This is a genomic window from Pseudofrankia coriaricola (assembly GCF_001854805.1).
In the GTDB taxonomy this organism is placed as follows: domain Bacteria; phylum Actinomycetota; class Actinomycetes; order Frankiales; family Frankiaceae; genus Pseudofrankia.
In genome coordinates, this window is record NZ_MBLO01000234.1 from 1 (window position 1) to 115343 (window position 115343).

Consider the following 115343-nt stretch of genomic DNA (forward strand, 5'->3'; position numbering starts at 1 on the left):
AAGGTGATCAGAGTCGCGATGGTGCTCGCCACCAGCGCCGTGCCGACCGCCAGGGAGACCATCCGCCCAGGAACGGTCCGCGACCGTTCCGGCCGCGTTGGCCGTGCCGCGTCCCGGCCCGTCACGGCGGCGGCCAGGCGGTCGCTTCGCGCGGGGATTCGTCTCGAATCCCTGGGCCTGCCCGCGCTCGTACCCACCTCCGTGGCCGCGACCATGTTCAGAGCCGCGTCCACATGCGCTGCCAGGTCCGCATCCGCATCGGAGCCGGAGTCCTCGAGACGGGGATCCAGGTCGGTTTCGGGGCCGTCGTCGTCGGCGACCGAGAGCCGGTCGGATCGGGCGGGCCGTGGGCGGACCCGCCGCCAGGCCGAGAGCCACGCCTCCCGTCGGCGCGGGTCGTAGGCCTCCACGATCAGGGTGAGGGTCTTGGCGGTCAACCGTCTGCGCCCGTTGCGCAGGTCGTTGACCGTCGTCTTGGACAGCCCGGTCCGTCGCTCCACGGCACGGTCGTAGGAGTCGCCCAGCAGGCCGAGCATGGCGACACGCAGTTCGTCCTCGGTCGAGACCGACGCTGGGTCGGGCACCGGCTCCATCCCCGGCTCCGTCATCAGGTCGCGCTCCTTCGCGTCATGTCCGACAGGCGTGCCCTCGGCGGGCGTGGTCTCGCGCTCGCCGGCCGGTTGCCGTGCGTACACCAGACCGGCACAGGGAATGCCTGTCGGGGTGATTCTTCCAGCCCGGCCGGCGAAACAGGACGGGACGGGACAGCCAGGACGCCGTGTTGCCCAGAGAGGCGTTGCCGCAGCGTGCCGGGCCGATAACCTCGGGTCGCGGCACGGGGGGCCGGCGGTGGCCGGTCACCGCCCCCGGAGATCTGCCGGGGCCGGTGACCGGCCATGCCTGCCAGACCACTCCCCGCCCCTGCGGCGCCGGACGGCCCCGCCAGGTGGTCGGGCTGGGCCCGGTCGCCCTTGTGCCGAGCTGACGCCGAAGCCGGGCCATCATGTCCTCTGCTGGGAGCCGCACCCTCGCGCGGACCCGGCCGGGAGGCTTCGTGAACCAGAGCACCGGTGTCGACGACACCTTCGTGCGCACTCGCACCGCCCTGCACGCCGTCGCCGAACACGTGCTGGCCGCCGCGCGCCACCGCGCCACCGGCCGTATCGGCCTGGCCGTCACTCCGGGCGGGTTCGGTACACCGCCGTTCGGCGACGAACGCAGGACCATCGCCGTCGACGGCACGGACCTGGTGGTCAGCGTGGGTCCGGGCGACGGGGCGTCCGGCGTGGAGGTGACGCGGGCTCCGCTGCGTACGTTGGCGGCCGCCGCGACGCTCGCCGGGCTACCCGCGCCCGGCGGCCCCGCCGAGGTCTACCACCTGAACACGTCCTGCGACCCGGATGCGCCGCTGGCTGTCGACGTGGACGCGGCCCGCCTGCTTGCCGACTGGTACGCACTCGGTGACGCGGCGCTGCGCCGGTGGCGGGCCGAGATCCCCGGCGACGAGCCGAGCGGTGTCACGCTGTGGCCCGAGCACGCCGACGTCGCCATCCGCGCCGCTGACATCAACTACGGCGCCTCACCGGGCGACGAATACATCGCGCAGCCCTACCTCTACGTCGGCCCGCCGGCGCCACCGCCGACCTCTCCGGACGGGTTCTGGAACGCATCCTTCGGGGCCTACCTCACCTGGGACAAGGTCCACTCGGTCGCCGACGCCGTCGACTTCTTTCGCCAGGGCCGCCGGCTCGCCCGCGGCTGACGGTCTACCTTGATCAGGGGATGTCCAGAGGCGCCGCAAGGCAAGGGTCTGCGCGCCCGGCAGGGATCGAACCTGCGACCCAGTGCTTAGAAGGCACTCGCTCTATCCGCTGAGCTACGGGCGCTCTGCTTCCATTGTGCGGCCTGGTGTTGGCCGCGCGGTGGGACGAGACGGCCCGCGTCGTCGACAGCGCGGCGTGTCCGGCCGCTGAGGCGCGGCCGATGACGGCTGTCGGGAAGGACGAAGGCGGTCAGAGCGTCAGCTCCGATCTCCCTCGCGCGGGCCACGCCGATAATGCCCGTGCCGGGAGCCTTTCGCCACAGGCTAAAGGTCCCGACGCGCCGTTGGTGGGGCGATATCGGTCACCACATCACGCTTCACCGTGTCCGGGACCTCGGGTTGGAACGCCTCTCCGACCCCGTCAGGGCACTCGGTCTCGTTCTTGGCGGGCAGCCAAGGCATGACCCACCGGACCCGCCGGCTTCCGGCGAGGACTCGGGACACGACTCGGTGGGATCCTCCGGCCTGACGCACGGAGGATCCCACCGTGACGGAGTCCCTGTCAGCGGCCGGCGGCCTCCAGCGCCGCGAACTCGTCGTCGGTGAGGGTGAGGCCGGCCGCGGCGATGTTCTCCTCGAGGTGGTCGACGGACTTGGTGCCAGGAATCGGGAGCATCACCGGCGAGCGGCGCAGCAGCCAGGCGAGGGCGAGCTGGGCGGGCGTCGCGTTGTGGGCCGCCGCCGCGGCGTCCAGCGGGCCGCCCGGCCGGGCGAGCCTGCCGGTGCCCACCGGGAACCACGGAATGAAGCCAAGCCCTTCCCGCTCCGCGTAGTCGAGGACGTCCTCGGAGGCGCGGTCGGCCAGGTTGTAGCGGTTCTGCACGCTCACGATGTCGACGATCGTGCGGGCGTGCGCGAGCTGGTCGACGCTCACCTCGGACAGGCCGATATGGCGGATCTTCCCTTCCTGCTGCATCGCCTTCAGCTCGCCGAGGGAGTCCTCGGCGGGGGTGTCCGGGTCGATGCGGTGCAGCTGGAGCAGGTCGATGCGCTCCAGCTTCAGCCGGCGCAGCGACATTTCCACCTCCTGGCGCAGGTACGCCGGGTGGCCGACCGGGACCCACACGGACGGACCGGTCCTGACGAAGCCGGCCTTGGTGGCGATCACCAGGTCGTCCGGGTACGGATAGAGCGCCTCGGCGATCAGCTCCTCGCTCACGTACGGCCCGTACGAGTCCGCGGTGTCAATGAAGTTCACACCCAGCTCGACGGCGTGCCGCAGTACCCGGATGGCACCCTCCGGGTCGGCCGGCGGGCCCCATACACCGGGCCCGGTGATCTGCATGGCGCCGTAGCCGAGCCGGCGCACCGGCAGGTCGCCTCCGATCGTGAAGGTCCCGCTGGCGCTGGCCGTCGGCTGTGCCGTGCCCGTCGCACTCGACATGTTCGTCTCCTCGTCGTCCCTGTAGGTCGTGCTCGCGGCCCGCGCCCCGTGGCCTCCCACGGCCCCTGCCAGGCACCTGGTTACGCCGGCCGCCGCGGAACCACCGCGATGGCCTGTCACCGGCCATGGCGGCGCGGGACCGGGGAGCGCGGGCTCAGCTGCCGGCGGCTGGGCCGCACCGCCCGGGCTCGCCGCCGGCCTCCCGCCGGCTCGCGCCACCCGCCGGCGTCGGCCAGTTCACGCCTGACCGGTGCCCGCTGCCCGTCCTGGTCTTTGTTCCGGGCCGTCCGTCGCTGGCAACCGCGCCCCAGCGGGCAGTGTTCCCAGCACCACGAGATCATTCACAGGCCCCTGGCCAGCCTGTGGACGGGGCGCCCTCATCCACAGGCAGCGCCTGCGCGCTTCTCACCTCGGCGGTCGGCGGCGATCCTGATGGTGCCGCCGGCGACCCGCCGGCCCGCGCTCCCGACCTCCGTCAGCGCACGTCAGCCGCTCCCACCAGCCCAGCGGCCCCATGCCCCGGAAGGCCAGCATGCTCGACGCCACCATCAGCCTCGTCGGCAACGTCATCGAGAACCCCAACCTGAAGGTGACTCCCAACGGCACCTACCTCTGTTCCTTCCGCATCGCCTCGACGGCGCGTCGCTATGACCGCAAGGAGAACCGCTGGGTCGACGGATCGTCGCTGTTCATCGAGGTCACCTGTTGGCGCAGGCTGGCTGAGAACGTCGCCGCCAGCCTGAACAAGGGCGACCGTGCGCTGATCATCGGCCGGCTCCGGCTGCGCGAGTTCGACAACGCGCAGGGCGAGCGGCGCCGACGCTACGAGATCGAGGCGGACGCCATCGGCCCCGAGCTTGCCTGGCGCCCCGCCCGCGTCATGCGCGCGAGCCGCGGCGGCGCCGGCGAGCGCCCTGCCGGCCAGACCGGTGTCCCTCCCGGCACCGCCGTCGAGACCGGTCCGGTCGCCAACGGCGAGTACGGCGACGATGCGCAGGCCGGGCCGGCCTCGCCGCTCGACGAGACCACGCCCTGGGCAGACGGTGACCTCGACGGAGATTCCTTCACCCACGCCGGCGCGGCACCGGCCGACGAGCTCCCCGGCGGGGTCCTCGGCGAGGTCCGGCCCGACTGGTCTGACACCGCTGACTCTGACACCGCCGACGTGCGCTGAGCCTGAGCAGGCCGCTCTGACGCCACCGGCCGCGTCCGCCTTCTACCCGGTGTCCCGCCAACGGGGCATCGTGCGCCGGCCGCCGATGGACACGGCGCCTCGATACACGACCCGCGGGGCAAGGCACCGCGAGGTGTGGCCCGACTGTGGCATGGGCTGTGGTGGCGAAAAACGCCTGCGTGACCCCATAGTTCATGCCCCGAGCCCATGGCCGGACGGCGGCGCCACGTCGGCGGTCGTGGGGCGCGCCCCGGGGGAGTGGATGTGACCGATGGTGCCGTACCTCGATCTAGAGCGGTCCCCCTCGACGGATACGCTCACCCCGGTGACCAGCGTGCGCGACGACCGGGAACGGCCAGCCGCCGCGGCCGCCGTTCCCGGCCAGGCAGCGGCACCTCGAACGACCGTCCCCCCGGCCGGGGACGCCGACGGCGGCCCCGACGCCCCCCCACCCCAGCCCGGCGCTCTCCTGCCCGCGCCCGAGGGCCGCGAGCCGGCGCCCCAGCCCCCGACGCGGGCCACGGCCAGCCCAGGCCGGCGCGCGCTGGCCGCCGTCGCCGGGCGCCTCGCCGCCGTCAGTCCGGCAGGGCGCTACGTGGCGGTGCTCGCCTTCGTCGCGGCCGCGCTCGCGCTGGTGGTCAAGTACCTGCTGTTCCCCTACCTGTCGATCAACAACGACGAGGCGCTGTACCGGCTACAGGCGCAGACCCTGGCCGCCGGCAGGCTGTTCCCGGTCGCCGGTGACCCAGCCACCTCCTACGCGCCCTGGCTCGCGGTGCCCAGCCACGGGCACTACGTGCTGAAGTACACCCCGTTCGTGCCGGCGCTGTTCGCGTTGAGCCTGCTCGTCACCGGCGGCTTCGGCCTGGGGCTCGCGGCCGTCGCCGCCGCCGCCGTCGCCGTCACCTACCGCCTCGGGCTCGCGCTGTTCGGCGACCGGCGGGTCGCCGCCGTGGCGGCGACGCTGTTCACCGCGTCCCCGCTGGTGGTGCTGCTCGACGGCATGCTGCTGGCCTACCTCCCGGTGCTGGTGATGGTCGAGCTGGCGGTGCTCGGCCTGCTGCGAGGCCTGCGCGCGGGCGGGGCCACGCCTGTCGACGGGGGCGGCCCAGGCGGCCTGTCGGGCGGCCGGGGCGGCTGGCGGGACGGGAGCCGGTGGGCGCTGGTCGGTGCCGGCGTCGCGGCGGGGACCGCGGTGGCGGTGCGGCCGTTCGACGTGCTGACACTGCTGGCGCCGCTGGCGGGCTGGGCGGTGGTGACGGCGCGTGGCCGGCGGGCCTGGCTGATCGGATGGGTGTGTGCGGGCCTGGCGGCGCCGGCCGGGCTGCTGCTCGCGTTCAACGCCGCCGCGACCGGCTCGGCGCTGCGGCTACCGTTCAGCTACCTGGAGTCCGAGGACAAGATGGGCTTCGGGGTACGCCGGCTCTACCCGACGGACCGGGCCCACCATTTCGGCTTCCTCGACGGGCTTGCCTCGGTTGGCGACCACCTGTTCCTGCTGGGAGGGTGGGCGTGCGGCGGGGTCGTCCTGCTGGCGTGCGCGATCGGCGCGGTCGCACGCCGCCGGGTCGGCGGCGCCGGGCTCGCGCTCGGCGCCGGTGTGCTGGTGTTCCTCGGCGGCTATGTCGCGTTCTGGGGCGCGTGGAACGCTGCCTACCTGTGGGGCGGTATCCGCTACATCGGGCCGTTCTACATGCTTCCGGTGCTGGCCGTGCTCGTCCAGCTCGGGGCCCGCGGCCTGGTGGACCTGGCTGCCTGGCGGCCCCGGCTCGCCCAGGCCGCGGTGGCCGTCGCCGCGGGGCTCACCTGCCTGGTGCTGGCCACGGCGATTCCGGCCAACCTGACACTCACCCGCCACGACCGCGACCTCGACGCGGCGATCGACGGGCTGCCCGGCGACCCGTTGGTGTTCCTGTCGGTCGACCCGCTGTACCTGATGCACCCGACGTCGCTCGCCGCGAACCCGCCCGAGCTCGACGGCCGGGTGCTGTGGGCCGTCACCCGCGGCGGCACCGCGGACCTCGCGGTCCTCGCCCAGCACCCGGCCCGGCCCGCCTACCTGCTGCGGATCCCACCCGCCTACAACCGGACGCCCGGCTCCCCGTCCGGGACCCGCCTGGAGCGGCTGGCCACGCGCACCGGCGATGCCGTCACGCTGGACGTGACCGTCGACCCGGCGTACGAGCCGGCAAAGGCGGCACGCCTCGTCCTCACCACCAACGCCGGGGACGTCTCCTACCCGATCGACCCGTCCCGCCCGGTCACCGCCCGGCTCGTCGTGGACGCCGACGGCGCGACGCTGCGCGGCCTGACCCCGGCGACCGGCCTCGCCGGCGACCCGAAGGTCACCCGCGAGGCTCCGGCCCGGCAGCTCAAGCCAGGCAACCGGACCCTGGCGCTCGCGCTCTACGTAACCCCGGCGGACACCGGCAAGGAACAGTTCGTCGACCGCCAGCTGGCCCCGACCGTCGCCGCCGCCGACGGAGACGTCACCGTCGTCGCGTCCACCGGCCAGGTCACCGCCGCCCCCGGCCGCGAGCCGCCTCAGCTCCACCTGACCGCGCCCCACTGACCGACCACACCGGTTGTCCCCGCTTACCTGCCCGGCCTCGCGGCCGGTGACAATATGGTCGTCCACGGAGCTTTCGGCGCCTAGCATGGGCACGCACGGTGCATCGACGGCTTGTTCTCGTGACTGCTCGCCCACCGCCGTCCCCTGTCGTGGCCTCGTCGTTGTCGCCCCTCATCGTCACGGAGTGCGGATGGCCCTCGCCCGGTCCGAGATCGACGCCCGGCTGCTCGTCCTGTACGAGAACCGGGTCCTGCTGGCGAGCCATCGTGGGCAGGCGTGGTACTTCCTGCCCGGCGGGCGGGTGCGGCCCGGCGAGACCGTCGAGGACGCGCTGCGCCGCGAGATCGACAGCCAGGCCGGCCTGGACGTGGGCGCGTTCGACTTCGTCGGCTGCATCGAGCAGGCCTACACCGAGGACAGCGTCGCCATCCACGCGCTGACCACGGTGTTCACCGCGCCGCTACCGTGGGCTGCCCAGATCATCAGCAACGACCCGGGCGTACACCTGGCCTCCATCGCGATCGAAGACCTTGCCGACCTGGAACTACGGCCGGCCCCTCTCAAGGACATGATCCAGCGTTGGGCCGCGGGACGTCCGCCTCTCTGGCGCACCACCCTGCCCACCGTCTGACCGGCGCCTGCCACGACCGAAGGGATCTGGAATGGCCGTGCTTCCCGCCATCCGGCTCGACGCGCGGATGGTCGCGCGGACAGCCGGCCGGGTGCTGCTGACCAGGGAACCGGGGCAGCTCTGGCACGCGCTGCCGGGCGGCCCGGTGGACCCCGACGAGGGCACCCAACGCTCGCTCACGCAGCACCTCGGCGAGCTCGCCGGCCCCCTCACCAGCGCGCGGGCGCGCGATGGCGTCGGAATCGCCGTGACCGGAGCCTCGCCGGGACCATCGGCGGCCAGGTTCCGGGCCTCGGCACCGACCTGGCGATTCGTCGGAGCCGTCGAGCACACCGGGGACGCGGGCGACGCCCGCGACGCGGATCCGGCCGACGAGTCCTGGGCGCATGGGACACCCGGAACGGAGCATGTCCTCACCCTGCTCTTCGCGGCCGACTGGCCGGAAGGCGTGGCGGTGCCCTCGTCGTGGCGAGGCCGCGAGGTCAGCGCCGTCCGGCCCGACGACCTGGTGGTGACACGGCTCGCCCCGCTGCCGGTCGCCTGGGCCACGCGTCGCTGGCTCGCCCAGGGCTATCCGGTGTGGCGGTCGCTCGCGCCCGGCGCGGCCCGCGCCGCCTGGTACGGCTCCCAGCCGCCGGTGGCGACGCTGCGCGGCCAGCTCGCCGCCCGCCGCGACCAGCTGAGGGGCCGGCGGTTCCGGGACGCGGCGGTGGCGATATGCGCCCTGGTGGCCGCCGCCGACGGCCGGATCGACCCGGCCGAGCGCGACGGCCTGCGGGCCTTCCTCGCGACCGACCCGGTCATGGCGAACTTTCCGGCGGACGAGCTGGAGCAGGCCTTCGACGCGCATGTGGCGGCGCTGGCGGCCGACGCCGACACGGGCAGACGCGCGATCCTCGCCGACGTCGGCAGGGTCCGCGGGCGTCCTGCCGAAGCCACGGCGGTGCTGCGGCTCGGCGAGGTGATCGGCCGCATCGACGGCGCCTTCCCCCCGGTCGAGCAGGCCGTGCTCGCCGAAGCCGCCCAGGCGCTCGGCCTCGATCCCGCCCCGACCGTCTGATCGCACCCGGCTCGGCGGCGGCCGGTCAGGGCACCTGGGCCGCCTCGGCCGTGAGAGCGGCCGGAGCGATCCTGGCTCCGGGGAGGGCCTGGATGGCGGCGATGGTCTCCCGCGTCTGGTCGGGAGTGAAGGACGCCGGCGGGGAAAGGGTGATCCGGGTGGCGAGGCCGCCGAACCGCTCGGCGACGCGCGCGGGCAGCTCGGCGGGCGCGGCGACGATGCCGAACGCGTCGACCATGTCGTCGTCGATGAGGGTGGCCATCTCCGCCCAGCGGTTCTGCTTCGACAGCGCCGTCAGCTCGGCGCCGAGGTCACCCCAGCCGTGCAGCTCGAGCACGCCGCGGTACGCCGGGGTCGAGCCGTAGAACGCTATCTGCGAGCGCATCCGGGCGACGCCCGCGGCGACCTCCGCGTCGGTGCCGGTCGCGACGAAGCCGCCGACCACGATGTCGAAGCCGTCGAAGGTCGCCCCGGCGCGGCGGCGGCCCTCGGCGAGCGCGGGGATCGTGTGCTCCCGGATCCAGCGCGGGGTCGTGAACCAGTGGCAGAAGAAGCCGTCCGCGACCTCGCCAGCCACCCGGGTCATCACGTCGCCGACGCCGGCGAGCAGGACCCGCGGCGGGCCGAACGCGTGCGGCGTGGGCACGAACGCCGGCGGCATCAACGTGTGCGCGTAGTACTCGCCCTCGAACGCGAGCGGTGTGCCGTCCGCCCAGCTCGACCAGACCGCCCGCATGGCCAGCACGAACTCCCGCATCTGGGCGGCGGGGCGGCCCCACGGCATCGAGAACCGGCGGGTTATGTGCGCCTTGACCTGCGAGCCGAGGCCCAGGGAGAACCGGCCCCCGGAGAACCGCTGCAGGTCGTTCGCCGTGTAGGCAAGCGACATGGGGGACCGGGACAACGCGACGGCGATCGACGTGCCCACCGTGACGCGGCCGGTCGCCTGGGCCGCGAGCGCGAGCGGCAGGAACGGGTCCTGGCTGACCTCGCCCGTCCAGACGCCGTCGTAGCCCGCCGCCTCGGCGTCGCCCGCCTGCCCCGCCGCGACCTCCAGCGCCCCGAGCGTGCCGTCGACCTTCAACCCCGCCACCCCTCACAGACCCGGCTGAGACCCCACGTCCGCCGGGCGGGGCGAGGGGAGAGCCGATACCCGGCGGCCGTGGCGAGCGCCGCGCCCCAGGTGGGGCGGTGCCGCCGACGTCGCGTCTCCCCATGCCGCCCCAAGAATGCCGTTCCGGCGGGATGGGGACACGATTCCACGTCAGGTGGACGTGGCGCCACCAGCGGACCGACGGCGAGGAAGGCCGCCGCCCGCCGCTCGGCGCTCGGCGCCGCGGGTCGCGGGTCGCGGCCGGCCAGACGTCGGTCGGTCCGGCTGCCACCCACCACGGGTGCCGGCGGCGGGACCGGATCGGCACCGCCGAACTCACCCGGTGAAGGGGGATTGGCAACGTGTTTGTCGATGGGTAGTCACTCTCCGTGTTCCGGAGTGGAGTCGGTAGGGCAGGACCCCTGGCGCAGGCGGACTCGGTCTACCGAGCCATCTGATCGGACGTGAACTCCGGGCCGCGACGCCGAAAGGCGCTGCGACCGTCGCGAAGGGGGATCGCCATGCGAAGGATCAGTCGGGCCGTCGTTGCCGCTGCCGTCTCGGCCAGCGTCGTCGGTGCCACGGCCGTCGGTGCGTCGGCGACCGGGTCGGCAGGCCCGCGGCCCGTACCGTCGATGAGCGGACCGCCAAGCCCGCAGCCCGCACCGTCGACGCAGCGCTGGTTCCCGCCCTGCCGGTCGTCCCAGCTGCGCCCGGCCATCGTGGGAGGAGAGGGCGCCGCGGGCAGCACGTACGTGACGCTCTCCTACACGAACATCGGACGGCATCGCTGCGTGGTGAAGGGCTATCCGCATGTGGTGTTCGTCAACGCGCGCGGATCGCGGATCGGCGCGCCGGCGGCGTGGATGGCGGGCACCGTCAAGCCGGTGACGCTCGCCCCCGGTGGTAAGGCGAAGTTCGTCGTTCGCGAGGTCCACGCCGGAATTCCGGCCGGCTGCGACACGGCGAAGACCTACACGCCCGCGGCCGGCCTGAGGATCTCTCCGCCCACCGGCGGCTGGCCGCGGTTCGTGAAGCTGGCCGACAACGCCTGCATCAACCCGAAGGTGCAGCAGCTCTACGTCGGACCGATCACCAGCTGACGGCGTGACCTGACGACGTGACCTGACGGCCACCTGACCTGACGGCCACGGCACTGGGCCCGGGCGGACACCGCGTAGGCGGCCACCCGGGCCCAGTGCCGTGCCGGCCAGGGCGACCGACGGGCCAGGTGCGACCGACGGGCCAGATGCCGCGTGCGGGTTCTCGTCGACCACGCGTCGGCGGCCAGCGGGCCGGCGCGTGGCCTGGCGGCGCCGTCCGGGACCGGCCCTCGCGACGACCTTCCCCCGCCCACCGGGCTCGACGATCCTGAGGAACGTCCAGCCGGCGAGGTCGTCGCACGGACCGTCCCCTTGGCGGGCACGTCCTTCATCAGCTTCCACACGTCAACAGAAATACCCGTGCCAACCTGTGCGATCGTTCTCCGGTAAACGCTGCCTGCATCGGCGGAGAACCTCGGGGGACGTTACTTCGCCTGCCGGGCCGATGGTGCCGGGTCGTCGGGCGGCGAGGAACCGCAGGTGGCGACCACCCTGCGTCAGGCCGCGCCGACGTCATGCGTCCAGACGCGTCCGGGTGCCCCCGCGCTGGTAACCGTCCCGCGGGATGTCTTCCGGGCCCCGGGAGCGGGGCAATCCGTCCAATCCGTCCGTACTGTCCTTTAGCCGACCATCGCGCGGCGGCCGATCTGTTAGATAAGTCGGCGTAGCCTCAAGGAGGCTGGATACCCCGGGATCTCGGCCTGGGTCGGGCGATCGGGTTTGCGGTGCGGAGAGGACCGACATGTCGGATTCGCTGAACCTGGGTGCGCCCCTGGCGCCGCCTGCCGTCGTGACGACGAAGCCCCCGGAGGCCGGCGCCCTCGTGCTCTCGCCCCCGGCGCCCGTCCCGGTCGTCCCGGACGACCAGGTCGACAGCATGGTGCCGATCGACGAGGCGACCAGGGCCCAGCTGCGCCAGCGGGCCGCCGCCTTCGCCGAGGACCTCGCCGCGCAGGACCCGCGCAGCCCAGTCTTTCAGGAGAAGATCAACGACATCGCCCGCATGGGGGAGCGGGAGATCGTCGCGAGCGCTCGGGTGTCCAACCGGATGCTGGACCGCCCGGCGGCGGCAATGCGCGCGAGCCGCGGCCGGGGCGGGCCGGCGGCCGATGCCCAGACGAGGGTGGCCGGCACGCTTGTCGAGCTGCGCCGCACCGTCACCGACCTGGACCCTGGCCGGGCCGACCTGAAGGGTGCCCGCAAGATTCTCGGCGTCGTGCCGTTCGGTAACAAGATCGCCAGCTATTTCCAGCGGTACCAGTCGGCGCAGAAACAGCTCGACGCCATCATCACCTCCCTGGGCTCAGGCCAGGACGAGCTGCGCAAGGACAACGCCGCGATCGAGCAGGAGAAGGCCAACCTGTGGGCGGCGATGGGCAAGCTCACCGAGTACGCCACCCTCGCGAAGGCGCTGGACGGCGCGGTCTCGGCCAAGGTCGAGCAGCTGCGGTACACCGACCCCGCCGCGGCCGACGCGTTCACCTCGGATGCGCTGTTCCCCATCCGCCAGCGCCAGCAGGACCTGCTCACCCAGCTCGCCGTCAGTGTCCAGGGCTACCTCGCGCTCGACCTGGTGCGCAAGAACAACATCGAGCTCATCAAGGGCGTCGACCGGGCCCAGACGACCACGGTGGCCGCGCTGCGCACGGCGGTGATCGTCGCGCAGGCGCTGGCGAACCAGAAGCTGGTGCTTGACCAGATCAACGCGCTGAACGCGACGACGAACAACATGATCGTGCAGACCAGCGAGCTTCTGCGCCAGCAGTCGGGGCAGATCCAGGCACAGGCGTCGTCGTCCATGGTCAGCGTCGAGGCACTGCAGACCGCGTTCGACAACATCTTCGCGACGATGGACGAAATCGACTCCTACCGCTCGAAGGCGGTCGAAAGCATGGCGACGACGGTCGCGGCGCTGGAGACCCAGGTAGGACGATCGAAGACGTACCTGGAGCGGGCCCGCGCGAACGAGCGTTGATCAGGTCCTGGCCGGTCGGCGCCGGTGGGCGCGGACCCGGGGCGCGGGCCCGGCGCCGGTACGCGGTTGGCGCGGGCCGTTCGTTGCCCTGGTAGCGAGTGGTAGCGACAGGAGGAGCGTTGTTCCGCCGACGCCGTGCAGACGACGCTGCCGGAGAGGCCGACCCGGAGGCCAGGCGGGCCGACGGCGCGGATGGCCCGCGGCAGGACGAGGCCGGGAACACCGGCCAGGTGGGGCAGCTGTGGCGGGAGCTCGCCACGATCGTCGGGCAGGCGAACGCGGACGGTGGGCGGCTGCCGCCGGGGGTGGTTCCGATCGTGCGCGACCTCGACGACGCGCTTCGGCCGTTGCTGGAGTACCTGCGGGTCCGGCCGCCGAACGGCGAGGAGCTGCGGAGCCTCACAGCGATCATCTCCGAGTACCTGCCCCAGGCGCTCAAGGACTACCTGGCGCTGCCGCCGCGGTACGCCGAACGCCCCGGCGTCACTGGCACGTCCCCGGCCGACGACCTGATCCGCCAGCTGGTCCTGCTCGACGAGGGCGTGAGCGAGCTGCAGGATCTCGTCTACAGCGGCGACGCCGCGAAGCTCGCGATCCAGGCTCGCTTCCTGGACACCAAGTTTCGCCGATCCGACCTCGACCTGGAGTGACCCGACCTGGAGTGACACGACCTGGACCGACTGACACGATCGGGCCCACGCGAACCAGCCGTTCGGAACCGGCTTGACCTGGGCCAAGCGGCCCACCTGACCTGACCGGGACGTTGACGACCACCTCATGACCATCACCGCCATCACCGCCATCACCGCCACCACCGCCGCCGTGGCCACCGCCAGTGGCCCGACCCGCGCCGCATGAGCGTCACCCTGCCCAAGGGCGGCAACGTGCTGCTGTCCGCCGTGGCACCTGGCATCGAGCGACTCCGCGTCGCGCTCGGTTGGGACGTCCCGCCAGCCGGTCCCGCCGCCGGTGCCGCTGGCTTCGCGGCCACGCCTGAGCTGGACGGCGTTGTGAGCGTTGTGAGCGGCCGTGGGGGGGCTGGCGAGTCCGCGACGTCCACCGAGGTGCTTCTTGCTCACCAGGTGCCGAACCCGACCGAAGGGCCAGCCACGCCGCACGCTCCGCCGCGCACCGGGGCCCGCGACGTCGAGACGATCGTCGTCACGTTGGCCGCCGTTCCGGCCGAGGTGGGCCGGCTGCAGATCGGCGCGGTGATCGTCGACGCGCCCAGCCGCGCGCAGGCCTTCGGGTCGGTACGCGGCGCGTACATCCGCGTGCTCAACGACGCGGACGGCGTCGAGCTCGCCCGCTACGACGCGCGGGCGGAGACCGGGCAGGAGACCGCCCTCGTCTTCGGTGAGCTCTACCGCCACCCGGCGGGCTGGAAGTTCCGAGCCGTCGGCCAGGGCTACGCCCAGGGCCTCGCCGGGTTCACCGACGGGGACGGGCACGACCCGGTGCCCGCCCGCCCCGCCGACGTCGTCGGTTTCCTCACTCGCACGTCGCCCACCCGGTCGCGGCGCAAGGTCGTCGACCATCTGCACCCGCCGCGCGCCGCGGCGGGGGTGGCACGCCCGGGGGCATCACCGCCGCCCGCGGGTGGCCAGCCCGCGGCGCCCTCCCGGCCGGCACAGCGGAGTCCGGCGCCGTCCCGGCCGCCGGTCACACCACGATCGCCCGCGGCTCCCACCCGCCCGTCGCCGCCGGGCCCGACCACGCCGCCAAGGCCACCTGCCACACCGCCAAGGCCACCCGCCACACCGCCAAGGCCACCCGCCGCGCCGTCTCGGCCGGTGCCTCCCGCGCCGATGCCGCCGGCGCCACCCGCGCCACCCGCGCCGGCGAGACCCGCGGCGCGTTCGCCACTCGACCTGAGCGGTGACTCCCACGAGCCGCCGGCACGCGTAGCGGCGCCGCCGCCCACCGCGGCGGCCTCGCCGACGCCAGGGAAGCCGACCGGGGCGCGCTCTCCCCTGGACCTGGACGACCACGACGGCGCGCCCGCCGCTCCCGCCGCCCCGCGGGCGGGGCGCTCGCCGCTCGACCTCGATGCCGACGAGCCGCCCGGCGCCGCGCCGCGCCGCCTGGCGCCGCCGCCCGCCGCGCCACCCGGCGCGGTGGCTCCCAGCACCGCGTCTCCCAGCACCGCGTCTCCCGGCACTGCGTCTCCCAGCACCGTGTCTGCGTCCGCGCCGGCTCGGCCCGCGGACGGGGCGGCCGGTGACGCTGGTCGCCGGCCGGCCGGCCCGGCGCTCTTCGGCGAACGGTCGTCGCGGTACCGGCAGCGTCTGGAGCACGTCACCGAGCTGGACGACGACCATCCGGCCACCGCCTGGACCGCCGAAAAGCGCGGCTCCGGCTCGATGACGATCACGCTGACCTGGGCTCCGTTGACCACCAGGACCGGGCTGCCGCGGCCGAGCGACCTGTACCTCGGCTGCCTCTGGCAGGCGCTCGACGGGTCGGCCGGAGTCCTGCAGACGCTCGGCGGCGCGACGAGCGCCCCCGGCCGCGGCGCGGGCCGGCAGGTCCTGGCGCTTGCTCCCCGCGACGAGCACGAAGGGCAGAAGATCTTCGTCGACCTGCGGGCGCTGGAGACGTTCAAGCGCTTCTTCGTCTTCGCCTACGGCCTGCGCAGCGCCCCGCAGTGGAATCTGCTGCGCGGGGAGCTCACGGTCGGCGCGCGCACAGGCGAGCACCTCGACATCCCTCTCGGAGACGCCCCGCCGACCGCGCGGACCTGCGTCATCGCTTCGTTCCACGTGGCGCAGGACGACCTAGTAATCCGCCGCGAGAACGCGTTCTTCGACGGCACCCAGGCCGAGGCCGCCGCCCACTACGGCTGGGCGCTTCCCTGGAACCCCGACGGCATGACCATCCGCGACCGCTAGGACGTGTATGGCGCAGTGTCGGCGAGGACGCCGGACAGCGCGACGGGCACGGACGCGCCGGGCAGCAGGCTGTAGAGCTCGGCAACGGTCGGCCGGGCCTTCGGTCCTTGCGCATGGCCGCGTCGAACTCGTCGAGCAGCGCGACGTTCTGCGCGTTCGCCCGGTCGGGGATCTGGCAGACGGTCTGGCTCGAAGACACGCCGCCGTGCCATGTCTCCCGGCTCACCTCACCCGGCTCCACATCCGTTACCAGGCGGACGCATGACCGACGGTCTGTAGATGCGCAACGTTAACCTTCGGCTCGGAATGTGAGGACGTCCAGCCGGTACGAGCAAGGAACGGGGGTCGCGCCATGGCCAGTCTGCTGGGTGCCGTCCTGGTCGAGGTGGCCGGTGCGGTCGTCGTCATGCTGGTGGCGGCGCTACTGCGCCGCTGGATCGGCGTGCCCACCGGAAACCCCGCGGTCTGACGCGGTCGTCCGACGACCGGCAGCTGCGGCACCGGTGTCAGCTGCCGGAGGAAGGCCGCTGGTGCCCGTCGTGGTGAGCTGACCCCGTTTGCGGGATGGCGGTCGCCTGGCCGCGGGTGTGCTGGCCCACGAAGGTACCCGCGGCGATCGCCAGGGCCACCGGCCATTCGACGACGTCCACCACGGCAAGTGTCCCGAGGCCCAGGTAGTAGGCGGTCTTGGCGGGTGAAGGGAAGCTCACCGGGCCCATCCGCCAGCCCTCACCGGTGGGCGGAGCGGGCACTTCGAACCGGGCGGAGAGGAACGGCAGTCGGACCGTGGCCGTCCGGGTTCGCGACCGGTCCGCGTCCTCCTTGGCTGCCACCGGCTGCGACCGGTCGGCCTGGGCCGGGGAACGCACCTCGGTCTGCCGCTGCCTGGTGGTTGTCGTGCTTGAGCGCGCTGTCGGCGGCATCGTGGATCCCTCCTCGGACACGAGAAGCCTGCAGTTGACTACCAATTGTAATCGTCCCGTGACGTCCCGGCGCCCCAGGTTCATGATCGATCCGCGGACGGCCGAACCGCGGTCGCTGTCGGTGGCTCGTCGGGATTGGTATGGGACTGTCGGGCGGCCGACCGCGTTGCCGCTCTCCTGACCGGATGTGCGTCAGGCCGCGCCGACCGCTCCGGTCCCGGTCGGCCGCGGTTGTCGGCGGCTGGGCCTCACGACGTGAGGAGCTGCGCCGCCTCATGTAGATCGCGATGGGCGGCGGATCCTCGATCACGATGGCGAGTGGCCCTGAGTCGAACGCGGGGTCCGCGTTTAGCCGGGTCAGGACCCGCGGCGGGATCATGGCGACCGTACTCACCGGATAGTGAGCACAGAGGCACGCTACGTCAAGGTGGGTTACTGTGCGCTGTCGCGGTCAATGACCTGTCGCGATATCCACGCCTGCGGTAGACGCGGAGGAGATCGGCCGATGCGCCTGACGGGAGTCCACGCGGTCTGTCGGATCCCCGCCGCGCTCGTCGGGACGCTCGTCGCGCCCATGGCGGCCGGTCTGGACCTACTTCCCCTGCCCGGTGTCGGTCCCGCCCGCTCGGATCGTCGCCCGCGTTCCGCCGGGACACGGCAGGCAGCCGCGGCTCGGTCGACCACGCGGCCGCCGACCACGGCGGCGCCAACCGCGCCGCGGTCGACCACAGCGCGGTCGACCACAGCGCGGTCGACCACAGCGCGGTCGACCAAGGCGCGGCCGGCGACGGCACCGCCGACCGCGGCGCCCCTGCCTGGACCGGACCGCTGGCCGCCCGCCGCTTTCGCGGCGCCGATCCGACGGGCGGGCGTGGCGCTGGCCGCCGACGGGGTCGCGCTCACCCTCGCCTCCGCGGGGCGGCTCGCCCGCCTGGTCCCGGTGCCGATCGAGGTCGCCTCGCTGGTCACGCTCGTCGACACCCAACCACGGCTGCGCCGTCAGCTGGAACGCGCGCTCGGCGCCGGCAGGGCGGACCTTGTGCTGGCGCTGGCCAACGCCGGTGCGCTCGCGCTGGCGCAGGGCAACACCGGGATCGCGGTGGACGCCCTCCACCGGTCGGCCGGGCTGGCCGAGGCGCTGACCCGTCGGGCGGCCTTCGAGGCCGCTCGGGACGACCTGGCCGGCCGCCCTCGGCGCGACTGGGAGAACGAGCGAGTGGTCGCCGAGTTCCTCGCCTCCAGCCGCCCGCGGCCGTTGCCGCCCGGGCCGGTCGAGCGGCACGCCGATCGGTCCCTGGCGGCGGGGCTCGGCGGGTTCGTGGGTCTGACCGCGTTGACCGGTGCGCCGCGGCGCGCCGCCGGGGTGGCCGTCGCCGCGCTGCCCCGGCCGGCGCGACTCGGCCGGGAGGGCTTCGCCGCCCAGCTCACCCGTGTCCTGGCCCGTCGCGGCGCGCATGTGCTGGATCTCGCGGCGCTGCGGCTGCTCGACAGGATCGACACGATCGTCCTCGACGCCGACGTGCTGCGTGGCGACCAGTACCTGCTCGCCGACGTGGTGCCGTTGACCGGCGCCGACCCGGGCGAGGTCGCGGTTCGGGCGAACGCCCTGTTCCGCGCGCGGGACTGCGCCGCCCTGGTCACCGTGGACGGCTGGACCCTCGGTCCGGTGGAACGCCTCGCACTTCGGGGCCGGACGGGCGCCCGGGAACGGCGCGAGCTCGCTCGTTCCAGCACCGGCCCCGTTCTCGGTCTCGCCCGCGGCAGCCGGCTGATGGCCGTCGTGTCTGTCGCGCCCGAGCCCGCCCAGGGGGCCGAGCTCCTGCTCGCGGCCTGCCGGCGGGCCGGCTGCGCCCTGTTCCTGGCCGGTGAGCCCGCGGCCGCGGGCGACCTCGGTCCGTCGACCGCGGATGTCGGTGTCAACCCGGCCCCCGGCTTCACTCCTGTCCCCGGGGGGAACGGACTGGCCGCGACCGTCCGGCAGTTGCAGGCGGAGGACCGCGGCGGCGTGCTGGTGGTGTCCGCGCGGCGGGCCGCGATGGGCGCGGCGGACGTCGGCGTCGGCGTGGACGGTCCTGACGGCTCACCCGCGTGGGGGGCGCACATCCTGGTCGGCCATGAGCTGGCCACCGCCGCCCTGGTCGTCGAGGCGGTCCCCGAGGCGGTCCGGGCCAGCCGGGACGCCGTCCGGCTGGCGGAGATCGGCTCGGCCGCCGGCGCGCTCACGGCGCTCGGCGGCGCGGGCGCGCGGACGGCCGCGCGTGGCCTGGTCATGGTCAACGGGGCGGCCGTCGCGGCCCTCTGCGACGGGATCTGGCGGGCCGGCGAGCTGGGCCGCAGGCCACCGCCGCCGGCCGTCCCACGCACCCCCTGGCATGTGCTGCCCGCGGAGACCTGCCTGGAGCGGCTCGGCAGCGCCCCGAGCGGGTTGACCGGCGAGCAGGCCGTCCAGCGGCGCGGCGAGGCGCCCCCGGGCCGGATGGCCGCGCCCGGCTTCGTCCGGGCGGTGGCGGTCGAGCTCGCGAACCCGCTCACGCCGATTCTGCTCGGAGGCGCGGCGCTGTCCGTGGCCGCTGGCTCGGTGGTGGACGCCGCTCTGATCCTGAGCGTGTCGCTCGGGTCGGCGGTCCTCGGCGCCGCGCAGCGGGGCCGTGTCGACCGGTCGCTCGCCCGGCTGTTCGCTGCCTCGGCGGTCCCGGCCCGGGTGCGCCGGGACGGCGAGGAGCTGAAGCTGACCGCCGACGACCTGGTACCCGGTGACGTGATCACGCTCGCGGCCGGGGACGTCGTCCCGGCCGACTGCCGGCTGCTGTCGGCCGAGTCGCTCGAGGTCGACGAGTCCTCGCTGACCGGCGAGTCGCTGCCGGTCGCGAAGTCGCCGGAACCCGTCGCCGCCGCCTACCTGGCGGAGCGGACATCGATGATCTACGAGGGGACGACCGTGGCCGGCGGGCGGGGCGTCGGGCTGGTGGTGGCCACCGGGACGGCGACCGAGGCGGGCCGCACGATGGCGGCTACCGTCGGTCCCACCCGGCTGGTAGGGGTCCAGGCCCGACTCGCGGACATCACCAGTCTCACCCTTCCTGTCACCCTGGGTGCCTCAGGCGCACTGCTGTTGTCCGGAGTGCTGCACAACCGGCCCCTTGCGGACACCCTCAGCGCCGGCGTGGCGCTCGCCGTCGCCGCTGTGCCCGAGGGACTGCCCTTCCTCGCCACCGCGGCCCAGCTCGCCGCCGCCCGGCGACTGTCCGCGAAGGGCGCGCTGGTACGCAACCCCCGCACGATCGAGACGCTCGGCCGCGTCGACGTGCTCTGCTTCGACAAGACCGGCACGCTCACCGAGGGCCGCATCCGCCTGCGCGCCGTCTCCGACGGCCTGCGCACCGCCGCCGCCGACGAGCTCGACGGGCCGCACCGGTACGTGCTCGCCGCCGGGCTGCGCGCCACGCCGCGCCGGCGGGGGCGCAAGTTGCCGCACCCGACCGATCGTGCGGTGCACAAGGGCGCCGCCGCGGCGGGGGTGACCCGTGAGCACGGCGTCGCGTCGTGGTCGCTGGTCGCCAGGCTCCCGTTCGAACCTGGCCGGGCGTACCACGCGACGGTGGGCGGGACGGGCGCACCGGCCGGGGCGGACGGACAGGAGGCACCCGGCGCAGTGCTGGTGAACGTCAAGGGAGCGCCCGAGGTCGTGCTGCCCAGGTGCGTACGCCGCCGGGCCCCCGAGGGGGTGCTCGCCCTCGACGAGCGCGACCTGGCGCGGCTCACCAAGGAGTACGGCGGGCTGGCCGGGCAGGGTTTTCGCATCCTGGCGGTCGCCGAGCGGGAGCTGGACCCGGTGTCGGCTCCGGGGCCGGGGGAGCTGACCGACGACCACGTCGCCGACCTGACCTTCCTGGGCTTTCTCGCGTTGGCCGACCCGCTGCGGTCCACCGCCGGGGCGTCGCTCGACCAGCTGCGGGCGGCCGGCGTCCAGATACTCATGATCACCGGTGATCATCCCGCCACCGCCGGGGCCGTCGCCACCGAGCTGGGCCTGCTCGGTGGCGACGAGATCCTGGTGACCGGCGCGGAGCTGGACGAGTTCGACGACGGGGAGCTCGACGCGCTGCTGCCCCGGGTGACCGTCGTCGCGCGCGGCACCCCCGCGCACAAGACGCGGGTGGTGGAGGCGTACCAGCGACTGGGAAAGACGGTCGCGATGACGGGGGACGGGGCCAACGACGCGCCCGCGATCCGACTCGCCGACGTGGGGATCGCGCTGGGAAAGCGGGGCACCCCGGCGGCCCGCGCGGCCGCCGACGTCGTCGTGACCGACGACCGCATCGAGACGATCATCGAGGTGCTCATCGAAGGCAGGTCGATGTGGGGGTCTGTCCGCAAGGCGATGGGCATCCTGGTGGGCGGGAACCTCGGCGAGATCGCCTTCACACTGCTCGGTTCGGTCGCGACGGGACGTTCTCCGCTGTCGGCGCGTCAGCTGTTGCTGGTGAACCTGCTCACCGATCTCGCGCCGGCGTTGGCCGTCGCGCTGCGCGAACCGGACCGGGCGGAAGCTGGCGGACTCCTGCGGGAAGGTCCCGAACGTTCCCTCGGCGCCGCGCTGAACCGGGAGATCGCGGTCCGGGCGACCGCCACGGCCGGCGCGGCTGGCGCCGGGTGGCTCGCCGCGCGGCTGACCGGCCGGCGCCGGCACGCGGACACGGTCGGCCTTGTCGCCCTCGTCGGCTCGCAGCTCAGCCAGACCCTGTTGGTCGGCCGTCTCCGCGGGGGGCTGCTGCTGACGACGGCCGCCTCCGTGGTCGTCCTGGCCGTGGTTGTCCAGACGCCGGGGATCAGCCAGTTCTTCGGCTGTACGCCGCTTGGGCCGGTCGGCTGGACCATAGCCGCCGCCGCCACGCTGGTCGCGACGGTGCTCGCATTCCGGGCGCAGCCGAGCGGCGCCTGATACGCCTGCCGAGGCGTTCGATATCGCGACGGTCAACATCGCACTATCGCGACGGTCAACATCGCGTTGCGGTCCGTCATGGACCGTCCTAGGGTTCAGATGTACCTACCGGATGCGGCGGGCGATGAAGGTCCCGCTCGGTACTGAACTGACTCAGCTGGCCTCAGCCGTGAAGCCTGCACCGCCGGCCGAATGTTCGCGTGTCACAACCCTTCGTAAGCCACCGACTGGTATCCCGAGGATACGTCATCGCGGGTGGCGTCCGGGAGACGGAAACGGGAACGAGCCATGGGGGATGGTGTGGGAATTGACCTGGTGGGAACGGCTCGCCCAGGAATAGATATCGCCGGGCTGGCGGCGGAGCAGGCCGAGCTGCTGCCCGAACGCATGACGCTGGCGGCGATCGAGTACAACCGGCAGGAGTTCGACCCGCAGAACTACGCGGTCAACTCGCCGGGTAGTAACAACGCCGCTCTCGACAACCACGCGGAGTCGCAGACGGTCAATGGCAATGGTTCGCTCATCCAGTCGATCGTCAACAGCCAGAGCTTCATCGACAAGTGGTAACCATCGGGCGGGCGGAACCGCGGCGGGCGCAGGCTTCCTCCGTCTGTCGCTCCGCCCGCTCGAGCCGCTTTTCCAGCCGTCGTCGGCCGCGTTTCCCGACATTCTTCGAGGGATCCCCGAGTCGTGGACCGGGCGGGCTGAATTCGTCCGCCGGCCGGCCGGATCTTTCGTTCCAGGGCTGCGCATCGAATGGGACCGACGTTTTTTCTGGCCGCGGCGACGCCCCCGCGGAAATACTCTGAGCCGCCTCCCAGTACGGCTAGCATCCACGCTGAAAGAGGTCGTGGAAGCACCGAACTGGGAGATGGAAAATGAGCGACGCCAGCGCGAAGTGACGGGACGAGCGACCGGAACTGTCCAGGAAATGGTGGAGCTCCTTCCTGATCGGACCACCCTGGCAGCGGTCGAGATCGGCCGGAAGGAGTTCGACCCCACTAACTTCCCGGTCGGCTCTCCGTGGTCGAGCAACGGGGCGATCGACGCCCATGCAGAATCACAGGTCAATGGCGGCTTCATGCCGATCGTGCTCACGCTGGCACCGAGTATCAACATCATAGTCCAGAAGTCAGACCTCGACTTTCTCGACTTTCTCGGCTTTGGGCACCACGCCGACGATGGGTCGACGGCCGACCCAAAGGTCGGCGATGGGCTCGACAAGGGCTAGGGCCGCCGCGGGCCGGCGTCGAGCCCGCCGCGGCATGGATGTGCCGGGTGGATGCGCCAGTCCCATGTGGATCGGCGCGATGATCCAGGATCTTGGCGGCCTGACGCCGAGGCGGCATGCCAGCCAGGTGCGGCGCACGCGGTACGCCTGCCCTCGGCGGGGCGGCCGGCTCTGCGGGGCGGCTGGCCAGGTGGATCGATGAGGCCCCCGAGAGGAGGCGCCGAAAGGGAGGGGACGTTCGATGACGGAGCCCGCGTGGCCAGTGCGGACGCAGGCCCCTCAGGCCCCCGCCCCTAGTCCCATCCAGTTGCCGGACGATACCGGGGCGCCCGGCCGCGTCGCGTTGGCCCGCGTTGAGCCACGTGGTGCTGGGCCGGGCGCCGTCGAGCCGAGTGGCGTCGAGCTGCCCGTCCGCCCCAGCCGGGCTGACGGCTTGGCGTTGCTCGGCGAGTTCGCCGGGTCGGGTTTGGCGCGTCCTGTCTTTTTGGCGCGTCGTGCTGATGGTCAGGTCGCGGCACTCACCGAGCTGCTTGCGGGGATCGTCGAGGCCGCGGACGGTACCCGCGATGTCGCCGCGATCGCTGACTACGTCGGGCGGCGCTGCGGCCGCGTGGTGAGCGGCGCCGACGTCGTATATCTGTTGACTCATCAGCTCATGCCGCTCGGCCTGATCGCTGCCCCGACTGGTGTGACGCCGGCGCCGCGGGCGGGGTCGCTGTTCACGCTCGCTGGTCGGCGTACTCTGCTGCCCGCGTCGGTCGTGCACCGGGTCAGCGGGGTGTTCGCGGTGTTCTTCCGGCCAGTGGTCGTGGCTGTGTTGCTGGCTGTGTTGCTGGCCGCCGATGTCTGGTTGTTTGGTCGGCACAGCGTGCGGGACAGCGCCGCGATGGTGCTGGCCACTCCGTCGATGATCCTGGTGCTGGTGGGCGTCACGCTCGTCGGTGCGCTGGTTCATGAGTGTGGTCATGCGGCGGCCTGCCGTTACGGCGGCGCGCGGCCGGGGGTGATCGGTGTCGGTATGTATCTCGTCTGGCCGGCCTTCTTCACTGATGTCACTGACTCCTATCGGTTGAGCCGTTGGGGGCGGCTGCGCACCGACCTGGGGGGGATCTACTTCAATGGGCTGTTCGCGCTGCTGGTGATCGGGACCTTTGCTTTCACCCGGGCCGAGGTGTTGGTGACGGCGGTGGTCCTCGTCCACGTGGACGCGTTGCGGCAGCTCGCGCCGTTCGTCCGGTTTGACGGCTACTACATTGTCAGTGATCTCGTTGGGGTGCCGGACCTGTTCAGTCGCATGGGTCCGGCTGTGCGGTCGGCCGGGCGTGCGGCGGCGCTGGTGTTCCCGTCTCGGCGGCGGGCTCGGGTGGACGCGGGATCGGCGCTGGATCCGCGGCTGGCCGGGTTGACCCGGCGGGCCCGGCTCATGGTGACCGCGTGGGCGCTGTGCGCCGCGCCGATGCTTGCCGTGAACATCGTCATGTTGGTGGTCTACGCGCCTTTCGTGCTGCCCCGGACGGCCGTGGCGGTGCGCGACCAGTTCGGCCGGGCGAGTCGGGCCCTGGCTGGCGGGGAACTGGTCACGGCGCTCGCTGGGGCCGTCGGCATGGTGCTGGTCGCGTTGCCGGCGGCCGGGATGATCTATGTGCTTGTCCGGCTCGGCCGGTGGGCGGTGCGGGTGGCGCGGGCGCTTCGGACGAGGCGGCGGCGCCCTGGGGGCGGGCAGCCGGGCCGCGGCGTCGCGCCCGCCGTGGCCCGCGGCGCGTGCTGTGCCGCGCCGTCCTCGTCGGGACCGCTCCCGCCGGGACCGCTCTCGCCGGAGGTGTCCTCGCCAGGGCGGTCGGCGGCGGATGGTTCGGCGCCCTCCCGTGACAGGGCGGGGGAGCCACGATGATCCTGCTCCCGGGTCGGCCGGCGGGGCGGTCCCGCGCGAGTAGCCAGTCCCGCCTGAGCACGGCTGTCGTCGCGGTCGTCGTCACCGCCGTGTCGACCGGCGGCGGGTGCGGTGGGTCGGGTCAGACCGCCAAGAGCATCGGCATCGACGGCTCCAGCACGGTCGCGCCGCTGACCGAGGCGGCGGCCGACCTCTTCCGCGAGCACAACCCGGGCATCCAGATCACGGTTGGGACCTCTGGCACCGGAGGAGGGTTCGAGAAGTTCTGCCGGGGCGAGACCGACATCTCCGACGCGTCCAGGTCGATCACGCAGGCGGAGCGGGAGGCCTGCACGCGCGCCGGCATCGACTACGTCGACTTCCAGGTGGCGAACGACGCGGTCACGGTCATCGTGAACAAGGAGAACGCCTGGGCGACGTGCCTCACGGCCGCGCAGCTGCGGCGGATCTGGGACGTGCGCTCGCCGATCGAGAACTGGAACCAGGTCGACCCGAAGTTTCCGGACGAACCGCTGCTGCTCTTCGGCCCGGGCACCGACTCCGGCACGTTCGACTACTTCACGAGCGCGATCAACGGCAAGGGTGGCAGGAGCCGCACGGACTACCAGGCATCCGAGGACGACAACGTGATCATCGCCGGGGTGGAGGGCAGCCGGGGCGGGCTCGGGTACATCGGGTACGGCTACTTCGAGGAGAACACCGATCGGCTGAGAGCTCTCGCGGTCGACGACGGAGACGGATGCGTGGCGCCGAGCGTCGGGTCCGTGCAGGACGGCAGCTACCGGCCACTGGCGCGGCCCCTGTTCATCTACGTCAAAAGGACGTCGCTCGCGCGGCCGGCGCTCGTCGACTTCGTGGACTACTACGTCGAGAACTCGACCGCGATCGCGCGACAGGCGCTGTTCATCCCGCTGACGTCGGCGCAGGTCGCCGTCAACCAGAAGGCCCTCGCCGACGTGGTCGCGTCGGGCCGGCCGTCCACACCGGCACCGGGGCGGTCCTGACATGGCCGCGGACCCGCACGACTTCGACGTCTCCATGGCGACCGGGATCGGCTGGTCCTCCCGGCGGCTGCGGGAGGGACTGGTCCGGCGGGTGCTGATGGCGGCGGCGCTGCTGTCGGTGGCCACCACCATCGGGATCGTGGTGGCGCTGGCCGTGCCCACGGTGCAGTTCTTCACCCGGGTCAGCCCGGTCGAGTTCCTGACCGGCACGGAGTGGACACCGCTGTTCGCGAGCCCTCATTTCGGGGTGCTGCCGCTGGTCACCGCCACCGCGGTCACCACGTTCTGGGCGCTGCTCGTGGCGCTTCCGTTGGGCCTGGGCTGCGCCGCCTACCTGTCCGAGTACGCCGGCCGGCGGACCCGGAAGATCTTCAAGCCGCTGTTGGAGATCCTTGCCGGGGTTCCGACGGTCGTGTACGGATTCTTCGCGTTGACATTCCTCACCCCGTTGCTGCGCGACATCTGGATCCTGCCCGGCAAGGGCCCGCAGATCTACAACGCGCTCTCGGCCGGGCTCGTGATGGGAATCATGATCATTCCGACCGTCGCGTCGTTGTCCGAGGACGCGATGAGCGCGGTGCCCGACGACCTGCGCGCGGGAGCGCGGGCGCTGGGCAGCACCGCGCGGCAGGTCACCACGCGGGTCACGATCCCGGCCGCGCTGTCCGGCATCATCGCGGCGACCATGCTGGCGGTGTCGCGGGCGGTCGGCGAGACCATGATCGTCGCCGTGGCGGCGGGCGGTACGGCCAACCTCAGTCTCGACCCGACCGAGCCGATGCAGACCATGACCGCGTTCATCGCGGCGGCCGCGCTGGGCGACCAGCCGACCGGCAGTATCGGCTACCAGACGCTCTTCGCGGTCGGATCACTGCTTTTCGTCATCACCTTGATCATGAACATCGTGAGTATCCGGCTGGTGCGCCGGTACCGGGAGGTGTACGAATGACCGCGGAAGTCGAACCCCCTGGGCGGTCGGTCGAATACCAGATCGAGACCGTCCGCGGATCGATCCGCGATGCGACGTTCCGGCTGGCCATGTTCTTCAGCATCGGTGTCGCCATCGCCGCACTGGGCACCCTGCTCGTGCAGGTCTTCGTCGACGCCCTGCCCCGGCTCAACCTGGACCTGCTGACCCAGTTCCCGGCCAGCCTGCCGGCGCTGGCCGGCGCGCGGTCCGCGATCATCGGATCGATCTGGGTGATCGGGGCCACCGCGCTGTTCACGATCCCGCTCGGCGTGGCTGCGGCCATCTACATGGAGGTGTTCGCCGACCCGCGGCGCTGGTACAACCGGATGATCGAGGTCAACATCCAGAACCTCGCGGCGGTGCCGTCGATCGTCTACGGCATCCTCGGGCTGGGCCTGCTCGCGCGGGCGGCGCATCTCGGGCAGACCGTGCTCACCGCCGCCCTGACGCTCACCCTGCTGGTCCTGCCCGTCGTCATCATCGTGTCGAGGGAGGCGATGCGGGCCATCCCCAGCTCCATCCGGGACGCCTCCCTCGCGCTCGGCGCGACCGAGCAGCAGACGGTGTGGCGCCATACGTTGCCGTTGGCTGTCCCGGGGATCGCCACCGGGATCATCCTCGCGTTGTCCCGGGCGATCGGTGAGGCGGCGCCGCTGCTGCTTCTCGGCGGCCTGGCCTACGTCACGTTCACCCCGACCGGCCTGGACAGCAGGTTCACCGTTCTGCCGATCCAGATCTTCAACTGGGTCTCCCGCCCGCAGGAGGAGTTCAGGACCCTGGCCGCGGCGGCGATCGTGGTGCTGCTCGCGCTGCTGCTGGTGATGAACAGCATCGCCATCCTGATCCGGAACCACTACCGGCGGACCTGGTGAACGCGCCGCCTCGAACCCGACCTCATCCCCCCATGCGCTTGCTGAGGACGTCGACCGTGTCCGATGCAGATGAACCGATGGCGGATCCCTCGCACGAGCTCGCCGACCAGGACCGGCCGGCCGCGGCGGAGGCGCCCCCCCTGGCGGGGAGAATCCCGCGAGCGACTGGCCGCACGGTGCCGGACGCGCCGGAGGAGATCGTCATCAATGTCGCCGACGTGGCCATCTACTACGGCAGTTTCTGCGCGGTCGGTGGCCTGACCGTACAGTTCGGCCGGCGGGAGATCACGGCGCTGATCGGGCCGTCCGGCTGTGGCAAGAGCACGGCGCTGCGTGCCTTCAACCGGATGAACGATCTCATCCCGGGAGCCCGTCTCACCGGCTCGGTCAGCTACCGCGGTCAGGATCTCTACGGGCCGCGGGTCGACCCGATCACTGTTCGCCGCCGGATCGGGATGGTGTTCCAGAAGCCGAACCCGTTCCCGAAATCGATCTACGACAACGTCGCCTACGGCCCGCGGGTGACCGGCATGAAGGTGCCGAACATGGACGACGTGGTCGAGGAGGCGCTCACCAGCGCCGCACTCTGGGACGAGGTGAAGGACAAACTCCGCCAGCACGCGTTCGGCCTGTCCGGGGGGCAGCAGCAGCGGCTCTGCATCGCCCGGACCATCGCGGTGCGGCCCGACGTCGTCCTCATGGACGAGCCGTGCTCAGCCCTCGACCCGATCTCCACCGCCAAGATCGAGTACATGATGACTGAGCTGGCCGACGAGTACACCATCATCATCGTCACGCACAACATGCAGCAGGCGGCCCGGATCTCCGACCGAACCGCGTTCTTCACCACCGAGGTCGACGACGCGACCGGCCGGCGCTCGGGTCTGATGGTGGAGTTTGACCGGACGGCGAAGATCTTCAGCACGCCATCCGATCAGCGGACGGAGGACTATATCTCCGGCAAGTTCGGCTGAGTCTCCGCGGGTCAGCTCTTGGCGGGAAAGAAAGGGTTGTCCCAGGTGTCGAGGGCGGTGACCTTGTTCAGGGGCTTGCGGCGGACCGGGCCGTGGTGGCCCTCCGGCCAGCCGACGGCGACCAGGGAGGCGATCCGCCACCCGTCCGGGATGCCGACGTAGGAACGCAGCTTGTCCTCGCCGAAGGTGAACCAGGTGCTGGGAACGGTGCCGAGCCCGTGGGCGCGGGCGGCGAGCAGGAAGTTCTGCATCGCGGGAAAGATCGAGCCCGCCTCCAGGAACTCGTCGACGAAGCCCGTCAGCCGGTGGCAGAACAGCACGTAGGCCGGCACGTTCTCGAAGTCGTCGACGAGGTGCAGCATCGTGCGGGTCAGCCGGGCCTGATGGGAGTTGTCGTCGTCCGCGGGGCGCGGCTCGTAGCCGTAGATGCTGGTGCAGACCCAGTCCCAGCCGGCGCGGAACGCCGGGCCCAGGATCGCTCGGGCCTCCGGCGAGCGCAGGACGATGAAACGCCAGCCCTGCGCGTTGGAACCGCTCGGCGCCCAGGTGGCCGCCTGCAGACATCGGGCCAGCACCTCGTCCGGCACCGGGTCCGGCCGGAAGCGCCGCAGCGAGCGCGCCGTCCGCATCGCCTCGAACAGATCTATCTGAGGCGTGTCGGACCCCTGCTCCACCTCGACCATGGCGACCTCCTCCCGGCCCACCCAACCTCCCGTAACTTCGACGTCGGGGTCAAATAACGCGCCGATCATCCCCGTTTGCCCCGTATCCGGCAGCCGCCGGCATCTCGCTGCCGAGCCGCGCCACTGAAGTCCCCTGAAGCCCCGCCCCGCCCCGCCCGTCGGTCGCCTGATCGCGGTTTCTGCCCTTGGGCGGTCGTGAACGGGACTGGATGACATCCACCGGAGGGCACGGGCGGCGATCAAGCGGCCGTCGGCTGCCACGTGGTCGCGCGATCTGCGTGGGGTGCGGTCAGGCGGCGATCAACTGGGGTGGCTGGCGAGGAGTTCGACGACGCGGGCGGTGGGGAGAGCGGCGGCGCGGTGGTCGTCACGGCCGGTCATGGACGCGGCGGTGGTCAGGACGTTGATGACGGCTTCCTCGACCGCCTGGACCGCCGCCTCGTAGAAGCGGTCCATCCATCCCCAGGGGATGAAGCGCAGCGTGGCGTAGTCGTCGGCGGTCGGCTCCCCGCCGGGGAACCGGCTGGTGAGCGCGCCGGCGTTCGCGCTCGAGAAGGCGATGACGAGGTCGCCGGAGAAGTGCGAGCCGGTAGTCCCGGTGCGCGCGATGCCCATGGGCGCCCGGCGGGCGAGCGACTCGCACTGGCCGGGCAGCAGTGGCGCGTCGGTCGCGAGCACCACGATGGCGCTGCCGGCACCGGGCGGCGCCGACCAGTCACCGTCCCAGCCGCCCGCGCCGCTCGCGCCCGCGCCGTTCGTGCCGTCCGAGGGGACCGCACCGTCGCCGCTGTCGCCGCTGTCGCCGCTGTCGCCGCTGTCGCCGCTGTCGCCGCTGAGCGGGCGGCCGACCGGGATGCCGGCGACGCGCAGCTCGTCGCGGCGGCCGAAGTTCGCCTGGACGAACGCGGCGACCACATAGCCGTCGGGGCCATGGCTCACGACCCGGGAGGCGGTGCCACTGCCGCCCTTGAAGCCGTAGCACATCATCCCGGTGCCGCCGCCGACGGCGCCTTCGGCGACCGGCCCGCCGGTGGCGGCGTCGATCGCGGCGACGGCGTGGGCCGCTGTCACGTGGCTGCCGTTGATGTCGTTCAGGTAGCCGTCCCAGGTCTCCGCGACCACCGGCAGCAGCCAGCCGCGGGCCAGGTCCGGCCGGTTGGCGACCACCCAGTCGATGACGCCCCGGTGGCACGGGCCAACGGCGTGGGTGTTCGTGATGAGGATCGGCATCGCCAGGCTGCCGGTCTCCCGCAGCCACGCGGCGCCCGTCATCTCACCGTTGGCATTGAACGCGTGGACCCCGGCGGCGACCGCCGAGCCGATGCCCCCGCGCCCGGCCGGCAGGATCGCGGTGACGCCGGTCCGGACCGGCCCCGCGCCGGTCCGCAGGGGCCCCTCGCCGCTGATGAGTGTCACGTAGCCCACCTCGACGCCGGGGACGTCGGTGATCGCGTTCAGTGGGCCTGGCGTGCCGTCGAAGGGGAAGCCGTGCGCGCGGGCGCGGCGTCGGGGCTCAGCCACAGACCCGATCCTGCCCGGCTACATGCGGCCGATGCGCGCGCGGGTGGCGGGCGCAACCCGGCGGCCGTGACCCGTGACCCGGCGGCCGAGACCCGAGACCCGTGGCCTGTGAGCCGCGAACCGCGACGAGCGGCCGGCGATCCGGCCGCCGGCCTCGTTCGGCCCGGGCCTCGCCGCCGCGCTGCCGCGGGCCACGCTGCGTGTGCACGAGCACCTGGGGCACTTCGGCCCCTTCCAGGCACCCGCCGCGGTCGGCGCCGACATCCTGAGGCATCTCGCCGATCCGGCTTCCCCACGGGCCGCCGCCGCGTCCGGCGACCGCCCGTTGGCTCCACAGCCTCGCGGGTAGGGCCGGCAGGGCCGAGGAGCCGGCCGACGGGCTTCGACGGGCTTCTCTGCCGGCCCGGCAAGGGATCGTCAGGGCCTTCTCACCGCAATGGCGCGACCCCGCGTGGTCGGAGGCCTCGCGTGGTCGGAGGCTCGGCCGCCGGCGCGGACTGACAGCCCGGCGGCGGGAGACAGCCACGGCGAGGGAAGATGCGGGCGTGAGTGGATTTGGGCTGGTCAGGCCGCCCGCGCTGGCAAGCGCCACTGTCCTGCGGGAGGAACTGTTCCGGCTGGACATAGGGCGCCAACAGGAGAGCTGGGCGACGGCGCGGGTTGTCATCCTCGACGACGAGGGACGCTCGACGATCGCGCTACCGGCCCGGCCACGCGCCCAGCGGCCCGAGGAGATCGGTGGTGCGCCCGAAGCGTCACCGCCCGCCGATGCCGATGCCGTGGCGCGGCTGGTGACCCGTTCCGGGGTGAGCGTCGCGGCGTCCCCGTCGACCGACGCCGTGCTGCTCGGCGAGGCTGACGGGACCGTCTACTGGGCGTTGCGCGCCGACCGCGCCGACCGCGCCGAGGAGGTGGCGAAAGCGCGCTGGCTGAACCTCGCCACCGTCGGCGGCGAGCTGCCCGGACTCGACGCCGCTCTGTTCACGACCGCGGTCTCGCTGCTGACCTGGCACGACCGCGCCCGGTACTGTGCCCGCGACGGCTCGCCGACCCGGCCGACGAAGGCCGGCTGGGCGCGGGTGTGTGCCGCCAAGGAACACGAGGAGTTTCCCCGTATGGACCCGGCGATCATCTGCCTGGTTCATGACGGCGCCGACCAGGTCCTGCTCGGCCGGCAGAGGACGTGGCCGGCGGGGCGGTTCTCGGTGCTCGCGGGCTTCGTCGAGGCCGGGGAGTCCCTCGAGGCGTGCGTGGTACGGGAGATCAACGAGGAGGTCGGCATCGACGTCACAGACGTCAGCTACCTGGGAAGCCAGGCCTGGCCGTTCCCGCGCTCCCTCATGCTCGCCTTCCACGCCGCCGCGGACCCGTCCCAGCCGATCAGGCTGGACGACAACGAGATCGCCGAAGCGATGTGGGTGCATCGCCGCGACCTCGACGAGGCGCTGGAACGGGGCGACTGGCGCGGCGGCGGCGACGGCCAGCTGCTCCTGCCCGGCCACTCGTCGATCGCCCGCATCATGATCGAGTCCTGGGTCGCCGACCGAGACTCGATCCGTGGCATCTGAGCACGTCCATAGGCAGGCCTATCCGACACAGTTCACCCGACGGGGTACGGACTGTGTTACCTGAGAAGCCTATGGAGTGGCTGAGGCACCACAGATCGGGATTGAGCTGGCGTCTGGCGGAGATGGCACCTGTCCGTGGGCGTGGCGGGGTGAGGCTTTCATCCTCACCGGCGGCGGTGGCTCGGTCAGCGGCCCGCACAGCCGTGCGCGGTCAATCGCGGAGAGTAGGCGCCGCGGAGTTGGGTGTTGATCGGCGGCCGTGGGAAGAGTACCCAGGTCCGGGACGGGTCGGTGGTGCTAGGCAATGACGCCGAAGGCGGCCAGGAGGCGGCGCAGGGTGGCCGTGGGCAGGCCGATGACGTTGTCGAGGTCGCCTTCGACGCCTGCCACCAGGCGCCCGCCCAGGCCCTGGATCGCGTAGGCGCCGGCCTTGCCGAACGGTTCGCCCGAGGCGGCATACTCGCGGATCTCGTCCTCGCCGAGCGGGCGCATCGTTACGGTGGTCGTCGCCGCGCCTTCCCGGTGCTCGCCCGTGGCCGCGTCTACCACGGCGAGCCCCGTCACGACCCGGTGCGTCCGGCCGTCGAGCCGGCTGATCATCTCGACCGCCTCGTCCTGGTCGGCGGGCTTGCCGAAGATTCGCCCGTCCAGCTCGACGACCGTGTCACCGCCGATGACCAGCGCGTCGCCCACGCATCCCGCCACCGCCCGTGCCTTGCGCCGGGCCAGCTGAAGCGCGAAGTCCTCCGGGCCGGCAAAGGTCTCGACGTTCTCGTCGACGTTGCTGGTCACGACCTCGAAGGCCACGCCCATGCCGGCGAGCAGCTCGCGTCGCCGCGGCGACCCGGAGGCAAGCACGATCCGCCTGAGGGACATCTGGCTCCTTCACGGCTGAGGCGGCCGCGCGACTGACGCCGCGCGTTGCTGACGACCGGGGCTGGTGTGGCGCCGCCCGGCTCGACGTGGCCCGGCCCGGCCCGGCTTGCGCGGTGCGACTGGCGGCGGCGGTGCGGCTCTGACCGGCTCCATCGTCGAGCATGCCGGTGCGGTCATGTGTATGTCACGAATCGTCACGCTCGCGTAACCTGTCTTGTTTCCTACCCCGATACCTTGTTTCCCGTTAGGGTGCGAGTCGGCGGCAGGGGAGCGAGCGTCGACGCGCCGTCGCCCGGACCCCTTCCGAGCCAGTGGAGCCTGACGTGACGATCGACGAAAGTGCCCCCCGCACCGACCCCGTCCCAGCCGTGGCGGCGGGGCTGGATCTCGCCGCCCGGGCCCGCCAGGACGGAGTGAGGTTCATCCTCGCGATGTTCGTCGACCTCGTCGGCAAGCCGTGCGCGAAGCTCGTGCCGATCGAGGCTGTCGACGAACTGCTGGCCGACGGCGTCGGGTTCGCCGGCTACGCGGTGGGCGCGATAGGCCAGGTGCCGTCGGACCCCGACCTGATCGCCATCCCCGACCCGGCGAGCTACACCCCGTTGCCCTGGGTCAAGGAGGGCCTCGCGCTGGTGCACTGCGACCCGCACGTCGAAGGCGTGCCCTGGCACTTCGCGCCGCGGGTGATCCTCAAGGCTCAGCTCGCGGCGGCGACGAGCCGGCGCCTGGAGCTGTTCGCCGGCGCCGAGATCGAGTACTTCCTGGTCACCCGTGGCCCGGACGGTGCGCTCGGGCTCGCGGACCCGCGGGACGTCGCGCCCCGCCCCTGCTATGACGCCCGCGGCCTGACCCGGATGTACGACCACCTCACCGAGGTGTCGACGGCGATGAACGCGCTCGGCTGGGCGAACTACGCCAACGACCACGAGGACGCGAACGGCCAGTTCGAGCAGAACTTCGCCTACGCCGACGCGCTGACCACCGCCGACCGGGTGATCACCGCCCGCTACCTGATCTCCGTGCTGGCCGAGCGCCGCGGCATGACCGCGACCTACATGCCCAAGCCGTTCGCCGACCGGACCGGCTCCGGCCTGCACCTGCACCTGTCGCTGTGGCATGACCGCACGCCGCTGTTCCCCGCCGGGGACGCAGCCGCGCCGTTCGGGCTGTCCGACGTCGCGCGCCGTTTCCTCGCCGGCATCCTCGAGCACGCGCCCGCCCTGCAGGCGGTGCTCGCGCCGACCGTCAACTCCTACAAGCGCACCGGCGCGACGTCGACCCGTTCGGGCGCGACCTGGTCGCCCAGCCGCGCGACCTACGGCGGCAACGACCGCACTCACTACGTGCGCATCCCCGACCGCAACCGGATCGAGCTGCGCGGCGGGGACGGCTCGGCCAACCCGTACCTGGCGATGACGGCGGCGCTCGCCGCCGGCCTCGACGGCATCGAGCGCGCGCTCGACCCGGGCGGCCCCGGCCCGGGTCCCAGTTCCGGCGCCGTCGCGGGCGAGCCGGCGAGGTCCGAGCTGCCGCCGACGCTGCTGCACGCGGTGGAGGCGCTGGGCGCTGACCCGGTCGTCGCCGCCGGTCTGGACGCCGCCGGGCCGGGGGTGGCCGACTACTTCGCCGCGCTCAAGCGCGACGAGTTCTTCGAATGGCACGCGGGCGTCGGCCCCTGGGAGCACGACAGCTACCTCACAGCCTTCTGACCTTTACAACCTTCTGACCCTTCGCCGTATCCCCTTGCTCGCCGCATTTCCCGAAAGGAGATCAGGCCCGTGTGCGGGATAGTCGGGCTCCACCTGCGCGACCCCGAGCTGTATCCCCAGCTCGGGCGCCTGTTGGAGACCATGTTGTGCCAGGTCGCCGAGCGCGGACCTGACTCGGCCGGCGTCGCCGTCTACGGCGACCAGCGCCGCTGCCCGGAGGGCCACGCCGCCGTGTCCGTGCTGCTGCCGGCGACCGGCGCCACGCCCGCGACCGGCGCCACGCCCGCAGTCGGTGCGGTGCCGGCGACCGGCGCCGTGTCGGCGACCGGCGCCGCGTTGGACGCGGCCAGGGCTGAGCTCTCGGCCGCCGTGCGGGCGGCGTTGTCGGGCGGGCCCGACCCGCTGGTGACCGCCGCGGGCGCCACCACCGTGATCGCGGCGCCGGTCGCCGTCGACACGTTGGTCGACGCGGTCCGCCGGTCGGCGCCCGGCGCACTGGTCGTCGGCTCCGGCCTGGACCTGACCGTATACAAGGACGTCGGAAACCCCCGGGACCTGGCCGTCACCTACGACCTGGCGAACGCGTGGGGCTGGCAGGGCCTCGCGCACACCCGGATGGCGACAGAGTCGGCTGTCGTCCCGGCGGGCTGCCACCCGTTCTCGGTCGGCCCCGACCAGTGCCTCGTCCACAACGGCTCGTTCGCCAACCACGCGACGATCCGCCGGGAGCTCGAGGCCGAGGGCGTCCGGTTCGACTCGGAGAACGACTCCGAGGTCGGCGCCCGGTTCGTCGCCGCGAGGCTCGCCGAGGGCGTCGACCTGGACAAGGCGCTGCGACTGCTGTGCGAGCGGTTCGACGGCTTCTACACGTTGCTCGTCACCAGTAACGACGGGTTCGCCGTCGTGCGCGACGCCATCGCGTGCAAGCCGGCGATCATCGCCGAGACCGACGCCTGGGTCGCGATGGCCTCGGAGTTCAGGGCCCTCGCGGACCTGCCCGGCATCGACACCGCCCGGATCTACGAGCCCGAGCCGGAGAGGGTCTACGCATGGCACCGCTGAGCGGAGGAGCACGCGCGCGGAGGTCTCCTGTGAGGTACGAGCAGGAGGCCGGAGCGCGCGGGCGAGGGAGCGAAGCAGAGATACCGAGCGACCGGGCCACCGTCGAGGCGCCCCAGCCCTTCCGGATCGGCGAGTCCGATCCGGCGGGAACCCCGGCCGGTGCCGCTGGCGCTGGCGCTTCCACGGCCGGGACGGCGAGCACCGTCACTTTCGACCTCGGGGCCACGACGGTGCGCGCGCTCAACAGCGAGCTGCACGCCCCGTCGGCTACGTCCTACGAGGTGCTGCGCCCGCAGGGCGCGCACGCGATCGCCGCCGGTGTGCACGCGCCGCTGACGATCGACATCCGCGGCCACGCCGGCTACTACTGCGCCGGGATGAATGACGGTGCCACGATCACCGTCCATGGCAACGTCGGTACCGGCGTCGCGGAGAACATGATGTCCGGGCTGGTCCGGGTGCGCGGCGACGCGTCGCAGTCGGTCGGCGCGACCGGTCACGGCGGCCTGCTGGTGATCGAGGGCTCGGCGTCGATGCGCTGCGGCATCTCGATGAAGGGCATCGACATCGTCGTCGGCGGCGACATCGGCCCGATGAGCGCGTTCATGGCCCAGGCTGGCCGGCTGGTCGTCTGCGGTGACGCCGGCGATGGCCTCGGCGACTCGATCTACGAGGCGCGGATCTACGTCCGCGGCGCGGTCGGCGGCCTGGGCGCCGACTGCGTCGAGAAGGAGCAGCGCCCCGAGCATCTCGCCGAGCTCGCCGAGCTGCTCACCGCCGCCGGCATCGAGCCCGTCGGCGAGTACGCGCCCGGACGGTTCCGCCGCTACGGCTCGGCCCGCCGCCTCTACCACTTCGCCGCGCACAACTCGACCGCCTACTGACGCCGCGCCAGGCCGACCAGGCCGACCAGGCCGACCAAGAGGAGGGTTCCATGACCGGGTATCCGCCGGACCCAGCGTCGCTCGGCCTTCGGGAGTCCCACACCTTCGACCGGGCGACGATCGCCGGCATCCAGCGTGCCGCAATGACCGGCGTCTACGACATCCGCGGCGGGGGCGCCAAGCGCCGGCTGCCGCACTTCGACGACCTGCTCTTTCTGGGGGCGTCGATGTCGCGTTACCCGCTGGAGGGTTACCGCGAGCGGTGTGACACCGATGTCGTGCTCGGTGACCGCAACGCAAAGTACCCGCTGCGCCTGGCGATCCCGGTGACGATCGCCGGGATGAGCTTCGGGGCGCTGTCCGCGCAGGCGAAGGAGGCCCTTGGCCGCGGGGCCAGCGAGGTCGGCACCTCCACCACCACCGGCGACGGCGGGATGACGCCCGAGGAGCGCGGCCAGTCCAAGCACCTCGTCTACCAGTACCTGCCGAGCCGCTACGGCATGAACCCGACCGACCTGCGCAAGGCCGACGCGATCGAGGTCGTGCTCGGTCAGGGGGCCAAGCCCGGCGGCGGCGGCATGCTGCTCGGGCAGAAGATCTCGGACCGGGTCGCCCAGATGCGTACGCTCCCGGCCGGGATCGACCAGCGTTCCGCCTGCCGGCACCCTGACTGGACCGGCCCCGACGACCTCGCGATCAAGATCCTGGAACTGCGTGAGATCACCGACTGGGAGAAGCCGATCTACGTCAAGATCGGCGCGTCCCGGACGTACTACGACGTGAAGCTCGCGGTCGCGTCCGGCGCGGACGTCGTCGTCGTCGACGGCATGCAGGGCGGCACCGCGGCCACCCAGGACGTGTTCATCGAGCACGTCGGCATCCCCACGCTCGCCGCGATCCCGCAGGCGGTGCAGGCGCTGCGGGAGCTCGGCCTGCACCGCAAGGTGCAGCTCGTCGTCTCCGGCGGCATCCGTACCGGCGCGGACGTCGCCAAGGCGATGGCACTCGGCGCGGACGCGGTGGCGATCGGTACCGCGGCGCTCATCGCGCTGGGCGACAACGACCCGCGTTACGCCGACGAGTACGCGGCGCTCGGCTCCGCCGCCGGCTTCTACGACGACTTCCAGGACGGCCGCGACCCGGCCGGCATCACCACGCAGGACCCGGAGCTGGCCGTCCGGCTCGACCCGGCCGAGGGCGGCCGCCGGCTCGCCAACTACCTGCGGGTGCTGACGATGGAGGCGCAGACGATCGCGCGCGCCTGCGGCAAGTCGCACGTGCGCAACCTGGAGCCCGAGGACCTGGTGGCGCTGACCATCGAGTCCGCCGCGATGGCACGCGTCCCGCTTGCCGGCACGACGTGGATCCCCGGGCAGGGAGGCCTGCTGTGAGCCGGAGCTCGCGGATCGGCCCCGCGATCCGCCCCGGGCCCCGGGAGCGATCCCGGGGCGCCGAGCGCCGCGACGGCGAGGATCTCGGCGCGGCCCGCACCCCGGACACCGGTGCGGCCGCGCGCGAGGTCGCCGCCCCCTCGCCCCAGGAGGGGCGGCTCGAGCGGGTCATCGCGGCCCAGGTACGGCGGATGCGGCAGGCTGCCGGACTCACCCTCGCCGAGCTGGCCGCGCGCAGCGGCATCTCGAAACCGATGCTGTCGAAGATCGAGAACGCGAACACCAGCTGTAGTCTGACGACGCTCGCCCGGCTCGCCGACGCCCTCGACGTGCCGGTCACCTCGCTGTTCCGCGGCGCGGACGACCAGCGGGAGGCCGTCTTCACCCCGGCGGGCGCCGGCGCCCGCATCGTGGCCCGCGGCACCCGGGTCGGCCACGACTACACCCTGCTCGGCGGCCTGCGCGGGCCCCACAAGCGGATGGAGGCGCACCTGGTGACGTTGACCGAGCGCAGCGAGACCTTCCCGCTCTTCCAGCATCCCGGTACCGAGCTGATCTACATGCTCGAGGGGGAGATGGTGTACGACCACGGTGAGGCCAGCTACACCATGCGCCCGGGCGACGCTCTCCAGCTCGACGGCGAGGGCATCCACGGCCCACGGGACCTGGCCACCCTCCCGATCCGTTTTCTCTCGGTCGTCGCCTACAGCGCGGGAGCCGGCGACCAGACCTAGGGGCGGCGAGGCGGAACGGTGACGGAGGCCTGGGGACGAGGCCTGGGGACGAGGCCTGGGGACGAGGCCTGGGGACGAGGCCTAGGGACGAGGCGCCCGGGCCCCTTGCCGCGTGGTCCGCGCGACGGCCCGGATCGGGGCGCCGTCCGAGCCGGCGAGCGCCAGCGGGAACAGGAACATCTCGATCGCGTGGCCGGCGTCGCGCGCCGCCAGCAGGCGCCGCGCCCCGGTGAGGTTCTCCGCGATGACGGCGCCCGCACGGCACAGGATCTGGTGGGCCGGCAGGGTGAACTCCTCGTCCGGCCCGGTCGTGCGGTCGACGCTCGCGGCGTCGACCGCCACCGTCCGCGCGCCGGCCTCGACGAGGGCCCGCGCCGCGTCGGCGCCGAGATACGGGTGACGCAGGTACTGGTCCGTTCCCCAGTGCGCCGACCAGCCGGTGACGATCACCACGACGGCGCCGTCGGGCAGCGCCGCGGGCATGGCCTCCGGGCCGATCTCGGCGCCTGGTCCGTAGCGGCGCGCGTCGAGGAGGACCGCTGGCCCGGCGAACCGCGCGAGCGGGATCTCGTCGAGCCGGGGAAGCGCGTCGTCGACGTGGTACGGCGCGTCGACGTGGGTTCCCGTCTGCGACCCCAGGTGCACCCGCCGCACGTTGACGCCCGAGTCGGCGACCGTCAGCGCCGCCGAGACCGCCACTTCGGGATCCCCCGGGTAGACCGGCATCCCCGACGTGATCGGCACCGTCAGGTCGATCAGCTCCACACCCGTGGCATCCGGCACACGGCTCAGCTTCGCAGCACCCAGGCGCGCGCCGGCGACGGGCAGACGCCGCGCGGGCACACTCCACCCCCGGCGTCCACCTCCGGCGCCGGCCCATCAGGGGAAAGCTACGCGATAGGTCACGTACAGCATGGTCAGGCCGATGACGAGGTCCAGGACGCGCCAGGTCCTGGGGCTGGCCAGCGCGCTGGACGCGAGGCGCGCGCCGTAGCCGAGGCCGGTGAACCACAGGCAGCTCGCGAGGCCGGCGCCGGCGGCGAAGCACCATCGCCCGGTCGTCCCCTCGTTGCCGCCGACGGTGCCGAGGACGAGCACGGTGTCCAGGTAGACATGCGGGTTCAGCCAGGTGAAGGCGGCCGTTCGCGCGGCGACCACGGCCCGCGCCGATCCGGCTGATCCGTTCGCCTGAGCCTGGGCGTCGCCTGGGTCTGCGCCTGCGTCGGTGCCCCGGTCGGCGGGGGAGCCGCCGTCGACGCGCAGTGACGACGGTGCGCGCCAGACGCGGCGCAGCGACCCGGCGGCGAACCAGAGTAGGAAGGCGACGCCCAGCCAGCGGACGGCCGCCAGTACCGGCCCGGCTCGGGTCAGCAGGCCGCCGACCCCGCCGACGCCGGCGACGATCAGCGCCAGGTCCGAACCCGCGCAGATCACGACGACTGTGCCGACCCACTGCCGGGCGAGCCCCTGGCGCAGGACCAACGCGTTCTGCGCACCGATGGCGACGATCAATGAGAACCCGGTGAGCAGACCGGCGACGGCGGAGGCGAGCACGGCCGTCACGCTAGGTCGTCCATCTCCTGAAGACCAACGAAAGATTCTTCAGATTCATTAGCATCGCTTCATGTCCCTGGAGCTGCCGCCGGCGCAGCTGGCGACCCTCGTCGCGATCGTCGAACTCGGCAGCTTCGACGCCGCCGCCCGCCACCTGCACCTGTCGCCGAGCGCGGTCAGCCAGCGGATCCGCGCGCTCGAGTCAGCCGCCGGCCAGGTCCTCGTCCGCCGCTCGGCACCGTGCCGGCCCACCACCGCTGGCGAGGCGCTGCTGCGTTTCGCGCGCCAGACCAGGCTGCTGCAGGCAGAGGCGCTTGAAGCGCTGGTCGGCCGCTCGTCGGCCAGGGCCGAGGTGTCGGTGGCGGTCAACGCGGACTCGCTCGCCACCTGGTTCGCGGACGTCGTCGCCACGGCCGCCCGCTGGGACGACGTCGTGCTGCGGCTGCACGTCGAGGACCAGGCGTTCTCCGCCGACCTGCTCCGCGGCGGCGAGGCCCTGGCCGCCGTGACCAGCGACCCGGTCGCCGTCCAGGGCTGCTGGGCGGAGCCGCTCGGAACGCTGCGCTACCACCCGGCGGCCACCCCCGGACTCGCCGGCCGCTGGCGGCTCGCCGCCGCTGGCCACCACGCTGGTTACCAGTGGGATCGGATGCCGCTCGTCGTCTTCAACGAGAAGGACGACCTCCAGCACCAGCTCCTGCGCGAGCTGGGCGTCACCGGCGCCCCGGCGGCGCACCGGGTGCCCACGACGGCGGACTTCCACACGGCGGTCCGCCTCGGCCTCGGCTGGGGCATGCTGCCCGAGGCACAGCTGGCGGAAGACCTCGCCGCCGGCCGGCTGGTCGTCCTGACCGAGGCCCACCTCGACATCGCTCTGCACTGGCAGCGCTGGCGCCTCGACTCGCCGCTGCTCGACCGGCTGAGCACGGCGGTCCGGGCCGCCGCGGCCCGCCACCTGCGCCGCGACGGGCCGGGCCCGGCCCGGTCCTAGACTGCGCGCGAGGATTCCCCGTCCGGATCGGCCGTTCCTCACCGGCGGACGGGGCGCGCCGTGGGTCAACGTCGACCGGCGTCGGCGACCGATTCCGCGTGCCTTCCGAGGGGGAGCGAGAACCATGAGCACACCCGAGTACGCGCTGACCGAGCTGGCCAGGGAGAGCCGGCTCGGCGGGGCTGGGACCGAGGCGACCGACCGGGAGATCCGGCGGATCTCGCTGCGGGACTTCGACGCCCGGCGGGACGAGGTCACGGCCGAGTTGTGGTCGGCGGCGGCCGACATCGGGTTCTTCCAACTCGTCGACCACGGGATCGATCCTGAGGAGATCGACGCGGCGTTCGCCGCGACGGAGGCGTTCTTCGCGCTGCCGGACGAGGCGAAGGGCCGGTTCCCGCTCAGGAAGGGGCAGAACGCCGGCTGGGAGAAGATGAGTCAGGTCCGGCCGTCCACCCGCACGGCGGACCAGAAGGAGTCGTTCCAGGTCACCCGGCCGCGCATGGACGGGCTGTGGCCCAGCGACGACGACCTCGCCGGATTCCAGGCGACGATGCTCGGGTTCGAACGCCGGTGCTGGGAGCTGGCGATGCGGGTGCTCGGCTGCTTCGCCGACCGTCTCGGCCTCCCGCGCGACTTCTTCACGGCCGCCCACGACCCGGCCCGCGCGACCTACCAGAGCACGCTGCGGCTGCTGCACTACTTCCCGGTGCCGCCGGAGGTGCGTGCCACGCCCGGGATCTGGCGCGCCGGCGCGCACACCGACTTCGACTGCCTCACCCTGCTGTTCCAGCGGGAGGGCCAGGGCGGCCTGCAGGTCCTGCCCGGCAAGGAGGCCGCCGACGAGCGGTGGACGTCGGTGCCGGCCACCGCGGACGCCATCACGTGCAACATCGGCGACATGCTGATGCGGTGGAGCGACGACGCGCTGCCGTCGACGTTCCACCGCGTCCGGCTGCCCGGGGCGGGCGAGTACGACGGCTCCCGCTACAGCCTGGCGTTCTTCGCGCAGGCCAACACCGACGCCGTGATCAGCAGTCCCTCGGGCCGCCACCCGGACATCACCGCCGGCGACTACCTCCTCCAGCGCATCCAGGCCAACTTCGCGGCGGGCGCCGCGGCGCGCTGAGCGTCCCGCCTCGTCAGGTGGGGCGCAGCGCTGTCAGGAGGTCCTGGTCGCCGAAGGCGGTCAGGCCGGGGGCGTCGAAGGGGATCCGGCCCCAGAGGGCCAGCAGGACCTGGCTGGCCGGGCCGCGGAGGCCGGCGTCGCCCTTGTGGTGACCCTCGGTGACGTCGACAGTGTCGCCGGTCAGGCTGATCATCCACTCGCCTGGCGTGTCCGTGAGATGGATGTGGGCTGTTCCGTCGCCGGGCGCGGACAGGCCGGCGGCGCGGATGGCCGGCAGCAGGATGCGCAGAGCCTCGTCGACGCCGTCGGCGGCGAACACCGGATCGAACTCGCGGGTCTCGCCGACCGCGCCGGCCGCGTCCCAGGCGTGGATCTGCGTCTCGTGGGACAACCGGCGCCGCCAGAAGGCGGCGACCTGCGGCTCGAGGGTGAAGTTCCACGCCGGAGCCGCCGGGTCGAGATCCCGGAACGCGGCGAGCGTGCCGGCGACTCCACGGCGGAAGTACTCGACGAGTGCGTCGTTCTCGGCCGGCGGCCGCTCGACGCGGGGCGGCGGGTCGACGACGCCGCGGGGAAGGTGCGTCACTGTCGAGTCCAGCAGGCGGCCGACGTGGCTCAGCAGCCGGCGGTTGTCCCAGCCGGGGCAGGAGGGCACGGGCGCGTCGAGGTCCTTGGCCGCGGCGGCGAGGAGCGCCTCGGCCTCCGTCTGGAACAGCGCTGGGTAGTCCACGTCCGGATTCTGCCGCTTCATCACCCGAAACGCATCCAGCCGGCTGCCTCGGAGCCGCACAGGACGGGCCAACCAGTCCGCGGCGACGCGATCCAGACACTCCCTGCCGGGAGGGGTCGCACGAGGCGGGGGGTTGTCCGCGCCGAGGGTTGGGGCCCGGGTGCGGCGGGGAGGCAGCACGACGCGACTGTCACGCAAAGTGATTGATCTGTCGCCCGTGCTGGCGGCTCGTCGCTGATCGCCGCGCCAACCGGCGCCGCGCCAACCCGACCGGAGGCCGAGGCCCGTGAACCAGCCCTGGCGGTACCAGGACCAAGGCCTGCGTCGGGACGAGCATCGAAGCCATCGCCGAGGTCGCCGGCACGCGGGCGCCGGGGGGAGGCAGGCCGCGGCGGCCGCCGGCTCGCGGCGGGCGCGCCTCACCAGCGCGCTGGCACTGGTGTCGCTGTCCGTGGCCGGCCTCGTCGCCCCGGCGTCGGCCGCCGGCGCGGTGGTGGCTTTGCCGCGGCCGGCCGGGACGGACCGGCTGTCGGCGTGGACGGCGTGCGGCAAGGGGCTGGAGTGCGCGACGCTGCCCGTGCCGCTGGACTACGCGCACCCCGGCAAGGGGACTATCGACCTCGCGGTGATCCGCCGCCTGGCGGCGGACCCGGCGCGGCGGCTGGGATCCCTCGTCTACCTGGAGGGCGGGCCTGGCGTCTCCGGCGTCGACTCCATCCGGACGTACCCGGAGCTGTTCGACAAGGCCGTGCGCGACCGGTTCGACATCGTCGGGTTCGACCAGCGGGGTGTCGGCGCGAGCGTGCCCGTCCGGTGCCTCACCGACCAGCAGAAGGCCAGCGAGCTGTCCGACAGCGCTGTCGTTCCGCACCGGGCCGCCGGTGCGGGCGCGGGTGCCGGTGCGGGTGCCGGTGCGGGCGCGGGCGCGGGTGCGGGCTCGGGTGCCGGTGAGGGGGCCGGCCGGCTGCCGGACGGCTCCTCCTCGGGTTCTTCGAGTTCTTCCACGGTCGGTCCCTACCGGGCCGGTGGCGGTGCCGGTGCGGGGGCCGGCCGGCTGTCGGACGGCTCCTCCTCGGGTTCGTCGAGTTCCTCCGCGGCCGTTCCCTCGGGCGCCACCAGCTCGGCTCACGGCCCGTCCTCGTCGCCCGCCACGGAAACGCCTGCCGGGGAGGCGACCGCCCGGGAGAACGAGGTGCTGGCCGGCTTCGAGGGCACCGCCGCGTCGGACCGCCTGGTCGCGCGGGGATGCGAGCGCTGGAGCGCGGCGCTGCTGCCGTACCTGTCGACCGAGTTCGCGGCCCGCGACCTCGACGTGCTGCGCGCCGCGCTCGGTGACGATCGGCTGACCGCCTACGGCGCCTCGTATGGCACGGAGCTGGGCGCCACCTACGCCGAGCTGTTCCCGACCCGGATCCGCGCCATGGTCCTCGACGCGGTGGTCGACCCGAGGCTGTCCATGAACGATCCGTTCGCGGAGACCCGGCTGCAGGCCCTGGGTTTCGAAGCGGCCTTCGACGCATTCCTGGCCAGCTGCGCGAGCGACCCGAACTGCGGCTTCGGCCACGGCGACCCCGCGGGCGCCTACGACCGGCTGATCGGCCGGCTCGCGGAGCACCCGATCAAGGTGCGGGGCAAGGACGCCGACAAGACTCGGTCGGTCGACGACTCCACCGCGATCACGGCCGTGATCCAGCTGCTCTACAGCGAGGAGCAGTGGCCGATCCTCGCGGCCGCCCTGCAGCTGGCCGACGACTACAACGACGGCTCGGTGCTGCAGGCGCTCGCCGACCAGGGCTCCGGCCGGCGCCAGGACGGCACGTACGACAACTCCTTCGACGCGAACACCGCCATCAACTGTGCCGACCAGACCTACCCGACCGACCTCGCCGTCTTCCGACGGTTCGTGCGCGATCTCTCCCGGGATGCCCCGCGCTTCGGAGCATCCATCGCGCTGGGCGGCATGACGTGTGCCTTCTGGCCGGTCCGGTCCGCTGACCGCTACACCGGGCCGTTCCGCGCCGAGGGCTCGCCGCCGATCCTGCTGGTCGGCACCACTGGCGACCCGGCGACGCCCTACGCCGAGGCACGCTCCCTTGCCGGGCAGCTGTCGAACGCCGTCCTGCTGACCTGGGACTCCTACACCCACGGCGCCTACGAAGGCCCCAGCACCTGCGTCCACAACGCCGTCAACCGCTACCTGATCGACCTGGTCACGCCCAAGCCCGGCACCGTCTGCTCCTGACGGCGCCGTACCCGGGTGCTAGCTCCCGAGGCTCGCGGTGTGGTGACAGATCACCGGGTCGGTGATGCCGTGCGGGCAGGCGAGGCCGTCGATGTCCCAGCCGGCGCGGCGCGCGCCGGCCTGGTAGGCGCTCTCGTAGAAGTCGAGCGCCGCGGCCTTCCGGTCCGGGCTGTCCTCGAGGGCGGCCAGCGGCAGGATGGCCAGGTGGCTGCCGCGCCGCGGCTGCCAGGTGGCCAGGCCCTCGGGGCGTAGCGGGTCCTCGGCGAGGCCCGGCGGCTCCGGCGCGGTGTAGGAGTAGAACGCCGGCTCGGGTAGCTGGTCGTCGCCGAACCAGAAGCCGAAGCTGATCACCTCGCGGGAGTATGCCTCCCTGGTCACCGGGTCGATGTCGGGGCCCTCGTCGATGTGGCGGTCGCCGAAGCGGGTGTGGGCGATGTCGAACGTGTGCCAGAAGTGGTGCACCGGGCTGACCTTGCCGGAGAAGCCCTCGGCGAACTCCTCCAGCAGCAGGTTGACCTGGCTGAGCGTCTGCCAGTACCGCATCACCTTCGCCGGGTCGTAGGCGGCGTGCTCGGTGTCGTCCTCGAACGGGCGGCGGGAGTCGGCGAGGTCGAACGGGTGGGGGTGCTCGATGTGCACCTTCACGCCGATCGCCCCGAGCGTGTCCATCGTCCGGCTGTAGAACGACGCAACCGAGCGCCCGGCCAGCGGGAACGAGATCGACTCTCCGTCCAGAGCGTGGACGAGCAGTTCGTGGCCGACGAAGTCGAAGTCGATCGTGAAGATCAGGTTGCCGTCCACCTGGCCCATCGGCCGGGTCGTCACGCCGCGGCCAGTCAAGTGGAACGGGACGTTCCACCAGTGGTTGCGGCGCGGGCTCGCGGCAAGGCGGATCTTGCCGACCACCTGCAGGTAGCGGTGCAGGGTCTCCTTGGTGTCGATCCATGACGAGAGCGAGAGCGGCGCGAGCGTCTCCACCATGTCTACGTTCCTCCCCCATGCCTGACCGATGGGGACAGTGTCGACACGGTCGGTGCCCGCCGCATCTTGGATCAGGACGGTCCGGCGGGATCCGGGCGGGCCGCCGACGTCCCGGCTGGCGAGCTCGTGAGCACGCGGGCGTGTGAGATCCGTCGGCATCGCTTGTCACACATCCCGCCGGACGGATAGCCAGGTAGATGGTGCGTTGATGTCGTCTTGGTCGCGTCGCCGGGCTCGTCTGCGCGGCCGGACTGCGCTCCCGAGCCGGCGAGCACGCGTCCGGCAACCTCGCCGCCACCGCCTGCCAGGTCGTGGCGGACGATGCCGCCGTCTCGCGGCGCGGGCCGGGTGTGGATCGCTCGCTGGAGGTGACCGGCTAGACTTCGGGCCGAGTCGTGACTGGCGTGCTGGGGTGGAATCAACCACCGGGGAGCGACCAATCGGCACGGCACCGTGCGCCTGGGTGCCGCCGAAGGTGACACCGGGTAGCTGGTGTCACCGGCGGACAACGCCTGCCCGCACGCGGATCGTCCGTCGGCGGCTCACACGGACGACCTAACGGCGACGTGTGGACGCGGACGGGCCGGGCAGCCACATCCTGGAGGTCTCCCCATGCACGAGCCACCCATCAACCACCTGGCCAGCGCCGACCCGGAGATCGCGAGCCTGGTCGAGTCCGAGGCTCAGCGGCAGTACGAGAAGATTCGCCTCATTGCGTCGGAGAACTACGTCTCCACCGCCGTTCTCGAGGCGGCGGGCACCATCCTGACGAACAAGTACTCCGAGGGCTACGTCGGCAAGCGGTACTACGAGGGCCAGCAGTTCATCGACCCGATCGAGACGCTGGCCATCGAGCGCGCCAAGTCGCTGTTCGGCGTCGAGCATGCCAACGTCCAGCCCTACTCGGGCTCGCCGGCCAACCTCGCCGTCTACCTGGCCTTCCTGCAGCCGGGCGACACCGTGATGGGCATGGCGCTGCCGATGGGCGGCCACCTCACCCATGGCTGGTCGGTCTCCGCCACCGGCAAGTGGTTCCGCTCGGTGCGCTACACCGTCCGCCAGGACACCGGCCGCGTCGACATGGACGAGGTCCGCCAGCTCGCGCTCGCCGAGCGCCCGAAGGTCATCTTCTGCGGCGGGACCGCGATCCCGCGCACGATCGACTTCCCGGCGTTCGCCGAGATCGCCCGCGAGGTCGGCGCGGTCCTGGCCGCCGACATCGCGCACATCGCCGGCCTGATCGCCGGCGGCGCGCACCCGTCGCCGGTCGGCCACGCCCCGGTCATCTCGACCACGACCCACAAGACGCTGCGCGGCCCGCGTGGCGCGATGCTGATGACCGACGCGGCCCACGCCTCGGCGATCGACAAGGCCGTCTTCCCCGGCCTGCAGGGCGGCCCGCACAACCACACCACCGCGGCGATCGCCGTCGCGCTGCGCGAGGCGGCCACCGCGGACTTCAAGACCTATGCCCACCAGATCGTCGCGAACGCGGCGGCGCTCGCCGAGGCGCTCACCGAGCGCGGCTTCGACCTCGTCTCCGGCGGAACCGACAACCACCTGATCCTCGTCGACCTCACCAGCAAGGGCATCGGCGGCAAGCCCGCCGCGCAGGCGCTCGACCGGGCCGGCATCGAGCTGAACTACAACGCCGTCCCGTACGACACCCGCAAGCCGTTCGACCCGTCCGGCCTGCGCCTGGGCACCGCCGCCGTCACCACCCGCGGCATGGGCCCCGAGCAGATGCGCCAGATCGCCGCCTGGATCGACCAGGCCGTCAAGGCCGCCGCCGACAACGACGAGGCCGTCCTCGCCCAGATCGCCGGCGAGATCCGCGACCTCACCGCCGGCTACCCCATGCCCGGTTGGGATGGCGGTCGGCGATAAGGACGCTTGCGCGTCCATCGCCGCCCCGCCTGCCGGGCGCTGAGCGCCCTCCCAACGTGGTTCCGGGCCAACGTATGTGACGGTGGTCTGGCTTGTACCGGGTCGATGAGGTGGCTGGGTTGGGGCTGCGCTGACGCGCCCTCGCTGGCGGTGGCCAGGTCGGCTGTCCGGCCGCCGGGTGTCTCTCGCCCGGCGGCCGGACGCTTTTCGCGCGCTCAATCGCGGATGACGGCCTTTGTACGCATGAGGAACTCGCCGAGATAGCCGTCGTGAGGGACGTCGGGACGCATCCAGTAGGTCGGGTGGTCGCCGAGGTAGACGTTGCTGATCGACGGGTCGTCGACCAGCCGGTCCACCAGCCGGGCGTCCTCGGTGATCGCGGTGAGCACCAGGGTGTCGCGCAGCGGTCCGGCACCGTCCTTCGCCGACCACGGTGCCACCCAGACGCACGGGAACCCCAGCTCGATGCCGGTCTGCGGCGCGTCGGCGCGGTCCACCTGGAAGACGGCCGGGCGCAGCACGGCGCCGCCGCCGGGCAGCGGGTCGACGATCCCGTCGCCTCCGAGGCGCGGGGTGGCGTCACCGGCATGGTCGAGCAGGTACTTCTCCACCGCCCGGGCCGTCTCGACCGGCTGGGTGGGCAGCACTGCCCGCTCGTCCTCCGGCGGCAGGCTCGGGATCGCGGCCAGCCGCTCGGTCAGCGCCTCGGCCAGCGGCGTCGGGTCGCCCTCGACGTAGACCGCGGTCGTGTTCACGCACGCGGTGCCGCCCTCGTCGGCCACTGAGCCGACGATCATGTCCAGGTGTGGCCGCCAGTCCTCCCCGGAGACGAGGATCTTCGACCGGCCAGGCCCCTGGGGCAGGACCGTGCCGTCATGGGCGTACTTGTGGACCACCTCGTCGCCGCCGTAGGCCATCGACAGGTCCGCCGCCAGCAGGATGTCGTCGGCGACGGTGTGGTCGGTCGGCAGCAGCACCACCTGGTCGGCGCCGAAGCCGGCGTCGCGCAGCGCGGCGATCAGCCGGTACGGGGTCAGCGGCTCGCGGCGCGACGGCCGGACGGCGACCCGGTAGCCGAGCGCCAGCGCCTCCGGCCACAACGAGTGCACCCCTGGGTGGTTGCCGGCCGCGTGGACCGCGAACACCTCGGCGCGCCGGGTCCACACCGCGCGCCCCTCGCGGGTCGCCGGGTCACGCCAGCTCTCGACGGCGGCCATCGGGCGGGCACACCCGGCGTCGTCGCCGGCGCCGGTGAGGCTGCGCGCGATTCCCTTCACGGCCGAGCGCACCACGGAGATCGGCATCCCGGACATCCGGCTCACCAGGTGCGTGTACTCGTCGGTCGGGATCCCGGCCGGCGCGCCATGCTCGAACGCCTCGGCGGCCCGGGCCAGCGCCGCGAGCCGCTCCTCGGCCGGCATGGTCTCCGCCTTGCGCAGCGCGGCCATCGCGCGGTGCACGAAGAGGCGGGGAACCAGGCTGAGCTCGGCCATCGGCGTACCCGTCACGTCGTTGATCGTCAGCCGCTCCCGCGACCGGAACGGCCCGTTTGGCCCGAGCGCGTCCAGCTGGAGGCAGTCGGGCTTGACGGCCGTGCCGGGGGTGACACGGGCGGGACCCGCCTGCCCGGTGGCGGCCCTGGCGGGCCCGGTGGAGGGCCCCTTGCCGGTGCCGGTGCCGGTGCCGGTGCTGGTGCTGGTGGCGGTGGCGGCGCGGCTCGCGGCGGCGGGCGGGGTCGCGCCGGCGCTGTTCGGCCCGGTCATCAGTACACCCCCTCGACGACGGTCTCCCCGCCGAACACCCCGACCGGCCTGACGTCGGCGACCGAGTCGCCCACCTGCGCCGACCCTGGCAGGGGCTCGACGCGGGTGGCGAGGTCGCGTTCCAGGTTGTTCGGCAGCAGCGTGGAGCGGCTCACGTGGTTCATCACCACCTGCCCGCTGGCGCCGTACTCGACCGGCCGGAGGGTCTCCGGGTCGACGACCGAGAACGTGACGTAGGGCGACGGCGGGTCGAACACGCACGGGTCGTCCGCCGTGAGCCCGTGGCGCTCCACCGCCGCGCCGAGGACCATCGTGCTGCCGTAGCGGCCGTAGAGCGCGGCGCCGGGGAAGATCTCGGTCATGTACAGGGAGCGGGTGTCGGCGTCCATGTGGGCGCCGCCCCACTCGATCATCCTGACCTTCGCCCGGACGAGCTCCACGAGGTCGTCGTGGCGGGCGAGGCGCTCCAGCAGCGGCGGCGTGATGACCATGACGCGGATGTCCTGCGTCCTCAGCACGTGCCGGACCTGGTCGATGAGGTGGTCGGCATACCGGTCGGCCTCGTCGGCGTGGCCCTCGGCGATGACGCGCTTCACCCACCGCGGGTCGAGGTCGATCGTGAACCGCAGCCTGCCGGCCCGGCGCACGAACCGCTCGATGAAGGCGCCGAACATGTGCGGTCCGGTTGGGGTGACCGCGAGCCAGTCGACGCCGGTGGGGGAGCCCCGGGCGGCCAGGTCGGCGAGGCTGTAGCCGGTCAGCCAGTCGAGCCAGTCATCCAGGAAGACGACCCGCTTGGGCGGCCCGGTCGTCCCACCGCTCTCGTACACCCCGCCGATCCCGGGATCGGCTCCGTAGCCACGGGGGACGAGGTCGTAGGCCGGCACCTCGCGCAGCAGGTCCACGAGGTTGGGGAACTTCGCCAGGTCCGCGATGGTGTGCACGTCCCGGCGCGGGTCGAAGCCTAGGTCACCCGCCGCCCGCAGCCAGAACGGCGAGCCGGTGGCCGGGTCGAAGTGCCAGCGCATCGCCGCCTCGACGAACTCGGTTTCCGGGACGGTCTCACCCGGTGGATGGTCGAGCACAGGCTCGGGTAGGCGCAGTCCCAGATCGGTGAGTGGAGTCATCTCCGTCGTCCCCTCCGTCGTCCCCGCTTTCCAGCGTCGTCTCGATGTCCTGTCCGGTTGGTGTCCTGTCTGGTCGTGGTCGGACGTGTTGCCTGGTCGGCTCTGTGCCGACGCTGATCCGCCGGCCGCGGTAAGGCTTGGCTGCTCGCGGCGACGGTCGCCCGGGGCCGGGCCAGGGGCCGCGAGGCCGACCCGGCGGTGGGTCGAGAAGGCCGGGGTGCTGGGAAGGACCGGGCGTGGGTCGGCCGGCACCTCCACGGCCAGCAGGGCGACGTCGTCGCCCAAGGCCGAGCCGGTCCACTCGCGGACCGTGGCGGCGAGGTCCGCGAGGGCGTCCTCGAGGGTGCTCGCGTCGCCGAGGGCGCGCTCGACGGCGGGCAGCAGCGGGAAGAAGGCGCCGGTGCGCCGTTCCCGCGCCTCGGCGATCCCGTCGGTGTAGAACAGCAGGCGATCACCCGGCTCCAACGCCATGGTGACCACGCCCGCGTTGTTCTCCATGGCCCTCGCGCCCCCCGCGCCGAGGCCCAGAGGCGGCTGGCGGTCGGACGGTGACAGCAGCCGGACGCGCCCGCGCCGCCACAGCACCGGGTCGGGATGGCCGGCGTTGGACAGGGTGAGCCAGCGCCCGTCGAGTTCGGCGACGATGCCGGTCACGAAGTCGTCGAGCCCGCCGACACTGGCCACCTCGGCGTCGAGGTCGGGCAGGACGTCGCCGATGTACCGGCGGCCACGGGCGACCACGCGGAAGCAGCCGAGGACCCGGCTGGCCAGCCGCACCGCCTCGAGCCCCTTGCCGCGCGCGTCACCGATCAACAGCCTCGTACCCCAGGGGCTGTCGACCAGGTCGTAGAGGTCGCCGCCGACAGTCGCCTCGGCGGCGGCGCTCTCGTAGCGGACCGCGAGGCGCAGGCCCTCCCGGGACACCGGGGGCACGTCGGTGAGGATCGCCCGTTGCGCTGCCTCCGCGACGCGCCTGACGTTGGCGAGCGTGGTCTCCCGCCCGGTGTTGTACCGGCTGGCCAGGATCGCCAGCACGCCGCCGATCGCGACCCCGCCGAGCCGGACGATCTGCGCCGTCCAGCCGCCCGCCGTGGCCGTGTCGAGGTTGTCATACCAGCCAAGCCCGAACGCGGTGATGAGCGCGGCGACCGCGTACACGGCGGTCAGTCCCGGGCCGGCGAGCGTCGCGGCGGCCATGGGGCTGATCACCACCAGCTCACGGATCGTCCACGTCCGGTTGCTGACCTCCAGCAGGATCACCGCGAGCAGAGTGAGTGCCGGCAGAACCACCGCCCACCAGGTGCGCCGCGACGAGGTCACCCGGCGCCGGGCCCTGGCCGCGCGCCGCGGCCGGCCCCGCCTGCCCGGTCGTCCCGCGACCGCGGGGCGCGTCCGGCGCACCGTGGCGGCGGCCAGCGGGTCCGGCGGGTGCACGAGCCGCGAGTGGCCGCCGGCCCTCGCGCGCGGCTCCCCGTCCGGTCCGCGCGGGGCCGCGCGGGTCCTTGCAGGCATACGTCGGCCCGTACCCGGTGGTCCGCCCCCACAACCAGCACCCACGCCCGGCGCCGCCCGCCGGCGGTGTCGCGGTCGGCCGTGCGCGAACGTCGCACGTCCCGAATGCGCGGGAGAGGACGATGGTCCTGGTAGGAGCCAACTCGATCGCCAGACGCTGGATGCCGGCTGGGCGAGGCCCGGGCGGGTTTCGCCGGGTTCGCCGGGTGTGCCGCCAGGAGGCCATCCGGCGGGCGGCGGCGGTCGAGGAGCGCGAGGGGGGTCGCATGCCGGGTAGGCGCCGTTCTGCCAGACGCGGGCCGGAGCGGGACGAGTCCGGCCTGCCGAGCGGCCTCACCGGGCCGGTCGACATCCCCGATCCGCCACCGGATCCGCCGAAGCCGCGGCGTGAACGGCTGCGGGACGCCGGCCGCGGCGCGCGCGCGACCGTGGTCGGGCTTCCCCGGGTGCTGCGGCTGTGCTGGCGGGCGAGCGCGCCGGCGACGGTGATGCTCGCGCTACTGACCGTTGTAGTCGGGCTCTTCCCCGCGCTGACCGCGTCGACGGCGCGGCTGCTCGTCGACGCGGTGGTCCGGGCGGTGCAGATCCGGGCGACCCATCAGCCGGACCAGTCGGTCCTGGCGCTGCCGTTGCCCGGAAGCCCGCGGGTGGCGACGCTGACCGGCACCCAGGTTGTCTTCTGGCTCGTCGTGATCCAGTTCGCGGTGTCCATCCTCAGCCAGCTGCTGTCGGCCGCGCGGTCCATCGTCCAACGCATCCTGTCCGATCGGCTGTCGCTCACCGTGCAGACGATGGTCGTCGAGAAGGCGAGCCAGCTCGAGCTGAGCTTCTTCGAGCAGTCCGAGTCGTACGACCTGTTGCAGCGCGCCTCTCAGCAGGGCACCCGGCCGTTCGACACGCTCACCACGTTCTTCGGGCTGCTGCAGACGGTGGTGACGTTCGTCAGCATGATCGGGCTACTCATCAGCCTGAACCCGCTACTCGGGGTCATCGTGCTGGTGGCGCCGATCCCCGCCTTTGTCGTTGACACCCGCTACGGCCGGTGGACCTACATGCGTAGCAGGTGGACATCGCCGGTGAACCGGCGGATCTCATACCTGCAGCGGGTGCTGACCACGGACACCGACGCCAAGGAAATCAGGATCTTCAACCTGGGCCCCTACCTGGTCGAGCGATTCCGGCTGCTGTCGGTCAACTACAACCAGCGGCTACGTGAACTGGCTATCCGCCGCCAGCTCGCCGAGCTGGGCTGGAGCCTGCTCGCAGAGCTCGCCCGCTCGGGCAGCTATCTCTACGTCGCGCTCCAGGCCGCCGCCGGGCGGCTCACGCTCGGCGACCTGACTCTCTACGGCACCGCCGCCTCCAGCGTGCAGGGCAACGTGTCGAGCATGTTGGGCTCGCTCACTCAGATGTACGAGAACAACCTGTACGTCGACGACCTGTACCGCCTGCTGGCCACGCCGACCGAGGCGGAGCGCCTGGCCGCCGACCGGGCGGCCCGGCTGGCGGCCGCGTCGCCTGGGGCAGCATCGGCAGCGATCGAGGCGGCGCCGGTCGACGCCCCGGCCGCGGTGCCGGCGCCGCGGGCCTCACCCGGGCCGGCACAGCTACTGGAACCGGCGCAGCTACTGGAACCGGCGCAGCTACCGGCACCGGCGCAGCTACCGACGCCGCTGCGCGGGCACGTCGTCTTCGAGCGTGTCTCGTTCCGCTACCCGGGCACGGAGGTCGTGGCGCTCAACGACGTCAGCTTCGAGGTCGGCGCCGGGGAGACGATCGCGATCGTCGGCCGCAACGGCGCCGGGAAGTCGACGCTAATCAAACTGCTGTGCCGGCTCTACACACCGGACAGCGGCCGGATCCTCGTCGATGGCGTCGACATCGCCGACGTGGACGCGGAAGCGCTGCGTGCCCAGATCGGTGCGGTCTTCCAGGACCATGTCTCATTCCAGGCCAGCGCCGCGGAGAACATTGGCCTGGGTGAGCTCGCCGCGCTGTCCGACCGGTCGCGCGTCGAACAGGCCGGCCTGGACGGCGGTGCGGACGGCTTCATCCGCGCCCTGCCGCACGGATACGACACGTCGCTCGGCCGCTGGTTCGGCAACGGGGTGAACCTCTCCGGCGGTGAATGGCAGAAGGTCGCCCTTGCCCGCGGCTTCATGCGCGCCGCCCGGATCCTCGTCCTCGACGAGCCGAGCGCCGCCCTCGACGCCCGCGCGGAGCACGACCTGTTCACCCGGCTGCGCGCCTTGGCGACCGGCCGCACCGCCTTCTACATCTCGCACCGCTTCTCCACGGTGCGGCAGGCGGATCGGATCATCTTCCTGGAGGACGGCGGCATCACCGAGTCCGGCACCCACCGCGAGCTGATGGCCCTCGGCGGCCAGTACGCCGAGCTCTTCACCCTCCAGGCCGCCGCCTACATCGACGACCCGGCCCCGAACGACCGCCCGGGACAGGACACGTCAGGAACCGCTCCGGCCGGGTTGCCACGATCGCGGCCGTGAGGCCGGTGAGGAAGCTACGAGAAGAAGCCCACACTGTCGGTCGATGCCTTCTAGGTCGAATAGCTTGGCCATTGCCGGCGTGTGCGAATGAGGGCCAAGGTGGTCTTGGTTGGCGCTAGGCACGGTATCGCGCGGTCTCGGCGTCCTGCCTGGAACCTTCGAAGCAGAGTAGTCTGGCAGGACCGCCACGATCTCCTCGCCGTGGCCGAGCCGAGAGGAACGTACACGATGGTGACGGCGGCTCCTCTTGATCGCTCTGGCTCTGAAAGTTTCAGCATCCCCAGCTTGGTCCAGCTGGCGCGTCAGGGCTCCATCAGGGTTCCCGTGTTCCAACGGGACTTCAGCTGGGACGCAGGAGACGTGCGCGACCTGTTCGACAGTATCTATCGGGGTTTCCCGGTGGGGACACTACTCTTCTGGCGGCACAAGGCTGCGGCCGGTCAGGCTTCGCTTGGCCCAATTGAGATCCTGGCCGAAGAAGACGAATACGCATACTGGGTCGTAGACGGCCAGCAGAGAATCATCTCTCTCGCGGGTTCCTTGGCTCCCGGTCTGGGTGGTGTTGACGAACGTTTCGAGGTGTACTTCGACCTCGAGACGCAGAAATTTGTCAACCTTCGTAAGGGGGTGCACGCACCACGTGCAATACCTGTTCGGGATGCGTTGGAGACTAGGAGTCTCCTCACCTGGCTAAGGCGGCACGCCGACGACCTTGCGGCCGATGACTACGATCTGGCCGACCGGCTCGGCGGCGCCATACGTGACTACCGGATCCCCGCTTACGTGGTGACTGGCGAGGATCAAGAAATCCTGCGAGAACTGTTTGACCGGGTGAACTCGTCCGGCAAGCCGATGAGTCGCGCGCAGGTTTTCCACGCCCTTTTTGCCAGCGGTACGGAGCCGGGCAGCCCTGCCAGCGTGGTGGCTGCGCTGCGCAAGCTGAAGTTCGGCGCTCTCGATGAGAATCGCGTCGTGCAGAGCCTGCTGGGTATTCGAGGCGGCGACGTATCGAGAGATCTTCGTGGTGAGTTCGGGCCGAGAGAGGACCCGGCGAGTTGGTACGACCGAACCGAGCAGGCGCTCGCCAAAGCCATCGAGTTTCTTCGCGGTGAGGGTGTGGAGCATCTACTACTCGCCCCGAACACGTTTCCCCTGCCAGTCTTGGCGACGTTCTTCTTCCTGCATCCTGAACCGCAGCCTTGGACACTCCGTCTTTTGGCGCGTTGGCTCTGGCGTGGCTGGGTTCATGACTTCGGGCGGGAAGGAGGGCAGACCCCGGTGCTGCGCCGCGCCATCAGGTCTGTTAACCCGCACAAGCTGGAAGTGGACCAGGCACCGGACGAGTACTCGGCGGTGAAGTCGTTGCTCGAATATGCTCCGGATCGGCCGGTCCCCCACCTGCCGCTTCAGAATTTCAACACGCGATATGCCCATAGCAGATTGGTCCTGTTGGCACTGGCGTCGCTACATCCTCATGGCCCGGAGAGTAGTCCTGTCGACCTCGCTCGGGAATTCGAGGAGCATGGGACCGAAGCGGTCACCGAGATAGTCCGCAATCGCCGTTCGTACGTTGCGGCTCGCTCGTTCTGGCCAAGAGACGCCATACCCATCGAGGAAGTTTCCGCTCCGTCGGTGCTTGCCAGCCATGCGATTGACGAGGAAGCCGCCGCCTACTTGTGGGCGGGCCAGATCGAGAAATTCCTTGACCGGCGTGAAGAGCTGATCGGTAAACTTGTCGGAAGGTTCCTGGACAGCCGAGTTGAGCCGGGTGCTCTTGTGCGTCCGTCGCTCGCTGATTTGATCGCGACCGGAACGGCCGAGGAGGGCTGAGTGGACGTTGACACCACCCTCCTCATTCAGATCCAGACGAGGGGAATCTGGGTCGACGCGGGGTACCTGCACGGCACGCGAGACCAGAAAAACTGGTTCGAATTCTCTGAGTCCTACTGGACCATGCGTGACCGTCCCGTACTCGGCCAGATATTCGAGGAACGTGGCCGGTTCTGGCAGCCCAGCGCGCGCGTTGCGATTCCGCACTGGTTTTCCCACCTCCTGCCCGAGGGTCGGCTGCGACAGGCCGTCGCGGACGCCGCGCACGTCAACAGCCGGCGAGAGTTTGAACTACTCAGGCGGCTTGGCGCCACGGATCTCCCGGGCGCCGTACGCGCCATACCGGCGATCACGCCGTCGGCAGCATCGTCGCCTGACCTAGCCACTGTGGAGGAACCAGCCGAACACGAGGACCCGCTGTTGAAGTTCAGCCTGGCGGGGGTGCAGCTGAAGTTCTCGGTATACGGCGACGACCGTGGGCTGACTGTGCCGGCCCACGGCCAAGCGGGCAACGTCATTCTCAAGTTCCCGGATGGGCGGCCGGGTTTCACGGGTGTTCCGGAGGCCGAACTGGCCAGTCTCGAACTCGCCCGTGCGGCCGGCATCGACGCGCCGAAGGCGTTTCTCATCCGACCTTCGGAGGTACCTGGGCTGGAAGACTGGGCACGGCGAACGCCTGGCGCGGCGCTGGCTGTATCCCGCTTCGACCGAGGTCCTGGTGACCTGCGCATCCACATGGAGGAGATCGCGCAAGTCATGGACATCCCAACTGCACGGGAATCGGCGAAGTACCGGCGGGCGAACTTTGAAACGATTGCGGTACTCGTCGAGGCACTCGCCGGATCTGATGCAGTGGGCAAGGTTATCGACCGGATTGTTCTCAATGTCCTGCTCGGAAATGGCGACGCACATCTGAAGAACTGGGCGGTGCTTTACCCAGATGGACGGTTGCCAATCTTGAGTCCAGTCTACGACGTAGTCCCGACCGTTCTGTTCATGGAGAACGACGATCTCGGGCTCAGGCTGGGGGGCACCAAGAAGTTCGCCGACGTCACGGTTGCGACATTCGAGGGCATTGGAAGCCGGACCCAGTTCGGCGTCCCTGAGACGCATCGGCGCGTCCACGACGCGATCGAGAAGGTGCTCAACGCCTGGCCTGTACTCGGAGAGCACCTGGCAGCTGATGCGTACCAGCGCCTCACAGAACGGCGGGATGCGCTCTCTCTCCTCCGAGAGTAACAGGGCGATTTCAGGCGCTGCTGTGGCCGTCACCGGCCCGGGTGACGGCCGCAGCGGAACCGCGGTCTCTCAGTCGCGGTTGAGCCTGCGGTAGGTGACGCGGTGCGGCCGGGCGGCCTCCTGGCCGAGGCGCTCCAGCTTGTTGGCCTCGTAGTCGGCGAAGTTGCCCTCGAACCAGAACCACTTCGCCGGATTCTCGTCGTCGCCCTCCCACGCGAGGATGTGGGTGGCGACCCGGTCGAGGAACCACCGGTCGTGGGAGATGACCACGGCGCAGCCGGCGAACTCCAGCAGCGCGTCCTCCAGCGAGCGCAGCGTCTCGACGTCGAGGTCGTTGGTCGGCTCGTCGAGCAGCAGCACGTTGCCGCCGTGCTTCAGGGTGAGCGCCAGGTTCAGCCGGTTGCGCTCACCGCCGGAGAGCACGCCGACCGGCTTCTGCTGGTCGGGGCCCTTGAAGCCGAACGACGACACGTAGGCCCGGCTCGGGAAGTCGACCTTGCCGACGATGATGTGGTCGAGCCCGTCGGAGACGACCTGCCAGACGTTCTTCTTCCCGTCGAGGCCGGAACGGCTCTGGTCGACGTAGGAGATGTCGACCGTGTCGCCGACCGTCAGCGCGCCCGAGCCGGGCTTCGCCTCGCCGGTGAGCATGGTGAACAGGGTGGTCTTGCCGACGCCGTTCGGGCCGATGATCCCGACGATGCCACCGCGCGGCAGGCTGAACGACAGGTTGTCGATGAGCACCCGGTCGCCGAAGCCCTTGGTCAGGTTCTTCGCCTCGATCACCAGGCTGCCCAGCCGCGGGCCCGGCGGGATCTGGATGTCGTCGAAGTCGCGCGGCCTGGCCTTGTCCGCCTCGGCCGCGAGCTCCTCGTAGCGGGACAGCCGCGCCTTGCTCTTGGCCTGCCGCGCCTTCGGGTTGGAGCGGACCCACTCCAGCTCCTGGGACAGCACCCGGCGCCGCTTGGCGTCCTTCTGCCCCTCGACCTTGAGGCGGGCCGCCTTGTTCTCCAGGTACGTGCTGTAGTTGCCCTCGTAGGGGTGTGCCCGGCCGCGGTCGAGCTCGAGGATCCAGCCGGCGACGTTGTTGAGGAAGTACCGGTCGTGTGTGACGGCCAGCACCGCGCCGTGGTAGCGGGCCAGGTGCTGCTCGAGCCACAGCACCGACTCGGCGTCCAGGTGGTTGGTCGGCTCGTCGAGCAGCAGCAGGTCGGGCGCCTCCAGCAGCAGCCGGCACAGCGCGACGCGGCGCCGCTCGCCACCGGAGAGCTTGGAGACGTCCGCGTCTGCCGGTGGCAGACGCAGCGCGTCCATCGCCTGGGCGAGTTGGCTGTCGAGCTCCCAGGCGTTCGCGGCCTCGATCTTGTCGATCAGCGCGGCCTGCTCGGTCAGCAGCGTGTCGAAGTCCGCGTCCGGGTCGGCCATCTTCTCGTTGATGGCCTCGTAGTCGGCGAGCACCTGACGGATCTCGCGGACGCCGTCCTCGACATTGCCGCGGACGTCCTTGGTCTCGTCGAGCACCGGCTCCTGGGCCAGCATGCCGACGGTGTAGCCGGGAGAGAGCAGGGCGTCGCCGTTGCTCGGATGGTCGAGCCCGGCCATCAGTTTGAGCAGGGACGACTTCCCCGCACCGTTGGGACCTACGACCCCGATCTTGGCGCCTGGCAGGAATGCCAGGGTCACGTCGTCGAGGACGACCTTGTCGCCGTGGGCCTTGCGCACCTTGCGCATCTGGAAGACGTACTGCGCCATGCGTCAACCCTATTGGTCCGCGCGGCGATCTTGGCGACGCGGTGATCGGAGGCGAGGTCGCGCGTGCCCGTCGGACACCGGTTTCCCTCCATCTGACCGACATGCGTCGCGCCGTCCGGGGCCGGTACACCTCCGGGAGGCGCTATCGTGGGCCTGTGGATCATGTTGAGCCGGTGTTCGAGCCGGGCGAGCTGATCCTGCACCGCATGTTCACCGACGACGAGCTGGTCTTCGTCCGTTGCGGCGTGGTGGTCGGCGACGACGAGCGCGGGCTGCGGGTCTGGATCCCGAACGGCGGTCCGGCGGCGGTCCGGATGAGCGAGGACGGCCGCGGGATCCGCGACATGCCGTTCGCCGAGTGGATCACGCAGCCGACGGCGTTGACCCGCACGACCTGGTGGGGCCCGGACATCTTCATGCTGATCCCGCCCGACCGGGCGCACAGCGTCTGGTGGTTCTGGGACTGGCGCGGCAGCTTCGACGCCTGGTACGTCAACCTCGAGGAGCCGGTGACCCGCTGGCGCGACGGCGCCGTGGCCGGCGTCGACGGATGTGACCAGGATCTCGACATCTGGGTCTGGCCGGACCGCGGCTGGGAGTGGAAAGACGAGGACGAGCTCGAGGAGCGCCTCGCCTTCCCGGATCGCTACTGGGTGCGCGACGCCGCCGCCGTCCGTGCCGAGGGCGAACGACTGATCAAGGACGCGGAGGCCGGTCTCTTCCCGTTCGACGGCACCTGGCACGACTTTCGCCCCGAGCCGGCCTGGCGCGCCCTTCCGTTCGCCCTCACCCCCGGCTGGGACCGTCCCCGAACGCACCGGTGACGCCCGCCGGCGCGAGGGCACCGGTAACGATGGCGGTCAGGAGGCCCGGGAAGCGGGCGTCGAGGTCGTCGCGACGCAGCCGGGAGAACTTGTGGGTGCCTTCGGCGCGGGTGGCGATGACGCCGGCCTCGCGCAGGACCCGCAGGTGATGGCTGCGGGTCGACTTGGCCATCCGGCCGGCGAGCAGCTCACCGCAGGCGGCCTCCTGGACCTGGGCGAGGGCGCCGACGATCTCGAGGCGGGAAGGGTCGCCCAGCGAGGCCAGCACGGCGACGAGATCTATGTCCTGGGTCGCCGGCATCGGCAGCGTGCCCATGACCCACCTCCCAGCCTCCGGCCCGGGGCGCCGCCCCGGGCCACCAGACAACCACAGTCAGGAACGCCGCGAGGCTCGCATCATTTCCCGGGAATGCCCTGGGCCGAAGGCGACTTCTCGTAGTTCGACGGATCTCGAACTACGAGCCGAGGGAGCCTGATGGCCTCCAACAGGGTCGACGAGCCCGCGACCGAGACGCCCGCGGGTGCGCCGTCATCGCCGCTGTCCTCGCCCACCACAACCGGCGGCCCCCCGGTCGCCGTTCCCGCGCCCGCCGGCTCGTCCCGGCCGGCCCCGGCGACCAGGCCGGCCCGGCCCGCCGAGCCGGCGGAGCCGGACCCACGGCGCTGGCGGGTGCTGCCCGCGGTCCTCGTCGCCACGTTCATGTCGCTGTTCGACATCTTCGTCGTCAACGTGGCGGCCCCCAGCATCGGCGCCGACCTGCGGGCGTCGGACGCCGGCCTCGAACTGATCGTCGCGGGCTACTCGTTCACCTACGCGGCCGGACTGATCACCGGCGGGCGGCTCGGCGACAGCTCCGGGCGCCGCAGGATGTTCCTGATCGGGATGGCGCTGTTCACCGTCGCCTCGGCGCTGTGCGGCGTGGCCCCGAGCGAGGCGACGCTGATCGCCGGGCGGCTCGCGCAGGGCCTCGGCGCGGCGGCGATGGTGCCGCAGGCGCTGGCCATCATCAATGTGATCTTCCCGCCGGCCGAGCGGGCGCGCGCGTTCGCGTACTTCGGCGTCACGGTCGGCCTGGGCGCGGTGTCCGGCCAGGTCATCGGCGGCCTGCTCGTCGATCTGGACATCTTCGGGCTCGGCTGGCGACCCATCTTCCTGGTGAACGTGCCGATCGGGATCGTCGCCATGGCGGTGGTCTGGCGGCTGCTGGCCGAGTCGAAGGCCGCAAGGCCCGAGCCACTGGACCTTGTCGGGCTCACGGCGCTCGCGGCCGGCCTCGGGCTGGTGCTCGTGCCGCTGACGCTGGGCCGGGACGAGGGCTGGCCGGTCTGGACCTGGCTGGCGCTCGCCGCGGGTGTCGTGGTGCTGGCGGCCTTCGGCCGATGGGAGGCCAGGCTCGCCCGGACGGGTGGCCACCCGATCGTCCCGCCGGCGGTGCTGCGGACCCGCCGGACCATCGCGGGCCTGCTGGTCAGCTTCGGGTTCTTCACCTTCTTCGGCAGCTTCCTGCTCGCGGCGACGATCTTCCTGCAGGACGGGCAGCACCGCTCGCCCCTGAACGCCGGCCTCGTGTTCGGGCCCCTGGGTGTCGCGTTCGCGCTGTCGTCCATGGCGGCCCGCGGCCTGGTGGCCCGGTACGGCCCGCGGACGCTCACCGTCGGCGCGGCGATCAGCTTCACCGGCCTCGCCGTGCTGCTGGCCATGGTCGCGACCGAGGGCGTCGGCGTCCCGACCGGCGAGCTGATGCCGCCGCTGTTGGCCATCGGTGTCGGCAACGGCCTGATCGTCCCGGCGCTCGTCGCCGCGGTCCTCGCCGGGGCGCCCGCGGACGTCAGCGGGGCGGTCAGCGGGCTGCTCACGACCACCCAGCAGGCGTCGGCGGCCCTCGGCGTCGCCGGGGTGGGCACCGTGTTCTTCGCGGCGGCGGACCGCGGCGGGCCGGCTGACGGCCTGGTTGCCGCGCTCGTGTTCGATCTCGTCGGGATCGCCATCGCCGGCGCCGGCACGCTCCTGCTCCCACGCGGCGCCGCCGCGCCCGTGGTCGCCACGGTGGGATCGGTGGGCACCGTCGGCACGGTCGAAGCCGCCGGAGCCCTGGCCGCGACGACCATCGGGGCGAGCGGCTCACGCGACTGGGCGGTGGACGTGCCCACCCAGCTCAGCGCCGGCACGGACCTGCCGGCCAGGCTGTAGCCGCGCTCGCCAGGTTCCAGGCGGCGGGCTTGTGGCCGAGGCGCTCCGCGCCTCGGCCACGGCCCGTCTCAGGGGCGGTTCTGCATCGAGGCCGCGGCGTAGACGAGGTAGGACCAGAGCGTCTCGTCCTGGCTCGGGGACAGGCCGAGCGAGTCGACGGCGGCGCGCATGTGAGCGAGCCAGGCGTCCCGTTCGGTCGGTCCGATCGCGAACGGGACGTGCCGCATCCGCAGGCGAGGGTGGCCGCGCCGCTCGTGGTAGGTCGTCGGGCCGCCCCAGTACTGGATCAGGAAGAGCCGCAGCCGCTCCTCGGCGGGGCCGAGGTCCTCCTCCGGGTAGAGCGGGCGCAGCACCGGGTCGGCGGCGACACCCTCGTAGAAGTGGGCCACCAGCCGCCGGAAGGTCTCCTCGCCGCCGACGGACGCGTAGAACGTCTCGTCGGCCCGCGGCGGCGGCCCCACAGGGAGCATGGGCCGGGCCGGATCCGACGGGGGGCGCGCCGCGCCCGCCGAAGGCGGCGCCGCGTCCGCGGGCGGCCGCGCTGGCGCCGGCTCGGGGGTCGGCTGGGCAGGCGACGGCTGTCGGCTCACCGCTCCATTCTGCCCGTGGACCGGCGTCCACCGAGGAACGGTCCGACGGGAGGACCGTCCTCATGCCGCGGGGCTGTCATCCGGATGCCGTGGGGCTGTCATCCGGGCCGGCATCACCGGCCACCGCCCGGATGATCCAGGCGGCGGTGTCGGGTGGCATGACCAGGGTCTCGCCGTCGTGCTTGACCCGGTCGCTCGCGAGCAGCAGCTGGCCGGTCATGGGGACTCGTGCCTCGGCATTGGTGGTGAGGAGGCAGCTCAGCATGAGCCCGGCGCCCTGACCGACGGGCGACGGCCCGTCGTGGCCAGCGTTCGTGAGCAGTCTGGTGAGGGTCTTCCGGGCGGCGTCCGTGAGCGCCCCGGAGGGTGTGGACCGCCGCGGCCGCGCCTCGGTCGCGACCACGAGTCGGTCGAAGGCCAGCATGCTCTCCGGAACCCGCGGCCACTGGAGGCCGGTGACTCCGTCGGGGCGCTCCTGGAAGGAACGACGGACCGCCAGCGCGGACCGGACCAGCCACCAGGTGGACGACGGGTCCGCGCGCTGCGCCTCGACGGTGAGCGCGGACCAGCCGGCGGGCTGCGGGAGCCAGGGGACGACGCCGGGAGCCGCGAAGCCGAACGGTGGCTCATGCCCCGACCACGGCAGCGGCACACGGCAGCCATCGCGGCCGGGCGAGGCGTGCCCCGAGCGTTCCCAGACCGGGTCCTGGCGGGCCTCCGGGGGCACGTCCACCTGCGGGAGGGCCAGCTCGTCGCCCTGGTAGAGGAACACCGCGCCCGGCAGCGCCAGCAGGGCCACCAGGGCGGCCCTGGCCCGGCGCAGGCCGGCCGCGCCGCCACCGTAGCGGGTCACCGGGCGCACGACGTCGTGGTTGGCGAGCACCCACGTCGGCGGCGCGCCGACGGCGGCCATCGCCGCGAGGCCCTCCTGGATCGCCTGGCGCCACAGCGGCGCCGACCATTCGACGGCCAGCAGCGAGAACGAGAACGTCAGGTTCAGCTCGTCGGCGCGGACGTAGCGGGCCAGCCTGTCCGGGTCCTCGACCCAGGTCTCGCCGATGAGCACTGGTTCCCGGCCCGGGGTTCCTGCCGGATCGACGGAGCTCGGGGTCCCTGCCGGATCGACGGAGCTTGCGGACGGGGTCCCTGCCGGATCGGCGAAGCCGATCTGGGAGGTCGTGATCTGGGAGGTCCGGGAGTCGATCTGGGAGGTCCGGGAGCTTGCGGAGCCGATCTGGGAGGTCCGGGCCCGCCCGTAGCCGTCGACGATCGCGCGCCACGACCGGTAGACGTCGTGCACGCCCTCCTGGTCCCAGACGTGCGGTTCCAGCTTCTCCCGGAAGCCGGACTCCGGGGTGGCGAGCGGCCCTGGCGGGTTGTCGCGCAGCTCGCCGTCCTTGACCAGGCCGTGGGAGACGTCGATCCGAAACCCGTCGACGCCCCGGTCGAGCCAGAACCGCAGGGTCCGCTCGTGATCGGTGCGTACGGCCGGATCGGACCAGTCCCAGTCCGGCTGCTCGGGCGCGAACAGATGCAGGTACCACTCGGCGGGTGCGTCCCCGCTGGTGGGCGCGGGCGCGTCCCCGCTGGCGGGCGCGTCCGCGTCCTGGTCGGCGGGCGCGTCCTGGTCGGTCGGTGTCGCCGTGGCTCGCGAACCGGTGGGGACGGGGAGGCGGCGGGCCTGGTCCAGGCGGGTCCAGGCCCGGCCGCCGAAGACCGAGATCCAGTTGTTCGGTGGCTCGGCGCCGCCGGGGCCCCGGCCTGGGCGGATCAGGTAGCGGTGCCTGGCCGGGTCGCCGGGAGGCGCGGCGAGCGCCGCCTGGAAGGCCGGGTGGGCGTCGCTGGAGTGGTTGGGGACGAGGTCGACGAGCACGGCGAGGCCGAGGCGATGCGCCTCGGTGAGGAGTGCGTCGAAGGCGGCCAGGTCGCCGAACAGCGGGTCGACGTCGCGGTGGTCGGCGACGTCGTAGCCGTGGTCGGCCATCGGTGAGCGGTAGAACGGCGTGAGCCAGAGGCCGTCGACGCCAAGCTCGGCGAGGTCGGGCAGTCGGGCACGGATGCCGTCGAGGTCGCCGACCCCGTCGCCGTCCCCGTCCGCGAAGCTGCGGACATATACCTCGTAGAACACGGCATCGCGGCACCAGCCGGCGGTTAGGGCCACCTGGCCATTCAAGCCGCGGGGGCGCGAGCTGTCGCCGAGATCGGCGAGGTCGGCCCATGTCGTGGCGCGGAGGACATCCGGCTGTCGTCGTGGCTGGTGCATGCTCGTTGCGCAAGGCGTAGATGTTCTCACCAAGCGAGCATTGGGTGAGCTGAACTACACTTCCCGAGTGGATGACGTGACTGCCCGTTATCACTCCACTCCGAGGAGTCCTCATATTGAGGCTTTCGGAGCGGAGGGACGGGACCGTCTCCCGGAGCCGGCGCGCCAGGCGCCCGGCTGCCCGGTGGCGGCTGACACGCCGCTGGCGGCCGACGCTCCGCCGGTAGCGGAGGTGGCGATGACGGCTGACGTGCCGAGGAGCGCCGAATCACCGGACGAGAACGATCCGCCGGTCGCGGCTGAGGCGCCGGTCGAGCCCGCCGAGGACGGCGGGCCGGTCGAGACCGACTCGCCCGCTGCGCCCGGTATGCCGGCGGCGGCCACACCCGCGGCGGCCGATGGGGCCGCGGGCGTCGCGCGGGCCCGGGCCGGTGGCGCGGCCGCCGCGGGTGACGGGCCGGCGCCTGTCCTGCCAGGAGACAGCAGGCTCTGGCGCTGCCTCGGGCCGTGGCGTGGCAGGCCCAGCGCGCGGCAGCCGAGCACGGGCGGCGAGCGGCCCGCCGCGGGCCGGGACAAACGCCACGACACCGGCCGCGACGCTGGGGCCGGCGGAGCCGGCTCGGGCCGGGTCGGCGCGGCGCGGCGCGCCGCGGCGCTGTGGGATGCCGCCCGGTCGCTGCCGGGCGCGCGGCGGCGGCACGCCGAGGAACGGGCCGTGCTGGAGGGCCTGCTGTTCCTGTCCGACGCGAGCCTGCGGCTCGGCGGCTCGCTCGAGCCATACCGGATCATCGAGATGGTGGTCGAGCTGGCGCGGCGCCGCCTGGGCGACGGCGCCATGCTCTGGCTGCGCGCGCCCGAGGGCGACGTGATCGACCTCGCCGCCGCGGACCACGTCGACCCGCAGGCCGCCGCCTTTGTCCGGGCGCGCACCGCGACCCGCCCGGCGCGCCTGAGTGACGACTACGCCCCGGGCGCGGTCGTGCGCACCGGCCAGCCGATGTGCGTTGACGACCTCACCCCGACGCTGCGCCGCGCGCTGTTCCCCGATCCCCAGGATTACGTGCGCTTCCGCCAGTTCGGCTGGGGGCCGTCGATGACAGTGCCCCTGCCGTACGGCGACCAGGTCATCGGAGCCCTGACTCTCAGCCGGGCGCAGGGCGACCGTCCGTACACGAAGGTCGAGCAGACGATCGCGGAGGATCTGGCCCGCCGCGCCGCGCTCGCGCTCGTCAACGCCCGGATGTACCGCGAGTCCCAGGATGCCGGCCAGGCGCTGCAGCGCTCGCTGCTGCCGGCGCACCCGCCCGTTCTCGAGGGCGCCGACGTGGCGATGGAGTACCGGCCGGGCACCACCGGCACCGAGGTCGGCGGTGACTTCTACGACGTCATCCCGCTGGCCGGCGGCCGGGTCGGGCTCGCGATCGGTGACGTGATGGGTCGGGGGCTGCGCGCCGCGGCGGTGATGGGCCAGCTGCGCGCCGCACTGCGGGCCTACGCGCTGGAGGAGTGGGGGCCCGCCGAGCTGCTGGCCCGTCTCGATGTGATGGTGTCCTCGCTGCCGGGCCTGCCGTTCGCGACCTGCCTGTACGGGATCTACGAGCCCGCCCGTGCCGCGCCGGTCACCGGTTCGCGAGACGCCGACCCTGCCGGGGACGGGCCGGGCCCCCAGTGCGCCCGGGTCGTGCTCGCCGGCGCCGGCCACCCGGCTCCGCTGCTGATACCCCCGGACGACGACCCGCACTACCTCGAGATCGACCCCGGGCTGCCCCTCGGGGTCGGCGACCCCGCGCACTTCTTCGAGTCGACCGTCGAGCTGCCGCCTGGCTCCAGCCTGGTGTTCTTCACCGACGGCCTGGTCGAGTCGCGCCACCGCCCGCTGTCCGACGGCCTCGACCTGCTGCGGGCCGGGATGGGCGAGCAGATGGCCCGCCGCCGGGCCGCCGCGCGGCGCGCGGAGATCGATGCGGCGCGCCAGCGTCACCCGGCCGCCACGACAGCCGCCACGACGGCCGCGCCAACGCAGGAGCGCACGCCCGGCTCGTCCGGCTCGCCAGGTCCGGGTGCTCCGGCCCCTGACGCGGCGGTGGACCGCCGCGCCGGCGGAAGAGACCATTGGACAGGCCCGGAACGGCGCACGGGGGCCGAACGGCGTACCCGGGAGCGCCGGGCGCCCGGCCCCGGCCGGCCGCCCGGGGGGATCGAGCGCCGCCGCGGTGGCGACCGTCGCCGACGCACCCGGAGCGGGTTCTCCGTCCGCAGCTGGTCGGGACCGGACACCGTCGAGCTCGACGACAGCCACTGGCCGCAGAACGCCTCCCGCGCATTGCTGGAGCTCAGCCTGCTCGCCGCCGACCTGCCGCCCGACACCGACGACGACACGGCGCTGCTGGTGCTGACCACGCAGGCCGCCGGGCCGCCGCTGCTGGAGCTGGTGATGCCTCCGGTGGCCGCGTCCGCCGCGCAGGCGAGGAACGCGGTGCGGGCGGTGGTCGGGGCGCGCGCCCTCGGCCGGGCGGACGACGCGGCGCTGCTGGTCAGTGAGATCTGCACCAACGCGATCAAACATGCCCGCAGCGAGCTGACGCTGCGGGTGTGGGCGGAGCCCGCGCGGCTGCGGATCAGCGTCGAGGACCGGGAGGGTACGACGCTGCCGAAGCCCGGCCGGGCGGCCCGCGGTGACCCGGAGGCAGAGTCCGGGTGGGGTCTGCTGCTCGTCGAGGCCCTCGCCGACGCCTGGGGCGTCCAGACGACCCCCGGCGGCAAGCGCGTCTGGTTCGACCTCGACCTGCTCCGTCAGTCTCCGGATGTCGACGAGCCGTGAGCGTTATCGGCCGCAGCGGGTGACGGCACATCGGATCCACGGGGACCCCGACGACTTGGCGCCGGTGGTCCGGTCCTCCGTCCGGAGGCTGGCTTAGGCGGTCGCGGCCTCGCCGAGGTCGGTCTTGAGGTACTCGGACCAGCGCGGGTCCATGCGACGACTCCCCAGAATGCGCCAGGCGGCTCCGCTCGGCGCGCGCGGCGCCGTGCGGAGCCGCCAGCCGAGATCAGCGACGGCGCGGTCCGCTTTCAGATGATTGCAGCGGCCGCAGGCCGCCACCACGTTCTCCCAGACATGCGGGCCCCCACGGGACCGGGGAATGACATGGTCGAGCGACGTCGCCGGTGCGCCGCAGTACACGCACCGGTGATGGTCGCGGGCGAGGACGCCCTTGCGGGTCAGCGGGACCTGTGAGCGATAGGGAACCCGCACGAACCGCGCTAACCGGACGACGACGGGAACCTCGACGGCCGCTGCCACGGAGTGCAGGACCTGCCCACCGGCCTCGACCATCACCGCCTTGTCCGTGAGGACGAGGATGAGCGCCCTACGTTGGGACACCACGCACAGGGGCTCGTACGTGGCATTGAGAACCAGCGCCTCTGCCACGCCGACCTCCTGCCGAGTCGAGGCGGGCGCCCACCCGGGAGCCCGTCCTAACCAGCGTCTCCGGTGACAATGGATAGTCAAGCGTGTTCCGGCGCGGAACGCGAGCGTGTTTGCATGGTCATCTGGTGAGCGAAAGTGGCGATGGACATATCTGGTCGCCTTTGTCACGCCAACGTGTCGGTGGGATGACGGTCGCGTCGCGCAGCGTGTCGCCCCGCTGGCTCCTCGCGACGCCCCTGCTGGGCCGCGCCGCGGCGAGGCCGCGTGCCGGGTGCCGATCAGTCGGACGTATCCGACACCCCGTAAGGTGCTGGCCGTGGGCCCGCGGGGGGCGCGGACATGCCATCCCCGACCGGTCTGTCCTGGCCGCGTAGACCCAGCGGCGCCGTGGCGCGCGGGTTGGCGCCGCGTGCCGTGCCGGGCGCGCCTCGGCGGGCGCCTGGGGGTGCATCCGGTGACCGGCCCGCCCAGTGAGCGGCTCGCCACCCGGCGTGCGCCGCGCCCGAGGAGCCGACCGCCCGAGGAGGATGACCAGGCCGTGTCCCTGCCCCTGATGCTCGCCGCCGGCGCGACGTCCACACCGTCGACGTCGACGTCCCCCACGCCGACCCCTGGCCTGCCCGACGTGAGCCTGGACGGGGTCAAGGCCGCGCTCATGGATGCCTGCGGCAATCCGCCCGGTTTCCTGTGTCGCACCGTCTACGACTCGACCCACAGCGACTACCTCGCCTCCGGTGCCCAGGTCTTCCTTGGCACGCCGGTGACGATCATCCTGATCCTGCTGGTGGCGACCGTCATCCGCTCGCTGCTGCACCGGCTGATCAAACGGACCACGCGGCACGCGGCGTCGGTGACCGGGAACGGCGGCCTGTTCCGCGGCGGCCTGCTCGGCGCGTTCGGTGACAGCGCGATCCTGCTGGAACGGCGCCGCCAGCGCGCCGAGACCGTCGGTTCGCTGCTGCGCAGCGTCGTGTCGATCGTGGTCTACGGGATCGCGTTCATCCTGGTTCTGGGCGAGCTCGGCATCAACCTCGCGCCGATCGTCGCCAGCGCCGGCGTACTCGGAATCGCTGTCGGTTTCGGCGCGCAGAACCTTGTCAAGGACTTTCTTTCCGGAATCTTCATGTTGCTGGAGGACCAGTACGGGGTCGGCGATGTCATCGACGTCGGCACCATCTCCGGCACGGTCGAGGCCGTCACCTTCCGGATGACGCGGCTGCGCGACGTCGAGGGAACCGTCTGGTACGTCCGCAACGGCGAGATCACCAGAATCGGTAACAAGAGTCAGCAATGGGCGCGAACCGTGCTCGACGTGCCGCTGGATTACGACACCGACGTCGCCCGCGCCAAGGACGTCCTGCTGGAGACCACCCAGGTGATGTGGCGTGACGACCAGTGGGCCCTGCTCATCATCGAGGAGCCCGAGGTCTGGGGCATGGAATCGATGACGGCGGACGGTTACACGCTGCGCGTCGCCGTCAAGACCCTGCCGCTCAAGCAGTGGGACGTCGCCCGTGAGCTGCGCGAGCGCCTGCGCCTCGCGCTCGTCGGGGCCGGCATCAGCCTGGGTGCCCTGCAGCGCAGCCTCGTCGTCGTCGACGACGACGAGGAGGCCGAGCCCTCGTCCGAGGAGGACGAGGAGGCTGCGCCCGGCGCGCCGCCGCAGTTCGGCGACGACGTTCCGCCCCGCATCGACCCACCGGCCCAGCCCGGCCCGTCGCCGTCCTCAGGCCCGGGCGCAGCTCGCGGCGGCTCCGCGACCTGAGCCTTTCCACCTGGCCCGCCTGGCCCGCGCCGGATGCCGTCTCCGCCTGGGCGGCGGCGCCAAGGGAGCCAAGGGGGCCGACGAAGCGCCCTTCGCCTCACGCCGAATGCCCGGATCCCTGCCTCGTCCGGCACCCCCGTGGCGGCTCGGTTCATGGCGCGGCCGGCCGACGCCGCCTGAAGGGATCCTGAACGGGGAACGAGATATCCCTGAGCCCTATGTCGGGACAGCCCCGAGAGGCGCCGGCCGGAGCAGACTGGGCACGTGCGGGTACTGATTGTGGATGACGACGCGGCGGTTCGGCAGTCCCTGGAGCGGTCGCTCCGGTTCGAGGGATACGAGGTGGCCACGGCGGCCGACGGGATCGCGGCGCTCGAGCTGATCGCCAGGGAGCGGCCGGACATCGCCATTCTCGACGTGATGATGCCGCGGATGGACGGGCTGGAGGCCTGCCGGCAGCTGCGCGCCCGCGGCGACGACCTGCCCGTGCTCATGCTCACCGCCCGTGACGGGCTCGCTGACCGGGTCAGCGGTCTGGACGTCGGCGCGGATGACTACCTCGTCAAGCCGTTCGCCCTGGAGGAGCTGTTCGCCCGGCTGCGGGCGCTCGCGCGCCGCTCGGCGCTCGCCGCCCGCACCGGCGCCAGGGCCGGCTCCTCCGCGGCGGTCGGCAGCGGCGTGCTCAGCTACGGCGGCGTGGCGCTCGACCCGAGCAGCCGGCAGGTCGTCCGGGGCGGCCGGGAACTGACGCTCACCAAGACCGAGTTCGAGCTGCTGGAGCTCTTCCTCACCCATCCGCGCCAGGTGCTGTCCCGTTCCATGATCATGGAGCGGGTCTGGGGGTACGACTTCGGCCCGTCGTCGAACTCGCTGGAGGTGTTCGTGAGCTACCTGCGGCGCAAGCTCGAGGCGGCCGGTGAGCCACGGCTGCTGCACACCGTTCGCGGCGTCGGCTACGTGCTGCGCGAGCAGTCAGCGGCGCCGGCTCGTGAGCACTCACCGTGACCAACCCGTTCGACCTTCTCGCCGACAGGCATGTCGACCGCCCGCCGGATGGCTCCACGAGCGGTGGCCAGGGCGGCCCCCAGAGTGGCCCCGGCACCGGTGATCCCCGCCGGCGGCGGCGCCGACGGTCATGGTTCTCGCGGCTGGCGCTGCGCAACCGGATGGCGCTGCTGGTCGGCGCCGCGGTGCTGGCCGGAATCGCGGTCGTCGCCGGTGTCGCGCTCGGCGCGACCAACGTCGTCCTGCGCAACTCCATCGACGACCAGCTGCGCCAGCAGGTCCAGGTCGCGGGCGACAACACCAAGCTCTGGTACGACACGGGATCCGACCCCAACAGTCCCGCCGACGACCGCATCCAGATCTACGCGAACACGCTTGGCCTGCGCCTGCAGGTCTTTAGGCTGGACGGCACGATCCTCACGCCGTACAACCCTCAGGACTACGTCCAGCTGCCCGTGGACGGTGCCGATATCGCGATCGCACGGACGCAGGGCGACGAGGTCCGGCTGCGGACGGTGAAGGCCGACGGCAAGGAATACCGGGTTGCCACCAAAGCGCTGCGGATGACGGCCGACGATTTCATCTACAACCCGTTCCCGCGCGACTACCGGATGGCGCCGCTCGAGCTCGGCCTCCAGCTCGCCCGCCCGATGTCGGACGTCACCAGCACGTTGGGTGAGCTCGGCCTGGTGATGCTGGTCGTGGGCATCGTCGGTGTGGGCGGGTCGATGGTCGCCGGCCTGCTGGTGGCGCGCGCAGCCCTGCGGCCGGTCGACGACGCCGCCGCCGCGGCCGAGCATGTGGCCCGCACCCAGGACCTGTCCGCGCTCATCCCGGTGACCGGCACCGACGAGATCGCCCGGCTCGCCGGAAGCCTGAACAGCATGCTGCGCGCCCTCGCGGCCTCCAAGGCGCGGCAGCGCCAACTGGTCGACGACGCCAGCCACGAGCTGCGCACCCCGCTGACCAGCCTGCGTACCAACATCGAGCTGCTCATCCGGTCCGAGGCGAACCCGCACCGCGCGCTGCCCGCGGCCGACCGGGCGGACCTGCTGCGGGACGTCGACGGCCAGACGCGCGAGCTGACCGGGCTGGTGAGCGAGCTCGTCGAGCTCGCGCGCGACGAGGCACCGGTGGAGGAGGTCGAGCGGCTCGACCTGGCCGAGGTGGTGGCCGCGGCCGTCGAGCGGGCGCGGCGGCGCGCGACTCCGAAGGGCATCGTGATCAAGGTGACGTCGGCCCCTTCCTGGGTCGACGGGCGGCCGAACATGCTGGAACGGGCGGTCACCAACCTGCTCGACAACGCGGTCAAGTTCTCCCCGGTGGACTCGGCCGTGCACGTCCAGACCGCCGCCGGCGAGGTGGTCGTCAGCGACGAGGGGCCGGGCATCGCGGCGGAGGACCGCCCGCACGTCTTCGAGCGCTTCTACCGGTCGACCGACGCCCGCAGCCTTCCCGGGTCCGGGCTCGGCCTGGCGATCGTCGCCGACGCGGTGCACACCCACGGCGGCACGGTCACGGCGGGGGAGGCCCCGGACGGCGGCGCGCGCATGCACGTGCGGCTGCCCCTCGCCTCACCGCCGGAAACGCCGCCCGCGCCCTTCTGGGACGGCTCCCAGGCCCCGCCGAGGGAGTCCTGGGCGCCGCCCTGGGCGGCACCAGACCCCCCGTCCGGACCGACGCCGGACCCGCCGGCACCGGGGGCGCTGGACCCGCCCGGTCCGGCGGCCTCGCGGACATTCGACGCGCCGGAGGCGCCGGGCCCTCGCGGCCCTGACATCGAGGCCGTCCGTCGCGCCTATCTCGGTTTCACCACCGCCGATCGCGCCGACCCGCACAGCTCCGGTGGGGGCGCCGACACCAAGCCTTAGACGTCGCATTGTTCCGACTGTCCAACGCGGGGAGCAGGATCCCTGCCCGAGGCGGTGCCCGGCGGCGGGCCTGGAGCGTCCGGCCACGGGACCGCCCTAGGCTGCTCGTCATGGATCTCGCCGACCCCGCGCTCGCCGCGCTCGCCGCGGCCTACGGCGTCGCGACCGGCTACCAGGACGCCCACGACCGGCCGGTCGCCGTCTCGGCCACGGCGGTGCGGCGCGTGCTGGAGCTGATGGGCGTCGACACCGCCGACGCGGCCGCGGCGCTTGACCAGGCTCGGACCGCCCCGTGGCGGCGGCTGTCGCCGGCCAGCGTGGTCGTGAAGGCATCCGCGCCGCGTCCCGTCGTCCTGCGTCTGCCGGCGCGGCTCGTGGCCTCCGTGCGGGGCGGGCCGGAAGCCGACGCCGGTGTGGACTGCGAGCTCGAGCTGGGCGACGGTGGCGGACGGGTCGCGGTGGCGCTCGGAGCGGTGGGGGAGCGCCGGGAGATCGACGGCGAGGAGCTGGCCGCGGTGCTGGCGCCGCTGCCCCCGGGGCTGCCGCTGGGCGACCACACCCTGCGGGTGCGTGCGGGCGGGCGCGAGAGCGTGACCCAGGTCGTCGCCGTGCCGGACCGGGTGCCCGAGCCCACCGACAGCCGCCCTGGCACGCGACCACGCCGACCCGACGCGGGCGTCCCCGGTATCCCTGGGGACCTTCCCAGCGCAGCCTTGGGCGCCGCCGGGCAGGCGTCGGCCTCGCGGGACCACGACCACCGGCGGGGCGACAGGATGTGGGGCTGGATGGCGCAGCTCTACGCGCTGCGCTCGGCCGGCTCGTGGGGGATCGGCGACTACGCCGACCTCGCCCAGCTCGCCGCCTGGTCGGGCTCGGCGGCCGGCGGTCGCGCGGACGTCCTGCTCGTCAACCCGCTGCACGCGGCCGCGCCCACGCTGCCCGTCCAGCCGTCGCCCTACTACCCGACGAGCCGGCGCTTCCTTTCGCCGCTCTACCTGCGCCCGGAACACATCCCCGAGTACGCCGCGGCCGACGAGGCGACCCGCGCCGCCGTCGACGGCTATGCCGCCGCGGCGCGCAAGTCCCAGCAGGGCGGCGGCACCGAGTCCCTCCCGGCGGGGCGGGCGCGGGCGACCGGCGTCGTCGCGGCTGGTCCGGCGGTGGCCGGCGACGACGAGTTCGGCCAGCTGATCGACCGGGACGCCGCGTGGGAGGCCAAGCAGGCGGCGCTGGAGCTGCTGTTCGCCGTCCCGGCGCCGGCGGCCGGCGCCGGCGCCGAGGGCGACGACGAGCTGTCGGGGTTCGCGACGTGGTGCGCACTCGCCGAGCGGCACGGCCCCGACTGGCGGCGATGGCCAGCCGGCCTGCGCGACCGGGACCCCGCCGCCGTCGCCGAGGCCCGGCGCGAGCTCGCGGACCGGGTCGCCTTCCACCGCTGGCTGCAGGACCGCTGCGAGGAGCAGGTGGCCGCGGCCCAGGCCGCCGCGCTCGCGGCCGGGATGCGGGTCGGCGTCGTCCACGACCTGGCCGTCGGCGTGGACCCCGCCGGCGCCGACACCTGGGCCGGCCGGGACGCCTACGCGGCGGGCGCGAGCATCGGCGCTCCGCCCGACACCTTCAACCAGCAGGGCCAGGACTGGGGGCTGCCGCCGTGGCGGCCCGACCGGCTCGCCGCGTCCGGCTACGCGCCGCTGCGCAGTATGGTCGCCGCGGTCCTCGCCCGCGGCGGCGGGCTGCGCGTCGACCACATCCTGGGGCTCTTCCGGCTGTGGTGGATCCCGGTCGGCGCGGGCGCCGCGAACGGCACGTTCGTCCGCTACGACGCCGAGGCGATGCTCGGTGTGATCGCGCTGGAGGCGGCGCGAGCCGGCGCGGTGATCGTCGGCGAGGACCTGGGCACTGTCGAGTCGACGGTCGCGACCACGCTGGCCGGCGCCGGCGTGCTCGGCTCGTCGGTGCTGTGGTTCGAGAACGACGCCGACGGCGTCCCGCTCCCGCCGAGCGCCTGGCGGGAGCGCACGATGGCCAGCGTCACCACGCACGACCTGCCGACCGCCGCCGGCTTCCTGCTGGGCGAGCATGTCCGCGCCCGCGCCGACCGCGGCCTGCTCGGCCGCCCGGTGGCGGACGAGACGGCCGACTGGCGCGTCGCCCGCGACCGCCTGCTGGCCCACCTGCGCTTCCACGGCCTGCTCACCGAGGACGGGGCCACCGCCGCCCAGGGCACGGCACCGGCGGGGACCGCGGACGGCGACGAGCTGGACCCGGCTCTGGTCCGGGACGCCGCGCTCGGGATGCACCGCCTCCTGGTCGCCACACCGGCACGCATCATTCTCGCCGCGCCCGGTGACGCCGTTGGTGACCGCCACCAGCCCAACCTGCCCGGCACGGTCGACAGCTACCCGAACTGGCGCCTTCCGGTCCGTGACGACCGCGGTGTCGCCGTCACCATCGAGGACCTGATGACCGACACCCGGGTCGCCCGTCTTGTCGACATCCTGTCCGAGGTGTCCACGGCCCGCCCGCCGGCTACCACCTGATCGCCGGTGTCCTCTCCCGCCGGCCCAGGTCCGCCGGCAGGGGCACGCTCAAGGGTCTACGTCCGGTGGACGGAATCTGCTGGATGCCTCCGCCCGCGCGAGGCTTCGCCAACTGTCGCGTGGGCTTCGGCCACCGGCGGACCATGCGGCTCTCGCGGGGGACTGGTTGCCGGTAGTCTTCGGAACCGTGACTCGCCGTCCTGTCCGCCGCGGGGCGCGTCGTGCGCTGACGCTGGCCGCGTTGACCACCCTGACCTTGCCGCTCTTCTCCGCGGCGGCTTTCGCGGACGGGGGGAGGATCGGCACGCACTACAGCCCGGATCCGCTCTCTCCGCTGGAGTCCTGGCTGATCTACGGCGGCACTATCGTCGCCGGCTTCCTGGTCGCCCTGATCCTCACCGCGCTGTCCGGCGGCAAGAGCTCGGATCGTTACCGCCCCGGGCAGCCCTGGGAGCACCAGGAGGTCTGGCTCGGCGGTGAGGGGGCCGCCGAGGGCGCCGAGCCGACGGCGCAGGAGACCGCGGGAACGGCGGCGCCGGGCTCCGGCGGAGCCAGTGGCAGCTGGTGAGGCGTTCCGCCAGGACCAGATCGACCGGCTGAACAACGCCCGGCTGCTCGCCGAGCGGCAGACCGGTATCGGTTTTCACGTCCGGGTCGGCGCGGTCTCGGGTGACCCGAAGACCGCCGCCGAGCGGCTCCTCGGCGAGATCGTCGGCGGTCAGTCCGCCGCCGCCGTTCTCGTTCTCGTCTCGCCAGGGCAGCGGTTCGTCCGGATCGCCACCACCCCGGCTGCCCGCCGCCGGATCCCCGACGCGGCCGCCTCGCTCGCCACGTTGTCGATGACATCCAGCTTCGCTGTCGGCGATCTGGTCGGTGGCCTCGTCTCCGGGCTTCGCCAGCTCGCGGACGTGGCCGGACCGCCACCCGAGTCGGTTCCGGTCGGCGCGGCGTAGCCCGGGCAGGTACCTGCCCGGGCTACGCGCGTGGAGCAGTCTCCGGCCAGGCCGACGCGAGCTGTCGCCACGTCGACCCGCCACTGTCCACGAGGCCGTGCCCGCCGGGCCAAGACGGCCGGGCCGCCTTCGTCGGCGCCGCGGCCTAGCCGAGACAGAGACGCATCCGTCTTTGGGCTCGGCCATGGCTCGATCGCCAGTCGCGATCCAGCGCCCAGAACCCTTGCCGCCCTACTGAGTTCGATATATGAACTCACAGATTGCCCGAGGCGCGGGCGGCGGCAACGGAGGTCTGTGACGGTGGATGACGCGTTGCGAACGGCGCCCTCGACGGACGAGGCGGGAGGCTCGGCGGTCCCCACGGGACGTTCCACGACCGCCGCGCCGAGGGAGGTCGCCACCGGCGGCGCGCCCTGGACCGGGCCGGCTGCTGCGCCGACGGGTCAGCCCGGCGCGGCCGGCGCCGGGGCGGGCTGGCGGGCGCGGGCTGTGTTGTGGGTGGTGTGCGCGGCGGTGTTCATGGCCAACCTGGACCTGTTCATCGTCAACATCGCCTTCCCGGACATCCAGCGGGACCTGGGCGGCGGGCTGTCGACGCTGTCCTGGGTGCTCAACGGCTACGCGATCGTCTTCGCGGCGCTGCTCGTGCCCGCCGGGCGGCTGGCCGACCGCCACGGGCACCGGGGCGGGTTCCTGCTCGGCACCGTGCTGTTCACCGCGGCGAGCGCGCTGTGCGCCGCGAGCCCTGGTGTCGGGTCGCTGGTCGTCGGCCGGGTCGTGCAGGCGGCCGGCGCGGCGGTGCTGCTGCCGACGAGCCTCGCGCTGCTGCTCGCGGTGACTCCGGCCGAGGGCCGCGCGGCCGCGGTGCGCGGCTGGGCGGCGGTCGGCGGTCTCGCCGCCGCGCTGGGCCCGGTCGTGGGCGGCCTGCTCGTCGAGCTGGACTGGCGGTGGGTGTTCCTGGTGAACCTGCCGGTCGGCGTCGCGACCCTCGTGCTCGGTGCCCGAGTGCTGCCGCGGCGGCGGGAGGAGAACCCCGGGCCGCTGCCGGATGCCGCCGGCGTGCTCGCGTTGACGGCCGGCATCGGCCTGCTCGCGCTTGGCCTGGTGAAGTCCTCCGACTGGGGCTGGGGGTCGGCCGAGGTCGTCGGGAGCCTGGTGGGCGCCTCCGTGCTGCTGGCCGGGTTCGTCGCGAGGTCGATGCGCCACCCCTCGCCCGTGGTCGAGTTCTCCCTGCTGCGCACGCCGGGGTTCTCGCCCGCGGCGGTCGCGCTGTTCCTGTTCTGCATCGCCTTCGCCGCGATGCTGCTCTCGCTGGTCACTTACATGGCCGGCGCCTGGAACTGGTCGGCCTTGAGGATCGGTCTCGCGGTCACTCCGGGGCCGGCGATGGTGCCGCCGGTGGCGCTGCTGCTGGCGGGCCCGCTGATCGCCCGGTTCGGCCTCTGGCGGACCGCGGGCACCGGCGCCCTGATCTACGCCGTCGGGGCGGCGTGGTGGGCGCTGCGGGTCGGGCAGCACGCGGACTACGCCGCGGACGTGCTGCCCGGCATGCTGCTCACCGGCATCGGCGTGGGGCTTGTGATGCCGACGCTGACCGCCGGGGCGACCGCCGTGCTGCCCCCTGACCGGCTTGCCACCGGCAGCGCGGTGGTGAGCATGGCCCGCCAGGTCGCGAGCGTCCTCGGTGTGGCCATCCTCGTCGCGATCGTCGGTTCTCCGGCGCCTCAGCGATTCGTGCACGCGTTCCACGAGGGCTGGTGGTTCGTCGCGGCCACCAGCCTCGCGGCCTCGGTGACCGCCTTCGTGGGCCTGCGGCCGCGCCGGGCGGCCCTGGCCTAGGCGGCGGCGGCTCGGGCCCTACCGCGTGGTCGCGCGGCCCGCGGCGCGCCGCCGCCGGGCCAGCCGTGGCGGGATCCGCCACGGCTGGCCCAGCGCCGCGAGCCCGCCGGGAAGCCGGCGATCCGGGAGGCCCGGCCTCGGCGCCGCCTCCCCGCCAGCGGCCCTTAGCCGGCGGCCGACGCCGCCTCAACGTCCCTCGCGCGGGCGGCCAAGGCCCGGACGAGCCCGTCGCGGCCCTCGGCGAGGGCGCGGCGCAGCGGGGGCGCCGGGTCCTCGTTAGCGAGGTAGGCGTCCACCTTGTCGATCGTCGCCTGCTCGATGACGCCGTCGGGGAAGAGCATCTGGGTGATCGTCTGCGCGGTGTCGAAGCTGCGCGTCTTCCAGATCTCGGCGATCTCGGCGAAGTAGCGGTCCACGTAGGGCTTCGTCAGCTCCCGCTGGCTGGAGATCCAGAAACCGCCCAGCGTAGCCACCAGGAGGTGGTTGGACAGCTTGTCAGACTCCATGACCGCCGCCCAGGCCGCCGCCTTCGCGTCGGGGGTCGGCCGGGCGCTGCGCGCCGTGGCCGCCCGCTTCTCACCCGCCGCCGTGGCGTCGCGGGCCAGCTCCGCGTCGATCTCGGCGTCGCCGTAGACGCCGCGGGCGACCAGCTGGGTCAGCAGCGTCCAGCGCAGCTCGGTGTCCAGCGCGAGGCCCTCGATCACGTCGCGGCCCTCGAAGATCGCCCGGATCTTCTCGACCTGCCCGGGGTCCTCGGCCTGGGCGAACGTCGTCGTGAACACCAGCTGCAGGTCGCTGCCGCCGGGCGCGGCCCGCATCAGCTCCTCGGCCCGCGCGCACAGTGCCCGCAGCGCCGCCGACCGGTTCGCCGGGTCGCCATAGCTGTCGAGCGTGAGCGCGGCCCGCGCGAGCAGCGTCTGCACGACGCCGATGTCGTCCTCGGCGTCGGCACCGGACAGCACCAGCTGGACGTAGTCGCGGGCGGCGAGCTCCGCGTCGCGGGTCATGTCCCACGCCGCCGCCCAGCACAGCGTGCGCGGCAGCGACGCCCGCACTTTGCCGATGTCGCTGACCAGCGTCCGCAGGGAGTCGTCGTCGAGGCGGATCTTGGCGAACGTCAGGTCGTCGTCGTTGACCAGCAGCAGTTCGGGGCGCCGCGCGCCGACCAGCTTCGCCACCTCGGTGAGCTCGCCGACGACGTCCAGCTCGACCCGCTCGCGCCGGACCAGGTCACCCTTCTCGTCCCGGTCGTAGAGGCCGATCGCGACGCGGTGCGGCCGCAGCGTCTGGGACGCGGTCGGCGGCGAGGACGCCGGCTCCTGGACGACGTCGAACGCGGTGAAAAGACCCGACGAGTCGGTCTCGAACCGCGGGCGCAACGTGTTGACACCGGTGGTTTCCAGCCAGTCGCGCGACCAGGCGGTGAGCTTGCGGCCGCTGGACTTCTCCAGCTCGTCGAGCAGGTCGCGCAGCTCGGTGTTGCCGAACTCGTAGGCGCGGAAGTAGCTGCGCAGGCCGGCGAGGAACTCCTCCTGACCGACCCAGGCGACGAGCTGCTTGAGGACGGAGGCGCCCTTGGCGTAGGTGATGCCGTCGAAGTTCGTGCGCACCGCGTCCATGTCGACGGCGTCCGCGACGATCGGGTGGGTGGACGACAGCTGGTCCTGGCGGTAGGCCCACGCCTTCTCCGCGTTCGCGAACGTCGTCCAGCCGTTGGTGAACCGGGTCGAGTCGACCTGCGCGAGCACCGACATGTAGGTCGCGAACGACTCGTTCAGCCACAGGTCGTCCCACCAGCGCATGGTGACCAGGTCGCCGAACCACATGTGCGCCATCTCGTGCAGGATGGTCTCGGCGCGCCGCTCCCGGCGGGCCTCGGTCACCTTGGCGCGGAAGACATAGTCCTCCAGGAACGTCACGCAGCCGGCGTTCTCCATCGCGCCGGCGTTGAACTCCGGCACGAACAGCTGGTCGTACTTGCCGAACGGGTACCGGTAGTCGAACACCCGGTGGTAGAAGTCGAAGCCCTGCCTGGTGATCTCGAACAGCTCCGCCGGGTCGAGGAACTCCGCGAGCGAGCGCCGGCAGTACAGCCCGAGGTCGATGCCATCGTGGTGGTCGCGGACCTCGTGGTACGGGCCGGCGACCAGCGCGGTGATGTAGGTGGACATCACCGGGGTCTGCAGGAATCGGATCACGCGCACGCCGATCGCCGCCTCGGTGACAGCCGCGACCGGGCCGTTCGAGATGATCTTCCAGTCGGCCGGGGCGGTGACGCTCAGCGTGAAGGAAGCCTTCAGGTCGGGCTGGTCGAAGCAGGCGTACATCCGGTGCGCGTCATACGTCTCGAACTGGGTGTAGAGGTATACCGCCTCGTCGACCGGGTCGACGAACCTGTGCAGGCCCTCACCCGTGCGCGAGTAGGCGCAGTCGGCGGCGACGACGAGCCGGTTCGACTCGGCGAGGTTCGCCAGCGTGATCCGGTCGCCGTCGAACACCTCGGCGGGGTCCAGTGCGACGCCGTTGAGCGCGATCTCCCGCACCGCCGGCGCCGCCAGCTCGATGAAGGTCGTCGCTCCGGGCTCGGTCGCGGTGAACGTGACGGTGGTCGTCGACGCGAAGGTCTCGTGACCGGTCGTCAGGTCGAGCTCGACGTCGTAGGAGGAGACGTTCAGCAGGCGGGCGCGCGCGCTCGCCTCGTCACGGGTGAGGTTGTTCGGCACTCGGATCCTCTCTTGACTCCCGGTAGCCTCCGAAGGCGCGAAGAAGAACATTTTCGCACCTCCTTTGGCCACACGACTCCCGGTAGCCTCCGGAGGCGCGAAGAAGAGCATTTTCGCGCCTCCTTTGGCCACGTGACTCCGGTAGGCCTCCGGAGGCGCGAAGAAGAGCATTTTCGCGCCTCCTTTGGCCACGTGCCTCGGTAGGCCTCCGAAGGCGCGGCGGAAGAACCATTCCCGCCAGTCTTCCACGCTGCGTGGGCGGCCGGGCCGTGCCCGCGCTCATCGCGCCGCCCACGGTGGCGCGTGCCGGGTCGGGCTGTCAGCGGTCCATCAACGATGTGGGACGATTCCGGCGTGGTCTCGGGGCCGCGCGTCCGGCCGGCCGGTTCCGCGGTCCGGCCCTGAATCGCCGGTTATCCGGCACAACGCTCGACCGGAGGAGAGCGCCAGGTGGAACGGGCCGCGCGCGGCGAGCAGTCCGACCCGCCGCCGCCGCCAGGCGGCGACGACACGCCGGACGCGGACGCCCACGGCACGGACGAGGTCGACAACACCGCCGAGGTCGACAACACCGCCGATGTCGCTGACACCGCCGACAGCGGCGACACCGGGAGCGGCAATGGCGCCGGGGACGGCGACGGCACTGGGAGCCCCGACGAAGTTGGCGGCTCCGACGACGCGGACGTCGTCGATGCCGACCCTGATGCCGATGACCCTGATGCCGATGACCCTGATGCCGATGACGCCGATGCCGATGACGCCGACCGCGCTGGTCCGGATGACGGGCCGGGTGATGACGGGCCGGGCGCGGGAGCACCCCCTCCGGGCGGGCGCCTCCGAGCGAACCTGCAGGGGCGGGTCCAGGCGCGCCGGGCCGCCAGCGCCGCCGCCGCCCGCCGGGCCGCCGAGGTGGCCGAGGCCGAGGCGGCGGCGCGCCGGGCTGAGGCCGACGCGCGGCGGGCCGCGGCGGCCGAGGAGGCCGCCCGGCTCTCGACACGGGATCGGGCCGAACGGGCGGTGCCGCTGGCGTTACGAGTCAGCGCCGGCTGGTCGTGGCGGCTGCTTGTCGTCGCCGCCGCGGTCTACGTCGTGGTGGTCGTGCTCGGGCGGATCCGCACCGTCGTCATCCCTGTCGTCGCCGGCCTGCTGATCAGCGCGCTGATCGTCCCGATCGCGCACCGGCTGCAGCGGATCGGCGTGCCGCGGCTGGCCTCGGCGTTCATCGCGCTGCTGACCTTCTTCGTCCTGATCGGTGGCGCGGCGGTCGCCGTCGGTTTCAACGCGGCCAATGAGTTGCCGAAGGTCATCGACCAGGTCAGTGCGGGTATCGACCAGGTCCGCGACTACCTGATCAACGGCCCGCTGAACCTGTCGCAGAAGCAGATCGACGACCTGGTCAACAGCATCCAGCATTCGCTCAGCGAGAACCGGGGCAAGGTGCTGTCCGGTGTGATCACAACAGCCTCGGTGCTGTTCGAGGTGCTCACCACCATCCTGGTCACGCTGTTCGCCACCTTCTTCTTCGTCTATGACGGCGCCGGGATCTGGGACTGGATCGTGTCCCGGTTCCCGGCGACCGCCGAGGAGCGGGTCCGCGGCGCGGGCAGGGAGGCGTGGAACACCCTCACCGGCTACATCCGCGGCACCGTGTTCGTCGCGGTCGTCGACTCCCTCGGCATCTCCATCGGCCTGGTCGCGGTGGGCACGCCCCTGGTCGCTCCGCTGGCACTTCTGACGTTCTTCGGTGGATTCATTCCGATCATCGGCGCGACGGTGGCTGGCGTCGCGGCCATTCTGGTCACGCTGGTGGCCAAGGGAGTGGTGCCGGCGATCATCGTGGCCGGCGTGGTGCTGTTCGTCCAGCAGGTCGAGGGCCACCTGCTGCAGCCACTGGTGATGCGCCGCGCGGTGCGGCTGCACCCGCTCGCGATCGTGATCGCGCTGTCGGCCGGCGCCGTGCTCGCCGGGATCCCCGGAGCGGTCGTCGCCGTGCCGACCGTGGCGGTGATCAACCGGGTGGCGAGATATCTCGCCGCAAGCGGGAAGGCACCGCCCGCGGCGGATGGTTGACGCCGGATGGGGAACGTGGCGGGCGACAGCCCCGCCGGGTGGACCGTCCGGACAGGAGACAGCACGTGACTGCAGGGACAGGCGTCGAGACTGTGTCATCGGTGGCCGGGAGCGGGCCGGCGGTAGTGGCCGATTTCTGGTTCGACCCGAGCTGCCCGTGGGCGTTCCTGACGTCCCGGTGGATGCTCGAGGTCCAGAAGGTGCGGCCCGTCGAGATCCGCTGGCACGTCATGAGCCTGGCGGTACTCAACGGCGGGCGTGACGACATTCCCGAGCCCTACAAGTCGATGATCCCGCTGATGTGGGGCCCGGTCCGGATCGCCGTGGCCGCGGCCGCCGCGCACGGCGACGAGGTGCTCGGGCCGCTCTACACCGCGCTCTCGCGGCGCCGCCACGTCGACAAGGTGGAGTGGGGCCGCGACGTCTTCGAGGCCGCGCTGGCCGAGGTCGGCCTGCCGGTGTCGCTCGCCGACGCGGCCGAGTCCACGGAGTACGACGAGCAGGTGCGCGCGAGCCACGCCGAGGGCATCGGCCGCGTCGGCATGGACGTCGGCACCCCGGTGGTCGCCGTGGGCGATGTGGCGCTGTTCGGCCCGGTCATGACCCCGACGCCGACCGGTGAGGCGGCTGGCCGGCTGTGGGACGGTTTCCTGCTCGTGGCCCAGACGCCGGGCTTCTACGAGCTCAAGCGGACCCGCGATGTCGGCCCGACGTTCGACAATCTGACCTTTGACGTGCCGACGGTGAGCGCGGACCCGACCTTCGGCGGGTTGGTGAGGCCGAACCCGGCGACCACGTCCGAGCCGGTCGAGCGGCCGGAGAAGCTCGCCGCCCGCGAGTCCTGACCGGCGCGAGTCTCACGGGATGGTGGGGGCGCGGCGGCGACGTCCACCGCGCCACCGCCACGCCGTGCCGCGCGAGAGGGCATGATGGCTCATCGTGCGCGTCCATCTCGGTTCTGACCATGCCGGCTACCACCTGAAGACCGCCCTCATCGAGCGGCTGGCAGAGCTCGGCCACACCCCGGTAGACCACGGCCCAGGCGAGTACGACCCCGACGACGACTACCCCCCGTTCGTCATGGCCGCCGCCGCGGCCGTCGCCGCCGAGTCGGGCAGCCTCGGGATCGTCATCGGCGGATCCGGCAACGGCGAGGCCATCGCCGCCAACAAGGTCGCCGGGGCGCGCGCGGCACTCGCCTGGTCCGAGGAGACCGCGCGGCTCGGCCGCCAGCACAACGACGCGAACGTGCTCAGCCTGGGCGCGCGGATGCACGAGGTCGCCGAGGCGGTCGCCTTCGCCGAGGTGTTCCTGTCGACTCCGTTCTCCGACGAGGCGCGGCACACCCGCCGCCTGCGGATGCTGACCGCCTACGAGCGCACCGGCGAGCTCCCGCCCGTCCCTTCCGGCGCCCCCGTCCCGCCCGCGGTCTGACCGCGCCGGGCAGCCCAGCTCGGCGACGGCCGCCCGCTGGGCCGGGCGGGACTCGCCCGGTCGGCCGCTGTCCGGTCCCGGTCGGGCCCGGACCGGTCGGCGCCGGCCCGCGCCTGGAGCCGTTCGGCGATGACCCTCTCGGCCTGGGTGACGTCGTCCGCGTCCGGGCGGGCGACGTCACGGGCCCGCATGGCCGCGCTGAGGCTGAGCTTGCTGCGTCCGGCGCCGACGAGTCCGCGCAGTGCGCCGTCGGCGTCGTCGCCGGTCCGTCGTCCCCGCCCGCCTGCCGGCCACGTCCGACTCTCCCGCGGCGGCCCCGTGGGCTCGTCGCCACTGGGGGAGGGTGGCGGCGCTGGCCAGCGCCGTGACGCCCGAGCCCGTACCGGACGAGCCTCGGGCGGCGGCTTCCCGCCATGGCCGCCCTCGTGACCTCCTTCGCGCGAGCCCTCGTGCCCAGCCTCGCGTGACCCATCGCGCCAGCCGTCCCGATCTCGGTCCCGCCCAAGGCCAGCCATGTTTCCTCCGTCCCCAGGCCGTCCGCGCCCGCCGGCCGCCCGTTGCCGGCCGCGCGGCCGGCAACGGGCGGCCGGCGACAGGAGAGTCCATTGTCCGGCGCGCCCGCCGATGAGGCGGCTGGTTCGCTCATGGAACCAGCTCATCGAAAGGCCACGTGTCGCCCAATCGTCACCCACCGTGGGGGCGACGGGGCGCCGTTGGTGGCCGGCCGCGATGGTGGGCGGCGCGCGGGTGTGCGTCCGGCGGCGCGCGCGGGCGGCGCGATCAGCCGTCGTGTCATGGGGATGTGCACGTTCTGTTGCTTTTTGTCTAGCAGTGGTTCGTGTTGGGTGTACTGCTCCGTAACGTCAATGTAGGTATCAACGTCCGGGCAACGGCGCGCCATCGGTAACTTGTCTGCCGAGTTGGCGGCGGATGGGTGAGTAAAGTTCCACGATGTCGGACTCGTCCCTGGACGATGCTTTTCGACACATCAGCCCGAAGATGCTATTCGCGCAACGGCCGGCAGGCGCCTGTCGCGAAGTCGGCGCAGCGTGGGGTGGGACTTTGGACTGGGTGCCCGTGAGCGTGGTCATCCCGGCGTTCAACGAGGCCCGCCGGCTCCCCTGGTCGCTCCCCGTCCTCTCGGACGTCCTACGCCGGTTTCCCGGCGCCGAGCTGATCGTCGTCGACGACGGCAGCACCGACGACACCGCCCGGATAGCCGGCGAACTGCTGCGCGACGTACCGAACAGCCGGGTGATCAGACTCCCGTGGAACAACGGGAAGGGCGCCGCGGTCCGGGTCGGCGTGGCCGCCGCCATCGGCGAGGCGATCGTGTTCATGGACGCCGACCTGGCCTCCGACGTCTCCGACCTGCCGCTGCTGCTGGCGGAGCTGGAGCATGCCGAGGTCGTGCTCGGCTCGCGCCGGCTCGGCCGGGGCGCGGACCGCGCCGCCTCGCGCCGCCTGGGCAGCTGGGCGTTCAACCAGCTCACCCGCTCGCTGGTCTCCCTCGACCTTGCCGACACCCAGTGCGGCTTCAAGGCGTTCCGCCACGCCGAGGCAAAGGTCCTCTTCGGCCTGTCGCAGGTAAACGGATTCGGCTTCGACGTCGAGGTGCTCAGCCTCGCGCGATCGCTCGGCTACCGGATCGCCGAGATCCCGGTTCGCTGGTCGGAGGAGCCGGGGGGGACGTTCCGGGTCGTCCGGCACACCCCGGCGATGCTGGCCGAGCTCGCGCGGGCACGCCGCCATGCCCACCGGGCCGTGCCAGGAGGGCCGGTGACACCCAGCGCGTGGCCGAGCCGGGGCCGCGACGTCGCCGGGCCGCCGAAGCCGGCCACGGACCCGTCGCCGGCGAGCCCGCCCGCGGCGCAGGCCGGAAGCCCGCCGTCGGCCGCGCCGACGCAGGTTCCGGCTCTGCCCCAGGAAGTGCCCCAGGAAGCCGGTCGCATCCGCGGCTTGTAACGCGGCGACGAGCGGGACGGCGGGGCGTCGGCGGTACGGTCCCGGCCGCCCGCCCCGGGCCTGCCGCCGGTCTGAGCGCGTGGCGCCGCCGGCGGCGCCCGCCGGACATCTCCTGGCTGTGACACGGGCCCCTGGCCGTGCGCGGGTCGGTCAGCGGTCAGCGGCGATGTTGGGGGACGCGGCGCTCTCCCAGCCGGCGTCCATGGGGTGCGCGTCAGCGTCGGAGGACCAGGCCCGGCCGGTGGCGAGGAGCAGGTCGGTGCCGGTGGCGGGGCGCAGGCGCGCGGTGTGGCCGGGGACGCCAGCCCGGGCGAGCGCCGCGCGGGCCTGGGCCGGCGACGCGCCGTAGAGGAGCGCCACCGCGCCGTCGGCTGGGGGCTCGCCTCCGTCCGCGAGGCTCGTCCGGTAGACGAGGTCCGTCCGGCGCAGCCGCGGCGGCGGCTCGTCGCGCCCCAATGGGAACCGGACGAGAGTGACGGCGTTGTCGGGCCGACGCCGGTCGCGCCGGCCAGCGCGGGCGAGCTCGGCGTCGAGGACCGTCGCGAGGAGCGCGGCGGTCGCCTCCCAGCGGAACCCGGCCGCCCACCGGCGCGCGCCGGTGCGCAGCGCGGCCGCGCGGGCCGGGTCGCGCAGCTCGGCGAGCGCCAGATCGACGGTCTCGGCAAGCCTCGCGGGCGTGTCGAGCAACCAGCCGGTCTCGCCGTCGCGGACCGCGTCCCGCAGCCCCGGCACCCGGAAGGCGACCGCCGGGACCCCCAGCGCGTTCGCCTCCAGCACGGACAGTCCCCAGCCCTCGCCGTGCGACGGGTTGACCGTCAGCCAGGCGCTGGCCAGCAGCGTGTCGCGGGTCGCCGCGTCGGTGTGGCCATGCCAGCGGAGAACCGCGCCGCTGTCCGGGCCGCCCTGGTCCAGACCGAGCTCGCCGGCGCGCGCGGTCAGCCGTTCCCGGTCAGGGCCGTCACCGACGAGGTGCACCACCAGGCCGGGATGGCTCGCGGCCAGGGTGGGGATCGCCTCGAGCAGCAGGTGCAGCCGCTTGTGCGGGACCAGGCGGCCGACGCAGACGACCGTCGGGCTCGCCGCCTGGCCGGTGTCGGTGTCGGTGGGGACGATCGCCGGGGTCACCCCGTTGGGGACGAGGAAGCGCGGCCCGGGCAGGCCCAGCACGGTTCGTGCCTCGTCCCGCGTCGACGGGGACACGGCCGCGACCGGGCGGCGCCGGTAGACCCAGCGGCTGCCCGGCGCCTCCAGCAGCTGGCCCACCCGGGCGACCGGGCCGGGGAAGAACAGCGGGAACTGCTTCTGGTGCACGTGGTGGAGCACCTGCACCACCGGGGTGGCCGCGGGCAGCACCAGCGGGCTGAAGAACGGGATCCCGTTCTGGCAGTCGACCACCGCGTCGACGCCGCGTGGTGACCTGGCGAGCCGGGCCAGCCGGCGAAGCACCGACGGGTAGACGCCGAACGCGCCGCCGCCGCGGTGGACCATGACGCCGTCCGTGTCGGCCAGGGCCGGCAGCCCCGGCGGCCGGGCCGTGAGCAGTGTGACCTTCACGCCGGCGGCCGCGAACCGCGCGGCGACCGACTGGCAGAAAAGCTCGGCGCCGCCCGCCTGGGGATGCTCCAGATCCCGCCAGTTCAGGAAGACCACGTGCCGGCCGGCCAGCCGGCCGACCGCGCGCGCCGCGATGTCAGCGTGTGGCTGCTCGCCGGGCGCGTAGGCAGGGGTGCCCACAGGTGGTCCGTCCTTCCTCGTCGGCCGCCCATGGCCGGACCCACCGTCACGCGGCCCGCGCCGGACAACCTGGACATCCACGACTCTAAGAGGTCAGGCCACACCGCCGGGCGCAGCCCCGCCCCGACGAGGCCTCAGCGCAACCCAGCCACCGCTAGTGACAGCGCATTGGCGCAATGCCAAAGCGACCACGTCCTGACCTCGGCCCAGAGCAGCCCCGTCCATACGCATCAGCCCCGGAACCAGGTGGGGAGGGCGCTCAGCGCCCGACACGGGGCGAGCGCGTCCAGCGCCTCGCCCCGGCGGAAGGTTCCCAAGGCTCAGTCATACGATTGCGCGGGTCCTGGGCCGACATGGCCGGCCGGAGACCGTTACCCGGCGTAGTGGGAGAGGGCGATGGCGCTGGTGGTTCGGCGGGACCTCGTCGCCGAGCTGTTGCGTGGTCCGGCGGCCCTTGCCATCGCCGGCGTCCTGACCAATGGCTTCAACCTGATCATGAACCTGGTGCTCGCCCGGGCGCTTGATCCGGCCGGGTACGGCGCCTTCGGGGTTCAGACCAACATTTTCATGATCCTTTCGGTTGTCGGCACGGCGGTGCTGACGGCGACCGTGCACCGCGAGTCGGCCCAGATCGGCGACACCCGCCGTGAGCGGCGTGCCTGGATCCGCCAGCTACGCAACGTCACCTGGGTCGCGATCCTGGTCGCCTCGCTCCTCTCGCTCGCGTTGTGCAAGCCGATCGCGGTGGTGCTGTCCTACCCGCACCCGTTCGCGATCGCCGAGGCGGCCGTCGCCGCCGCGATCTGGGTGGCGCTCTGTGTCGAGCGTGGCCTCCTGCAGGCCAGGGGCAACTACCCGGCGCTGGCGCGCAACCTGGTCTTCGAGTCGGGCTTCCGGATCACCTGCGTCGTCGTCCTCGTCTCGGCCGGCCTCGGCGTGAACGGCGCCGGTCTCGCCCTCGCTCTCGGCTGCCTCGCCGGCGGCGAGCACGCCCGCCACGCGGTCGCGCGCACGCCGTCGCTGATCCGCCGCGCCTTGGGCACCCGGCTGAGCGAGCGGACCGAGGGCGTCACGCCCACGGCGACGGGGCCGATCCCGATCGTGCCGGTGGCGGCGTCGCCCCGGCGTACCAGGGACAGCCTGATCGCCGAGTCGTCGGTCGCGCTGGCCACGCTGGTGCCGCTCGCGTTGCTGCAGAACATGGACGTCGTCATCGTCGGCTGGCGCAACCCGAGCGGCGTCGGCGGCTACGCGGCGATCTCCACGGCCTGCAAGGTGCCGGTGTTCATCGGTCTGGCGGTGGCCAACTTCCTGCTGCCGGAGGCCGCCCGCCGGCGCAGAGAGGGCCTGCCGGCCGGGCGGGCGCTCGCGATGGCGCTGGTGTTCGTGGTGACGCCAGGGCTGTTCCTGGCTGCCGTCGGCGCGGTCGCCGGCCGCCAGATGCTCTCTCTGGTGTTCGGTCCCGACCTCGCGGTGGCGGCGCCCTCGCTGTGGGTGCTGGCGATCGCGATGACGTGCCTCGCGGCCACCCTGATGTTCGCCACCTACCTGCTTGGCGCCGGCTACCGGAAGATCGTCTGGGCGCTGACCTGCTGCACCCCGCTGACCGCGGTCGTGCTCACGCTCGCGGGTGGCATGGTGATGCGGACGGCCCTGGCGGGTCTCGCCTGCCAGGCGTTCACGGCCACCGTCGCCGGCGCGCTCGTGTACCGGCTGCACAGCCACCACCTCGCCCCCGCCACGGCCGCCCACCATGTCGGTACCGACGGGGTGGGCAGGGGAGCGGAGGCCGCTCCCGTGGAGGCCGCTTCCGCGGACGCCGCCTCAACAGAAGCCGGCTCTCGCTCCGCGTCGGTAACGGGCACGACGGACGTACCGGGCCTGACCGGGGCGAACGAGCCATTTGATGCGTCAGCGGCACAGACCCGGCATAATCTGACGGGTCACGAGCGGCCCTCGCCGAGTGTGACGGCGAACTGACTCGTCGGGACCGCGGTCCTTGGCGGCAGTAGCCAGAGATGGTCACGGTAAGTACAGCCCACAGGGACCTGAACGCAAAAAGTAACACAAAGTTACTAGGCCTAAAGAGTGCGCGTCCGTGGACGAATGGCTACAGTACTGACACGCTTGACACTCTATGTCGTAGATGTATGTCTGTTCAGCGGCCGGAAGCTGGCGCCCGACGGCCCAACATGCCCTGTTGTTCATCTATTGACGCGGCGGGGGTTTTGATGGGCAAGGTCTCTTTAAGTGTTGTTATCCCGGCTTTCAATGAGGCCCACCGGCTTCCGTCGTCCCTTCCCGTCCTTTCGGATGCCCTGCGTGCCCTTTCGCTCGACGACGCCGAGGTGATCGTCGTTGACGACGGCAGTGTCGACGACACCGCCGAGATAGCCGCGGAACTGCTGCGCGACCTGGCGAAAGGCCGTGTCATCAGCCTGCCGAGCAACAATGGGAAGGGCGCCGCGGTGCGGGCCGGAGTCGCCGCCGCCACGGGCGAGGCGATCGTGTTCATGGACGCCGACCTGGCCTCCGACGTCTCCGAGCTGCCGGCGCTGCTGGCGGCGCTCCAGGACGCCGAGGTGGCGCTCGGGTCGCGCCGGCTGGGCCACGGCGTCGACCGCGCCGTCACCCGTCGCGTGGGCAGCTGGGCGTTCCACGGGATCTCCCGACTGCTGGTTCCGCTCGGCCTCGCTGACACCCAGTGCGGCTTCAAGGCTTTCCGGCACGCCGAGGCGAAGATCCTCTTCGACCGGTCCGAGGCCACCGGCTTCGGTTTCGACGTCGAGGTGCTCGCCATCGCCCGGTCGCTGGACTACCGGATCGCTGAGGTTCCGGTGCGCTGGATCGAGAAGCCGGACGGGACGTTCCGCGCCGGGCGGCACACTCCAGCGATGCTCGTCGACCTGCTCAGGGCCCGCCGGCATATCACCCGGGCAGGCCAGCGGGCGCGCGTCGCCGGGCTCGTGCCCGCCGGGCCGCCGCGTGGCGGAGGCAACGGCCAGGCAGGGGGCGGCCGTAGCGGCCCGGGCCCCGCTGGCCTTGGCAGGGCCGGCCGGCCAGCAGTCACCCCGTCGGCGGCTTCGGCGGAGCCGAGACGCCCTGACCGGGTCCCGATCCGGCCGGTGTCACCGGCGCCACCGGCGTGGCTGCGGGCCGGGGGGAGGTCTGTGCTGCCCTGCTCGCCCACCCCGCACGCGGATTCAGCCAGGCCGAGGCGCCTTGACCGGGCACCGGCATGGCCGGCCTCGTCGACCTCACCGGCCTCGGCTACGGCGGCCGCACCGGTTTCGTCGGCCTCACCGGCGTCGCAGGCGTGGCTGCGGGCCGGGGCGAGGTCCGCGCTGCCGCGCTCGCCAACGATGCGGCCGGCCGGCCCGGCCAGGCACCGATGAGGCCGGGCCGGCCGGGCTGGCCGGCAGCCCGCGGCGTGCCGCGCCGCGGGCCACACGGTCAGGACGTCATGTCGCGGTAGCGGAAGAGGAGGGCCGTGATGAGCGCGGCCACGAGGCCGTACAGCAGAATGCGCAGGCCGGCGTCGGCGTAGGTGGTCGGGTAGCCGTGGCCGCCGTTGGCGATGTCCTGCAGCAGCTGGCCGGGCAGCCAGTGGCCGGCGGTCCCCCAGATGCCCGTGACGATGATCTCCACCGGCAGCACGTACGCGAGCCCGACCGAGATTGCCGCCGCCGGAGACCTGAACACGATGGCGACCAGCGCGCCGAGCACCCCGTATCCCCAGGCGTTGAGCAGGTTGTTGGCGATCCCCTTGCCTAGCTCGCGCATCCCCGCCGCCGACGTCCAGGCGTCCGTCGGCACGCCCTTGATCGGCGCGAGGACGAACGACAGCGCGACGCTGACGGCCGCCGCCGCGAGCACGACGAGCGTGATGAACGACGCGAGCGCCAGGCATTTGCCCGCGAGCAGCTGTAGACGGTGCGGCTGGGCCATGAGCTGGTTGCGCAGGGTGCCCCGGCTGTAGTCGCCCGCGAGCGCCGCGGCGACCACGCACAGCCCGACAACGCCGAGCAGGATGCTGATCGCGTTCAGCCCGTCGACGATGCCGGTGGGCCGAGCCAGGGAGCTGGTGTGCGGGTAGTCGCCGTAGAACTCGCGCCCACCGGTGGCCATGAAGGTCAGCACGGCGCCGAGGGCGGCGACGGCCGCCGTCGCGCTGAACGTGCCGACGACGAACCGTCGGCGCCGCAGCGGGAGCCACTCGGCGAGGAATGCCCGGGCCATCTATAGACCTCCCCGATGCCGGCCCGACCCGGTCTGGGAGGTCGGGGACGAGCGCGTACGGCCGGCGTCGGCCCCCTGACCGGGCTCGGCCGGGTAGACGTCCGGCGCGGCGGTCTCGGCCGCGGCGGTCTCGGCCGCCGGTGCCGCGGCCCAGCGGCCCCTGACCGTCTGGACGCTGGGCAGCGGGTCGCTGGACAGGACGTCGCCGTCGGTGCCGCCGGTGGCGCGCAGGAACGTCTCCTCCAGGTTCGGCCGGTGGGTGCGCAGGCCGCGCAGCGCGATGCCGGCCCGCATCGCGGCCCGGTTCAGGTCGGCCGCCATCCGCTCCGGCGCGTGCGCGACGACGACGACGCGCTGGTCGCACGAGTGCGCCGCGACTGTCGGCGGCCCGTCGAGGCGGATCTCCGCCCGCACGCCGTCGTCGGCGAGCACGGTGAGCAGCCGGCGCGCGTCGGCGCAGCGCTCGGGGGTGAGCAGGATCCGTGGGTCCCCGGCGGCCAGCAGCTCGCTGGTGCGGCCCTGGAACAGCAGTCGCCCACCGCGGATCATCACCACGTGGTCGCAGATCTGCTCGACCTCGGAAAGCAGGTGGCTGGAGACGAACACGGTCATCCCGCCGTCGGCGAGCTCACGCAGCAGCGCGCGGATCTCCCGGATACCCGCCGGGTCCAGCCCGTTCGTCGGCTCGTCAAGGATCAGCAGCTCCGGCTTTGACAGCAGCGCGGCGGCGATGCCGAGGCGCTGCTTCATGCCGAGCGAGTAGCTGGCGAACGGGTCGCCCGCCCGGCCCGTGAGCCGGACCATCCGCAGCACCTCGTAGATCCGGTGGTTGTCGACGCCGCGCAGCACCGCCAGCTGCCGCAGGTTCTCCCGGCCGGACAGCCCCGGGTGGAAGGTCGGCCCCTCGATCATCGCGCCGACGTGGCTGAGGTAGCGCTCCGGGTGGCTTATCGGCTCGCCGAGGACATAGCCGACGCCTTCGGTCGGGCGGACCAGCCCGAGCAGCATCCGCAGCGTCGTCGACTTGCCCGCGCCGTTGGGCCCGACGAACCCGGACAGGGCGCCCACCGGTACGTCGAGGTCGAGGCGGTCCACGGAGCGGCGATGGTCATGCAGCTTGGTGAGCCCGCGGGTCCAGATCGCCGCGTCCGGGCGCCGGCCGAGGCCGGCATGCGGGTCGCGGTGTGGGTCGCGGTGCGGCAGGTGCGGGTGGGGGAGATGCGGGTGGGGCAGGCGGGCATGCCCGTGCAGCGGGTGCGGCAGCCGCAGGTTGGGCAGGTTCGGGAACACCGACGTGCTCGGCTCCCTGATCACGGCGGGGCGGGTCTCGCCGCGCCCGCGCCGGCCCGCCCGTCCCCGCTCGCCCGACGTCATCCGGTGGTTCCTCCCGCAAGGCAGATCACGACTGTGCGCGCGAGGTATCCGTCACGTAACGGCGCGTGCGTCCTAGCGCAGGCCTACCCGCTCTGGTGTTGGCCGTACCGGGCGAGCACCCCGGCTCCGGTCTCGGGCCGCGCGGTAGCCCGGCGTCGGCCCGCCTCGCGCCGAGACGGACGCATACCGCGTAGTGACCGCGCGTCACCAGTGTCGACCGGCCATGTCTGCTTCCGAGCCGCTGGGCGACAATGGCCCACAATGTGTAGTCCCGGAGGGAGGCGCTCCGGTTCCGTCCGCCACTAGCTCCGACACGCCGGGTTGTGCGATGCCGGGAACCTCCCTCAGACAGCGGGACCGGCGGCTCACGCGGCCCGCCAGGTCGGCTTGGCCCGCCGCGGCCGGATCGGGCGAGCACGGTTGGCGGGCGGGCGCGCGAACAGACGAATGAGAGCGTGGGCGGGGAGAGCCGCCCGGGCTGGGATGGCGCCCACCGGGTGGCGGAAGATCCCCGTGGGGCGAGGTCGGGTCGAAGGAGCGCCGGGGTGATGTCGGCGCCGTGGATGCCAGGGAGTGATCGTGGGCGGATCGGCGGGGCTGCGCCACGGCATCCGCGTGCTGGTCGGGCTCGCCGTCGTCGCGGTCATCGCGACGATGATCCTCGCCGTCTACTCGTCGGTCCGGGCGAACGACGCCGCGGCGGAGCGCGCGAACCGGCTCGACCCGGCCGCGACCGTCACCGCCCAGCTCTACACGGCGTTCGTCGACCAGCGGAGCGCACTGCGTGGCTACCTCATCTCCGCCGGCGCGAACGACCAGCTGCTCGACCCCTTTCGCGACGCGGAGACGAACATCCCCCTCCTGACCGTCCGGATGCGTAGCCTGGTCGCCGACTTCCCCGACCTGCTCACCCGGGTTGACACGCTGAGCCGCACGTACCAGACCTGGCGGGACGGCGTCGTCCAGTCGGAGCTCGACGAGGCGGCCGGCGGCAACGCGCTGGCCGCGCAGCTCCTCGAGATCAGCGACGTCAGCCTGCAGCGTTTCCGGGACCTGCGCACGGCCAACGAGGGCCTCACGAAGGCCATCGCGGACGAGCAGTCCGCGGCGACCGGCCGGGTGAAGAACTCGGCGGACCTGCTGCTCACCTCGGTCGGCACCGTCGTCGCCGTGCTGCTGGCGATGTCGCTGCTCATGCTCGTCCTTTCCCGGCGCTGGCTCATCCTCCCGATCAACGAGCTGCGCCGGGCGGTGAACGCCGTCGCCGCCGGTCGCCACGACACCACGATTCCCGCCGTCGGCCCGCGCGAGATCGTCGACCTCGCCGGCAACGTCGAGGCGATGCGCGCCCAGCTGGTGAGCCTGGTCCGTCAGAACGAGCGTTCCTGGGAGGCGCTCGCCCAGGAGGGCCCTGCGGTGATGGCGCTGCGGGACGCGCTGACCCCGTCGTCGCTGCGCGACACGGCGGGGCTGGAGCTGTTGGGCCGGGTCGACCCGGCCGAGGGCGCGCTCGCGGGCGACTGGTTCGACGCCATCGAGATGCCCGACGGCCGGGTCGCGATCGTCGTCGGCGACGTCGCCGGGCACGGCGCGGCCTCCGGCGTCTTCGCGTTGCGGCTCAAGCAGCTGCTCACGGCGTCGCTGTCGCGTGGCTCCGAGCCCGCGACGGCTGTGCAGTGGGTGGTCGAGGCTCTCGGCGACACCGACGAGACGTTCGCGACCGTGCTGATCGCGCTCATCGACCCAGTGGACGGCGAGGTCATCTACGCCAACGCCGGCCACCCGGACGCGCTTGTGCTGCGCGCGGGCAGGTCCACCGCGGCCGGCGCCGGCGCGCGGACGCGCGCCCGTGCCGCCGCCGGCTATCGGGCCGGCTATGTGGGCGGGCGCGACGACTTCGACGAGATCGACGAGATCGAGGACCTTGACGACCTGGACAGGCTCGAGGACCTGGACGACCTTGACAAGCTGGACGACGGGGACGGCCTCGGCGACGTCAACGACCTCGTCGGGCTCGACCGTCTCGATGATCTCGACGACCCGGAGGGCCTGGACCGGCTGGCCGGGCTGGGCCTGGTGGAGCCGTTGGAGTCGACCGGGCCGCTGATGTCCAGCCTGGTCGCCGAGCCGGGGGCCTGGCGCACCGGTCGGCTTCGCCTGCGCCATGGCGACGTTCTGTTCGTCTATACCGACGGCCTGGTCGAGGCGCGTGACGACGGTGGCCGGCTGTTCGGCCGCCACCGGCTCGTCGGCGAGCTGATCCGCGTCTCCGGACGCTCGCCCGACCGGCTGCTCGACGATGTGTTCGCGGCCGTGCGCAGCCACGCCCCCGGCCGCCCCAGCGACGACCGCACCGCCATCGCCCTCTCGCTGAGCCCGGCCGTTCCGGGAGCCCGCCGAGCCCGGACATAGTGGCCTGGCCTCGTCATATGTCCTGAGGACGACGAACCTGCGTGATGGCAAGGTTTTTGGGTAGATCCCTGACCATGAGCGACGAGTCCGGTCGGTCGACCAAGTCGACCGACACTTTGCCTCCCACCACCCCCGACGGAGCCGCCGCGTCCCGCCGCGGTGGCCGGAGCGCGCGGCTGCCCTCCCTCGGCGGCCTGATCAGGCTCGTGGCGTTGCTGGTCGTCCTGGCGGTACTCGCCGGCGCGGTCAGCTTCGTCGCCGGCTGGCGGCCGTCGTTCCTCCACAACCCGTTCAGTGAGAAGAAGGTCGACCGTAGCTCCCCGGCGGTGCTGCGGTCGCTGGAGAACATCAGCGACTACCACGCGGCGAGCGCCCACCTCGAGGTGGTCGTCGACGTCGAGGACGACACGAAGTGGATCCCGTCCTCGCTCAAGGGCGAGCGGGTGCTCTTCGTCGGCGTCGGCACCGTCGACTCGGTGGTCAGCTTCTCCGGCCTCGACGGCAAGCGGGTCACTGTCGACGAGGCGACCAAGTCCGTGACCATCAAGCTGCCAGCGCCGACGCTCGGCAAGGCGAACCTCGACCTGAAGCGCAGCTACGTCGTCGCCCGCCAGCGCGGCGTGCTCGACCGGGTCGGGGGCCTGTTCGGCGGTCAGAGCACCGATCAGGACCTCTACGTCAGGGCGACCCAGCAGATGCAGGCGGCCGCGGCCACAGACGGCCAGGTGATCGCGTTGGGCAAGCAGAACACGACTGCGATGCTGCGCGGCCTGCTCGGCGCACTGGGCTACACCAACATCACCGTCACCTTCGAGGAGGACAAGAAGTGAGGTAGGGCGGAACGCTCCGCCTCGACAAGGGCCCGGGCGCGCGCGACGCGCCCGGGCCCGCGCGCGTCCGGCGCCGGGTATGCGACGGTAGGCGGCGGGCCGGGGACTGCCAGGACACTCAGGGACAGTGGAGGCGCCGCGATGACGACGACGGACCACGGCGAGGCCGCCGGCCAGACGGGGCCGGCCGCGGAGCTGGTCGACTATGGGTTCTCGCCGGGGCTCAAGGCGCTGCGGGTCCAGCGCCGCGGCGATGACGGGCGGGTCGTCCAGGTGACGATGCTCGGCCCGGGCAAGGGCAACGCGATGGGGCCGGACTTCTTCCGCGAGCTCCCCGAGGTCTTCGCGGCGCTGGACGGGGATGACTCGGTGCGCGCCGTCGTCATCGCCGGCTCCGGCGCGCACTTCTGCTACGGGCTGGACCTGACCGCGATGCTCGGTGGGCTCACCGCGGGCGGCGCGGACGACGGCGGCCTCGCCGGGGCCCGCACGGCGATGCTCGAGAAGGTCCGCTCCCTGCAGCGCGCCCTCGACGCGGTGGCCGGGTGCCGCAAGCCGGTCGCCGCGGCCATCTGGGGCTGGTGCATCGGCGGCGGCGTCGACCTCGTCGCCGCCTGCGACGTCCGCTACGCGAGTGCCGACGCCCGGTTCAGCGTCCGGGAGGTGAAGGTGGCGATCGTGGCCGACCTCGGCAGCCTCCAGCGGCTCCCGGCGATCATCGGCGACGGCCACCTGCGCGAGCTCGCGCTCACCGGCAAGGACATCGACGCCCGGCGCGCCGAGAAGATCGGCCTGGTCAACGACGTCCTGCCCGACCAGGCGGCGGCCTTCGCCGCCGCGCACGCCTTCGCCGACGAGGCCGCCGCCAATCCGCCGCTCGTCGTCCAGGGAGTCAAGGAGATCCTCGACGTCGCCCGTGGCCCGGCGGTGGCTGCCGGGCTGCGCTACGTCTCGGCGTGGAACGCCGCCTTCCTGCCGTCCCACGACCTGAACGAGGCCGTCACCGCGTTCGTCGAGCGCCGCCCGCCTCGCTACCAGGGCCGCTGACCCCGCCGCGACCGTCCCGGTGCCGGGCGGGCGGCTCGTCGCCGCCTCGCCGGGCTACTCGGCCGAGGCGGGTGGCTTGGGAGTGGAGGTGCGGCGGATCGTGGCGGCGGCGCGGCCTCGCTGCGCGCCGCCGCCCGACGAGCTCCTGGCCGACGGCGGCGGGACCATCGGGCCGACGTCGCCGTCCGGGGCCGTGTCGAGGTCGACGACGACCGGGGCGTGGTCGGAGGTGCCGGTGCCCTTGCGGGCCGCCCGGTCGACCCATACGGCGGCGACCCGTTTCGCGAGGTCGGCGCTCGCCAGCGTCAGGTCGATGCGCATGCCCATGTTCTTCGGGAAGCACAGCGCCCGGTAGTCCCAGTAGGTGTAGACCACGTCGTCCGGCCAGCGGGTTCGCAGCACGTCTACCAGGCCGACCTCGGTCACCGCCCGCAGCGCGGCTCGCTCCGGCTCCGTGACGTGGGTGGCGCCGACGAAGTCGGCGGGATCCCAGACGTCGGCGTCGGTGGGGGCGATGTTGAAATCGCCGCAGGCCATCGTCGGCCGGTGCGGCGCCGCCTCGGCGAGCACACCGCGCAGCGCGGCGAGCCATTCGAGCTTGTAGGCGTAGTGCGGGTCCTCAGGCGTACGGCCGTTGGGGATATAGAGCGACCAGATCCGGATGCCACCGCAGGTCGCGGCGACGGCCCGCGGCTCGTGTGTGCCCGCGGGGAAGCCCGGGTCGCCGGGCAGGCCGCGCTCGACGTCGTCGAGGCCCTCCCGGGACAGCAGCGCCACCCCGTTCCAACGGCCGTCGCCGTGGTGGGCGTAGCGGTAGCCCCGGCGGAAGAGGTCCTCGTCGAAGGCCTCGGCGAACGACTGGTCGTCGAGCTTGGTCTCCTGCAGGCACACCACGTCGGGCTGAGCACGGTCGAGCCATTCGATCAGCCGCGCCTGCCGGGCCTTGGCCGAGTTGATGTTCCACGTCGCGATCCGCACATCGAAGACGTTAGTCCCCCCGTCCGACAAGCCACGTGATCCTCCCGCCCCCGCCTCCGGCGGATGGGGCGGGACAGGAGGGGGGCTCGTCAGACCTTGGCCCGGCGGCCGGCGGCCGGCCCGCCGGGCGCGGCCGCCGCGTCCGCGGGGCAGCTTCGCGCTGTCGGTGTCGGTGTCGCCGTGGGTGGCGGTGGCGTCAGTGGCCGCGGTTGGTGAGGCCGTAGGAGATCGAGCGCAGGCGCCACTCCAACGACCGGCCGTGGGCCCGCCGTGCCTCGACCGGGTCGGTGCCGGCGGCGGGGGCGTCGTCGGGCGTGGTGGACAGATGCGCCTTCAGTAGCGGGAAGGCGAGCCGCTCCTCGGCGTCGAGGTGCTCGTTGACGATCAGGTGCAGCTCGGCGAGCATGTCGGCGCGCTCGGCCAGCGGGAAGGACCGGTCGTCGGCGCCGGCGAGCAGCACCGCGATAGTCGCGCGCTGGCCCTCGAGCCGGTCGATGTCGGTCGCGGCGGCCGGGGCTCGGTCGCGCAGGACCGGCCAGACGAGCTCGTCCTGGCCCGCCTGGTGGCCGCGGAACCGGGTGATCGCGGATGCGATCTCGTCTTCGATGCGTGCGGCGTGGGCGGCGTCGCGCGGGGTGCGCGCGGCGCGCGCGAGGCGGCCGAACTCGCCCCTCATCCACACGTGGGTGAGACGGATTGGCGAGAGGTCGGTGGTGGTGAGCATCGTTGATCACACCTTCGGAGGCGACGGGTGCGAGACCCGTGCAGGGGCTGGATGGTGCCTACGTGTAAATGATTACGCCCGAGGGAGCCTTCCGGTTACAATTTGTCCCCTACTCGACGCGGACTGTAGCAGTTGCGGGCGCGACGCGTCCCGGCCAGCGACGGGCCGCCTCGACTTCGCCCGCCGCTGGCGGCCGAAGTCGAGATCTCCCGCGGTGCGCCAGGGCCAGTGAGGAAATCAGTCCAGAATGCCTGGCAATTGCCGCACTGGTGGTGGCGTCGCCCTGTCGGTTGCCGGACCTCCTGGGCCGCCGCGCGCGTGCCCGAGACAAGACCGCCGGTCCGGCTGTCAGCCTGCCAGGCTGACAGCCGGACCGACGGTCGGTGGGTCCGGATTGGTCGACCGGTGTGGTCAGGGGGTCGCGCCCCCGGCGACGGCGGGCAGCGCGTCGGCGACCTCGGTGGAAACGGCCGTGCCGTCCGCGGCGGCGATGGTGGCGGCGACCTCGGCGCGGCGGCTGGCGAGCTCGGACCGCTCCCGTGCCGCGGCCTGCCGGCGCTCGTCGTCAAGGTCGTCGGCGATGCGCTCGTCCGCGGCCATCAGCGCGCCGAGATCGACGTTCACCATGTCCAGGACGCCAAGCTTCGTATAGGCGTCGCGAATGGTCGGGCCCCAGAGGCCGATGTCCTTCATGCACGGCACGATCCGGCTGAAAAGCAGCGTCTGGAACGTCCTGAAGTAATCGGAGTTCTTGACCAGCTCGGTGCTTTCGGCGAGGTCCAGCCCGACGTTCTCCCAGACCTCGGCGCCGTTGAGCCGCTCGTACATCAGGAAACAGCCTTCGGCGGCGAACTGTTCACGCTCGGCCCGCTCGGCGTCGGTGAGCTCCTTGTAGTAGTCGCGCAGCGCGAGCCGGCCGAACGCGACGTGGCGGGCCTCATCCTGCATGACGTAGGCCAGTATCTGCTTGGGCAGCGGGAGCGGCCTCATGTCGCGCAGCAGGCCGAACGCGGCCAACGCCAGCCCCTCGATGAGCACCTGCATGCCCAGGTAGGGAATGTCCCAACGGCTGTCGGACAGCGTCTGGTCGAGCAGCAGCCTCAGATGCTCGTTGATCGGGTAGATCAGGCTGAGCTTCTCATGCAGGAACCGCGAATAGACCTCGACGTGGCGGGACTCGTCGATGGTCTGCGTCGTCGCGTAGAACTTCGCGTCCATATCCGGGACCGACTCGACGATCCGGGCGCTGCAGACCATCGCCCCCTGCTCGCCGTGCAGGAACTGGCTGAACTGCCAGGACGCCAGATGGTGGCGCAGCTCGTCCCGGTTCGCGTCCGACATCTTGTCCCACGCCGGGGTGCCGTAGATCGCGACCGCCTCATCGGGCAGCCCGAGCGGCCGGCCGTAGGGCACCTGGAGTGACCAGTCGATCCGGGTGCCCGCGTCCCACTGCTTGTCCTTGCCCTTCTGGTACAGGGCGAGCAGCCGCTCGCGGCCCTCGTCGTACTCCCAGCTGAACCGGGCCGCCCCGGAGGCCGGGACGTCCCAGGTCGCGCGTTCGACGGGCTCGACGTACCGCGGGTAGGTGGACATGACGTTCAGCCCCCTCTCCCGACCCACCGGCCCACCGGTCCCGCGGGGTGATGGGGCGGAGGGCGGAGGACGGATCGGTCTGGTGCGGTCGCGTCCGGGAAGGACGCGGCCCTGTGCGGTGACGCTGGCAGTGGTCGGCCCTGGCGGCGGCCTCCGGCAGTCAAGGACGGTCAGACAGTCAGCACCTCTGATCGTGCCAAACCCGACGGTCAGAGACACCCCCCGGCGACCAACTTTGTTACCTGCGGGTCACTTCGGCGGGCGCGCCGGACACCCGGCTACTGCCGCGCCAATGAACGCTCGCCCCCGGCCTGCTCCAACAGGCCAACGATCAGTCAGACGCTACGCTTCACCGGCGGCGCGCTACGTCTGACCGATCTCCAGAACTCGCGCCGTGGCGGGCCAACGTTGCCTGTCGCGGCACCAGGTGATGCCTTGGCGCACGACTGCGCGAACTCGTCCGTCCCGACTCCGCCCAGCCGCACCGCGGCCGCTCTTCGTGACCAGCGCATCCGGGATGTACCGGGCGGCGGACCTGCGCCGTCGGCGCCGCGACGCGGCCGCACTGGTCGAAACCTGGCCACGGCCCGCGTTCGCGTCGCCGGGCTGGCTGCACACGGTCAGCCGCCGTTCCGGCGGGCGTTCTGGCTGCCGCCCCGGCCTCAGCGCACGATCAGCGAGGCTTTCGACGCCACCGCCACCGCCACCGCCACACCGCCACCGGGTCAGGTCAGGTCAGCGGCCCTGGGGGCCCCAGGAGCCTTGGCCGGGGGTGGGCGGGTGCTGGGCGCCGGGCTGGGATGGCCGCGGGACGCCGCCGGTCGGTGGCCCCGGGGGCCGGTAGCCGGGGCCACCAGCCTGGCCGGGCGCCGGGTAGACGGGAGAGCCGTGACCGGGGGTGCCCGGTGCCGGCGCGCCGGCGGGGTCGTAGGCGGCGACCGCGCTGGCGGCGACGCCGGCGGCGGCCGGGCGGCCGACCTTGGGCTCGATGCGGCGCAGCGTGACCGACGTCAGGTAGAGCAGGACGGCGCCGAGCGCCAGGGCCACGGCGATGTCGAGCACCCAGACGCCCGCGCTGTGGTTCCAGAGCGTGTCGCGGGGCGCGGTGCCGATCCGGTCGTCGCCGAGCTTGCCGGCGTTGTTGAGATCGTCGGTCGCGGCGAGTGCGGCGAAGGCCCAGCGTGCCGGGGCGAGCCAGCTGACCTGCTGCAGCCCGAGCCCGTCCGACACGGTGATCAGACCGCCGGAGAGCACCAGCTGCGCCATCGTGATCAGGACCAGGAACGGCATCGTCTTGTCGGCGTTGTCGACGAGTGTCGAGACGAGCAGGCCGATCATCATCGACACGAGCGCGGCGACGACGATCGCGATGAGGCACTCCAGCAGCGGCGAACTGACCACCACCGCCTCTTCCGGCGTGCGCCCGACCAGGCCGATCAGCGTGAAGATGATGCACTGCAGCGTCGTGATGCCGGTCAGGATGACGATCTTCGAGCCGAGATAGGCCGATCTGGACAGGCCTATGGTGCGTTCTCGACGATAGATGTCCCGTTCTTTGACGATTTCGCGTACCGAGTTGGCCATGCCCATGAAACAGGCGCACAGGATGAGCACGACGAGGACCTTCGTCGCGTCGCTGTTCGGCCGGCCGTTTGCCAGTACCCCTAGGCCGTTCGGCGCGGGAATGACCCGCGGGATGATACCCAGGAAGACGGGGAACGCGGCGATCAGGCGCAGGTACGACCTGTCCGCCAGGATGACCTTCAGATAGCGGCGGGTCAGCGTCGACAGCTGCTTGGGCACCGACTGCTGACGGATGCTCGGCAGCGCCGGCGGCGCGGTCCGCACCGACGGCGCGACCATGGCCGACGGCACGTAGTACTCGGAGGCGCGGAACCGGGCCGCCATCTGCTCGCCCGGGGTCGCCTCAAGCTCCCGGAAGACGTCGACGAAGTCCTTGAAGTCCCGCTTGCCGAAGTAGGTCAGCGCCCCGTCCGGCGGGCCGAAGTAGGCGATGAAACCACCGGGGGACAGCACCAGGACGTAGTCGCATCGGTCGAGGAACAACACGCTGTGGGTGACGACGATGACGGTGCGGCCCTGCTCGTCGGCGGAGCCCGCGCCACCACCCTTGGCCAGCGTCCGCAACGTGTCCATCACGGCCTGGTCGTTGGCGGGGTCAAGACCCGACGTCGGCTCGTCGAGGAACAGCAGCGACGGCCGGGTCAGCAGCTCCAGCGCGACGCTGGTGCGCTTCTTCTGGCCGCCGGACAGGCGCGAGACCGGGGTGTCGGCATGCTGCGTGAGCCCCAGCTCGCCAATCGTCTCCAGGACGCGGGCGCGCCGCTCGTCGGTGGTGGTGTCTGCGGGGAAGCGCAGCTCGGCGCCGTACTCAAGGGCCTGGCGGACGGTCAGCTGGGCGTGCAGCGGGTCGGCCTGCGGGACGTAGCCGATCCGGCGGCGCAGCTCGTCGTACTCGTCGTAGAGGTCGCGGCCGGCGTAGCGGACGGTGCCGGCGTCGGCTGGGCGGAAGCCGGTGAGCGCGTTGAGCAGCGTCGACTTGCCGGCGCCGGACGGGCCGACGACGCCGAGCAGCGAGCGGGCCGGCAGCCGGAACGTCATGTCGCGCATCAGCTGCTTGGTGCCGGCCCAGACGTTGAGGCTGGTCGCCTCGAACGCGACGTCGCCCGAGTCGCGGTACTCGACGAGCGTCGCGCCGTCGAGCTGGTACAGGTGGTGGCCGATCGCGATCACGTCGCGCTGCCCGACGGGGGCGCGCTGCACGCGTTGGCCGTTGACGAACGTGCCGTTCGACGTGTCGAGGTCGATGACCTCGGCACCGCCGCGGTGCAGCAGCAGTTCGGCGTGGTGGCGGGAGGCGAGCAGGTCCGGGACCGAGACGTCGTTGTCGCGGGACCGGCCGAGCCGGATCCGGCCGCCGGAGATCGGGTGGACCTTGCGCGCGGCCGGCACCGACGGGTTCGTGGTGGTCGGTACGCCCGACGGGCCGGTCCCGGCCCCAAGTACCGGCTGGCCGGCCAGGACGGGCAGGAGCTGAGGGGTGGGCGGTATCTGAGGGCCGGGCTGGACTGGCGGAGCGGGCTGGGCCGCGCGCTGTGCGGGGGGAGCGGCGGCAGCCGGCCGCTGCGCCTTCGCCGGCGCCGGGGACTGCGGTGATGACGACTTCCGGACCGTCGACCCCGCCCAGGCGGATCCTTGCCACCTCGCCGAGCTGGAGCTCCACCTCGGTGACGCGGCGGCCGTCCCGCCAGATCCCGTTGGCGCTCTGGTCGACGACCCGCCAGCCGGACGCCGACGGCGCGAGCAGCACGTGCTGGCGCGACACCTTGCTGTCGCTGATCGCGATGGTCGAGGACCGGGCCCTGCCGATCACCGCGGATTCCGGACCGGTGAGCAGCGCCTCTCCCGCCGATGTCGTCACCCGAAGAGCGGTGCTGACCACCCCGTCCCCCTCCGCTGTACTGCTCGTCTACGCCTGGGCACCGCGATGCGGGCGTCCAGCCGCGTGATGATCACGCGGCCTGAGCGCCGCGTTACCGCCGGCCCGGCCATCCCCCACGGACCGGCAAGCGCGAATCTGGTCCGCGCGTTTCGGTCCTACGTTGACAAACACGCTAGTGCGCCCAGGTTCCGCACGGAACGGGCGGGTCCTTACAGCCGTGTCGAATTTCCGACGGCACATGCATCGAAACGCAGTGGGTAGGCAAAGCACTACGGACGGGTATCCAGGGGCTGGCTCAACTCGACCCGGCGGGACGTGGCCTGGCGGGGAGTGGACTGGCGGGACCTGGCTGTCAGTGCCTGCCTGGCAGGGCCCGGCCGTCAGCGGCCGGCAGCCAGCGGCCGCGGACGCCGGCCGAATCCGCCGACGGATCCCTCGTCCGGCACCGGTCCGGCACCGGTCACACCATAAGGCCGGAAAACCATCTAAATCGGTGACAAAGTTCTGAGGAGGAAGCAAATGGCACTCCCCGCGCGTAGCGGCGACGTCCGCCCGATGCTGGCGAAGTGGGACCCGTTCCGGGAGATCGAGGACGCCTGGGCGAAGATGGGCAGCCTCCTCGGCGACGTGGTCGGTGGCGGGGCGCCGGAGGGCCGCACTTTCAGCACCCTGGCCAACATGATCACCCCGGTCGACATCGAGGAGACCGATGACGGGTTCATCGTCGAGATCGATCTCCCCGGCGTCTCGAAGAAGAACATCACCATCGACCTGCAGGACAACGAGCTGATCGTCGGTGGCGCGATCGAGGAGCGGGAGCGCACCGGCAAGCTGCGCCGTCAGGCCCGCCGCACCGGCTCGTTCGAGCACCGCATAGCGCTGCCCGGCGACGTCGACCCCGAGTCGGTCCGCGCCTCGCTGTGCGACGGCGTCCTGACCATTCGCCTCGCCAAGCAGCGTGCCACCCACCCGCGCCGCATCGAGATCGACGCCGCCTGACCCACGCGGCGCAAAGGACGAGCCCGCGGGCCTACCGATGGCGAAACTAGATCACCCGGGGGACCTTGGGGCCGGTGACGCCCCAGAAGACGAGGCGGATCATCGCCTGGCGCAGGTCGGCGACGTGGATCTCCCAGGCCTCGAAGCCGGGCTGATGGGCGGCGACATGCGCGAGCATCGAGACGAGCGCGCCGGCCATCGCCATCGGCTCGACCTCGGCGCTGCGCCCGGCGCGGGTCTGCGCCTCCTCGACCGCGCCCGCGAGTGACCTCGTGATCGCGTTGAGCATGCGCACCCGGGCGCGGCGGAACCGCTGGTCGCCCTCCTCGGTGAGCAGGTCGACGACCCGCAGTACCGGCTGGTGCGCCTGCCAGAACGTCAGGAACCCGTCGACAAGCGACTCCGCGCTGTGCCAGCCGGCGGCACCCCGCCACGGCCTGGCACCGACGAGGTCCGACAGGTGGGAGCCCTGGTCGGCGACCTGCTCGGCGAGCGCGAGCATCGCCGTCTCCATGTCGACGAAGTACTGGTAGAAGGTCGCGGGTGAGGTGCCCGCCTCGCGCGTGACGTCGGTGACCGTGAGCTCCCGGTACGGGGTCGTCTCCAACATCGCCGCGGCGCAGTCCAGCAGGCGGGCCCTGGTCGCGAGACCTCGCCGGCCCGGCACCCGGCCGTCCGCCGCCCGCGGCGCCGCGGCGGCCGGGCTGGTGTCGGCCGAGCTCGCGGCGTCGGCCGGGCCCGCCTCTGTCGCGGCGCCCGCCTCGGTCGGCACGCCCGGCTCGCCCGCGTCGCCCTGGCCGTTGCCCGCGTCTGCGCCGACCGCGAGCCGGGCGCTGGCTCCGCCCGCCGCCGCGCGGCCGCGGCCCCGAGGACTCTGGTGGGGGGAGGCATTGGCGGGCTTGGCGGTCTTGTCGAGGGCAGGGGCGTCGGCTGGAGACACGTGGTAAGCGTAAGGCGACGACCCGACGGAGCGTCAGAAGCAGGCCATGTGACCATCTTCACCGACCGTGGCCACGGCTAGCCACGGCCAGCGCCCGGTATGGGCACCAGACCTCGCCTTTCGCGCATTTTTCCTGCTGGTGGTCCGCTCGCCTAGGCAGCGTCTGCCCAGCCCGCCGGCCCGGTCCGCCGAGGTCCGGCATGAGGCAGGGCTTCGGTCTGACGCCCGATCAGGTGGCCGGACCGTGTGGCCGTCTCCCTTCATGGTCAGTCATGCCTGGCACGGCCCAGGTGGTGCCGCCCCTCGCCTTCGGCGCCACACGGGAACCGCCGCGGCGCTAGGCCGGGGCCTGGGCGGCGGCGTCGGCGCGCAGCAGGTGAGGATGGCGGGCGGTGACCATGACGCGCAGGCCCTCGCGCCACGGGACGCCCGCCCGGCCGACCCGCTCGTGCAGCGTCGTCAGGTCCATGACGACGCTGCCCAGGGTCGCCTTCGTGTACTCGAACGTCGCCGGGATGCCGGTGAGCGCCGTGAGCTCGGCGCACCACTCCTGGACGCTGGGCGTCTCGGGCCCGGCCCAGTTGAGGACCGTCGCCGGCACCTCCGCCACCGCCAGCAGGCCGGGGATCATGGCCGCGATGTCGTCGTCGTGCAGCAGCTGGTAGCGGGTGGGTGTCGCGTCCGCCTCGCTCTCGCCGTAGACGGGCACCGCCATCCCGGCGGCCATCATCTGCAGGTGGTAGTCGGGCAGGCCGCCGGCCGTCGGGCCGTAGGGAACGTTCAGCCGCGCTATCGTCGTCGGCAGGCCGAAGCGGCGGGCCGCGTACCGTGCCGCGCTCTCGGCGGCGATCTTGCAGACGCTGTAGGTGTGCAGGAACGGCCAGACGGCGTGGCTGTCGCCGAGCGCGTGGTCCTCCGCCAGCACGCCATCGTGGTCGGGCGCGTAGACCGCGCCCGAGCTGCAGTACAGGAACGCCCGCGCGATCCCGGCGTAGCGCTCGGCGAGCGCCAGGGTCCCGCCGACGTTGCCGTCCAGGTCGACGTTCCAGCGGTTGCTCTTGACGACCCCGAAATGCAGGACGAACTCGACCCGCTCGGGCAGCTGGGACAGCTCGCCGGTGACGAGGTCGGCGGGGGTGGCGCGCACCCCGGCCGCGGTCAGCTCCTCGCGCAGCGCCGCGTCCTTGAACCGGGCCGCGCCGTAGACGGTGTTGTTCCTGGCGAGCGCGACCGCGAGCGGGCGGGCGACCTGGCCGGTCACGCCGGTCACGAGGATCGTCCGGTCGACAAGATCGACGGGGCCCAGCGGGCCCGCCGCACCCTTCGCCGCCTCGGGGTACTCGTCGGCGTCGCCGGCGCCCGCGGCCGTCGCGCCGGCGAGCTGGTCGTAGCTCGTGCCACCGGAGGGTGCCTCGGCGGTGTCGGACATCGAGTGCGCCTCCGTCAGCTCACGTCGTGGACGATGACGCCGCGGATGTTGCGGCCCGCGAGCATGTCCGTGTACCCGGCGTTGATCTCCTCCAGCGGGTAGCGGTTGGTGATCAGCTCGTCGAGCTTGAGCTGGCCGGAGCGGTAGAGCCGGAACAGCGTCGGCAGGTCCGAGCGGGCGTTGCACGCGCCGAACAGGGTGCCGCGCAGCTCCTTCTGGAAGATCGCCAGGTCGAACAGGGACAGCTTGACGTCGTTGTCCTGGACCGGCGACACGCCGGTGACGACGACCCGCCCGCCCTTGGAGACCAGCGCCATCGTCGGCGCGATGTGTTGGTCGCCCTTGACGACGCCGACGGTGATGATCGCGGCGTCGGCCATCGCCCCGTGGGTCAGGTCGCGGACGAGCGCGGTCGCCTCGTCCAGGTCGGCCGCCGCGTGGGTGGCGCCGAAGATCTTGGCGGCGTCCCGCTTGGACTCGACCGGGTCGACGGCGATGATCCGCTCGGCGCCGGCGATCCGCGCGCCCTGGACCGCGTTCATCCCGACGCCGCCGGCGCCGACGACGACAACCGTCTCGCCGGGGACGACCCTCGCGGTGTGGACCGCCGAGCCATAGCCGGTCGGCACGCCGCAGGAGACGAGCGCGGCCACATCCATCGGGATGTCGTCGTCGATCTTGACGATGCTGCGTTCGTGCAGCACCGTGTACTCGCTGAACGTGCCGAGGAAGCAGATTGCCGAGAGGTCCTGGCCGCGGGCGTGGAAGCGGGCGGTGCCGTCCACGCCGTAGCCCATCATCAGGTTCGCGCCAAGGTCGCACAGGTTCGAGCGGCCGCTCGCGCACCAGCGGCACTGCCCGCACGACGGCATGAACGTACAGATCACGTGGTCGCCCGGGGCGACGCTCGTGACCTCGGGTCCGACGGACTCGACGACGCCGGCGCCCTCGTGACCGCCGACGATCGGCGTGCCGGCGCCCATGTCGCCGGTGCGTAGGTGGTCGTCGGAGTGGCACATGCCGGAGACGTGCCAGCGGACCAGCACCTCGCCGGCCTTCGGCGGGTCGAGCTCGATCTCCTCGACGGTCCAGGGCTGGTTCAGCCCCCACATCACCGCTGCCTTGGTGCGCATGACCCGTCAGGCCTCCTTAGAGTCCGGGGGGCCTCCGGAGACGCGATGGAAGATCATCATCGCACCTCCTCTGGCCATTTCTGCACGTACTCGCCGAGTACATATGTGTTCGGACGGTAGCGGGCCGCTGTCGCGTCCGGCAGTGTCACGAGATCGACGGCGTGCAGCGGCGGCGCGCCCGGGCTCAGCGTGTCGAGTACCCGGTAGCGGACGGCGCCGGGGATGGCGTCCGGGCCGTCCGGCTCGTCGGCCGCCTCCTCGCCCGTGTCGTCGGTGAGGAAGAGCCGGGCGAGCACGACGCCGGGCGAGCGTCCGCGCGCCCCCACCACGCCAGCGGCGGCATCGGCCACCCCGGCCGCCTCGCCCGGGGGGTGCGCGGCCGTGTCCGCCTCCGCGGGGACCAGGACCTCGCGGCTGACGCGGTACATGTGGAAGCCCTCGAGGAAGCTCGCCGCGTCGTCGATCACGGCCTTCCAGTTCTCCGTCGAGTCCCAGCCCTTGGCCGGGTCGACGAACGCGTCGACCGACTCGGTGTGGATCTCGGTGACCGCGTCCAGCGGCAGCGGCAGCGGCCCGTGGCCGCCCTCGACGAGGCGCACGACGTAGCGGCCGGTCGCCGTCGAGTGCGCCACGCTCATCGGGGCGTGCACGCCGAGGTAGTGGTCGCGGAACTGGTCCTCGGACACGCCGTCCTTGCGGGTGAACAGGAACAGCAGGATCTCGCCGGCGGGCGCCTCGTCCGGGCCGGCCCCACCGGCGCCGGCTAACGCGCCGGTCCCCTCCCCGCTCACGCGCCCGCTCCGTCCGTGCTCGCTCCGTTCGTACTGGCCGCGCCCGCCGCGCCCGCGCCCGTCTCGGGGGCCGGGGCCGGCGGGGTCCAGCCGGCCGGGAGGTTCACCGACTGGTACTCCAGGTAGGCGGCCAGTCCCTCCGGCCCGAGCTCGCGGCCGACCCCGGACTCCTTGAAGCCGCCGAACGGCGCGGCGTTCTCCAGCATGAACGTGTTGACGTTGAACGTCCCGGTGCGGATCCGGGCCGAGATCTCCAGGCCCCGGTCGACGTCCGCCGTCCACACCGAGCCGGACAGGCCATAGCGGGAGTCGTTGGCGATCGCCACCGCCTCCTCGACCCCCGAGTAGGGGATGACCGACAGGACCGGACCGAAGATCTCCTCCTGGGCGATCTTCATGCTGTTGTCGACCTCGGTGAACACGGTCGGCTCGACGTAGAAGCCCCGGTCCAGCTCGGCCGGCCGGCCGCCGCCGAGCGCGACCTTGGCACCGGCCTCCCGGCCAGCCGCGATGTAGCCCTCGACCCGTTCGCGCTGCCGCGCGGCCACCAGTGGGCCGATGTCGGTCGCGGGGTCGAGCGGGTCGCCGACCTTCATTGCCCCCACTTTGGCGACGAGCGCCTCGACGATCTCGTCGTAGCGCTCCCGCGGCGCGAGCAGCCGGGTCTGCCCGACGCAGGCCTGCCCGTTGTTCATCAGCGCGGCCGGCAGCAGCGCCGGCAGGGCCGCCTCGACGTCCACGTCCGGCAGCAGCAGGGCGGCGGACTTGCCGCCGAGCTCGAGCGTGCAGCGGGCGAGCCGCTCGCCGCAGATCGAGGCGATCCGCCGTCCGGCGGCCGTCGAGCCGGTGAAGCTGACCTTGTCGACGCCGGGATGGCGGACGAGATGCTCGGCGACCTCGCGGTGCGCCGGCACGATGCTGACGACGCCCGGCGGCAGGCCGGCCTCCTCGACGGCCTCCGCGAGCAGCCAGGCCGACAGCGGCGTCTCCGGCGCCGGCTTGATCACGATCGTCGAGCCGGAGGCGAGCGCCGGGCCCAGCTTCAGCGCGGTGACGTAGAGCGGCACGTTCCACGGCACGATCGCCCCGACGACGCCGATCGGCAGCCGGCGGACCAGGGCGGGGCCGAGCATCCCCGCCCGCACGTCGGTGAACGCGAACGTCCGCGCCAGGTTCGCGAAGTAGTCCAGCGCGAACGTCGTCGAGTAGACCTGCCCGAACAGCGCCCAGCTCACCGGGCTGCCCATCTCGGTGCTGATCGTGCGGGCGACCTCCTCCGCCTTCCCGTTCAGCGCCGCCGCGATCCGCCCGATGGCGTCGGCCCGCTCGGCGGGCGACATGCGCGGCCAGGGGCCGTTGTCGAAGGCGTCCCTGGCCGCGGCGACCGAGGCGTCCAGGTCGGCGGTGGTGCCCTCCGGCACCCGTCCGACCGTCTCCTCGGTGTGTGGCGAGACCACGTCGATGGTGCCGGTCCCGGCGGGCGCGGCCCACGCGCCCCCGATGAACAGCCGGTCGTGGACCTGCATCGTCGCCTCCGTCCGCCGGTCGCCCGGCGCCGCTGGGGTCGGTGTCGTCCGGGACCTGGCGTCGTCGCGGTCACGCGCGTGCCACGGCTGGACGAGTGGCCTGGCTCACTGGATCGGACGCCCGAAAACTAGTACGAGTTCTAGAAATCCGCAATGCTTCCTGACAGCCAAAGGAGGCGCGAAAATGCTCTTCCTTCGCGCCTCCGGCGGCCCGGTTACCAGAAGCACTGACGGCCCGTCAGCCAGGGGGGGCCAGGCCGGCTGGACGCGACGACAGGAGGACACATGACCGCGGACCTGAAGCTGGGCCTCAACCTCGGCTACTGGCCGGCGAGCCCGCCACCCGGCCAGCTGGAGCTGGTCAAGGAGGCCGACGCCTGCGGCTACGACTCCCTGTGGACCGCCGAGGCGTGGGGCTCCGACGCCATCACCCCGCTCGCCTGGTACGGCGCGCACACCAGCCGAATCAAGCTCGCTACCGGCCTGATCCAGCTTTCGGCCCGCACCCCGGCCTGTACGGCGATGACCGTGGCCACCCTCGACCACCTCTCCGGCGGCCGGGTGATCCTGGGCCTCGGCGTCTCCGGGCCGCAGGTCGTGGAGGGCTGGTACGGCCAGCCGTTCCCGCGGCCGCTCGCCCGCACCCGCGAGTACGTCGGGATCATCCGTAAGGCGCTGGCCCGCGAGGAACCGGTGACGAACGACGGCGCGCACTACCCGCTGCCGTACCCGGGCGGCACGGGCCTCGGCAAGCCACTGAAGATGATCGTCCATCCGCTGCGCGGCCGCGTCCCGATCTACCTCGGCGCCGAGGGCCCGCGCAACGTCGCGCTCGCCGCCGAGATCGCCGACGGCTGGGTCCCGATCTTCTACCACGCCGAGCGCGGCCCGAAGGCCTACGCCGACGCGCTCGAGGGCGCTCCCGCCGGATTCGAGATCGCCTGCCCGGTGACGGTGAACGTCACCGACGACGTCGCGGCCGGGCTCGCGGTGGTCAAGTGGACGCTTGCGTTCTACATCGGCGGGATGGGCGCGAAGACGGCGAACTTCCACTTCAACCTCATCGGCCGGCTCGGCTACGCCGCCGAGGCCGCCGAGGTCCAGCGCCTCTTCCTGGCCGGCGACCGGGCCGCCGCCGCGGCCGCCGTCCCCGACGACCTCGCCGACGGCATCGCCCTCGTCGGCCCGCCCGCCCGCATCCGCGAGCGCCTCCAGCTGTGGCGCGACTCCCCGGTGACGACCCTTCTCGTCGGCGGCGTCAAGGACCCGGCCCACCTGCGCACCCTCGCCGCCCTGCTCTGAGGGCCCGTTAATGCTTCCGGGGACGGCGGCCTCCGGAGATGCGAAGGAGGAGCATTTTCGCACCTCCTTTGGCCCTCTAGCGGATAGGGCCGCGGCGGCGGCCACGCAGGGCGGTGGAAAACTGGCGTTGGCCGTCCGGTCGACGTCGGGCTGACTTGGTGCCGAAGGTGAGCCCGTCCTCTAGAGGAGCGGGCCGACCTCGGTACCGAACGCGGTGATCTGGTCGGTGAGCTCGGCCAGGGTCCGGCTGGGGAAGCGCACCTGCAGGTGGGTGACGCCGATCGCGGCGTACTCGCGCAGGTTCTCGGCGAGCTCGGCCGGCGTGCCGCTGGCGCAGGGGCGGTCGACGTCCCAGCCGGGCGTGCCGACGTACAGCCACTCGGTGACGGCGCCGACGGCCGCCGCGGTCTCGATCCCGGCGGCGGCCCGCTCCTTGGCCAGCAGCTCCACCAGCGGGCGCATCTCGCCGCGCGCGGTGCCCTGCGGAAGCCAGCCGTCGTAGCGGGCGGCGCGGCGGACGGCGGCGGGCGCCGACCCGCCGACCCAGATCGGCGGGCGCGGGGACTGGACGGGCCTGGGTGCCTGGCCCAGGCCGCCGCCGGCCGGGTCGGTGAGCGCGAACTCGTCGCGCAGCGCCGCGTCGACGTCCGTGAGGGACGCGTCCAGGAGCTGGCCGCGCCGGTGGAAGTCGACCCCCAGAGCGGCGAACTCCTCGGGGACGTGGCCGGCGCCGACGCCGACGATCACCCGGCCGCCCGAGAGGGCGTCCAGAGTGGCGAACGCCTTCGCCGTGACCAGCGGGTGCCGATAGGTGACGTTGAAGACGTGGGACAGCAGGCGGGTGCGCGTCGTATGGGCCGCGAGCCAGCCGAGCGTGGCGATGGTGTCGTACCAGACGGTGCTCATCGCGGCGGCGAGCCGGCGGGGGATCGCGACGTGATCGCACACGCCGATGTAGTCGAAGCCGGCCGCGTCGGCGGCGGCGGCGACGACGGCCAGCTCCGCGGGGCCCGCCGTGCGCTCCCACGGCTCGGCGAACAGCGCGCTCTGCGCCTGGACGGGCAGCTGCATGCCGTAGGCGAGCCCGCCCACGGCCCGGGGGTCTGTCGAGGTCACGGACCCGGAGTGTAGAAGATTTTCTGACGGGTCGACAGATTCTCGGTGCGACGCTGGCCTACGCTG

General features: G+C 72.6%; 83 protein-coding genes, 1 tRNA gene, 2 pseudogenes and 1 riboswitch. Of the genes and pseudogenes, 51 read left to right on the plus strand and 35 right to left on the minus strand.

What is annotated here, in order from left to right; translation table 11 throughout:
* On the minus strand, window positions 1–608 hold a 608-nt coding region (locus BCD48_RS29710), incomplete at its 3' end, for a helix-turn-helix domain-containing protein (RefSeq protein WP_131804125.1).
* A gap of 446 nt (window positions 609–1054) precedes the next feature.
* Between BCD48_RS29710 and BCD48_RS29715 the strand changes: the two genes are divergently transcribed.
* Window positions 1055–1762 (plus strand): hypothetical protein, encoded by a 708-nt coding sequence (locus BCD48_RS29715; RefSeq protein ID WP_241842088.1) that lies wholly within the window; start codon window positions 1055–1057, stop codon window positions 1760–1762.
* Between the two features lie 51 nt (window positions 1763–1813).
* Here the strand turns inward: BCD48_RS29715 and BCD48_RS29720 are convergent.
* A tRNA-Arg gene (locus BCD48_RS29720) sits at window positions 1814–1886 on the minus strand.
* 438 nt (window positions 1887–2324) lie between these two features.
* Window positions 2325–3206, minus strand: coding sequence for an aldo/keto reductase (locus BCD48_RS29725; protein ID WP_071051788.1), 882 nt, complete (start codon window positions 3204–3206; stop codon window positions 2325–2327).
* A 532-nt stretch (window positions 3207–3738) separates the two neighbouring features.
* Between BCD48_RS29725 and ssb the strand changes: the two genes are divergently transcribed.
* The 4 genes from ssb (at window position 3739) to BCD48_RS29745 (ending at window position 8643) form a co-directional block, all read left to right on the plus strand.
* On the plus strand, window positions 3739–4380 hold the full coding sequence (gene ssb / locus BCD48_RS52550) for a single-stranded DNA-binding protein (protein ID WP_083419423.1): 642 nt from the start codon (window positions 3739–3741) through the stop codon (window positions 4378–4380).
* A 271-nt stretch (window positions 4381–4651) separates the two neighbouring features.
* Window positions 4652–6952, plus strand: coding sequence for a DUF7846 domain-containing protein (locus BCD48_RS29735; RefSeq protein WP_241842089.1), 2301 nt, complete (start codon window positions 4652–4654; stop codon window positions 6950–6952).
* 190 nt (window positions 6953–7142) lie between these two features.
* Window positions 7143–7583 (plus strand): NUDIX domain-containing protein, encoded by a 441-nt coding sequence (locus BCD48_RS29740; RefSeq protein ID WP_071051708.1) that lies wholly within the window; start codon window positions 7143–7145, stop codon window positions 7581–7583.
* A 31-nt stretch (window positions 7584–7614) separates the two neighbouring features.
* Window positions 7615–8643 (plus strand): tellurite resistance TerB family protein, encoded by a 1029-nt coding sequence (locus BCD48_RS29745; RefSeq protein ID WP_071051709.1) that lies wholly within the window; start codon window positions 7615–7617, stop codon window positions 8641–8643.
* A 25-nt stretch (window positions 8644–8668) separates the two neighbouring features.
* Here BCD48_RS29745 and BCD48_RS29750 read toward each other — a convergent pair whose 3' ends face one another.
* Window positions 8669–9727 (minus strand): LLM class F420-dependent oxidoreductase, encoded by a 1059-nt coding sequence (locus BCD48_RS29750; protein WP_071051789.1) that lies wholly within the window; start codon window positions 9725–9727, stop codon window positions 8669–8671.
* A gap of 530 nt (window positions 9728–10257) precedes the next feature.
* Here BCD48_RS29750 and BCD48_RS29760 point away from each other — a divergent pair.
* From BCD48_RS29760 to BCD48_RS55060, 4 genes are all read left to right on the plus strand, one after another.
* Entirely contained in the window at window positions 10258–10839 is a 582-nt protein-coding gene (locus BCD48_RS29760) for a DUF4232 domain-containing protein (protein ID WP_071051711.1), read from the plus strand.
* 742 nt (window positions 10840–11581) lie between these two features.
* Window positions 11582–12814 carry a toxic anion resistance protein gene (locus tag BCD48_RS29765; RefSeq protein WP_071051712.1) on the plus strand — a complete coding sequence of 411 codons (1233 nt, stop codon included), beginning with the start codon at window positions 11582–11584 and terminating at the stop codon, window positions 12812–12814.
* Between the two features lie 119 nt (window positions 12815–12933).
* Window positions 12934–13464: a hypothetical protein gene (locus BCD48_RS29770; RefSeq protein WP_071051713.1), complete on the plus strand. Its 531-nt coding sequence runs from the start codon at window positions 12934–12936 to the stop codon at window positions 13462–13464.
* A gap of 204 nt (window positions 13465–13668) precedes the next feature.
* Window positions 13669–15705 (plus strand): TerD family protein, encoded by a 2037-nt coding sequence (locus BCD48_RS55060; RefSeq protein ID WP_071051714.1) that lies wholly within the window; start codon window positions 13669–13671, stop codon window positions 15703–15705.
* A gap of 506 nt (window positions 15706–16211) precedes the next feature.
* Here BCD48_RS55060 and BCD48_RS52555 read toward each other — a convergent pair.
* Window positions 16212–16628, minus strand: coding sequence for a hypothetical protein (locus BCD48_RS52555; RefSeq protein ID WP_198543451.1), 417 nt, complete (start codon window positions 16626–16628; stop codon window positions 16212–16214).
* An 871-nt stretch (window positions 16629–17499) separates the two neighbouring features.
* Between BCD48_RS52555 and BCD48_RS29785 the strand changes: the two genes are divergently transcribed.
* The 8 genes from BCD48_RS29785 (at window position 17500) to pstB (ending at window position 28512) form a co-directional block, all read left to right on the plus strand.
* Complete coding sequence (locus tag BCD48_RS29785; RefSeq protein ID WP_241842090.1) at window positions 17500–21570, plus strand: cation-translocating P-type ATPase; 4071 nt, start codon at window positions 17500–17502, stop codon at window positions 21568–21570.
* A gap of 288 nt (window positions 21571–21858) precedes the next feature.
* Window positions 21859–22137: a hypothetical protein gene (locus BCD48_RS29790; RefSeq protein WP_083419399.1), complete on the plus strand. Its 279-nt coding sequence runs from the start codon at window positions 21859–21861 to the stop codon at window positions 22135–22137.
* A 283-nt stretch (window positions 22138–22420) separates the two neighbouring features.
* Window positions 22421–22801, plus strand: a complete 381-nt coding sequence (locus BCD48_RS52560; RefSeq protein ID WP_198543452.1) for a hypothetical protein — start codon at window positions 22421–22423, stop codon at window positions 22799–22801.
* 241 nt (window positions 22802–23042) lie between these two features.
* A complete protein-coding gene (locus BCD48_RS29800) occupies window positions 23043–24692 on the plus strand; it encodes a M50 family metallopeptidase (protein ID WP_241842091.1) in 1650 nt (549 codons plus the stop codon).
* A complete protein-coding gene (locus BCD48_RS29805; protein ID WP_083419400.1) occupies window positions 24689–25696 on the plus strand; it encodes a PstS family phosphate ABC transporter substrate-binding protein in 1008 nt (335 codons plus the stop codon). Before BCD48_RS29800 ends, BCD48_RS29805 begins: the two co-directional genes overlap by 4 nt.
* 1 nt (window position 25697) lies before the next feature.
* Window positions 25698–26645 carry a phosphate ABC transporter permease subunit PstC gene (gene pstC, locus BCD48_RS29810; RefSeq protein ID WP_071051716.1) on the plus strand — a complete coding sequence of 316 codons (948 nt, stop codon included), beginning with the start codon at window positions 25698–25700 and terminating at the stop codon, window positions 26643–26645.
* A complete protein-coding gene (gene pstA / locus BCD48_RS29815; RefSeq protein ID WP_071051717.1) occupies window positions 26642–27538 on the plus strand; it encodes a phosphate ABC transporter permease PstA in 897 nt (298 codons plus the stop codon). Before pstC ends, pstA begins: the two co-directional genes overlap by 4 nt.
* Before the next feature lie 77 nt (window positions 27539–27615).
* Complete coding sequence (gene pstB, locus BCD48_RS29820) at window positions 27616–28512, plus strand: phosphate ABC transporter ATP-binding protein PstB (RefSeq protein WP_083419401.1); 897 nt, start codon at window positions 27616–27618, stop codon at window positions 28510–28512.
* An 11-nt stretch (window positions 28513–28523) separates the two neighbouring features.
* On the opposite strand, the gene BCD48_RS29825 is transcribed toward pstB, so the two are convergent.
* Together BCD48_RS29825 and BCD48_RS29830 are read right to left on the minus strand one after the other, a co-directional pair.
* Window positions 28524–29195, minus strand: coding sequence for a nitroreductase family protein (locus BCD48_RS29825; RefSeq protein WP_071051794.1), 672 nt, complete (start codon window positions 29193–29195; stop codon window positions 28524–28526).
* Window positions 29196–29495: 300 nt separating this feature from the next.
* Window positions 29496–30716: a DmpA family aminopeptidase gene (locus BCD48_RS29830; RefSeq protein ID WP_071051718.1), complete on the minus strand. Its 1221-nt coding sequence runs from the start codon at window positions 30714–30716 to the stop codon at window positions 29496–29498.
* A 545-nt stretch (window positions 30717–31261) separates the two neighbouring features.
* On the opposite strand from BCD48_RS29830, the gene nudC reads away from it, so the two are divergent.
* The gene (nudC, locus tag BCD48_RS29835) at window positions 31262–32284 is read left to right on the plus strand and encodes an NAD(+) diphosphatase (protein ID WP_071051719.1); all 1023 of its coding nucleotides are present in this window, start codon (window positions 31262–31264) and stop codon (window positions 32282–32284) included.
* 297 nt (window positions 32285–32581) lie between these two features.
* On the opposite strand, the gene BCD48_RS29840 is transcribed toward nudC, so the two are convergent.
* Window positions 32582–33160: a Maf family protein gene (locus tag BCD48_RS29840; protein WP_071051720.1), complete on the minus strand. Its 579-nt coding sequence runs from the start codon at window positions 33158–33160 to the stop codon at window positions 32582–32584.
* A 323-nt stretch (window positions 33161–33483) separates the two neighbouring features.
* Between BCD48_RS29840 and glnT the strand changes: the two genes are divergently transcribed.
* The 5 genes from glnT (at window position 33484) to BCD48_RS29865 (ending at window position 38940) form a co-directional block, all read left to right on the plus strand.
* Window positions 33484–34869, plus strand: coding sequence for a type III glutamate--ammonia ligase (gene glnT / locus BCD48_RS29845; RefSeq protein WP_071051721.1), 1386 nt, complete (start codon window positions 33484–33486; stop codon window positions 34867–34869).
* 69 nt (window positions 34870–34938) lie between these two features.
* The gene (locus BCD48_RS29850) at window positions 34939–35931 is read left to right on the plus strand and encodes a class II glutamine amidotransferase domain-containing protein (RefSeq protein ID WP_071051722.1); all 993 of its coding nucleotides are present in this window, start codon (window positions 34939–34941) and stop codon (window positions 35929–35931) included.
* Between the two features lie 29 nt (window positions 35932–35960).
* Window positions 35961–36815: a glutamate synthase gene (locus BCD48_RS29855; RefSeq protein ID WP_241842092.1), complete on the plus strand. Its 855-nt coding sequence runs from the start codon at window positions 35961–35963 to the stop codon at window positions 36813–36815.
* A 50-nt stretch (window positions 36816–36865) separates the two neighbouring features.
* The gene (locus tag BCD48_RS29860; RefSeq protein WP_071051723.1) at window positions 36866–38206 is read left to right on the plus strand and encodes an FMN-binding glutamate synthase family protein; all 1341 of its coding nucleotides are present in this window, start codon (window positions 36866–36868) and stop codon (window positions 38204–38206) included.
* Window positions 38203–38940 (plus strand): helix-turn-helix domain-containing protein, encoded by a 738-nt coding sequence (locus tag BCD48_RS29865; RefSeq protein ID WP_241842093.1) that lies wholly within the window; start codon window positions 38203–38205, stop codon window positions 38938–38940. Before BCD48_RS29860 ends, BCD48_RS29865 begins: the two co-directional genes overlap by 4 nt.
* 81 nt (window positions 38941–39021) lie before the next feature.
* On the opposite strand, the gene BCD48_RS29870 is transcribed toward BCD48_RS29865, so the two are convergent.
* Together BCD48_RS29870 and BCD48_RS29875 are read right to left on the minus strand one after the other, a co-directional pair.
* A complete protein-coding gene (locus BCD48_RS29870) occupies window positions 39022–39723 on the minus strand; it encodes a cyclase family protein (RefSeq protein WP_241842094.1) in 702 nt (233 codons plus the stop codon).
* 96 nt (window positions 39724–39819) lie between these two features.
* Window positions 39820–40503, minus strand: a complete 684-nt coding sequence (locus BCD48_RS29875) for a LysE/ArgO family amino acid transporter (RefSeq protein WP_083419402.1) — start codon at window positions 40501–40503, stop codon at window positions 39820–39822.
* Window positions 40504–40564: 61 nt separating this feature from the next.
* On the opposite strand from BCD48_RS29875, the gene BCD48_RS29880 reads away from it, so the two are divergent.
* Window positions 40565–41485: a LysR family transcriptional regulator ArgP gene (locus BCD48_RS29880; protein WP_071051725.1), complete on the plus strand. Its 921-nt coding sequence runs from the start codon at window positions 40565–40567 to the stop codon at window positions 41483–41485.
* Between the two features lie 124 nt (window positions 41486–41609).
* Complete coding sequence (locus BCD48_RS29885; RefSeq protein WP_071051726.1) at window positions 41610–42614, plus strand: isopenicillin N synthase family dioxygenase; 1005 nt, start codon at window positions 41610–41612, stop codon at window positions 42612–42614.
* 13 nt (window positions 42615–42627) lie between these two features.
* On the opposite strand, the gene BCD48_RS29890 is transcribed toward BCD48_RS29885, so the two are convergent.
* The gene (locus BCD48_RS29890) at window positions 42628–43365 is read right to left on the minus strand and encodes a maleylpyruvate isomerase family mycothiol-dependent enzyme (protein ID WP_312623894.1); all 738 of its coding nucleotides are present in this window, start codon (window positions 43363–43365) and stop codon (window positions 42628–42630) included.
* Between the two features lie 265 nt (window positions 43366–43630).
* Here BCD48_RS29890 and BCD48_RS47470 point away from each other — a divergent pair, with 265 nt between their 5' ends.
* Window positions 43631–45586, plus strand: a complete 1956-nt coding sequence (locus BCD48_RS47470) for an alpha/beta hydrolase (protein ID WP_083419403.1) — start codon at window positions 43631–43633, stop codon at window positions 45584–45586.
* An 18-nt stretch (window positions 45587–45604) separates the two neighbouring features.
* Here the strand turns inward: BCD48_RS47470 and BCD48_RS29900 are convergent, their stop codons facing one another.
* A complete protein-coding gene (locus BCD48_RS29900) occupies window positions 45605–46567 on the minus strand; it encodes a DUF5996 family protein (protein ID WP_071051727.1) in 963 nt (320 codons plus the stop codon).
* A 385-nt stretch (window positions 46568–46952) separates the two neighbouring features.
* Window positions 46953–47039: riboswitch (ZMP/ZTP riboswitch) on the plus strand.
* Window positions 47040–47179: 140 nt separating this feature from the next.
* Here BCD48_RS29900 and glyA point away from each other — a divergent pair.
* A complete protein-coding gene (gene glyA / locus BCD48_RS29905; RefSeq protein WP_071051728.1) occupies window positions 47180–48454 on the plus strand; it encodes a serine hydroxymethyltransferase in 1275 nt (424 codons plus the stop codon).
* A gap of 215 nt (window positions 48455–48669) precedes the next feature.
* On the opposite strand, the gene BCD48_RS29910 is transcribed toward glyA, so the two are convergent.
* From BCD48_RS29910 to BCD48_RS54215, 3 genes and pseudogenes are all read right to left on the minus strand, one after another.
* Window positions 48670–50217 carry an aldehyde dehydrogenase family protein gene (locus BCD48_RS29910; protein WP_241842095.1) on the minus strand — a complete coding sequence of 516 codons (1548 nt, stop codon included), beginning with the start codon at window positions 50215–50217 and terminating at the stop codon, window positions 48670–48672.
* Window positions 50217–51344, minus strand: coding sequence for an AMP-binding protein (locus tag BCD48_RS54210; RefSeq protein ID WP_071051800.1), 1128 nt, complete (start codon window positions 51342–51344; stop codon window positions 50217–50219). Before BCD48_RS54210 ends, BCD48_RS29910 begins: the two co-directional genes overlap by 1 nt.
* Window positions 51345–51653: 309 nt before the next feature.
* Window positions 51654–52856, minus strand: a pseudogene (locus BCD48_RS54215) (PP2C family protein-serine/threonine phosphatase); the annotation flags it as partial.
* Between the two features lie 266 nt (window positions 52857–53122).
* On the opposite strand from BCD48_RS54215, the gene BCD48_RS29920 reads away from it, so the two are divergent.
* The 3 genes from BCD48_RS29920 to BCD48_RS29930 all read left to right on the plus strand — a co-directional run bounded on the left by BCD48_RS29920 (window position 53123) and on the right by BCD48_RS29930 (window position 58432).
* Entirely contained in the window at window positions 53123–55363 is a 2241-nt protein-coding gene (locus BCD48_RS29920) for an ABC transporter ATP-binding protein (RefSeq protein ID WP_071051801.1), read from the plus strand.
* Window positions 55364–55591: 228 nt separating this feature from the next.
* Entirely contained in the window at window positions 55592–57193 is a 1602-nt protein-coding gene (locus BCD48_RS29925) for a DUF262 domain-containing protein (protein ID WP_071051729.1), read from the plus strand.
* Window positions 57194–58432: a type II toxin-antitoxin system HipA family toxin gene (locus BCD48_RS29930; RefSeq protein ID WP_071051730.1), complete on the plus strand. Its 1239-nt coding sequence runs from the start codon at window positions 57194–57196 to the stop codon at window positions 58430–58432.
* A 69-nt stretch (window positions 58433–58501) separates the two neighbouring features.
* On the opposite strand, the gene ettA is transcribed toward BCD48_RS29930, so the two are convergent.
* The gene (gene ettA, locus BCD48_RS29935) at window positions 58502–60184 is read right to left on the minus strand and encodes an energy-dependent translational throttle protein EttA (RefSeq protein ID WP_071051731.1); all 1683 of its coding nucleotides are present in this window, start codon (window positions 60182–60184) and stop codon (window positions 58502–58504) included.
* A 155-nt stretch (window positions 60185–60339) separates the two neighbouring features.
* Here ettA and BCD48_RS29940 point away from each other — a divergent pair, with 155 nt between their 5' ends.
* Complete coding sequence (locus BCD48_RS29940) at window positions 60340–61008, plus strand: ribonuclease FAU-1 family protein (protein WP_241842096.1); 669 nt, start codon at window positions 60340–60342, stop codon at window positions 61006–61008.
* On the opposite strand, the gene BCD48_RS29945 is transcribed toward BCD48_RS29940, so the two are convergent.
* On the minus strand, window positions 60971–61324 hold the full coding sequence (locus BCD48_RS29945) for an ArsR/SmtB family transcription factor (protein WP_071051732.1): 354 nt from the start codon (window positions 61322–61324) through the stop codon (window positions 60971–60973). The genes BCD48_RS29940 and BCD48_RS29945 overlap by 38 nt on opposite strands.
* A gap of 159 nt (window positions 61325–61483) precedes the next feature.
* On the opposite strand from BCD48_RS29945, the gene BCD48_RS29950 reads away from it, so the two are divergent.
* Window positions 61484–63199, plus strand: a complete 1716-nt coding sequence (locus BCD48_RS29950) for an MFS transporter (RefSeq protein WP_071051733.1) — start codon at window positions 61484–61486, stop codon at window positions 63197–63199.
* Between the two features lie 68 nt (window positions 63200–63267).
* Here the strand turns inward: BCD48_RS29950 and BCD48_RS29955 are convergent, their stop codons facing one another.
* A complete protein-coding gene (locus BCD48_RS29955) occupies window positions 63268–63669 on the minus strand; it encodes a globin (RefSeq protein WP_071051734.1) in 402 nt (133 codons plus the stop codon).
* Window positions 63670–63865: 196 nt separating this feature from the next.
* Window positions 63866–65950 (minus strand): alpha-amylase family glycosyl hydrolase, encoded by a 2085-nt coding sequence (locus BCD48_RS47480; RefSeq protein WP_083419427.1) that lies wholly within the window; start codon window positions 65948–65950, stop codon window positions 63866–63868.
* A 340-nt stretch (window positions 65951–66290) separates the two neighbouring features.
* Here BCD48_RS47480 and BCD48_RS29965 point away from each other — a divergent pair, with 340 nt between their 5' ends.
* Window positions 66291–68873, plus strand: a complete 2583-nt coding sequence (locus tag BCD48_RS29965; protein WP_241842097.1) for an ATP-binding SpoIIE family protein phosphatase — start codon at window positions 66291–66293, stop codon at window positions 68871–68873.
* A 93-nt stretch (window positions 68874–68966) separates the two neighbouring features.
* On the opposite strand, the gene BCD48_RS29970 is transcribed toward BCD48_RS29965, so the two are convergent.
* Complete coding sequence (locus BCD48_RS29970; RefSeq protein WP_071051736.1) at window positions 68967–69482, minus strand: HNH endonuclease; 516 nt, start codon at window positions 69480–69482, stop codon at window positions 68967–68969.
* Between the two features lie 538 nt (window positions 69483–70020).
* Between BCD48_RS29970 and BCD48_RS29975 the strand changes: the two genes are divergently transcribed.
* The 7 genes from BCD48_RS29975 (at window position 70021) to BCD48_RS30005 (ending at window position 79455) form a co-directional block, all read left to right on the plus strand.
* Window positions 70021–71247 (plus strand): mechanosensitive ion channel family protein, encoded by a 1227-nt coding sequence (locus BCD48_RS29975; RefSeq protein ID WP_083419406.1) that lies wholly within the window; start codon window positions 70021–70023, stop codon window positions 71245–71247.
* Between the two features lie 264 nt (window positions 71248–71511).
* Window positions 71512–72252, plus strand: a complete 741-nt coding sequence (locus BCD48_RS29980; RefSeq protein WP_071051737.1) for a response regulator transcription factor — start codon at window positions 71512–71514, stop codon at window positions 72250–72252.
* A complete protein-coding gene (locus tag BCD48_RS29985; protein ID WP_071051738.1) occupies window positions 72249–74123 on the plus strand; it encodes a sensor histidine kinase in 1875 nt (624 codons plus the stop codon). The genes BCD48_RS29980 and BCD48_RS29985 overlap by 4 nt, the downstream gene beginning before the upstream one ends.
* A 110-nt stretch (window positions 74124–74233) precedes the next feature.
* On the plus strand, window positions 74234–76663 hold the full coding sequence (locus BCD48_RS29990; RefSeq protein ID WP_071051739.1) for a 4-alpha-glucanotransferase: 2430 nt from the start codon (window positions 74234–74236) through the stop codon (window positions 76661–76663).
* A 241-nt stretch (window positions 76664–76904) separates the two neighbouring features.
* On the plus strand, window positions 76905–77231 hold the full coding sequence (locus tag BCD48_RS29995; RefSeq protein ID WP_241842098.1) for a hypothetical protein: 327 nt from the start codon (window positions 76905–76907) through the stop codon (window positions 77229–77231).
* Window positions 77218–77616, plus strand: a complete 399-nt coding sequence (locus BCD48_RS30000; protein WP_071051740.1) for a DUF5130 family protein — start codon at window positions 77218–77220, stop codon at window positions 77614–77616. The genes BCD48_RS29995 and BCD48_RS30000 overlap by 14 nt, the downstream gene beginning before the upstream one ends.
* A 294-nt stretch (window positions 77617–77910) precedes the next feature.
* Complete coding sequence (locus BCD48_RS30005; RefSeq protein ID WP_241842099.1) at window positions 77911–79455, plus strand: MFS transporter; 1545 nt, start codon at window positions 77911–77913, stop codon at window positions 79453–79455.
* Window positions 79456–79619: 164 nt separating this feature from the next.
* Here the strand turns inward: BCD48_RS30005 and pepN are convergent, their stop codons facing one another.
* Window positions 79620–82178: an aminopeptidase N gene (pepN, locus tag BCD48_RS30010; RefSeq protein ID WP_071051741.1), complete on the minus strand. Its 2559-nt coding sequence runs from the start codon at window positions 82176–82178 to the stop codon at window positions 79620–79622.
* A gap of 450 nt (window positions 82179–82628) precedes the next feature.
* Here pepN and BCD48_RS30015 point away from each other — a divergent pair, with 450 nt between their 5' ends.
* The 4 genes from BCD48_RS30015 (at window position 82629) to BCD48_RS30035 (ending at window position 87647) form a co-directional block, all read left to right on the plus strand.
* Window positions 82629–84248: an AI-2E family transporter gene (locus BCD48_RS30015; RefSeq protein ID WP_083419409.1), complete on the plus strand. Its 1620-nt coding sequence runs from the start codon at window positions 82629–82631 to the stop codon at window positions 84246–84248.
* 65 nt (window positions 84249–84313) lie between these two features.
* A complete protein-coding gene (locus BCD48_RS30020) occupies window positions 84314–85093 on the plus strand; it encodes a mycothiol-dependent nitroreductase Rv2466c family protein (protein ID WP_083419410.1) in 780 nt (259 codons plus the stop codon).
* Between the two features lie 94 nt (window positions 85094–85187).
* Window positions 85188–85682 carry a ribose-5-phosphate isomerase gene (locus tag BCD48_RS30025; protein WP_071051742.1) on the plus strand — a complete coding sequence of 165 codons (495 nt, stop codon included), beginning with the start codon at window positions 85188–85190 and terminating at the stop codon, window positions 85680–85682.
* 1077 nt (window positions 85683–86759) lie between these two features.
* Window positions 86760–87647: a glycosyltransferase gene (locus tag BCD48_RS30035; RefSeq protein WP_241842100.1), complete on the plus strand. Its 888-nt coding sequence runs from the start codon at window positions 86760–86762 to the stop codon at window positions 87645–87647.
* Window positions 87648–87797: 150 nt separating this feature from the next.
* Here BCD48_RS30035 and BCD48_RS30040 read toward each other — a convergent pair whose 3' ends face one another.
* On the minus strand, window positions 87798–89381 hold the full coding sequence (locus tag BCD48_RS30040) for a glycosyltransferase family 4 protein (RefSeq protein WP_397428730.1): 1584 nt from the start codon (window positions 89379–89381) through the stop codon (window positions 87798–87800).
* A 396-nt stretch (window positions 89382–89777) separates the two neighbouring features.
* On the opposite strand from BCD48_RS30040, the gene BCD48_RS30045 reads away from it, so the two are divergent.
* Window positions 89778–91361, plus strand: coding sequence for an oligosaccharide flippase family protein (locus BCD48_RS30045; RefSeq protein WP_241842101.1), 1584 nt, complete (start codon window positions 89778–89780; stop codon window positions 91359–91361).
* 251 nt (window positions 91362–91612) lie between these two features.
* Window positions 91613–92776: a glycosyltransferase gene (locus BCD48_RS30050; protein WP_083419412.1), complete on the plus strand. Its 1164-nt coding sequence runs from the start codon at window positions 91613–91615 to the stop codon at window positions 92774–92776.
* Between the two features lie 58 nt (window positions 92777–92834).
* Here BCD48_RS30050 and BCD48_RS30055 read toward each other — a convergent pair whose 3' ends face one another.
* Window positions 92835–93620 carry an ABC transporter permease subunit gene (locus BCD48_RS30055; RefSeq protein ID WP_071051745.1) on the minus strand — a complete coding sequence of 262 codons (786 nt, stop codon included), beginning with the start codon at window positions 93618–93620 and terminating at the stop codon, window positions 92835–92837.
* Window positions 93621–94994, minus strand: coding sequence for an ABC transporter ATP-binding protein (locus BCD48_RS30060; RefSeq protein WP_083419413.1), 1374 nt, complete (start codon window positions 94992–94994; stop codon window positions 93621–93623).
* 579 nt (window positions 94995–95573) lie between these two features.
* Here BCD48_RS30060 and BCD48_RS30065 point away from each other — a divergent pair.
* The 3 genes from BCD48_RS30065 to BCD48_RS30075 all read left to right on the plus strand — a co-directional run bounded on the left by BCD48_RS30065 (window position 95574) and on the right by BCD48_RS30075 (window position 99283).
* Window positions 95574–97406, plus strand: a complete 1833-nt coding sequence (locus BCD48_RS30065; RefSeq protein WP_071051807.1) for a PP2C family protein-serine/threonine phosphatase — start codon at window positions 95574–95576, stop codon at window positions 97404–97406.
* 74 nt (window positions 97407–97480) lie between these two features.
* Complete coding sequence (locus BCD48_RS30070) at window positions 97481–98236, plus strand: DUF4230 domain-containing protein (protein WP_071051746.1); 756 nt, start codon at window positions 97481–97483, stop codon at window positions 98234–98236.
* A gap of 141 nt (window positions 98237–98377) precedes the next feature.
* Window positions 98378–99283, plus strand: coding sequence for a crotonase/enoyl-CoA hydratase family protein (locus BCD48_RS30075; RefSeq protein WP_116271710.1), 906 nt, complete (start codon window positions 98378–98380; stop codon window positions 99281–99283).
* Between the two features lie 54 nt (window positions 99284–99337).
* Here the strand turns inward: BCD48_RS30075 and BCD48_RS30080 are convergent, their stop codons facing one another.
* The 5 genes and pseudogenes from BCD48_RS30080 to BCD48_RS54225 all read right to left on the minus strand — a co-directional run.
* Entirely contained in the window at window positions 99338–100261 is a 924-nt protein-coding gene (locus BCD48_RS30080) for an exodeoxyribonuclease III (RefSeq protein ID WP_071051747.1), read from the minus strand.
* A 196-nt stretch (window positions 100262–100457) separates the two neighbouring features.
* Complete coding sequence (locus BCD48_RS30085; protein WP_071051748.1) at window positions 100458–100985, minus strand: hemerythrin domain-containing protein; 528 nt, start codon at window positions 100983–100985, stop codon at window positions 100458–100460.
* 411 nt (window positions 100986–101396) lie between these two features.
* A complete protein-coding gene (locus BCD48_RS30090; RefSeq protein ID WP_071051749.1) occupies window positions 101397–102578 on the minus strand; it encodes a ferritin-like domain-containing protein in 1182 nt (393 codons plus the stop codon).
* A gap of 735 nt (window positions 102579–103313) precedes the next feature.
* Complete coding sequence (locus tag BCD48_RS30095; RefSeq protein WP_241842102.1) at window positions 103314–105551, minus strand: ATP-binding cassette domain-containing protein; 2238 nt, start codon at window positions 105549–105551, stop codon at window positions 103314–103316.
* Between the two features lie 289 nt (window positions 105552–105840).
* Window positions 105841–106041, minus strand: a pseudogene (locus tag BCD48_RS54225) (FHA domain-containing protein); the annotation flags it as partial.
* Window positions 106042–106560: 519 nt separating this feature from the next.
* Between BCD48_RS54225 and BCD48_RS30105 the strand changes: the two are divergent.
* Window positions 106561–107040, plus strand: coding sequence for an Hsp20/alpha crystallin family protein (locus tag BCD48_RS30105; protein ID WP_071051751.1), 480 nt, complete (start codon window positions 106561–106563; stop codon window positions 107038–107040).
* A 46-nt stretch (window positions 107041–107086) separates the two neighbouring features.
* Here the strand turns inward: BCD48_RS30105 and BCD48_RS30110 are convergent, their stop codons facing one another.
* The 5 genes from BCD48_RS30110 to BCD48_RS30130 all read right to left on the minus strand — a co-directional run bounded on the left by BCD48_RS30110 (window position 107087) and on the right by BCD48_RS30130 (window position 112859).
* Window positions 107087–107980, minus strand: coding sequence for a TetR/AcrR family transcriptional regulator (locus tag BCD48_RS30110; RefSeq protein WP_198543454.1), 894 nt, complete (start codon window positions 107978–107980; stop codon window positions 107087–107089).
* A gap of 337 nt (window positions 107981–108317) precedes the next feature.
* Window positions 108318–109409 (minus strand): NAD-dependent epimerase/dehydratase family protein, encoded by a 1092-nt coding sequence (locus BCD48_RS30115; RefSeq protein ID WP_083419414.1) that lies wholly within the window; start codon window positions 109407–109409, stop codon window positions 108318–108320.
* A 14-nt stretch (window positions 109410–109423) separates the two neighbouring features.
* A complete protein-coding gene (locus BCD48_RS30120) occupies window positions 109424–110542 on the minus strand; it encodes an NDMA-dependent alcohol dehydrogenase (protein ID WP_071051752.1) in 1119 nt (372 codons plus the stop codon).
* Between the two features lie 56 nt (window positions 110543–110598).
* Window positions 110599–111333: an EthD domain-containing protein gene (locus BCD48_RS30125; protein WP_083419415.1), complete on the minus strand. Its 735-nt coding sequence runs from the start codon at window positions 111331–111333 to the stop codon at window positions 110599–110601.
* Window positions 111330–112859, minus strand: coding sequence for an aldehyde dehydrogenase (locus tag BCD48_RS30130; RefSeq protein ID WP_071051753.1), 1530 nt, complete (start codon window positions 112857–112859; stop codon window positions 111330–111332). Before BCD48_RS30130 ends, BCD48_RS30125 begins: the two co-directional genes overlap by 4 nt.
* 285 nt (window positions 112860–113144) lie before the next feature.
* Between BCD48_RS30130 and BCD48_RS30135 the strand changes: the two genes are divergently transcribed.
* On the plus strand, window positions 113145–114161 hold the full coding sequence (locus BCD48_RS30135) for an LLM class F420-dependent oxidoreductase (protein WP_071051754.1): 1017 nt from the start codon (window positions 113145–113147) through the stop codon (window positions 114159–114161).
* Window positions 114162–114341: 180 nt separating this feature from the next.
* On the opposite strand, the gene BCD48_RS30140 is transcribed toward BCD48_RS30135, so the two are convergent.
* On the minus strand, window positions 114342–115277 hold the full coding sequence (locus BCD48_RS30140) for a TIGR03619 family F420-dependent LLM class oxidoreductase (RefSeq protein WP_241842103.1): 936 nt from the start codon (window positions 115275–115277) through the stop codon (window positions 114342–114344).
* Between the last annotated feature and the right edge of the window lie 66 nt (window positions 115278–115343).

Excerpts from the sequence above, each read along its gene's own strand:
- BCD48_RS29725 (WP_071051788.1), bottom strand. The coding sequence starts at position 3,206 with ATGTCGAGTGCGACGGGCACGGCACAGCCGACGGCCAGCGCCAGCGGG.
- ssb (WP_083419423.1), top strand. The coding sequence starts at position 3,739 with ATGCTCGACGCCACCATCAGCCTCGTCGGCAACGTCATCGAGAACCCC.
- BCD48_RS29735 (WP_241842089.1), top strand. The coding sequence starts at position 4,652 with ATGGTGCCGTACCTCGATCTAGAGCGGTCCCCCTCGACGGATACGCTC.
- BCD48_RS29740 (WP_071051708.1), top strand. The coding sequence starts at position 7,143 with ATGGCCCTCGCCCGGTCCGAGATCGACGCCCGGCTGCTCGTCCTGTAC.
- BCD48_RS29745 (WP_071051709.1), top strand. The coding sequence starts at position 7,615 with ATGGCCGTGCTTCCCGCCATCCGGCTCGACGCGCGGATGGTCGCGCGG.
- BCD48_RS29760 (WP_071051711.1), top strand. The coding sequence starts at position 10,258 with ATGCGAAGGATCAGTCGGGCCGTCGTTGCCGCTGCCGTCTCGGCCAGC.
- BCD48_RS29765 (WP_071051712.1), top strand. The coding sequence starts at position 11,582 with ATGTCGGATTCGCTGAACCTGGGTGCGCCCCTGGCGCCGCCTGCCGTC.
- BCD48_RS55060 (WP_071051714.1), top strand. The coding sequence starts at position 13,669 with ATGAGCGTCACCCTGCCCAAGGGCGGCAACGTGCTGCTGTCCGCCGTG.
- BCD48_RS52555 (WP_198543451.1), bottom strand. The coding sequence starts at position 16,628 with ATGCCGCCGACAGCGCGCTCAAGCACGACAACCACCAGGCAGCGGCAG.
- BCD48_RS29790 (WP_083419399.1), top strand. The coding sequence starts at position 21,859 with ATGGGGGATGGTGTGGGAATTGACCTGGTGGGAACGGCTCGCCCAGGA.
- BCD48_RS29800 (WP_241842091.1), top strand. The coding sequence starts at position 23,043 with ATGACGGAGCCCGCGTGGCCAGTGCGGACGCAGGCCCCTCAGGCCCCC.
- BCD48_RS29805 (WP_083419400.1), top strand. The coding sequence starts at position 24,689 with ATGATCCTGCTCCCGGGTCGGCCGGCGGGGCGGTCCCGCGCGAGTAGC.
- pstC (WP_071051716.1), top strand. The coding sequence starts at position 25,698 with ATGGCCGCGGACCCGCACGACTTCGACGTCTCCATGGCGACCGGGATC.
- pstA (WP_071051717.1), top strand. The coding sequence starts at position 26,642 with ATGACCGCGGAAGTCGAACCCCCTGGGCGGTCGGTCGAATACCAGATC.
- pstB (WP_083419401.1), top strand. The coding sequence starts at position 27,616 with ATGGCGGATCCCTCGCACGAGCTCGCCGACCAGGACCGGCCGGCCGCG.
- BCD48_RS29825 (WP_071051794.1), bottom strand. The coding sequence starts at position 29,195 with ATGGTCGAGGTGGAGCAGGGGTCCGACACGCCTCAGATAGATCTGTTC.
- BCD48_RS29840 (WP_071051720.1), bottom strand. The coding sequence starts at position 33,160 with ATGTCCCTCAGGCGGATCGTGCTTGCCTCCGGGTCGCCGCGGCGACGC.
- BCD48_RS29860 (WP_071051723.1), top strand. The coding sequence starts at position 36,866 with ATGACCGGGTATCCGCCGGACCCAGCGTCGCTCGGCCTTCGGGAGTCC.
- BCD48_RS29880 (WP_071051725.1), top strand. The coding sequence starts at position 40,565 with ATGTCCCTGGAGCTGCCGCCGGCGCAGCTGGCGACCCTCGTCGCGATC.
- BCD48_RS29885 (WP_071051726.1), top strand. The coding sequence starts at position 41,610 with ATGAGCACACCCGAGTACGCGCTGACCGAGCTGGCCAGGGAGAGCCGG.
- BCD48_RS29890 (WP_312623894.1), bottom strand. The coding sequence starts at position 43,365 with ATGAAGCGGCAGAATCCGGACGTGGACTACCCAGCGCTGTTCCAGACG.
- BCD48_RS29900 (WP_071051727.1), bottom strand. The coding sequence starts at position 46,567 with ATGGTGGAGACGCTCGCGCCGCTCTCGCTCTCGTCATGGATCGACACC.
- glyA (WP_071051728.1), top strand. The coding sequence starts at position 47,180 with ATGCACGAGCCACCCATCAACCACCTGGCCAGCGCCGACCCGGAGATC.
- BCD48_RS29910 (WP_241842095.1), bottom strand. The coding sequence starts at position 50,217 with ATGACCGGGCCGAACAGCGCCGGCGCGACCCCGCCCGCCGCCGCGAGC.
- BCD48_RS54210 (WP_071051800.1), bottom strand. The coding sequence starts at position 51,344 with ATGACTCCACTCACCGATCTGGGACTGCGCCTACCCGAGCCTGTGCTC.
- BCD48_RS29920 (WP_071051801.1), top strand. The coding sequence starts at position 53,123 with ATGCCGGGTAGGCGCCGTTCTGCCAGACGCGGGCCGGAGCGGGACGAG.
- BCD48_RS29925 (WP_071051729.1), top strand. The coding sequence starts at position 55,592 with ATGGTGACGGCGGCTCCTCTTGATCGCTCTGGCTCTGAAAGTTTCAGC.
- ettA (WP_071051731.1), bottom strand. The coding sequence starts at position 60,184 with ATGGCGCAGTACGTCTTCCAGATGCGCAAGGTGCGCAAGGCCCACGGC.
- BCD48_RS29945 (WP_071051732.1), bottom strand. The coding sequence starts at position 61,324 with ATGGGCACGCTGCCGATGCCGGCGACCCAGGACATAGATCTCGTCGCC.
- BCD48_RS29950 (WP_071051733.1), top strand. The coding sequence starts at position 61,484 with ATGGCCTCCAACAGGGTCGACGAGCCCGCGACCGAGACGCCCGCGGGT.
- BCD48_RS29955 (WP_071051734.1), bottom strand. The coding sequence starts at position 63,669 with ATGCTCCCTGTGGGGCCGCCGCCGCGGGCCGACGAGACGTTCTACGCG.
- BCD48_RS29965 (WP_241842097.1), top strand. The coding sequence starts at position 66,291 with ATGACGGCTGACGTGCCGAGGAGCGCCGAATCACCGGACGAGAACGAT.
- BCD48_RS29990 (WP_071051739.1), top strand. The coding sequence starts at position 74,234 with ATGGATCTCGCCGACCCCGCGCTCGCCGCGCTCGCCGCGGCCTACGGC.
- BCD48_RS30045 (WP_241842101.1), top strand. The coding sequence starts at position 89,778 with ATGGCGCTGGTGGTTCGGCGGGACCTCGTCGCCGAGCTGTTGCGTGGT.
- BCD48_RS30050 (WP_083419412.1), top strand. The coding sequence starts at position 91,613 with ATGGGCAAGGTCTCTTTAAGTGTTGTTATCCCGGCTTTCAATGAGGCC.
- BCD48_RS30055 (WP_071051745.1), bottom strand. The coding sequence starts at position 93,620 with ATGGCCCGGGCATTCCTCGCCGAGTGGCTCCCGCTGCGGCGCCGACGG.
- BCD48_RS30060 (WP_083419413.1), bottom strand. The coding sequence starts at position 94,994 with ATGACGTCGGGCGAGCGGGGACGGGCGGGCCGGCGCGGGCGCGGCGAG.
- BCD48_RS30070 (WP_071051746.1), top strand. The coding sequence starts at position 97,481 with ATGAGCGACGAGTCCGGTCGGTCGACCAAGTCGACCGACACTTTGCCT.
- BCD48_RS30075 (WP_116271710.1), top strand. The coding sequence starts at position 98,378 with ATGACGACGACGGACCACGGCGAGGCCGCCGGCCAGACGGGGCCGGCC.
- BCD48_RS30085 (WP_071051748.1), bottom strand. The coding sequence starts at position 100,985 with ATGCTCACCACCACCGACCTCTCGCCAATCCGTCTCACCCACGTGTGG.
- BCD48_RS30090 (WP_071051749.1), bottom strand. The coding sequence starts at position 102,578 with ATGTCCACCTACCCGCGGTACGTCGAGCCCGTCGAACGCGCGACCTGG.
- BCD48_RS30105 (WP_071051751.1), top strand. The coding sequence starts at position 106,561 with ATGGCACTCCCCGCGCGTAGCGGCGACGTCCGCCCGATGCTGGCGAAG.
- BCD48_RS30115 (WP_083419414.1), bottom strand. The coding sequence starts at position 109,409 with ATGTCCGACACCGCCGAGGCACCCTCCGGTGGCACGAGCTACGACCAG.
- BCD48_RS30120 (WP_071051752.1), bottom strand. The coding sequence starts at position 110,542 with ATGCGCACCAAGGCAGCGGTGATGTGGGGGCTGAACCAGCCCTGGACC.
- BCD48_RS30130 (WP_071051753.1), bottom strand. The coding sequence starts at position 112,859 with ATGCAGGTCCACGACCGGCTGTTCATCGGGGGCGCGTGGGCCGCGCCC.
- BCD48_RS30135 (WP_071051754.1), top strand. The coding sequence starts at position 113,145 with ATGACCGCGGACCTGAAGCTGGGCCTCAACCTCGGCTACTGGCCGGCG.